A 115343-nucleotide genomic window follows, 5' to 3' on the forward strand; every position below is an offset into this window, starting at 1 on the left:
CGTGAGCCCAACGCCGTAACGAACCCCACCTTGTCTTATTTATACAAATTTGCGAGATTTTAAAAATTCGCCCCTTAAATGCCTATGTGATAGGCATTTCAATCTTATTAAGTTTCACTTAAGAAAACCCCATTTTTTACCCATTTTTTAAGTTAGTTTTGAGAAGAATTATTAAAATATAAAGTAAAATCCTAAAAACAAAAAAATTATAACATTAAGTTTATTTTAAGTATTAAAAAGATACTATTCGGAAATTTAACTCATAGAGAGTAAGAAACATTTAAGATACTATGAAAAGAATTGAAAATTGGTTGCGAAAGAGGGATTTGAACCCCCGTCCTTCGGGTTATGAGTTCTTTGTTCTAAATTAATAATATTAAAATCTAATATTCTATATTTTAACTTTTATGCTATAATTTTCTAAAAATAATAATAACAAAAAGGATTTTTATGGATAAAGCTTTATTTAGTGATGAGTTTTTAATGTCTTTAACTCCACAAAAAAAGAAAATTTTAGATAAAGCATATGAGATATATATTGATTATCTTGATTATATTGAAGCTAAAAAAGTTTTAGATAGAGTTGACAATAATGATGAAAAAATATACTCTTTAGAAGAAGTAAAGAAAAGATATAATATAAAATGATTATAGACTTTTCTGAAAGTGCTTTAAATGATTTGGATAAATTCAATAAAAAAGATATTGAATTTATAATTAAAAAGCTTGAATATTTTGCTAATAATTATGATATTCTTAAAAATTCAAAAAATGTAACAGCTATTGTCAACCATAGTGGATTTTATAGATATGTAATTAAAAAAGATTTGAGAGCTATTTATACAATAAAAAATAATAAAATTGAAATACTTATTCTTCGTATATCTTTTAGAAAAAATGCTTATGATGATTTAGATATTTTATGATTATTCAATTATTAAATAATCAATTATATTTTTATTTTCTTCTAAGAATTTTATAACTCCATAATCTTTATCCTTGCAACTTGTTATAAAATCTTTATATATAGTTTTATTATTTAATTTGTTTTGATTATTTTTTATGTATATTTCGCAATCTCCTATAAACTTTCTTATTAATTCTTGCTTTGGTGGATTTTTATAACACTTGCATTGTATTAAATGCACTTCGTTATTTTTATAAGCTATTAAATCAATTCCTTTATCGTTCTTACCCTTAATATATCCATTAGGATATACGCTATATCCTAAGTTTTCAAAATAGCATTTTATTTTATACTCGTATTCTTGTCCTTTTTTGATATTTATTTCTTTATTTCTAAGGTAATTTTTATAATTTTCTTTTTGTTTATTTAATTTTTCATTTAATGATTGTATTTCATACTTTAAATATTGTATTGCTTCTGATTTCTTTTTTAATTCTTTTTCATATTTACTGCTTATTCTTCTTATTTCTTCTTCATCATTTTCTTTTGTTATTATTGTTTTGGTTTTTTGATTTTTTAGATTTTCTATTATAAATTCTAATTTTTTTATTTTATTTTCATAATATTCCTTATGCTCTTTTAATATTTCTTGTTTTAATTCTTCTTCTATGCTGCTTTTTAATTCTTGTCTTATTTTCTTTCTTAATTTTTGTCTAAAGCTCTTTTTTATTAGGATTTCTCCATTTTTAGGCTTTAGTTTTAATATACTATGCTCTTCTATTCCATACTTAGTCATAGCAATATAAAAAATTCCTATTGTGCAAATTAATATAAAAGCTGTCATTCACCTAATTCTTTATTAATTATTTTTAATTTTATTTCAAGTAATATTTTTTCTTGCTCTTTTTCACTTAGTTTTTTTAAATTTTCTATTAATTCATTTATTAAATTGCTTTCAATGCTGTTTTTATTATTTTTATATGCCATTACTATTTTATATAAATTAGGTTTTGTTTTTTCCCAATTATATAGGGTTGGATAAGTTATATTTAAAAAATTTGCCAGCTCCCTATTTGTCATATTTATTCCTTTAATTCATTTATTTTACTTTATCTATAAAAAGTTTTTAAAATCTTATTAAATTTATACACATAAAAATATATTTTTTATACTTAATATTAAATAATTTCATATAAATATAAAAAATATTAAGAAAAAATATAAAATTTTATTGACATAATATAAAAATTAATGTATTATGTATTAAATAATTTTATATAACTATAAAATTATTTAGTGCAAGTTGAATTCCTTTCTTTCTTGCACTTAAAAATAATTAAAAAGAAAGGGATTAAAAAAAAAGAAAGGAAATTTTTATGGAAATTATAAAAGAAGAATTTAAAGTAAATTATGAGATTTTTAACTCTTGCCTAGTTCGTTCTAGCGGGTCTGGTGTAATTCAGCAAACCGGCTTAAAATACAATGCAAGTGTGCGTTTATCTTGCAGAAATGTATTTGAAACATTTAATGAAAAAACTAATTTTAATGATACTAAAGAAACAAGCTTAACTTTTAAAATCCCTTGCGGTTCTGATGTCGATGCAGGTATGTTAGCTATGTCTTTTAAGAATTATTTTAAAACAAATAAATCTTTAATTCTTAATGGCTCTTTACCTGTTTTTCAAAATAATGAATATTCAGTAAATATTGATATGTCTTATGATGAATTGATGAAAATTTTAAGTATTAAAAATAAAGCTGTGTAGTCTTTTTGACTACACAAGCTAAATTAAGCACTTTTTTTAAGAGTGTTTAATTTAGTTTGCAAACTAAAAAAAAGATTTAATTTTATTTAATTTTATGGAGAATTTATTATGAAAAAAGTTAAGAATTTTTTAAGTAAAAACAAAATTTTAGGTGCTATTGGTTTATCAACTTTACTTGCTAGTTCAGCTCAAGCTGCTGTTACTTTTGATGCTACTAAAGGTTTTTCAGGTTCAGTTGATTTATTATTTTTCTATACTTGCGTAAGTATTGCTATTGGTGCTATGGTTTCTATATGGGCTGTGAAAAAAGGTGTTGCATTTTTTAAATAATACTTCTTTTTCTATTTTCTGAAGCACGAAACGCCCCGTTTTTTCGTGTCTTTTTTTTATTCATAAAAAAAACACGAAAAAACAATTGATAGGGCGTTTCGTTGTGGGTGTGGGTGACAACCCACCAAATTTGGTTTAATAGCTATTACTTAAATCTTAGAGCTAAATAACTCTAAAAACAATCTAAAGCTTTAAGTAATAGTTATTTCAAATAACTTTAAAAACCAAAAAAAACTAAAAAAAATAAAGGGTAAGAAATAAAATGATTTATAATTTTGATTTAAGCTTTTTAATAATTTGCTTTAATTCAATTCTTGCACTTTGCATAGTTGCTAAATTTTCTATTTTTATTTTTTCTCACATAAAAGGATTATTCAAATGATAGAAATAGATATACAAACTCTTAATTTATCATTAGAACAATTTAATTTTTTAATGTCGCTTACTGCAATTCTGTTGGGTTTTTGCTTATTTCAAATAATCATATTTTTATTTACAAGGAGCTAATATGAATATTTATAATATTACTAATATTCCAAGCTTTGATTTATTTTTCAGTATTTTTATAAATGTGATTATTTATGCTTTGCCTATTTTAGTTTGTTTTTCACTTTTTAATTCTAAAGGCTGAAATTGTGAAAGCTAAAATTATATTTGTATTTGTAGTTTTCTTTAACTTATCTTTATATGCAAAAAATACTGAAATTCGCAAGTGTGGTGATTACAATGTAACTACTCCATTAATTAATGATAATAATTTTACTTGTAATACTAGTAATGGTAGTGTTACAAGTTGCACGCATAAAACAAAAAATATTACTTATGAATTTTATAATCAAGTAAAAACAAGCTCTTATAATGAAGCTTCAGAATGCTTACAAAATCCCAGCCTTTGGGATTATTGTTCTTATGTTGATTATAATTTATTAAATGTATCTAGCATAATTAATCACGAAAACTTAAAAGATAGCGTTCAATATTATTCAAATACAGAAGATTTATGCAATGTGTATTATAAAGATTTTAAAATATTTGAATGCGATATTTACTATAGGGGTGGTTATGCTTGTTTTTCAAGTTCTCGTTACTGCAATGGGACTGCTCGTATTGTTTATACTAAGGTTACTGATTGCTATACTCCGAATTATTCTTTAAATCTAGATAAATCAAACGAAGAATTAGATATTATAAGCAATGATTTAGACCTTTTTAATGAGATGGATTTTGACTCTCGTATGGATATGGTTTGCAAAAAGAACAAAAAAGGTAGCTTTCTTAGTGGCTCTTCAAATGTTAAGAATTATAACGCTTTAAAAACTATAAAAAATCAAAACAAATTTTCAAAAAAAGGATTTTTTGATTTACTTGCGTATGGCTCTAGTTCTATATTAAGTATTTTTAAACCATCAAATATTGGAAATGCAATTAATGTGGCTTGTGAAGTTTCTTGTAGTAGGGGTAATGTTAAGCTTTATGATAATAAATTAGGCGTTAGTTCTTTTTGTTCTATTAAAGACTTAAAAAGTGTTAATCAAAAATTAGTTAATTCAAATTCTTTAAAAAAAGCTAGTGATTTGAAAAATAGTGATTTTTTAGAGCTTGAAAGAAATATTAAAGACTTAGAAAAATTAAGTAAAGAAGAAGTAAAAAATTATGAAAAATTAGAAAGAGCTGCATATTATGAAAATAAAGAAGAGCAAATCAATGAATTATTTAATTTATCTAAATATGATAAAGATTATAAAGAATTAAAAACAAGACTTCAAGACGAGATAAATTATAATCCTATTGAAAACCTATTTAGAAATAAAGAAGAAAACGCACTTATTCAAGTTCCTAAGAAAGACAATAATCCTAATTTTAATAATGAATATTCAAAATTTTTAGAAGATAATAAACTTATGGATACTAATTTAGAATACGATATTATAAGTGCTTTAAATAATGCTAAAAGTAAAGATGATTTTTATGAAAATCTAAATCTAGTTTTTAATGCTGAAAGAAGATATACAACACCAAAAGAGTTACCTATCAACAAAGTTCATTATGGTTCAAATAGTGCTACAAATTCAAATACTTCAGTTGATACTAATACTAATACTAGCACTTCAACAAATACTAATACTAATACTTCAACCAATACTAATACTAATACTAATACTAATACTTCAACTAATACTAATACTAGCACTTCAACAAATACCAATACAAGCACAAATATAGATATTAAAACAGAAACAAGCACTTCAACAAATACTAATACTAGCACTTCAACTAATACAAGCGTAAGCAATAAAACAGAAACTACTACAACAACTACAACTACTCCTAATACTTCAACAAATATTACAAATAATAATGGCGTTTTAGATGTAAATGTAAATGTTAAAGTTGATGATATAAAAATTAAGCTTGATGATAGTATAGATTTTCAAAATAGTGAAAAATTTGAAACTGATATTTCTGATAAGTTAGATTTTTTAAACTCTGTTGGCGTTCCACTTAGTGATGTTGAAAATGTTTATTCTTCTTTTGCTGATTCAATTAGTTTAATTAAAAAAACAGCAGAAGAAATAAAAACTCTGGATTTTAAATTTGATAATATTAAACGTGTTAATTCTTGTCCTTATTCTAAAGAGCTTTATATTGGTAATTCTTATTCTTCTCATATTGATTTTGACCTTTGTAAAACAATAAGTTCAGGTTCTAGTGTTACATATCCTATTTTTAAAATTCTTTTTATGATTAGTTTTTCTATTATTTGTATAAAGATAATTGGTAGTTTGATAAGGAGTTATTAATGTCTGCTTTTTTTAATTTTGTATCTTCTTTTTTTTCTGCAATTTTTGATTTAATTAAAAAATATTTAAATTTAGAAATGATTGAAATTGGTAGAAGTAGAATTCGTGGTGCTTTAAATGCTCTTTTAGTTATTTCTTTAATTCCTATTACTTTTACTTTTGTTTTAGGACTATTTAAAAGTATTTCATTTGTTAAAAACACTATTGTTGATATATTTGTTTTTTTTAATAATATAGATACTATTACTTCTGTTGATGGTTTTCCTGCTGGCCAAGTTTTTTTATCTACTATGATTTTACAATCATTTGAAGAAGTTTTTAATATGTTTTTTCCTATTTTAATTACTTTATCTTATATCCATATAATACTTTTTTTAATTAAAAAATATAAAGAATTTATTAATTATTGTTCTTCACTTTTATTTGTAAATCCCGAAAAAAATCTGAAAAATTTTCTTAAATTTATTTTTAAAAATAGGATTTAATGATGTCTATCTCATTTGTTACTGGAATTCCTGGTTCGGGTAAAACATACTACGCAGTTCATCATTTATATAAATCTTTCATTGAACCTATGAAAAGTGAAAGCAAAAAAGAAGATAAAAAAAGCTTATTTTCTTTTTTGTTTGGAGCTAAAGAAGAAGTAAAAACATATGATTATTGCTATACAAATATAAATGAGTTTAATTTCTCAATATGCGATAAAATAAAACAATACGAACACGATATAATCTATGAAAAATTAAAAATCTTATATTCTCTATATTTAAATAAAGCAGATGATAAAACTTTAATTGAAAAAGCCAAAGAACTTAAAATATTTAATTCTTTATTTATTATAGATGAATGCCATAATTTCTACGATAAAGAAGATGAAATTCTTGTTTGGTTTTTTACATATCATAGACATTTATATATTGATATTTATATGATTACTCAAGATTTAGCATTAGTTGAAACTAAATATAAAACTATTGCTGAATTCTTTTTCCAAGCTTTACCAAATTCAAAAAAAATTAACACAAGAAAATTCAAGTATAGACAATTTTTATCTTATAGAATGTATCAGAAAGATATTGTGGGTAATTTCACATTACCTGCAATTAATGAAGTTTTTGCATTATATACAAGTGGAGCGAAAAATAATTCAAAAAGCATTGTAAATAAATTTATTGCTATTTTTATTTTTATTGCTTTAATTACTTTTATTATTTTTAAAATATTTATGTTTTTATTGAGTGATAAAGAAAAACCAAAAGAAACTCCTAATTTACAAACTACTAAAAATATAAATACTCAAACTTCAAAAAATGTTAATATTCAAAATAATAAAAATGAATTTCAAAATGATTTTAATATTAATGAAAATATTCAAATTAATAAAACTAATTATTCTAATTTATATTTTTATGAAGTTATATGCATTTATGAAAAAACTTGCATTATAAACGATGAATATTATATCCCTTATTTAACATTTAAATATATTACTGAAAGTTCTCAATATCTTTATTTTAATATTGAAAATCCTAATCAAAACACACTTAAATTCAATTTGGTTTATGACTATGAAATTTTTAAAAACTTAAAAAAGAGAGGAAACTTAAAAAATGAAAAAACTAATTCTAGTTTTGGTTTTACTAATTAGTTTAAATGCTGAAAACATTAAACTTAATTTAGTTGATTTTGTTGATTTATTTCGTATAAAATCTAATGCTACATTTATTTTAAATGATAAATTAAAAGATGAGAATATTTATATAATTTATCAAAATACCCTAGATAAATTAAGTTTAGATGATTTTGAAAAAATCTTAAAATCTAAATCATTAAAACTTTTAAAATTCAAAAATTATTATTATATTGATTATATAAATGAAAAATACGACAACTTTATAAAGCTACGCTCAATTAAACTTAAAAATAATTCTTTTAAGTATGTAAAAAAAATAATAGATTTATATAATTCTAATCAACCAAGTTCAAACAAAGATAATATAAAAAATGAAGTAAAAATCGTTGATTATATAGAAACCACAAACACTATTATATTTTTATGTAAAGATGAAGATTATTTTTTCCTAAAAAACGAGATTTTAAAAAATGATGAAGTTTTAAAAACTGCTACTTTAAAAATTACTATTAGTGAAACTAATCTTTCTGATTTAATTTCAAAAGGAGTTAAATATAAATCTTTAACTAAAATAATTGATAGCGTAAATCTAAAAACTTATTTAAACTTATTTAGTGCTAGTAATGAAAGCTCATTAATAAATTCAAATAAAAGCTTTTATTCTTTTATTGATTTTCTTAGCGAAAAGAATATAACAAAAATTAAAGCAAGTCCATTTTTAACTATAAAAAATAATGTAAATACTACTTTTTCAATCGTTGAAAACATTCCATATTTAACAAAATCCGAAACGATAGAAAGCTCAAATAAAACTGAAAGTAATACATATACATATAAAGATGTCGGTTTAAAAATAGATATAAAGCCATTAATTTTAAATAATAAAATTGATTTTGATTTAAACATAAGTATTGAAGATATTATCGACAACAATAGCCTAACACCAAAAACTACTAAAAAAACTTTAAATGGCTCTTATACTTTATATAAAAATCAGATTTTAGTTTTAAGTGGTATTAATAAAAACACTGAATACGATACTCGTGTAGGTATTCCTTTATTAAAAGAAATACCTGTTTTGAAATATCTGTTCTCTGCTAAATCAAAAACTAATTTAAAAACTACTCTTTTAATAACAGTTGAGTATTTAAACGATGAAGAAAATGCCGAAAAAATAGAATAAAAGACAGAAGAGAGTGGGCGGGGCGTTAGCCACGCACACGCTCTTCCTTGTCTAATTAATAAATAATTTCATCATTAAGCTTTGTTTAAGCTTAAAGCACAAAAAAAGAAAGGATAAAAAATGATTTTAATTAGAGATGAGTTAGATTTTTTGAATGAGTATGGCATAAGTTTTAATGACTTGTATAAATGCCAAGATAGTTTTAACAGAACTTTGCAATATTTAAAGTTTCATAGGATTAAAAATGGCTTAAATAAATCTAAATCTTTACTTGATATTACTTTTGCTAGTAATTTTTGTAAAAATTATCATAATGAATTATTAAACAGAATTGAAGTTTTAAACGCTTTTAATATTGAAAAACACTATACTCCTATTTTTATTACAGCCACGCTTGATAGTCAGTATAGAGATTTTTTATTTGCTGATTATTCAAATCTTAAAACAAGTGATTTAATCAGCATACCAAAACATATTAAAGAAAAAATAAATCAAAAATTAGCTTTAACTATCGTTGATTTAAAAGATATTTTAAATCAAAAGCTTAAGATATTTAATAATTTTTATAATCGCAAATATAAATCATATAAAATCAAATATTGTAAAGTTTTTGAGCCACATAAAAAATTAGGCGTTCCCCATTTACATATGGTTTTATTTATACCAAACAATGCCGAAATCATAGAAGATTTTAAAAATGCTTATATGAGATTATTTCCCGCTCCACAAAACTTAAAAACCGATAAATTAACACTAGAGCAAAAGCAGAATGGCGAGCTGAACGGCTTTCAAACTAGCATAAATAACTCAATAGCTTACATTATGAAATATTTGCAAAAAACTTTTTTAAATCTAAAGCATAATGATATAAACAATATTAAAATAGATAGACTTACTGCTTGGTATATTAAGCATAGGATTAGAAGATTTACAATGAGTAGATTTTTGGTTCCGTTATGGCTATATAGAAAACTTAACTTTATACCTAGCTTGAGAGATTATTTTCATTTAAATAATGAATTAGAAAAGCATAATAATATACTTGAAAAAGATTATAAAAATAATAAATTCTTTATACATATTGAAAGCACAAATCAGACAGTAATTTATGAAAACAAACACTTAATTTATGAAAGTAATAACAGAATAATTAACGAATATAAATCTGAATTTAAATTTTTTAGGGCTGCGTAATGAATTTGAATGATTTATTCTTATTTTATTTTGATACTTATAAAAATACACTAAGCGAAAGCACTTATAAAAAAGACTTAAGTTTATTTAATAAGCATATTAAAAATAGTTTTTTAGGTAAAATCAATGTAAAAAATCTAACTTTTATTGATTTACAAAACTATATTAATTTTATGCTTGATAATGATTATAAAGTGAAGACTTGCAAGAATGTATCTTTAAAAATAAAGCGTGTTTTAGATTTTGCTTTGGATTTAGAAATAATAAATAAAAATGTAGCAATAAAAGTAAAATTGCCTAAGTTTGACAATAAAGTTATTTTTAATAAAGATTATGAAACTATGATAAAAATTATTAATGCTTTTATGAACTCTAATAATACTCATTCTTTATTTTTCTTTTTTTTATTGCACGGCAGAAGATATAGCGAAGTTATAAAAATTAAGTGGCGTGATATAGATTTTAAAAATAAAACATATACTATAAGAGCTTGTAATAATAAGATTAAAAAGAATATGAGCTATTGTTTAAGTGATGATTTATATTCAAGATTAAAAGAGCATTTATTATATACTGATTTTTATAGATTAGATGATTATGTTTTCACAAATCCACACACAAAAACTCATTATAAAGATTTAAAAAAAGCGTTTTTAAAAATCCTAAAAAATAATAATTTAGAGCATATAAGAATTCACGACTTAAGACATTTAATAGCTAGTTTTTCAATAAATTATTTAAACGCAGATATAAATTTAGTCTCAAACCTATTAGGACATACAAATATAACAACAACTACAAGATATATAACTATAAATCAAAAACTTACTAAAAACATTTTAGAAAATATTTTCAAAAGGGTTAAAGATGAAAAACAATATTAAATTAATTTTTGAGAATAAAACTTATTATTTAAATTCTTATGTAAAAGTTTTGCATTATTTATTTAAGCTTGAATATACTTTTAAAATATATAAAGTGAAAGAAAATTCAATATATCGTTACTTTTTTGATGTTTATAAAAATAATAAAATTATTTATTCTTTTTCTATTAAAAAGCTTGATAATTATAATGCTTTTGATTATTTAATAAGTTCATTTATTTCAGAGCATTCAAAAAATATATATATGTTTAATGATTTTTTGCTAACTGATTTTTTTACGGGTGAAATTATAGAAAATAATGAAAATGAAAAAGAATATAATATTCAATTAAACATACTAAAAAACAACTATTATTTTATATTTAAAGATGATATTATTTTTCTAAATATGTATGATAATTTGAGATTTTATACTAAAAAACAAAATTTATTTGAAGCCGAATTTTTTAAATATGTTTGTAAGGATAATGATAAGTATTTTTATTTCCGTTTTAAAGGCATTAGGGATAAAATGCGTTTTATAGTTCTTAGTGAAAAAGATATTAATAATTTATATCATTCTGTTTATAATCTTGACACTAATTATCAAGTAGATTATTCTACATATTTAATTTATAAGTTTAATTTAAGTTATAATTTAATGAAAAATCCAAGAAGAATTTTAAGTTTAAATGATATAGTTAATTTTGGTTGCGAAAGAGGGATTTGAACCCCCGACCTTCGGGTTATGAGCCCGACGAGCTAACCACTGCTCTATTTCGCGATAAATAAAAGTGGATGGGGTAAAGGGATTCGAACCCCTGAATGACAGGACCAAAACCTGTTGCCTTACCGCTTGGCGATACCCCAATGCAAATTAAAAGCGTGATTATATATCAAAAAAATATATTTGTCAAGTAAAATTTTTAAAAAAATAATTTTTACTTATTTTTTTTGTATTTCTAAACATTTATATATTATTTTTACATACACTTAATTAAAATAATTATTAAAAGGAAAAATATGTCTTTTGTTAGTATAGAAGAAGGTATAAAAGAATTAAAAAAAGGAAATATGTTGATAATGCTAGATGCTGAAGATAGGGAGAATGAAGGTGATTTGATTTTTCCAGCAGAATTTAGCACACCAGAAAAGGTGAATTTCACATTAACACATGCTAGGGGCGTTGTTTGTGTAGCACTAGATAAAAAAATTGCAGAGCATTTTGAATTACCGCTAATGGTTCCTAAAAATACTTCTAATCATGAAACGGCATTTACTATTACGGTGGATATTAAAACGGCAAGTACAGGTGTTAGTTCTAGCGAAAGAGATGCTACTATAAAATTATTTGCAAATAAAAATGCAGTTGCAAGTGATTTTGTAAGACCTGGTCATATTAATCCGTTAATAGCAAAAGATGGCGGTGTATTAGTTAGAACAGGGCATACGGAAGGTACGGTTGATATGTGTAAATTAGCTGGACTTACTCCTGCTTGTGTAATTTGTGAAATTATGAATCCTGATGGAACAATGGCTAGGCGTGATGATTTAATAGAATTTGGCAAAAAGCACAATATAAAATTAGTAACTATTGAAGACTTAATCAAATATAGATTACAAAATGAAAGCTTAGTATCAAAAATTAGTGAAGAAAAAACTAAATTACTATGTAAAGATGTTAAAAAGATTGTATATAAAGATTTTTTAGGAGATATTCACACTATTTTTGCTTTTGCAGGTAAAAATGAAAAAAGTCTGATTAAGTTTTATAAGAGCTCTAAAGATATTAATATTTTAAATGCTACTAAATTAGAAGAAACTTTAAAATCAATAGATGATTTAAGTAAAGAAGGTGGTATGTTAGTATTTATGGAAGGCTTAAAAAGTGATGATAAAAATTATGGCATAGGAGCACAGATTTTAAAAGATTTAGGCATTAATAAGTTTAAATTTTTAGGCAATCAAGAACAATTTGCAGCTTTAAGTGGCTTTGGCTTAATTATTGAATAATTAAAATATTTAGAATTTGAAATTAAATAATTGATTTCAAATTCTATTTTAAAACTTATTTATTTAAACCCAAAACCTTGCAGTATTCACAATACACACAACTAACAGAACGCTTAGCACATACTAAAGGTATATTTCTTTTTTTAGCTTGACTTTTTATTTTTTTCATAGTGTTATGATTTAAAAAACTTGTAAGCATAACAACACAGCCAGTATCTTGTGGAATGCTTTGACGATTTACTCTATTTTCATTTCTAGCATCCCAATGAGTGATTGTTTTTGCACCTAAGTCATGTAAAACTGCTTTAATAGGGGTAATCTCATCTGCACCAATAACCAAAACTGACATAAAACTCTCCTTAAAAATAATTTTGAGTATGATACTCAATTAACCTTTAAAGAAACTGATAATTATTATAAATTTCTAATAATTATATTAACTTACATTTTTATACAATGGTTTTAGGCTTTCATATGCGATATTTATTTCTTCAAATTTTTCTTTTAAAACTCTTTTTACTTCTTCACTTTTTTCCGAGTGAAAATCAGGATGATAAACTTTACTTAACTTAAGATATTTATTCCTTACAACATCAAAACTAGCTCCTACTTCCACTCCTAATGTTTTAAAATGTTCTTCTAAAAGCATACAAACATTTAAAAACCTATTGTCTTTTTTCAGCTCATTTTTAATTTCTTTTTTAAATTGCAAATAAGCCAATTCGCTTAGACTAAAGCTTACGCAGTAATTTAAATGCTCGTTGCAAGCACATAGTTTATCTAATAAACTTAAGGTATTTTCATCTTTATAAGTGATGATAAATTTAGTTTTTAATATTTTTATATCGTGCTCTTTAAAATAATTAGAAAGATAAATTATTAAATTTTTTTCAAGATTTGAGAAATTTAAAATTATATCTTTTCTCATAAAATCAAGCTTACAATTTATCATTGCTTTTAGGCTATTTACACTTACTAGATTTAGTTTAAATTTTTTATAATATGCGGTATTTATATTTTGAAGTTGTTCGTTATTGTATTTTTTATTCAATATTGATAGTAATTTTAAAAAATATCTTCTTTGTGGAATTTCATTTTCAACATAAAATGATATTAATTTGCTTTTCTTTCCGATATTTTGTGAAAAATTTTTATTAATTATTTCTTTCATTTCTTTAAAAAATGAAAAATCTTGAGTATTTATACTAATTGATTCTAAATTCTGTACAACTTGCATTTATAACCTTTATAAAGTTTTTTATAAATAAGCAATTTGTATTCCAAATATAATTGTAGTAATTTTTAAAAGAACTTTTGCAAAAGGAAATAATATTAATTTTCCTTTTACAATGTAGAATTTAAATAGCGATTAATACATATACTATTGCTGCAATAATTGTTGGTATTGCATTTCTTTTAGCTAGTTCAATTGGATTAACCTTCGCATAAGTAGCACATATAATAGCAGCTCCTGCAATAGGGCTCATACTTCTTCCAAGTCCAGCTACAGCAGTTACAACAGAGCCAAGGTGCATAGGGTCTAGTCCGATATCTGCTGCTTTTATTGTTACAGCTTGATTAAATGCTATTCCGGCAGCATCTCCGCTACCTGTTATTAAGGCTAGGGCAAAAGTTCCAACGGAACCTATGAAAGTTGCAATATTTGGGTTTGATTTCATAAAATCAATTAATTGTTGAACAAATCCCATAGCTTCAAGCCCTGCAACGAATATCCCCGCACAAATAATGATTCCATATACATGTGAAAATCCTTCACCCATACCAGCACAAAATTTCTTCATAACTTCACCAGCTTTTATATCTTTAAAGCAAGTAATAAATGCTAATAATGAGCCAATAATCATTGCATGACCAATGCCAACTTTTGGAACTTTAAGTGCAAAAGTAGCTTCATACCATTCTTTAAAATGCGAATTGCTAAGAACTAAAAGTATAGCAACAGGAACAATTGGAACTATAGCTTTTATAGGATTGATTTTGAAATCTTTATCATCATTGCTTTCATCTTCAAGAACATAACCTTTATATTCTTTTAAAAGTAAGCCAACAATCATCAATCCAAAAGCACAAATTACAGCACTTACTCCAAAATAAAACGCTTCATAATGAATTACTTCCATTACATTTACTTTACTAACTTCAGCGACTATATTTGTCTGATGATAGCCAGGGTTTAAGTTTGCGCTTCCATAAGTTCCTAATAAAACGGTTGAAGCAGCAAGTGCAGGATGAACTCCCATTCTCATAAGTAGCGGGATAATAACCGCACCAACAGCAGCAGAGCAACCAGCAGCAGAAGTTACTGAAATATTAATAAATGCAGTGATTAATACAGCTCCAGGAACTAGAAAAATACCTGCATATTTCAATACTTTAGATAATGCATGAACTAAATGCTTATCGCAAGTTGTAAGCTTTAAAACATAAGCAAAACCCATAGCAGCAACTATTGGTTCAATAATGTTTGCCTTTTTTATCGCTTTAGTAAAAGCTTCTAGTGCGTCCATTGGAGCACCTGCAATAATACATAAAACAACACCACTTGTAAAAAGAACCATTCTTGATTCGTGGCGTTTAATTAAAAGTGTAATAGTAACAATTACTACTATTAACGCTAGTGCAATTTTAAGAATTGCAAAACTTTCCATATTTTCTCCTTAGATTAAGTAATAAAAATTAAAATTAATTTTCATTTATTCTAACTGAAAGTTGTTAATTTGATATAAATTATAAAAATGATAAAGCAATAATTAAAATATATTTAATATGAATATTAAATACTATTAAAATAATTATTGCAATTGCTCTTCTATAATTTTTTTATATTTTAATAATTCTGTTGTTATTAAATCCTTTTTTTCATCATTTATATGAAATTTCAAGATAGTAACACTAATTGCGGCAAATATTTGTTGGTTTTTATAAATAGGCACAGCAAAACAAGAAAAATCATCATCATATTCCCCGTATTCATAAGAATAACCTAGATTTTTACAATACTGAATATTGTCGTATAAATCATTTATATTATTGATTGTTCTTGCAGTATTTTGCTCTAGAATTTGTTTTTTGAAAATACTTTTTAATTCATTTAAATTCTTATCAAATAACAATGCTTTACCAAGAGCAGTTGCGTTAGCATTGGCTACATCTCCAGCTTTTGTCTTTAGAATAATTTTTTCATTACCTTCACTTTTATGTAAATAAATTACTTTTTTACCATTTAAAATCCCTAATTGCACGGCTAATCTTATTTTTTTAGCTAGCTCATCCATATAATAAATTATAATTTTTGTAGATTTCCTTTGTTCTAGCTCTGGATTTAGACAAAAAGATAATTTGTAATTTTTATTATCAAAACTTAAATAATCTAATTCACAAAGTGTTTTTAAAATAGGATGAAGAGTTCCCACACTGATTTTACATTCTTTTGAAATTTGTGTTATGTTAAGACCTTCATCACAATTTTTTAAAGTCTCTAAAATTTTAATAACCCTTAAAGTTGGTTGATGTAAAGTATCCAAGATTTTTCCTATTTATGTAAGATATTTTAATATATTAGATATTTCTTAATTATCTCTTAAAATTACAAGTTTTTTAGCTTAGTATTATTATTTAGTTTTTAAAAGAATTTAAACTGATAATATATATTATTGTTTAAATAGGAATATGTTGTATTCCTATTTAAAATGGTCTTATAATCATTGCAGTAATTATACCTATCATTATTATAGTAGGCACTTCGTTATAAGCTCTAAAAAATTTACCACTTTTTTTACAGGTATCATTTTTTAGTTGTTTAAGGTATTTTAAGCAATCAAAATGATAAATCAGTAGTAGAACAACACACAATAATTTAAGATGAAAATAACCAAGTTTCATCAAGGTTGAATTAGCACTAATCATTAAAATTCCAGTAAGTAGTGTAATTATCATAGAAGGTTGTCCTATGAAATAAAACAATTTATCTTCTTGAATTTTTACAACTTCAACAAATTCTTTTTTATGTGAATGTTCTTGATGATATACATAAAGGCGTGGCAAATAAAACAAAGTCGCCATCCAAGAAATAAACGCTAAGTAATGAAGCCATTTTATCCAATCATAATTGTTAGCTAGAAATTCCATTTTTCTTCCTTTTCTTAAAAATTTCTTTTAAAATTATTATAATAACGCCAAGGTTAATACACACATCAGCAATATTAAAAACAGCGAAGTTAAACCAATAATGCCAAGCTATAAAATCAATAACTCCAGGATATAAAAACCTATCATAAATATTGCTTATGCCCCCGGCTAATATGAATGATAGGGCATAATAATTATCGTTTAGGAATTTTTTTTCTTTAACTAAAAGTATTCCAGCAATTATAAGCAACATTATTTGAATATATTTTAGATATTCTTGTAAAAAACTTAGCATTGAAAAAGCAACCCCATCATTAAAAACTAAATAAAAACTAATAGGGGTAAAATGCCATTCATAACCTGCTAAAAATATATTTTTACTAAGTCTATCTAAGATTATTACAATGGCTATTATAAGACTTGAGATGATAATTTTTTTTCTCATACTAGCACACTTTGAAAGTATTTTATACATTCATTTTCCATATTTTTTAAGGTTTTTTCATTTTCACATTCAAGTAATATTCTCATTAAATTTTCAGTTCCTGAATATCTAAATAAATAATTCACATTATTTTTATTTAATTTTTCATATAAGTTATCTATGCCTTCTAATTTATCTAAAGGTTTTTTTTCTGTGATTTTTAGGTTTGTTAAGCTTTGTGGAAATAATTTAATTTCGCTAAAAATCTCGCTAGCTTTTTTATTTAATAATAATTTTGCTACTTGAAGTGCTGCTACTACACCATCGCCAGTTTTTGCGTAATCGCTAAAAATTATATGTCCGCTTTGCTCTCCACCAAAATTATAATTTTTATCTTGCATTGCATGTAGAATATATTTATCTCCAACATCGGTTGTAACATAAGAAATATCATGTTTTTTAAGATAATTTAAAAATCCCATATTGCTCATTTTACTAATTGCAACACCGCTTAAATTATTATTGTCTTTTAAAGCTTTTGCTAAAACCCCTAATAAAATATCTCCATTAATGATTTCTCCGTTTTCATCAACCACAACCAATCTATCAGCATCTCCATCAAAAGCAAACCCAACATCAGCTCTTAATCTTTTTACTTCTTTAGCTAACATATTTGGATGAAGTGCTCCACAATTATCATTAATATTTATTCCATTTGGCTCACAAGCTAATGTTATAACATCAGCTCCTAATTCAGAAAAGACAGCAGGTGCAACCTTGTAAGCCGCTCCATTTGCACAATCTAACACAATTCTAAGGTTTTTTAAGGTTGTATCTTTTGGAAAAGAATTTTTAATATGAACTATATATCTACCTATTACATCATCAATTCTTTTTGCAGAGCCGATTTTATCCTTTATTACAAGATGCGAATTAATTAAATTATCATCATTAAATATTCTATCTATTTCAAATTCTTCGCTTTCGCTTAATTTAAATCCATTAGCATCAAATACTTTAATACCATTATCATAATAAGGATTATGAGAGGCACTTATCATAATAGCAAAATCACATCTTAAATCTTGACTTAAAAAAGCAACAGCAGGTGTAGGCATAGGGCCAATTTGCAATACATTAAAACCTACTGCATTAAGACCACTAACGATTGCATTTTCTATCATATAACCACTTCTTCTAGTATCTTTTCCAACTATTACTTTTTTTGTTAATGCTTTATTTTTAAAAAAAATTCCAATAGCCATAGCAGCTTTAAGAGCTTTAAAAGCACTTAAATCATTACCTGCAAAACCTCTAATTCCATCTGTTCCAAATATCATTTTTTTGCCTTTCAGTATGATTTTAATTTTGAATTAAGATTATTTTAACAAAACTTTACTAAAATCAGTCTTTTAAAAATTTTTACGAAGGAATTTTTTATGGCAAATCATAAATCATCAGAAAAAAGAGCTAGACAAACAATTAAAAAAACTATTAGAAACAGATTCTATAGAACAAGACTTAAAAACATTACTCGTGCAGTTCGTGAAGCAGCAGCAGCTAATGATAATGAAGCGGCAGCAGCAGCTTTAAAAGTAGCTAATAAAAAAATTCACGAAATGGTAAGCCGTGGTTTTATTAAAAAACAAACAGCTTCAAGAAAAGTAAGTCGTTTAGCACTTTTAGTAAATAAAATTGGTGCATAATTTTTAATGCTAGCAAGCAAACTTGAACCTTTCTTAAAACGCTATGAAGAAATTCAAGCGTTTTTAAGTAATATTGAAAATACTACAGATTTAGCAAAAGTTACAGCCTTATCAAAAGAACAAAAAAGTTTAGAAGATATAGTTGAGGTTGCTAAAAAATATTTAAATACGCTAGATTCAATTGAAGAAAATAAAACTTTATTGCAAGACCCTGATTTAGGTGATTTAGCTAAAGAAGAATTAAAAGAATTAGAAGAATTAAAACCTAAATTAGAAGAAGAAATAAAAATACTTTTATTACCAAAAGACCCAAATGATGATAAGAATATTTTCTTAGAAATTAGAGCTGGAACTGGTGGAGATGAAGCTGCTTTATTTGTCGGAGATTTATTTAAAGCTTATGCAAGATATGCTGAAGATAAAAATTATAAAATAGAAGTAGTTAGTCAAAGTGAAGGCAGTGCAGGTGGATTTAAGGAGATTATTTTATTAATTAAAGGTGATAAAGCTTATTCAAGATTAAAATACGAAGGTGGCACACACAGAGTTCAAAGAGTTCCTGCTACAGAATCTCAAGGCAGAGTTCATACAAGTGCTATAACCGTTGCAGTTATGCCTGAAGTAGAAGATAGTGATATTGAAATAAATCCAAATGATTTAAAAATTGATGTAATGAGAAGTAGTGGTCATGGTGGTCAGAGTGTAAATACTACTGATTCTGCAGTTAGAATTACGCATATTCCAACAGGTTTAGTTGTTGTTAATCAAGATGGAAAAAGTCAGCATAAAAATAAAGAAAGTGCTTTAAAAGTTTTAAAAGCAAGGCTTTATGAAATGCAAGAGCAAGAAAGATTAGCAAAAGAGCGAGAGAGTAGAAAATCTCAAGTTGGAAGTGGAGATAGAAGTGAAAGAATTAGAACTTATAATTATCCACAAAATAGAATAAGTGATCACAGAATAAATCTTACTTTACACAGATTAGACATAATTATGCAAGATGGTTTGTTAGATGAAATCATTGAACCACTAATAGCTCACTATCAATCAGAGGCTTTAAACGAAGCTAATTTATGAAAAAAATAATTTTAAGCATACTTGTTGTTGTATTAACAACTAGTGTGTTTTTGTATGATAATTATCAACAAGAACAAAGAAACATAATCAAGCAAAAACAAGAAATAGATTATCTAGTAAAATTACTTGAAAAATTATATATAGCAGCTAAGGTGGAATGTTCAAGTTATACTGAATGTTTTATAGAAAATGGAGTTTTTAAATATTTTAAATTCTCTAATATTTATATTAAAAACAGAGTTGCATTTTATAATTTTTTACAATTACTTGAAAAGGATTTTAAAGATTTAAAATACTCTTTTATAGAAAAGAATAATTTAGAATATTATTTTGATAAAAATAAATATTATTTTGATGATACTAGCTTGTTTAATATGAGTTCAGAATTTGAATTTAATGTTGATAATCTGAAGTTTAATGACAATGTAAAAGATGATTTAGCGTTTTTATCTTGGTATTTAAATAAAACTGCTTATAAATCTGTTCTTGATATGTTAAATGATATTAGTATAGATTTTAGAGTAAAATATAGCGTTGTAAATAACGCAATTGATTATTCTAAAATAGCGACTAATTTACAAATCAATCTTTCAAATACAAGTAAAATTAGTTTTAAAATAAGAAATAAAAAAATTGAGTTTAAGATTGAAAATTTTGATTTAATTAAAATTATTTTTATAGAATTTAAAGAAATCATAAAACCATTTTTAAAAAATAATGAAAATATTATATTTTTTGAAAGTTTATTTACTCATTATGATGAAATAATTAACCCTAAAATTAAATCAGTAACTTTTTTGATTGATAATATTTACAATACTAAAAATGTCCTATTTTCTAGCACTTACAAACTTGAATCAAATTAACATTTATTTATAAGCTTTGAGTAAAATTGAAACACAAATTCTATAAAAAAGGAAAAAATTATGGCAAAAGTTATGAAAACAATGGATGGTAACGAAGCCGCTGCATATGCTGCCTATGCATTCACAGAAGTCGCAGGAATTTATCCTATTACTCCAAGTTCACCTATGGCTGATTATACAGATATTTGGGCTTCTCAAGGAAAGAAAAATATTTTTGGAATGCCTGTAAAAATTGTTGAAATGCAAAGTGAAGCAGGTGCTGCTGGTAGCGTTCATGGTTCGTTACAAGCTGGTGCATTAACTACAACTTATACAGCTTCTCAAGGTTTATTACTTAAGATCCCAAATATGTATAAAATCGCAGGTCAAATGCTTCCTGGTGTTATACATGTTGCTGCTCGTGCAATTGCTGCTCAAGCTTTATCAATTTTTGGTGATCATCAAGATATTTACGCAGCTCGTCAAACAGGTTTTGCAATGCTATGTTCAAATAGCGTTCAACAAGCTATGGATTTAGCTGGTGTTGCTCATCTTAGTGCTATTAAAGGAAGAGTTCCATTTATGCATTTCTTTGATGGATTTAGAACATCTCATGAAATTCAAAAAATTGAAGTAATGGACTATGAAGTATTTAAAAGATTAATTGATATGGATGCAGTTCAAGCATTCCGTGATACCTGTTTAAATCCTGAACATCCAAAAACTCGTGGAACTGCACAAAACGATGATATATATTTTCAAACTCGTGAGTTAGCTAATAAATTTTATGATGCTTTACCTGATGTAGTAGCTGATTATATGAAAGAGATTTCAAAAGTTACAGGTAGAACTTATAAACCATTTGTATATTATGGTGCTGCTGATGCTACTCGTGTAATTGTTGCTATGGGTAGTGTAAATGAAGCTTTAACTGAAGTGGTTGATTATCTAAACAAAAAAGGCGAAAAAGTTGGTGTTATGATGGTTCATTTATATAGACCATTTAGCTTAAAATATTTCTTTGAAGAAATGCCAAAATCAGTTAAAAAGATTGCAGTTTTAGACAGAACAAAAGAACCAGGTAGTATAGGCGAGCCTTTATATCTTGATATAAAAGCTGCATATTATGATAAAGAAAATGCACCTTTAATTGTAGGTGGTAGATATGGTCTTAGTTCAAAAGATGTTGACCCTGCACAATTACTTGCAGTATATGAGAATTTAAATCAAGAAAAACCAAAAAATAATTTTACAATTGGAATTAATGATGATGTAACTCATCTTTCATTACCACTAGGCAAAAAGATTTCATTAGGAGATGAAAGCACAACTGAATGTTTATTCTACGGACTTGGTGCTGATGGAACAGTAGGTGCAAATAAAAACTCAATTAAAATTATTGGAGATAAAACTGATTTATATGCACAAGCATATTTTGCTTATGATAGTAAAAAATCAGGTGGATATACAAGAAGTCATTTAAGGTTTTCTAAAAAGCCAATAACTTCAACTTATTTAGTAAGCACCCCACATTTTATTGCTTGTAGTGTTGCTGCATATTTAGATATTTATGATGTTTTAGCAGGTATTAGAGAAAACGGAACTTTCTTACTAAACTCAATTTGGGACGAACAAACTACAATTGAAAAAATTCCTAATAAAGTTAAAAAAGTTCTAGCTGAAAAAAATGTGAATTTTTATATCATAAATGCTACAAAACTTGCTCGTGATATAGGACTAGGTAATAGAACAAATACAATTATGCAAAGTGCATTCTTTAAATTAGCAAAAATTATTGATTATGAAGATGCTCAAAAATATATGAAAGAATTTGCATATAAAAGCTATGTTAAAAAGGGCGAAGCAGTAGTTGAGATGAACTATAAAGCTATTGATATTGGAGCACAAGGTTTAGTAAAAGTTACTGTTGATCCAGCTTGGGCTAATTTAGTAATAGATGAGAAAAAAGCTGATGATAAATACACAGGAACTGCTTTTGTTGAAAATATAGTTAAACCTATGAACGCTGCAAAAGGTGATGATTTACCAGTGTCAGCATTTATCGGATATGAAGATGGTAGTTTTGAGCATGGAACTACACAATATGAAAAGCGTGGTGTTGGTGTTATGGTTCCTAAATGGATTGAAGCAAATTGTATTCAATGTAACCAATGTGCATCAGTTTGCCCACATGCAGTAATACGCCCATTCTTAATTAATGATGAAGAAATGGCAAATGCTCCAGCAGGCGTGAAAGAGCATTCAATCGATGCTAAAGGTGTAAAAGGCGAAAGTCTTAAATTTAAAATTCAAGTTTCAACATTAGATTGTACAGGTTGCGAGTTATGTGTAACTGAATGTCCAAGTAAAGAAAAATCACTTGTTATGGTTCCACTTGAAGAAGAGCTAGAAAAAGGCGAACAAGATAATGCTGATTACTTATTCCATAAAGTTACTTATAAAGATAATTTTATAGCAAAAGATACTACAAAAGGTGCTCAATTTGCACAACCATTATTTGAATTCCACGGAGCATGTCCAGGTTGTGGTGAAACTCCATATATTACATTAGTTACTAGAATGTTTGGTGAGAGAATGATGATTGCTAACGCAACAGGTTGTAGCTCAATTTATGGTGGTTCAGCACCTTCTACTCCATATCGCAAAAATGATAAAGGTTTTGGACCTGCTTGGGGTAACTCATTATTTGAAGACAATGCTGAGTTTGGTATGGGTATGAGAGTTGCTACCGAGACAATTCGCCATAGAATTGAAGATATTATGATTAATACAAAAGATAAAGCTCCAAATGCAATTGCAGCTCTTTATGGCGAATGGTTGGCTAATAAGAAAAATGCTGATATAACAGCAGATGTTAGAGATAGACTAATTCCATTATTAGAACAACACGCAGAGCTTGAAGGTGCTAAAGAAATTTTAGGTCTAAAAAGCTATGTAGCTAAAAAATCTCAATGGATTTTTGGTGGTGATGGCTGGGCTTATGATATTGGTTATGGTGGGCTTGACCATGTTTTAGCTAGTGGAGAAGATGTGAATGTATTAGTAATGGATACTGAGGTTTATTCAAATACAGGCGGACAAGCTTCAAAATCAACTAGAACAGGTGCAGTAGCACAATTTGCTGCAAGTGGTAAGCCAAGTCAGAAAAAAGACTTAGGACAAATTGCTATGACTTATGGAAATATTTTCGTAGCTCAAGTAAATTCAAATGCAAATTATGCTCATTTTATTAAAGCACTAATCGCAGCAGAAGCTTACGATGGACCAAGCTTAATCATTTGCTATAGCCCTTGTATAGCTCACGGAATTAAAGGTGGAATGGGTGCTAGTGGTGATCATGCAGAAATCGCAACTAAGTGTGGTTATTGGCCAATTTACACATTTGATCCAAGATTAGAAGCAGAGGGTAAAAATCCATTAAAAATTGCTTCAAAAGAACCTGATTGGAATTTATATGAAGAGTTCTTAATGGCAGAAGTTCGTTATAACTCACTAAAAAAAGGAAATCCAAAAGAAGCAGCAGAACTATATGCTCGCAACAAAGCAGATGCACAAAGACGCTATAGACAATTAAAGCGTTTAGCAGCAGCTGATTATAGCATTTCTGAATAATTTCAAGCCCTTTTTAGGGCTTGATTATTTTATTACTCAAATAGAATTTAAAACATTAATATAATTTTTTAATAACTAGTGAATTATTAATCATATTAATCTTTTTATGAAGAAATAAGAAACATTATTGACGCTTATAAAAGCATTAAAACACTTTCATAGTTTTATACTCAAAAATTAAAATTATTTTTTAAGAATATATAAAAATATCATCTAATTATTATAAATTAAAGTAATTACTTAAATGGTGTTAATTTGCCTATTTAAAGCTTAATAGTATATATTCAAAATTAGCGTAAATAAAGGCAAATTAAATATTTAAAATATTAGTAAATTTATACTATAGATTTATAAGCAATGTGAAAAATTATTAATTATTAAAATACTAAAAAAGAAACTTTTTATAAGTTTATTACTAATAAATATTGATGATATTTTATTTTTTATATTAATTTTATTATAAATTCTCTAATTCAAAATACCATAAAATCGTGATTTTTTATATATTATAATTTTTATCTTATGAGATTATAAAAAAAATAATATTTGACTTATAATGTAATTTAGAATAATATTTTGCTATTAATTTTTTATTTTAAGAAAAAAATAAAGATTAATACCAAAATTCTTATTTAAAGGAGTTTTATATGAATGAAGAAAAATTCAATAGGCGAGATTTCATAAAATCAGCTACTATTGGTGTTGGTGCAGTAGCAGCTAGCACAAGCCCTGTATCAATTATGGCAAGTGAGCTTAAAAAAAGTGGTAAAAATACCTCACTACCAAGCGTAGATGTTTTAGTTATCGGCTCTGGTGGTGCTGGTCTTAGAGCTGCTGTTGCGGTTAGAAAAAATCATCCAAATTTAAATGTTGTAGTAGTTAATAAAGGTATGCCATCACGAAATGCAACCTGTATGGCTGAAGGTGGGATTAATGGTGTGATTGATTTTGAAAATGGTGATTCAAACAAATTACACGCGTATGATACTGTTAAAGGTAGTGATTTTTTAGGCGATCAAGATGTAATTATTAAATTTGCTGAAAAAGCAACTGAAGCAATTCACGAACTTGATTATGCAGGAATGCCTTTTAATAGACAAAAAGATAAAACGGTTGCAAGGCGTTTTGCTGGTGGTGCAAAATATGAACGTTGTAATTATGCAGCCGATAAAACAGGCTCTATTATGATGCACACCTGTCTTGATGAAGCCATTACAAATGGTGTTAATTTCTTGCTTGACCATTACTTACTTGATATTGCGATTGATAATAATGAGTGCGAAGGTGTAGTTCTTTTAAATATGCAAACAGGAGATGTAGTGCCTGTATTAGCAAAATCAGTGGTTCTAGCAACAGGTGGTTATACTCGTGTGTTCTATAACCGCACTTCAACCCCATTTAATGCTAGTGGAGATGGAATTGCTGCAGCACTTAGAGCTGGACTTGCGTTTAAAGACCCTGAAATGCTTCAATTTCACCCAACAGGAGTTAGAAATGGTGGTGCATTAATTACTGAAGCGGCAAGAGGTCTTGGTGGAAAATTAATTAATAATAAAGGCGAACGCTTTATGAGTAAATACTCAAATCGTCTTGAGCTTGCTCCAAGAGATATTGTTTCTCGTTCAATTGAAAGTGAAATTCGTTTAGGCAATGGATTTGGAGAGGGAATGGGCTCTTATGTTCTTTTAGATGTTACGCATTTAGGTGAAGAACAAATTATGAATGAATTACCACAAATTCGTCATATTGGACTTTTATTTGAAGGTATAGATTTAGTAAAAGAACCAATTAAAATTCGTCCAACAGCACACTATTCAATGGGTGGTATAGAAATTGCAAAATTTGATGATATGAGTACTCATTTAGCAGGACTTTTTGCTGCAGGTGAGACAAGTTGTGCTTCAATTCACGGAGCAAATCGTCTAGGTGGAAATAGCTTAGCTGATGCGGCAGTTACAGGCAAACTTGCAGGTGAGGGTGCAGGTGAGTATGCAAATAAAAGACAAAATTATGGCTCTGGCAAACACGCTGAAGAATTAGCTCAAAAATGGAGAATTAAGCTAAAAGATATAACAAGTGGCAATTCAAAACCTAACGAGCTTTATGATTTAAGAGAAGAATTTGGACAATACAACTGGGATAATATGGGAATTTATAGAACAGGAGAAAAGCTTGAAAAACATATAAAAATCCTAGATGAGATTTGGGCTAAATATAATAATCTTAAAATTTCAAATCCAAATATGTTCTATAACACTGCTTTAATTGAGTATTTAGAATTTGGAAATCTCATTCTTTTAGCAAGATGTGCTTGTCTTGGTGCATTAAACAGAAAAGAAAGCCGTGGGGCTCATACTAGAGAAGATTATCCAACAAGAGATGATGAGAATTTCTTAAAACATAGCCTTGTTACTTTAAAAGATGACAAATTAAGCCTTAGTTATAAAGATGTAGTTATTACAGAATTTAAACCTGAAGAAAGGAAATACTAATGAAAATTTTAATTGACCGCTTTAATGGAGTTGATAAATTTGTTCAAGCATATGATTTAAGTATAGATGAAGTAAAGGGAAAAACGCTTTTAGCCTTATTACAACATATAAAACGCACTCAAGATATTTCACTAAATTTTACTTCGGCTTGTCGTATGGCAATTTGTGGTGCTTGTGGTGTGCGTGTGAATGGGCATTCATACCTTGCTTGTGATACTAAAATGGATGATTTATTAAAAGAATATGATAATCCTGAAAGCTTAAAAATCTCTCCTTTGGCAAATTTTAAAGTTCTTTCGGATTTAGTTGTAGATTGGGAGCCAAGTATTGAGAATTTAAGAAAAATAAAACCAACTATAACACCAAAAGAAGCCTTTTCTGATAAAAAAGGTTGCGTGCAAACTCAAGCTGAAGTTGATGCTATTAAAAAACAATGGGATTGTATTTTATGTGGTTGTTGTGCTAGTGAATGTAATAAACTTGAAGCTGATTCAAGTGATTATATGGAACCATTTGTATTTACTCACGCATTTCGTGCTGCTTATGATTCACGCTCAAAAGATGCTTTAAAACACTTAAAACCATCTATTGCAAATGGTCTTTGGATGTGCGTTCATTGTCAAGAGTGTGCCGACCGCTGTCCTAAAGGAATTAGTGCTGCTGATGATATAGCAATGCTAAGAGTAATGGCTATGAAAAAAGGTTTAAAAGATGGCACAGGACCAGCTCACGCAGAAGCATTCTTAAAAGACTTAGAAGATACAGGTAGATTAAATGAGATTTATTTAGCACTTCGCTCTGAAGGTGTTTTAGCAAATACTACAAAAATAGATATTGCATACAATCTAATGAAAGCAGGTAAGATGAATCCATTACATATTTTTGGTGATGAAGAAATTGAAGGTCATGAAGATTTAGTAAAAATGATTGAAGCAGCTAGAGCTGCTAATAAGGAGTAAGTTATGCAACAAAAAGATTTCGCTTTTTTCCCTGGCTGTGTTTTAAGTCAAGCAGCTAAAGAATCAAAAATGTCATTAGAAGCAATAGCTCCAATACTAGGTATAACTTTACACGAGATTAAGGGTTGGAGTTGCTGTGGTGCATCTCAAGCACAAGATGTAGACCCAATAGCAGCACTTGTAGCAAATGCTAGAAATATAGCATTAGCTGAGAATATGAATATGCCAATGCTAACAACCTGTAGCACTTGTATGTTAACTTTAACTCGTGCAAAAACTGCTTTAGATAAAGGTGCAAAAGACCGCATAAATGAATATTTAGCAAAAGGTAATATGAAATATCAAGGAAATAATGAAATAACAAGCCTTTTATGGATTTTGTATGAGAATTTAGATACCTTAAAATCAAAAGTTGTTAAGCCACTTTCTAATCTAAAAGTAGCTTTATTTTATGGTTGTCATAGTATTCGCCCTGAAAAATCATATAACGCAAAAGAAAGTTCAACTAATCCAAAAAGCTTTGAAGCTGTAGTTAGTGCGCTTGGTGCGACAATAGTTCCATTTGAAAAACGCTTAGATTGCTGTGGTTTTCACGCTAGTTATCCAGCAGTAAAATCGGTGCAAAAAATGTCATCTCAAATTGTTGGTAGTGCTGATAAAAATGGTGCTGATTGCGTTGTTACACCTTGTCCGCTTTGCCAAATGCAGCTTGATATTTACCAAGAACGCTATCAAGATGCAATGGGTTCTGAAATTAGAAAGCCAATAATTCATCTTTCTCAATTAGTAGGATTAGCACTTGGTCTTAGCAACGAACAATTAGGACTTGATTTAAATATAATTGATGCTACAAAATTAGCATAATTTTAGGGGCTAAGCCCCTAATTCTTTTGCCATTTTTATAAACTCAAGCTCTAAATGTGAGAGTTTTTTATCTTTTTTATAAGCTATAACTAATGTTTTAATTAAATTATTATCTTTTATATTAAATAATTTTATTTTATCTTTTTTATCATCTTTTATTAATTCTCTAATAGTAAAAGTAGCACCAACACCGCTTGCTACTATTGAATTTGCAATATCAAAAGTCTCAGTTTCGCATAAAATTTTAGGAATAAATTCATTGTTTTTAAACATTAAATCAATATCTAATCTACTTCTTTGAGAAGATTTTGGCAGAATAAATTTCTCATTTTTTAGTTCTTTGATTGATATTTCTGGCAATTCTTTATTTTTATATTTTAAAGATAATTCGTGTAAAGATGGTAGTGCTAGAAAAACATTGCTGCTTTTTATTATTTCATATTTTAAATATTTTATATCAAGTGGTAAAACTAGCATTCCAAGGTCAATTTCATCATCATAAATCATTTGTTTGATTTTAAGCGTTGAAAAGATTTGAGAAATTTTAATACTAGCGTCGCTAAAACGCTTGCAAAATTGTGGCAAGAGATTTGGAATCATATTATAGCCATTTTGTAAGAATGCTATACGAATTTTGCCAGTTTTGGCATTGTTTAGTGCTGAAATTTCAGTATCAAGCTCTGCTATCATATCTTTTATTAGATTTGCTTTTTTTAAATATATTTCTCCTGCTTCGGTTAAAGATATTGGATTTGTGCTTCTATTAAAAAGCGTGGTTTTTAGCTCATTTTCTAATGCAAAAATACTTTGAGATAATGATGGTTGCGGTATTTTAAGCTCATTTGCAGCCTTTGTAAAGCTTTGCAATTTTGCTACTTTTAAAAATAGTTGCATATGTCTAAAATTCATCTTTTATCCTAATTTAAATTCTTTATTTTTCATATAAATATTTTATATGTTATTTGGTAATAAAATAAAAAATAGCTTTATAAAATTTTTTACTTTTAAAATTTAAATAGATAATATTTATTATAAGATTTTAAAACAAGGTAAAAATGATTATTCTAGCGTGGGTAATACCTGAATATAAGTAAAATAGCAAAAATAATATGTTAAATAATATTGACATTACAACAAATTCTGCTTTAGATTAATATATCTTGTAAGAATATTTTAAAGCAAATTGAAGCTGTATTTTATGGTTTTCATATTATACAAATTTATATAATTTTTAAAGATGAATTATTTAGTAAAGCAATTATTTTAAATTCTTATTTTGTAAAAATCAAAATAAGAATTTAAATAAGCATTATAAACCTAATTGAATTTCTTTAGAATATAAATACCCTAAATGATTGGTGTTATTTAAGGTTATTATTTTTGCTAAATCATTAGATATTTCAAGGACATTAATGCAGGTATTATCTTGAGTAATATTCCAAAATGAGCTAAGTGGTGCATTTAATAAATGAGAAATGATTACCTTATTTACTGCATCGTGAGCGAAAACTGCAATTGTTTTTCCATCATATTTTGTAATATAATCGTTTATTGCAAGTTTTACTCTATTTAAAATATCTTCTAAGCTTTCTCCATTAGGCATTTTTACTAAATGTGGGGTTTGCTTCCATTTTTTTAATAAATCTTGTTCTATTTCACTTGATAATCTACCTTCCCAAGTTCCGTGATTTATCTCTAATAATCTTTCATCTTTTAAAACTTCTTTATTGTGAAATTTAGCACTTTCACAAGCTGTTTCATAAGCTCTTTTTAAAGGACTTGCTATAAAAAAATCAATTTGTATATTTTTTAAAGCAAGGGCTAATTTCTTAGCTTGTTCCTTGCCTAAATCACTTAAATCAGTATCAATTTGACCTTGATATCTACCTTCTTTATTCCAATTAGTTTGCCCGTGTCTAAGTAATATTAGATTAATCATCGCAAATCTCACTGCAATCAATTATCTTAACTCCATGAACTCCAGCTAATTCACAAAGTTTTTTATAATCTGTTTTTAATGGTTTTTTATTAATACTAATTGCCATTATGTTTTCACCACTTGTATTTGTTTTGCTAACTTGCATACTTAAAATATTTATTCCTGCTTCGCCTAAAATAGTTCCAATTTGTCCTATCATACCAGGCACATTATCGTGTGGCACTAACAATAATACTCCACTTGGTTCAAATTTAATATCATATTCATCAATACCACTAACATAAGCACTCTTATCGCTCATTAAAGCTCCTCTTATTTCGTGCTCACCTAATTCGCTTACTATTTTTACTTTTATTTGATTATTTACTTCATCACTTTTTTGCTCAATTAAGCTTATTCCTCTATTTTGAGCTAGAATTGGTGCATTAACCATATTTACTTTTTCTTGCAATATAGAATTTAATAATCCACATAACATTACTTGGCTTAAAGCTCTAGTATCAAGTTCTTTAAAGGCATTTGAATATTCAATGAAAACTTGTTTAATTGCTGAATTACTAACTTCACATGCAATAAATCCTAATGCTTTTACTAGATTAAAATAAGGCTTAATTTTATTTAGCATTTCAGGGCTAACTGGCACAGCATTTAAAGCACTAGCAACCATTTGACCATTTAACGCTTCTTTAATAGCAATTGCTACATCAACTGCAACTCCTTCTTGAGCTTCTATTGTAGACGCACCTAAATGCGGTGTTAAAACCACATTTTTTAAAGTTGTAATCTCGTGGTTTCCCAATGGCTCGTTAGCAAAAACATCAAGAGCAGCTCCTGCAATATCTTTATTTTTTAAAGCATTTGTTAAATCATCAAGATTAATACATTCACCCCTTGCTGCATTTATAATTCTTACACCTTTTTTCATTTTAGCTATGCTATTTTTATTTATCATTTCTTTTGTTTCATCTGTTAATGGAAGGTGTAATGTAATAAAATCAGCTTCAGCATAAACTTCATCTAATTCACATTTTTTAACTTGTAAATGAATAGCTCTTTCGTTGCTAAGATATGGATCATACGCAATTACTTTCATACCAAATGCTTGTGCTCTACTAGCAACACCAGCACCAATTCTACCTAAACCTAAAACCCCTAAAGTTTTATCTTTTAATTCAAGTCCTAAAAAGCTTTTTCTATCCCAAATACCATTTACAACACTAGCATGTGCGTTAGGTATCATTCTAGCAAGGCTTAACATTAGTGCAAAAGTATGTTCTGTAGCTGCGTTTGTATTACCATTTGGTGCATTTACTACTATTATTCCTTTTTTTGTAGCTGCTTTTATATCTATATTATCTACACCAACTCCAGCTCTACCGATTACTTTTAATCTATGAGCGTGTTCTAATACTTTTTCTGTAATTTTTGTAGCACTTCTTAAAATAACTGCATCATAATCACCAATTATTTTTAGCAATTCTTCTTCGCTAATTTTAGGATATTCACTTACTTTGCAATCTTTTTCTAAAATTTTAGTAGCTAAATCGCTAACTCCATCTAAAACTAAAATCTTGTTCATCTACTCTCCTTTAAATAAAAGCTTTATTCTAGCAATTATTTTAAAGGATTGATTAATTAATTTGTTTTAAGTCGGTATTTTTAATATCTTAATTCAAATTCTTTAGAATTTCTTGAGTATAAATAGCATCATCAACACTTGCTAAAAGCCCTAAATCATTTGTCTTGATATAATTAATAAACTCATCTTGCTCTTTTGCTAGGCTTGAATGAGCTTGAAGTGTTATTGTAGTTTCATCTTTAATTAATTTTGAGTTTAAAAAGTCTAATTCATAGCTTGATACATTTGTATTTATAAAGGCTTTTCTAATCCTACTATTAAATTCCCAAGAAGCTAAAATATCAAGATTATTAGAATTTAGCTTAATTTGCGTGCAAGGATTATTTGTGCGATTTATTTTAAAACTAGCCTTTATCCCAAAGAAATTTGCTAAATCCAAATCATGCACACAAAGGTCTAAATCAACCCCAACATCACTAATTCTAGCTGGTTTTTTAGATGCTCTTATAAAACTTGCATATTTTATTTCTTCGTTTTTGATATGTTTTAAAAACTCAAGACTTACAGGGTTAAATCTCTCGCAAAAGCCAACTGCTACATTTACTCCGCTATTTTTAATAGCTAAAGCTTCATCAAGGCTAAATGATAATGGTTTTTCTATTAGAATAAAATTGATTTTATCTTTAATCTTAGAAAATACTTCATAATGATATTTAGTCGGAACAACTATTATCGCTCCATCAATATCATTTTTTAACAATTCATCTAAATTAGAAAAATACTTATCATCATCAATCCAATCAGGCTTAATTAAATCAAAGCAATATAAATTTATATCCTTTTTACAAAGTTCGGTGTAGTGGTTTTTACCCATTACACCAAGACCTATTAATGCTATATTCATTAAAAGCCTTCTTTATCTAAAGTATTATTTAATTCATTTAAAAGTGCGATTTTTTCCCACTGAGTATTCATATCAATTTCATTGCCTTCTTCTGTAGAGCTAAAACCACATTGGGTGCTAAACTCAATTTGTTTTGTATCTAAGAAATTAGCTGCTTCTTTTGCTCTTTTAATTAGAGTTTGAATACTTGGATTTTCCTTAGTTTTAGTAGTCAAAAGCCCAATTACTACTATTTGATTTTTAATATATTTTAATGGTTCAAAATCTCCTGACCTATCATCATCAAATTCTAAAAAGAATTTATTTATATTAAGATTTGCAAATAATTCGCTAGCAACCTTGCTATATCCACCACTAGCACTAAAATGGCTTCTATAATTACCCCTACATATATGTATTGCACTTGTGATTGTTTTTGGCATAGTTGCTAGGCTTTTGTTTAAATACTCTACATATTCTTTAGTGCAATCATCGGCGTTATAGTTATTTTTGATTAGATTTGCTCTAAAATCTTCATCACAAAACGAGCCAAAGCTAACATCATCAAGTTGTAAATAAACTCCGCCTAATTTTTCAAATTCTAAATAAAAATCAGCATAGGCTTTTAAAATATCTTCTTTTAATTTTGCATAATCTTTTTCGTAGTATTCAAATTCTACATTAAATCCACCACGGATAAATAACATATATAAAAGCATTGATGGGCTAGGAATTGTTAATTTTAAGCGATTTGTATCAATGCCTAATTCTTTTGCAATTTTTACTAAACTTGCAAAATCTTTTAAGAAAGGATGGTCTTTACACTCTATTTTATTAGTTATTTTAATACCTTCAGCTCTTGTTTCTATGCCTTTAAAAACATAGCCTTTTTCTTTAATAATTTTGCTAATTCCACTAAATCCCCAATAAAAATCTAAATGCCACCAAGAGCGTCTAAATTCTCCATCACTTAGATAATAAACATTGTTTTTATCACACTCAATTAGTAATTCTTTTATGCACTCATCTTCAATAGCTCTTAATTCGTCTTTACTGATTTTTGCGTTTGCATAATCACTTCTTGCAGCTTTTAATTTGGCTGGTCTTAAGAACGAACCTACTTGGTCTAATCTTCTCATTTATTCTCCTTTATTAAAAATTTCAATGATTTTTTCTTGGTCTAGTGTATCTAAAAATGCAGAAAATGGCAAAGATAAAATCTCATTCGTTACATTTTCGCATACTTTAAAATCACTTGCTTTATAATCTAAATATTTAAAGCAAGGTTGCGAATATAGTGCTATTGGATAATGAATTGCGGTTGGGATATTGTTTTCACTTAGTTTTTTTACTACTAAATCTCTATTTTTAACCCTTACGCTATATTGAGCCCAAACACTCTTATATCCTGATTTTACCTTAGGTGTAATGCAGTTTTTAAGGTTTTTTGTATAAATGTTAGCAATTTCGTTTCTTTTAGCAATTTCTTCATCAAAATATTTTAATTTTACATTTAAAATTGCAGCTTGTATGCTATCAAGTCTTGCATTTAAGCCTATTATTTCGTGTTTATATCTCATTTCGCTTCCGTGATTTATAAGTAATTTTACTTTTTTTGCTAATTCATCGCTATTTGTAAAGATAGCTCCACCATCTCCATAACATCCAAGTGGTTTTGAAGGGAAAAAACTTGTCGTGCTAATATCGGCAATATTACAAGAGATATTGCCTAAATCATCTTTTGCACCAAAGCTTTGAGCTGCATCTTCAATCAAGTATAAATTATGTTTTTTACATATATTTTTTATGGAATTTAAATCAGGCATTTGACCAAAAATTGAAACTGCCAAAATAGCCTTAGTCTTAGGTGTAATTAGGCTTTCAATTTTGCTTATATCAAGGTTATAATCTACTTCGCTTATATCAACAAAAACAGGTTTAGCTTTAATTAAAGCTATCATTTCAGAACTTGCAATGAAAGTAAAAGGAGTTGTAATTATCTCATCACCTTCTTTAATCCCTAAAGCTTTTAATGCTACATATAAAGCCGTAGTTCCGTTTGAGCAAGAATATGCGTATTTTGCTTTTGTATAATTTGCTAGATTGCTTTCAAGCAAAGCAACTTCATTACCACCTATAAAACTTGTATTATTTAATATATTTTGAATTCTTTCATCTATTTCGTTTTTATATTTTAAATATTGAGATTTTAAATCACAGAATGCTAACATTGATTATCCTTAAAAAATAAAAGGCTAATTGTATTTGCTTTCATTTAATACATAATTATTTAAGGCTTTATTGTAATCTTTATAATAAGCTTTTTTAAAATATAAATTTATAAAAATTATTTAAAATGATATTGAATGTGATAAAATAGGATATTTAAAAGCTTTTATTTATAAACAAGTAGCAAATACTCAAAAACTATAGCTAGTAATAAATCTATTTATTAATAAAATATTTGAATTATTAAATAATCTTATTTTATAGTATTTTATTATTATTGGAATTTAGGTGCTAGAGTTTTAAAAGTTAGTCTATATAAAAGGATAAAAATGAATGAATTAGAAAAGGTGCAAATTAGTTTGCCAATAATTTTAGATTTTGTATTCTATAGCGTATTAATGCTAGGAATTGGGTTTTATTTTTGGAAGAAAAATAAAACTTCAGAAGATTATTTTATAGGCGATAAAGGTATGGGTCCTATAGTATCAGCACTTAGTGCTGGAGCGTCTGATATGAGTGGTTGGCTTCTTATGGGATTACCAGGGGCTGTTTTATTATATGGCTTAGGTAAAACTTATATAGCAATAGGGCTTAGTGTTGGTGCTTTAATTAATTGGATGTTTGTTGCTAAAAGGCTTAGAATTTATACTGATGTTAGAAAAGATTGTATAACTATTCCTGATTATTTTGAGACTAGATTTAGCGATGATAGTCATACCTTAAGAATAATTTGTGCTATTGTGATTTTAATATTTTTTACTATTTATATATCTAGTGGTTTAGTAGCTGGTGGAAAGCTTTTTGAAGAATTATTTTCAGTTAAATACGAACAAGCAGTAATAACAGGAACTATATTAATAGTTGTTTATACTTTCGTTGGCGGATATAAGGCAGTTTGTTGGACTGATTTGATACAAGGCTTATTGATGATGGGAGCTTTAATTATTGTTCCATTGGTTATGATTAATGAAATAGGCGGATTTAGCGAAGCTATTAATATAATAATTAAGCTTGGAGAAGAAAGTCAAAAAGATTATATTTCTATGAGTAAAAATCTAACTTTAGTAGGGATAATTAGTTCTTTAGCTTGGGGACTTGGGTATTTTGGTCAGCCACACATAATAGTAAGGTTTATATCTATAAAAAGCACAAAAGACATTCCAATTGCTACTTTTGTAGGTATTTCTTGGATGGTAATTAGCTTAATTGGAGCTATTTTAATAGGATTTATTGGTATAGCTTATTTATATAAGTTTAATATAGACTTATTAGATAAGGATAGAATTTTTATAGTAACTAGCCAATTATTATTTAATCCTTGGATTTCTGGAATTTTATTAAGTGCGATTTTAGCAGCGATTATGAGTACGGCAAGTTCGCAATTATTAGTATCTAGCTCAACTTTAGCAGAAGATTTTTATAGAAAAATTTTTAATAAAGGTGCTCCTGCTAAGATAGTAATGAGAGTTTCAAGACTTAGTGTTTTGGTTGTTGCTATTGTTGCTTTTATAATTTCTGCTGATAAAAATACCAGTATTATTGATATTGTTGGATATGCTTGGGCTGGTTTTGGTGCTTCTTTTGGTAGTGTGATAATTTTTTCTTTATTTTGGAAAAATATGAGTAGATTAGGTGCGATTTTAGGTATGAGTTTTGGTGCTTTAGGAGTGATTTTGTGGGAACATATTGATTATTTTAATATTGCAAAAGAAGGTATATTTGAACTTTATTCAATAATACCAGGATTTTTACTAGCTTCAGTATTTATAATAATAGGCTCAATAATACAGCCAGTAAGACAAGGAACAAAAAAAGCTTATGATGATATGCTAACTAAATTAAAGCTCTAAAAATTAGAGCTTTATTATCTTTAGTTTAAAACCTTTTTGATATGATTTAAAAAATTTTCAAGGATATAAAAATGGATATAAGAAAAGAATTTTTAGAGTTTTTTGCTAGTAAAGGTCATGAAATTACCCCATCAAGCCCACTTGTGCCTGATGATGCGACTTTGCTTTTTGCAAATGCAGGAATGGTTCCTTTTAAGAGTATTTTTACAGGTGAAGTGCCAAGCCCAAATCCACCTAGAAAAACAAGCTGTCAAACTTGTATTCGTGCAGGTGGAAAGCACAATGACTTAGATAATGTTGGTTATACTGCAAGACATCATACATTTTTTGAAATGTTAGGAAATTTCTCTTTTGGTGATTATTTTAAAGAACAAGCTATTGCATATGCTTGGGAATTTGTAACTGAGGTTATAAAATTACCTAAAGATAGGCTCTATGTAACCGTTCATGAAAACGATGATGAAGCTTATAATATGTGGCAAAAACACATTGCAAAAGAACGCATTTATAAATTTGGAGATAAAGATAATTTCTGGCAAATGGGTGATACTGGCCCATGTGGTCCTTGTAGTGAGATTTTTTACGACCAAGGTGAAGAAAATTTTAAAAGCGATGAAGATTATATGGGTGGAGATGGAGATAGATTCCTTGAGATTTGGAATTTAGTTTTTATGCAGTTTGAAAAACACCCTGATGGAACTATGACAAAACTACCAAAACCTAGCATTGATACAGGTATGGGACTTGAGCGTGTAAGTGCTATTAAAGAAGGTAAATTTAGCAATTTTGATAGCTCATTATTTATGCCAATAATTGAAAAAATCGCAAGTTTAGCAAACCTAAAATATGAATATAAAAGTGGAGCAAGCTTTAGAGTAATTGCTGATCATATTCGTTCAGCTACATTTTTACTAGCTCAAGGCGTAACATTTGATAAAGAAGGTAGAGGATATGTCTTACGCCGTATTGTAAGAAGAGCTTTAAGACACGGATATTTACTAGGATTTAAAAGTGCATTTATGTATAAATTAGTAGATATTGTTTGTGAATTAATGGGAGAGCATTATACATATTTAAATGAGAAAAAATCTTTTGTAAAAGAGCAATTATTAAGCGAAGAAGAGAGATTTTTAAATACTATTGAAAATGGAATGAGTATTTTTAATGAAGAGCTTAAAAATACTAAAAATGTTTTTAGTGGAGAAGTTGCGTTTAAATTATATGATACTTATGGTTTTCCACTTGATTTAACTCTTGATATGTTAAGAGAAAAAAATCTTAAAATTGATGAAGACAAATTCAATGAACTAATGGCTAAGCAAAGAGAATTAGCTAAAGCAAATTGGAAAGGTAGTGGGGATAAAGCAACTCACGGAGATTTTAAAGAATTATTAGATAAATTTGGTGTAAATGAGTTCGTTGGATATGAAAATACTGAAATTAAAGCAAAATTATTAGCTGTTTTAGATGAAGAATTTAAAATTGGAATTAAAAGCAAAAAAGCTTGGCTAATGTTTGATAAAACTCCACTTTATGCAACAAGTGGTGGGCAAAATTACGATTTAGGTAGTATTTATAAAAATGATAAATTAGTTGCAAATGTGCTTGAAGTTGAGAAATTTTTTGATATTAATTTAGCTTTAGTTGAAATTGTAGGTGATTTTAATGTAAATGATGAATTATTAATCAAAATTGATACCGAAAGAAGAGCAGAAATCGCAAGACATCATAGTGCTACCCACTTGCTTCATTATGCATTAAGAAAGGTTTTAGGAGAAAATGCAACTCAAGCAGGTTCATTTGTAGATTTTAATAGAATTAGATTTGATTTTAATTTTACCCGTGCATTAAATGAAGATGAGCTAAAGCAAATTAGTGATATTGTAAATGATATGATTTATCAAGCTACAAATTCAAATATTCAAATAACTGATATTGAAAGTGCAAAAAAATGCGGTGCAATGGCGCTTTTTGATACAAAATATGGCGATAAAGTAAGGGTATTAACTTTAGGAGATAGCATTGAGCTTTGTGGCGGAACTCATGTTAGTAATACTTCAGTAATTGGCGATTTTATAATATTAAAAGAAAGTGGAGTAAGTGCTGGTGTTAGAAGAATTGAAGCAATAGCTAGTAAGGCTGCTAAAGAATACTCAAGGAATTTGATTGCGGAATTTGAAAATATCAAAAAAAGTCTAAAAACAAATGATATTTTAAAGAGTTTTGAGAATTTAAAAAATGAAATAAAAGAACTAAAAGAAGCTTTAAAAAATGGTGCTAATAATTTAAGTAGCGAGATTATTAACGGCGTTAATGTTTGCGTTAGTGAATATAACGGGCTTGATATTAAAGCTGGTATAGATGAGTTTAAAAATAAATTTGATAAAGCTGTTATTGTTTTAATTACTTGTAAAGACGATAAAGTAAGCATTGCGGTTGGCTCAAAAAATACTAGCGTTAAAGCAGGAAATTTAGCTAAGATTGTAGCTCAATTTTTAGGCGGAAATGGCGGCGGTAGAGATGATTTTGCTACTGCAGGTGCAAAAGATATTAGTAAAATCAACGAAGCTTTAGCTTTAGCAAAAGATGAAATCAAGAAGGTAATATGCTAGGGCTTGATAGCTTAGTTTTACCTTATATACATTTATTAGCCGGTATTTGCTTTATTGGTCTTCATTTAGGCATTAGAGCAAATGCTGGTTTTTATTTATGTGAAGATGAAGAGAATTTACAAAAAGCACTAAGGATATTAAAAAAGCAGCTTTATGCGTTTTTTGTTTTAATGGCTGTTATGGCTTTTAGTGCTATATATGTAATGATTAATAATAGTTCTGACCCATTGTTTAATACTTTAGCATCTACGCAATGGTCGCTTTATGCTTTTGCCACTTTAAATTTATTATATATTTATTATCAATTTATTTTATGTGAGAAAGAAAAAGAAAATAAATTATTAGTTTGTAATGAAAAAATAGCTTTAATTGTTTATTATTTTATCCCGTTAAATATTTTGATTTCTTGTATTGGTGTGCTATTTGCTTTACTCATTAGCACTATGATTTAAGGAGATTTTTTGAAATACATTATTTATTTTATAGCTGTTTGTGGAATTTTAGGCTGTGTTGTTTTAGGATATTTTTTAAATGTTGTTGAAAATAAAGATATTGATTATAAGGAATTTGATTTAGACCTTACAACTCAATTTTATGATAGAAATGGCACTTTACTTGCAAATGTTTTTAACGAAAATAGAGCTTATGCTAGATTTGAAGAAATTCCACCAAGACTAATTGAAGCATTAATTGCTATTGAAGATACGAGTTTTTTTGAACACGAAGGGATTAATATTGATGCTATTTTTAGAGCAATTATTAAAGATATTCAAAAAGGTCGCTTAGCAGAAGGTGCTTCAACTCTTACTCAACAACTTGTGAAAAATCATTATTTAACAAGTGAAAAAAGTATTAAAAGAAAAATAAATGAAGCAATAATTAGTTATGAAATTGAAAAAAATCTAACAAAAGAACAAATATTAGAAAGATATTTAAACTTTATATTTTTAGGGCATGGATATTATGGGATTAAAACAGCTGCTGCTGGGTATTTTCATAAGGAATTAAACGAACTTAGCCTTAAAGAAATGGCTATGCTAGTTGGCTTACCAAAAGCTCCTAGCACATATGATCCTACAAAAAGAATTGATTTATCGCTTTCAAGAGCTAATGCAGTTTTAAAAAGAATGTATGATTTAGGCTGGATTAGTGAAGCTGAATATAAACAAAATGTAGCTTTAAAACCAATTGTTTATGATGAGAGTTTAACTCAAAATAAAGCTCCTTATGTAATAGATGAAGCTATTAGACAATTACAAGCTATGGGAATTGAAGACATTAAAACAGGTGGTTATAGAGTTGAACTTAGTGTTGATTTGAATACTCAAAAAATAGCTGAAGAAGCTATTAAGTTTGGATATGATGAACTTATTAAAAGAGATAAAGATATAGATTTAAACCAAATCAATGGAGCTATGATAGTTACAGAGCCTAGTAGTGGGGATATTTTAGCTTTAGTTGGTGGGGTTGATTATTATAAAAGTAATTTTAATCGTGCTACTATGAGTAATCGTCAAGTGGGTTCAAGCTTTAAGCCATTTGTATATCTTACAGCTTTAAATCTTGGCTATTCACCTGCTAGCGAGATTGCTGATATTGCAAGAGTGTTTGAAACTCGTGATGCACAGGGTAAGAAAATGATTTGGAAGCCTAAAAACTATGGAAAAGATTTTAATGGTTTAATCACTCTTAAAGAAGCACTTACAAAAAGTAGAAACCTAGCTACAATTAACTTACTACTTGATACTAGCCTTAGTTTTGTTCATCAAACAATTACTAAATTTGGTTTTACAAATGTTCCACAAGATTTATCAATAGGATTAGGTTCTTTTGGGGTTAGTCCTTATAATTACGCTGAACTTTATAGCATTATTTCAAATTATGGAACAAAACAACCTATTAGATTGATTACAAAAGTTACTGATAAATTTGGTAATGAAATTGAGTTAAAAACCAAAGAAGCAGAAGAATTTGTAAAACCTGAACAAGCTTATTTAATGATTGATATGATGAAAAATGTTGTCGCAGCCGGAACTGGTGGTGCAGCAAGAATTGCAGGACTTGAAGTAGCTGGAAAAACAGGGACATCAAATAAAAGTATAGACGCTTGGTTTGTAGGTTTTACGCCTAGTATTCAAGTAATAACTTGGTATGGTAATGATAATAATAAGCCTATGAAATATTATGAAGGTGGTGCTAGAACGGCTGCTCCTGTATTTAGATATTTTATGCAAAAATATTTAGCAGAAAATCCAAATATTAAAAGAATTTTTGATATACCAAAAGGCGTTGAAAAAAGAGTAATTGATGGTAAAACTTGGTTTTATACAGATAAATCACCTTTACCAAAAGCAAGCAGAAATGATATATTAAAACAACAAGAAGAAGATGGATTAATGTTTTAATATTTAATTATTTTAGTTCCTATTTTAAATAATTTAAAATAGGAATTTAATTTTTAGACTTCAAATTATTAGCATATAACTTATAAAACATATCACTACATAACTAGAATAATTATTACTAATTTTAAATGTAATAATTTGCTTATAATATAAAAATCTTGAAATTAAAAGCTTTTAAATTTTAATTTTAAAATCTAAATTTCTAATTTAATTTCTATAATTTAGTGATTATAAATCTAGCAATTTTTGTATCATAAATTAGTAATATCTTTAATAATTGAGCTAATTTCTATAAAGCCATCAACTTCTCTTAAAAACAAATACTCATTTGAAGGTTGTTTTAGTGCTAAATAATTTTTACCTAAAATTTCATTGCAATATAAATAACTAGCAAAACTCCCACTCCCACAAGCGCTCTCATAAAATAAAGTCTTAATATCTCTTACCCAGACAATAGGCTCAAGGCAATCACCTTGTAAATACATAAAACCACTTGCTTTTTTGTCTAAAAAATCATTATCTTTTAAATATGAATATGCAAATTCTTTTAAATTAATTTTAGATAAATTTAATTTTTTCGTATAAATAATATGAAAAATATCTCCTAAATCTACATAATATATATCATCATCAAGCTTATTTAATTTATATTCATTTTTAAATCTTAAATAATAAAAATTATCATCTTTATATAGTTTTTTAATATTATTATCTTTTATAAAATCACTGCTACTAATACCGCATAAATAATCTTTATCATTTAGTTTAATTTTTGTAGTTTTTAAATTATTAGTATCTAAAAAATACTTTCCCGCACATCTTAAAGCATTAAAACAAATCTCTCCACCTGCCATTTTTAATTCATAATCTTGCACAAAGCCAACTTGTTCAACATCTTTATGCTTAGATAAAATCTCATTATTTATACTTTTAAAATCTAAGTTATTAATACCAATAACCAAAGCTGTAGTATTTCCCGCTGGATAATATAAATTATATTTATACATTTTTTACTCCTTTAATTTTCTTTATCTTAAACAAGCTTAGTTAAAATGGCGTAAGAGTATGGTGGATAATCGCTTTTAATTAAGAGGAAAGTCCGGGCTGCAATAAGATGAGGTTCCATCTAACAGATGGCTAGAGCAATCTAAGGGAAAGTGTAACAGAAAATAAACTTCCTAATTTTAGGTAAAGGTGAAACGGCGGGGTAAGAGCCCACCAGTGATTATGCGAGTAAAAGCAATTCAGCTTATAAACCCAACCTGCAGCAAGAAGGGGTGGTTTTTATCTTATATTTTAAACCCTTCGCTAGAGTGCTATTGTGAAATAGTAAGTAGATAAATGATTATCCAAGACAAAACCCGGCTTATAGCCATACTCTTTTAAGGATTAGGATGCAAATTAGAGTTTATTATGAAGATACTGATTGTATGGGGATTGTCTATCATACAAATTATTTAAAATATTGTGAAAGAGCTAGGAGCGAATGGTTTTTCGCTAATGAAGGAAAAGATTTATTAAAAGAAAATCCTTTTGCATTAAGAGAAATTAAGGCTATTTATAAAGCACCTGCTAAATTAGGAGATATTTTAGAAGTTAAAAATATTCTTGTAGGATTTGATAAATATTGTTTAGAATTAAAGCAAATAATTTATAAAGATGATAAAGCTATTTTTGAAGCTTTTATAAAATTAGTTCATATAAAAGATGGCAAACTATCTCCAATTAGTGAAGAAATAAAAAAATATTTGAGTAAATAATTTATATAAATTCTTTAAAATTTTCGTGATTAGCTAATATTAGTCTTTTATCATTTAAAGCTAGAAGTTTTTTACTAAAGCCGTTTTTACTAAAAAGTATAAAATAATCAGGCTCAAAACCCAAATATCTAGCCTTTTGAATGAGTTTTGAATACGAGCTAATACACATTTTTTTGCCATTAAATTTCACTTCGCCTAATAAAGATATTTCGTAATTATCATAAAAAATATCACATTCATAATCTTTGCCCCAAATACTCTTAATGCCTTTTATATTAAATTTCTTCTCGCACCACTCACAAGCGATTTGTTCGTAAATAAACGACTGATATTCATAAAATTTATCATTAATTAATCTTAAGGCTAGTTCTTTATCTTTTAAAATGATTTTTTCCATTGCCTTTAAAAAATAAAAATAAAATCTAGTGTAATTAGAATTAAAAATAACTTTATTTTGTGGATAAAATCTCTTAAAACTCAATAAATCATTATTTAATTCAAGTCTTAAAAAACCACGATTAATCAACGAGTGAAAGCTCTTTCTAGCTTTAAATCTCGAGCCGTATTTATTGATAGAAAACTCCAAGCGAGATTTTTTAGCGTAGTGAATTAGTGCCTTGCATTCACTTTCATTTATTTCAAATTCGTAAGGATTATATGTATTTACTAGCTCGTGTATATAATAATTAATATCATTTAAACTAGGTTTAAAACTCTTATCTCCAAACACAGAATAAAAGTCTAACGCTTCATCTAAATAAAAATGCGGATATCTTTTAATAAAGTCTAAAAATTCTATAACTACCCCTTAATTTTTTTGTGCTAATTTTACTTTAATTATTTTTACAAAGGGCAAAAATGCAAATTAGTGAGCTAAAAAGCGACATAATTTTAGATGAAAATACAAAATATTTTGATTACACAGCAAGTGCTTTAGCACTAAAATCAATTGAATTAAAAATGCAAAATATTTTAAAAACATACGCCAACACTCATTCAGATAGTGCAAAAAATTCAAAAATAACAAGTAAATACTATAAAGACGCAAAAAGCTATATCAAAAAAAGCTTAGGATTAAATTCTAATTATAGCTTGATTGCTTGTGGGAGTGGCTCAACTGCGGCTATTAAAAAATTTCAAGAATTATTAGGAATATATGTTCCACCGCTTATTAAACAGCGTTATTTTAATGATATTGCTAAAAATACTTTGCCTTTAGTAATTGTTAGTGCGATTGAACACCATTCAAATGAGCTTAGTTTTAAAGAAGGTTTATGCGAGTGCATTAGGCTAAATCATAGGGATTTTAATAGTGATTTATACGAGCTTGAAAGAATTTGCAAAAAGAACGCTAATAGAAAAATAATAATGAGTTTTAATGCCGTTAGCAATATCACAGGAGTTAGAGCAAACCTTACAAAAATCAGCGAAATTGCGAAAAAATATAAAGCGATTTTAGCAATTGATGCAAGTTCGGCTATACCTTATGAAAATATTGAAATTCCGTTTGATGCTTTGTTTTTTTCAGGACATAAAATGCTAGGTGGAGTTGGCACGAGTGGATTTTTAGCTATTAAAAATGAGCTTATTGGCAAAATTCCTACATTTGCAGCTGGTGGGACGGTTGGCTATGTTAGTAGGAGTAATTATGAGTTTTTAGACGATGCTGAAAGCCTTGAAGAGGGTGGAACCCCTGCGATTTTACAAGTTATTAAAAGTGAATTGGCTTTTAGACTTAGAGATGAAATAGGGCTTGGAGTGATTAAAGAAAAGGAAAATATCTTAAAAGAATATTTTTTAAACGCTATTAAAAAAGTGCAATTTAAATACAAAATCACACTATACGCTGCAAATATTAAGGATAGATTGCCTATATTTTCACTAAATTCTACAGGCGTTAGTCCTTATGATTTAGCTAGGGTTTTAAGTGATGATTATGGGATAGAAACTCGTGCTGGGTGTGCTTGTGCTGGTCCTTATGCACATGATTTATTAAATTATGTGGATAATCAAAATTTCAATGCTAAGCCTGGATTTTTAAGAATAAGTTTGCATTATACTCACGAATTAAGCGATATTGATTATTTGATTAACGCACTTTGCAAAAGCATAGAAAAGCTAAATAAGAATTTAAAATAAGGAAAATAATATGAGTAGAATGATTATGAATTTAAAAGGACTTGGTGCTTTAAGTATTCCAAGAGTGTTTTTTAATATGCAATTAATTTCAAAATTAAATGCTTTAAAAAAGCTAAAAAATTATGAGATTTTACATATAAAAAATAGATTGAATTATTACAATAAAATTAATGATTTTTTTGAGCTAAAAAAGATAGAAAATGTAGAGCATTCTAAATTAGGCGAAAATTTATTAAAAAATACTTCATATTCTTTTGATTTTTACAAGGTTAGCAAATATTTTCATAAAGATTTAAAGATAAATAAATTCTTTTATGATTGTTCTAGTGAGTTTTTAAATACCATAACAAAATCAAGACCAATTGATAGTAAAAATGTGATTTTAAAGCTTGATAGCAGAAGACATTTTTGTTTTTTAAATGATAAAAATGATTTTAAAGATAAAGTGGATTTGGCTGTTTTTAGGGGTGCTTGTGTTCAACAAAATAGAATAGATTTTATTAATAAATTTAAAGATTGTAAAAGATTAAATCTAGGTAATGTAAATAAGAAAAATGGGGGGGGGTATTTAAGCAAGGAAGAGCAGCTTAAATATAAATTTATAATCTCTCTTGAAGGCTGGGATGTTGCTACAAATCTTAAATGGATAATGAGTTCAAATTCTATCGCAATTACTCCAAGATTAAAATATGAAACTTGGTTTATGGAAGGAAAATTAATTCCTAACGAGCATTTTTTATTAATTCAAGATGATTTTAGCGATATTTTAGATGTAATGGATAATGCTTTAACTAATGATAAATTAGTAAAAAATATTATTAAAAATCAAAATGAATATATACAACAATTTTTAAATCCTAATATAGAAGAGTTGCTTGGTATTTTGGTTTTAGCGAAGTATTTTTATTATTCAAATCAAGTGAAATTAGATAATTTTGTAATTGAATTATTTGATTGAATTTAAAATATATAAATTTTATTTTAAACTTTATTAATATTTAATATGAATTAAAGTAAAAATATTTTAATATTTATTAAATATTTTTAAAGGAGAGTTTATGAAAAAAATTGTATTTTTAGGTGCTGGGTATGCAAATTTAAGTCTAATTAAAAAGATTAAAAAGAAAAATCTAAGAAAAGCAGAATTTATACTAATAAACAATAATTCTTATCATTATAAAACGACAGAATTACACAAAATAGCAGCAAGAGAAAGCGAAAAAGACATAGTAATAAATCTAAAAAGCATACTGCCTAAAGATATAACTTTAATTTGTGATAATGTAAAAAGTATTGAAAATGGCAAAGTTATTTGCGAGAATGCAAATTATGATTATGATGAGCTTTATGTTGGGCTTGGTGCGAGTGTAAATACCTTTGGCATTGATGGACTTGATGAATGCTTAAATATTATAAATTATAAAAACGCTTTAAAAACTGCTGAAACACTTTATAAAAATCTTGAGCTTTATGAGAATAAAAATGTAATTATTTGTGGTGCGGGGCTTAGCGGAGTAGAGCTTTGTGGCTCAATCGCTACAACTTGCAAAAATCTAGGAATTAGCATTAATTTATATTTGGTTGAAGCAATGGATGAGATTTTGCCTGTTTATACTAAAGATTTAGCTAAAAAAGCTAGAAATTATTTAGAAAATCTAGGCGTAAAAGTTCTAAGCTCTCATAAAATAATCAAAAAAGTTGATGATAAATTATTCTTAAACGATGAAAATAATTATATAAAAGCAAAAACTATAATTTTTACAGCTGGCATTAAGGGTAGTGAAGTAATTGCAAATAGTGGCTTTAATCACAAAAATAATAGAGTTTTAGTGAATGAGTATTTAATGGCACCTAATTTTGATAATTGCTATGTTTTAGGAGATTTAGCGATTGTTTCAAATTTCGCACCTACTGCACAAATTGCTTGTAAGCAAGGAAAATACCTAGCAAAAAGACTAAATGCAAGACTTGAAGGAATTGAGTTTAACGAACCTTTTAAATACAATGATAAAGGTAGCATTTGTTCGGTTGGAAAAGACTATGCAATAGGCGTTATTTTAGGTAAAACTTATAGTGGTTTTATGGCAAAAAGTCTTAAAAAATTAACCGAAATAGAATGGAGTGAAACTCTAAAGTAAAACATTAAAACAATTTTAAGAATTTGAAATTCTCATTTCAAATTCTTAAATCTCAAAATCTCTTTTATGCTATTTATTACATAATTTATCTCATCATTATTAATTACATAAGGTGGCATAAAATAAATCGTATTGCCAAGTGGTCTTAAAAGTAACCCATATTCAAGTGCTTTTAGATACACTTCAAGCCCAAATCTAGGATTAAAATGCTCTATATCAAATGCAAATACCATTCCTTGATGCCTAACATTTCGCACACTTTTAAATTCAGCAAATCCTTGCCAAAGTGAGTTTATATACTCGCTTTTAATTTTATTTTGATTTATAACATTATCTTTAGTAAATATATCTAAAGTTGCATTCGCAGCAGCACAAGCAAGTGCATTTCCTGTATAGCTATGTGAATGCAAAAATGCCTTGTATTCGTTATATGGAGCATAAAATTCATTATAAATTTCATCATTTGTAATTACTACACTAATTGGCAAATACCCACCGCTAAGCCCTTTGCTAAGGCATAAAAAATCAGGCACAATTTCACACTGCTCTAAAGCAAACATAGTCCCGCTTCTTCCAAATCCAACGGCAATTTCATCAAAAATTATATCAATATCATAAGATTTTGCTAACCAACAAGCCTTTTTAATAAACTTAGCTGAATACATATTCATTGAACCTGCACACTGAATTAAAGGCTCAAGTATAAAGGCATTTATGTTTTTATGCTCTTTTTCAAGTAATTTTTCAAGCTCTTTTAATTCATTTTCATAATCTAGCCCACTTGGTGCAGGAGTGTTTAAGCATTCAAGCAAAAGTGGTTTATAAGTCTTTTTATAAAGCTCAACATCGCTTACGCTTAGTGCAGCTATCGTTTCTCCGTGATATGAATTACTAAGTGATAAAAATTTGTTTTTTAATTTTCCTTGCAAAAGATTTTTATGAAAACTCATCTTAAGTGCTACTTCAACAGCACTTGAGCCATTATCAGCATAAAAGCATTTATTAAGCTTAGTTGGTAGTAAATCAGTAAGTCTTTTTGATAATCTTATAATGCTTTCGTGAGAAAATCCAGCCATTATGATATGCTCTAAAGTGTTTAATTGCTCGTAAATTTTACTATTTATATAATCATTGCTATGTCCGAAAAGATTTACCCACCAAGAGCTAACGCAATCAATATATGATTTATCATTAAAATCATATAAATACACACCTTTTGCCCTTTTTATAGGGATTAATGGCACAAATTCGTGCTCTTTCATTTGCGTGCAAGGGTGCCAAATATGTGCTAAATCAAGTTTTACTAATTCTTCTTGCATTTATAACTCCTTTATAAATTTTAATTAAAATTATTATAAAGGATAAAAATGCAAAACTTATTAAATGAATTAAAAAAAGAAAATAATTTTAGAGAACTAAAAAGATTTAAAAATGATGGTAAATTTGTGATTTTCAATGATAAAAGACTGCTTAATTTTGCTAGTAATGATTATTTAGGAATTGCAAGTAGCGGTGAACTTGAACGAGAGTTTTTAAAAAATCATTTTGCACTTAGCTCAAGCGCTAGTAGAAGTCTTGGTGGCGGTGGAGATGAATACTTTTTGTTTGAAGAATACTTATCGTCTTTATATAAAAATGAAGCGCTTTTATTTAGCAGTGGGTTTTTGCTAAATTATAGTTGTTTAAGTGCTTTAGCTACTTTAAAAAATACGCTTTTTTTAGCTGATAAAAAAGTTCATGCAAGTATCATTGATGGCATAAAGCATTCTAATTTTAAACGCTTTAAACACAATGATATAAATGATTTAGAAAAATTATTGCAAACGAATTTAAATTATGAAAAAATCATAATAATTTGCGAGAGTTTATATAGTATGGACGCAGATTTTGCACCACTTGATAAGCTTTTAGAACTTAAGAAAAAATATAAAAACATTATGCTTTATGTTGATGAAGCACATAGTGTTGGCTCACTCGGCATTAATGGGCTTGGACTTGGATACTTAAAAGACATTGATTTTTTAGTTCTTACATTTGGTAAAAGCATTGCTAGTATGGGTGCTGCGATGATTTGCTCAAAAGAAGCAAAAGATTTTTTTATAAACAAGGCTAGGGGGCTAATTTATTCAACCGCTTTACCGCCTATTAATGTAGCTTATTCGCATTTTGTGTTTTCAAAATTAGCTAATTTTGATAAATTAAGAGAGCATTTGCAAAATCTTAGCTCATATTTAAATGAATTGCTAAAAGATAAAATAAAGGGCGTTAGTTATATAAAAATGATAGTTTTAGGAGATAATGAAAAAGCTAATTTTTACTCGGCAAAACTTATGCAAAAAGGCTTTTTTGCTCCAAGTATAAAAACTCCAACCGTAGCTATTAAAGATACAGGAATAAGACTATCAATAAATGCTAGTATGGATTTTAGCGATTTAGATAATTTTGCTAAGGCTTTTTATGAAATTTGAGTTTTTACATAAAAATAATTCTAGTGATTTGGTGCTGTTTTTTGGTGGTTTTGGCTTTTTACCGAGTGCTTATAATTTAGCTTCTAAAAATGATGTTTTAATGGTTTATGATTATTTGGAATTTGATTTAGGATTTTTAGAGATTTGTAAAACTTATAAAAACATTAAACTAATCGCTTTTTCAATGGGTGTTATGGTATCTTGTAAGTGTGATTTAAGTTCGCTTAATATTGTGCAAAAAATAGCGATAAATGGCACTATAAAAGGTATTGATGATGAGTTTGGAATTAGCGAAAAGCTTTTTAAAATTACGGCTAAAAGATTTGATAAAGAAAGCTTTTTAAATAATTGTGGCGGGATAAATAAGGCATTTAATCAAAATCCTAAAGATGAGCTTTTAAGTATTATAGAAATTTCTAAAAAGCCTTGTATTTGGCAAGATTATGATTTGGCATACTCATCAAATGATGATAAAATTTTCCCACAAAATGCACTTTTAAAAAGCTTTAAAAATATTAATAAAATCAATGCTTCTCATTTTTGCTTTGATGAGTTTTTAAGTTGGGATGAAATATGAAAAGTTTTTTAAGAGCAAAAGATACTTATTTTAAAAATGCTATCGTGCAAAATGATATGAGAGAAGTTTTGCTTAGCGAAATAAATGGGCGTTTTGATAGGGTGCTTGAGCTTGGCTCAAATAGGGGTGAGTTTAGTAAAATGGTAGCTAAAAAGATAGAATTTAGTGAGTTTTATTGCGTGGATATTAATGATTTTAGCTGTGATTATGGCAAGGAATTTATTTTCGTAAAGCACGATTTAAGAGATTTTGAAAACTCATTTTTAGCTAAAATGGATTTTGATTTAGTCATTTCAAATGCGTGTTTTCAGTGGCTTGATTTAGCAAAATTAATAAATGAAATTTCTAAATCAAATTCTAAGCTAATTTTTAGCACTTTTGGAGTGAATAATCTTTGGCAAATTAAAGAACATTTTGGCGTAGGGCTTGAGTATTTAAATATTGATGAAATAGAGCGGATTTTAAAGCTGTATTATAAAAATATAAAGATTTTTGAGAAAGATTATGAGCTAAATTTTAGCTCAAGTATTGAGCTTTTTAGGCATTTAAAGCTTAGTGGGGTAAATGCCTTTAGCGGGGTATTTTTAGGTAAAAATGATTTAAAAATCTTTAATGATAAATATCACAATACCTTAAACTACCACGCCATTTTCGTTAGTGCTAGCAAATGATTTACTCAAGTTCTAAATTCATTTAGTTTTGAGTTTAATTTTTCTGTAATATTGCTAAGATGATTTGCTGCCCCTGCTATTTCTTCTACGCTTCTTGCGTTTTCGTGAGTTATTTTATTGATATTATTAACTCCTGATAATATATCATCCATAACCTTGCTAGTGATTATATAATCATCTACGGTTTGATTTGAAATTCCTATTACATTATTCATAGCTTCATTCATATCGTTCATAGTTTTTTGAGTATTATCAGCTAATTTTGTCAGTTCCCCAATGCTTTTTGCATTTAGGCTCATTTGACCACTTGCATCTTCTATACCTTGTGTTATAACACTTATTGTTGCGTTTATTTCTACTAATGAATGCTGGGTTCTTTCTGCTAATTTTCTTACTTCATCAGCTACTACGGCAAACCCACGCCCATGCTCTCCTGCTCTTGCTGCTTCAATTGCAGCATTTAATGCAAGTAGATTAGTCTGGTCTGCTACATCATTTATCATTTCTAAAATAGATTTAACATTATCAGCATCTTGACTAAGTCTTACTATCTTATCTGATACTTCAGCTTCTAAATTCGCACTTTGCATAATTTTTGTATTTAATTCTGAAATAGATTTATTTACATCATTTATATATTTTAGAGCATTTACTAATTGGTTTTTGCCATCTTCTGCAGCTTTAACTCCGATTGCTAGAGTAGAGTTTGCACTATCTCCTTTATTAGCTACATCTCTTACTATCACAGAGCTTTGCTCAACACTTTGACCTGTATTTAAAGAACTTTGAGAAAGCTCATTTGCCACACTAGCATTTTCGCTACTTATATTTTTAGCATCTACTATTAATAATCTAACTTTTTCTATAAAATCATTAATGGCTTTACTTGTTGCTGCTATTTCATCTTTACCATTTATAGGAAGTTTTTGAGTTAAATCTCCATCTCCACTACTTAATTCAGTAGCTCTACTTGTAAGATAATTAAGTGGTTTAGAGATTTGAAATAATACAAAAAATATCAATATCGCAAGTATTATTATCCCAATAATCACTGCGTATGTTATGAATTTAATTCCAAATTCATTTATGTGAGAGTTCATATCGTCGTTGATTTTTTGTATTTCTTTCATTCCTTCATCTAAATCCACGGTGCAAGCATAGATAATTCCCATACCTATATCTTTTTGAGCGTATATTAATACATTTCTTTCTTTGTTAATCATAGAATCAAAAAACTTAGTTTTAACATATCCACCATCTGGGTTTGCTGATGATTTGATTAAATCTTGAATAAAGTATTTTCCATAAATATCTTTGTCATTTATATGATTTTTACCAACTCTTGCTTGAACATAATGAACTAGGTAGGTTCCATCTTCATCCATTGCGAAAAAATTCACTAATTTATTATGTAAATCCATATTGCTTAAGTATTTTATGGTGTTATTGTATGATACTTCTTTACTAATGCCTTTACTTTTTAAATCTAAATATAACTGGTCTGTCATATGATTTACACTATATACAACGCTTTGAGCAGTTTTTAAAGCATCGTCTAAGACTAATTTTTCAATAGATACATCAGTATCATCACTAATTGATTTCATCGCACTATTTGATAAATAAATCATACTAGAGCATAAAATCACTAAAGACACAGCAATTATAATTGCTAATTTTTGAGATATTTTCATTCTCATTCTCCTATTGATAATAATTTCTAAATTAAGCTCCGTATATTAGCATAAAATTTACTTTTTATTCTTAAGCCTTTAAATATCTATCTAGCAATGCTTTAATATGTGTCAATGGGGGGGGGTATCTTAAGTTGTAACAAATAAAATAAATATTAATTTAATAGTATTTTGAATTTTTTAAAAAAAATATAAAAATTTTTATATAAATTATTTATGGAATTTGGATTTAAAATTCAAATTCCATAAAATTTTTAACAACTCTTAGCTACTTCATAGCCACTTTTTAAGATGAGTTCTACATCTTTATGTTTTTCTTCGCCTTTTGTAGTTAGATAATCTCCTAGCACGATAGCGTTTATCCCTGCTTCAAACATAGCTTTAAAATCATCTTTAAATGCAAATTCTCTACCACCTGCAGCCATTAGTCTTGTATTTGGTAGTTTTTCTTTTGCAAGTTTTATTATATTAATAGCTTCTTCTTTGGTGATTTCTTTAGCCTTGATTTTTAAAGCTTCATTTTTTATATAAAAATTAATTGGACTTGTGTGCGGCTTTAAAGTCGCAAGAGCATCAAGTAATTCAGCTCTTTGCTCATCGCTTTCGCCTAAGCCAAAAATCCCACCACAACAAATGCCAAGTCCAGCATTTATAGCGTTTTGATTAGTTTCATATCTTTCTTCATAAGTATGAGTAGTACAGATATTTTTAAAATTGCTTTTGGCAGTTTCTAGGTTGTGATTATAACTATCTATTCCATGCTCTTTTAAAAATACCAAATCCTTATAACTAGCTCTTCCATTGCAGCCAATTAGGTGTAAATGTAAGCTGCTTTCTTTAATAGCACTTGCTGCTCTTGCAATAAAATCTAGCTTTTTACTATCAATTCCACGACCAGAAGTAACAAGGCAAAATCCTAAAGCACCAGCTTCACTAGCTATTTTTGCTTCGTTTAAAATAGTATTAATATCCTTATAATCATATACATTAATATTTGTATTATAATGCTTACTTTGGGTGCAATATGCACAATCTTCGCTACAATTTCCACTTTTTACATTGCAAATTGAACATAAAAATATTTCTTTCATTTTATATCCTTTACTTGTTAAAATACAATTTATTCTAACTAAAAAGGATAAAAATGTATATATGTGGCATTCATACTGACGCTGGTAAAACTCATTTATGTGTTGCTTTGTGTAAAGCTTTTAATTATTCTTATTTTAAAATAGTTCAAGCAGGTTGTAATAAAGATAGCGATATTTTAAAGCGTTTTGTAAAGAATGTAAAAGTTCATAAAGAAGGGATATTTTTAAATACTCCTGCATCACCACACATAGCAAAAAAGCTTGATAATATTGAATATTCTATAAATGATTTAATCTTGCCTATTGATGATAAAATGATTATTGAATTAGCTGGGGGTCTTTTTTGTCCTATTGATGATAATTTAACTATGATTGATTTTATGAAAAAACATAAGCGTAAAGTGATTTTAGCTGCTAGGAATTATTTGGGTATGATAAATCATACGATTTTAAGCATAAAAGCATTGCAAGATAATGGTTTTGATATTGTTTGTGTTGTGATGATTGGCGAGATTGATACTAGACTTGATGAGTTTATTTATAATTATACGGGCGTAAATATAGCTCATTTAGAGTATTTTGATGAGTTTAACATAGATGAAAAGATACAAGAATTTAAAAATGAAATTGAAAAATATTTAAGGAGTTAGTTTTGGAAATAATTTATGTGATTTTGGCTATTTTGTTTTTAGTAATTATTATGGTTATTTTTACTTATAATTCTTTAATAGCAAGAAGAAATGATGTAAAAAATACTTATTCAAGTATTGATGTTGAACTTCAACAAAGATATGATTTAATACCTAATTTAATAGCTTCTATAAAAGCTTATTTTGAATACGAAAAAGATACTTTAGAAAATATTGTAAAACTTAGAGAAAATGCTATGTATTCAAATAATACTAAAGAAAAATTTGCTTTAAATAACGAACTAAGTAAAGCTTTAGGGAATTTAAATATCAAACTTGAAAATTACCCTGATTTAAAGGCAAACTCAAGTGTTAATAATCTTTTAAGTGCTTTAAAAGATTGTGAAGAGCAAATTAGTGCTGCTAGAAGAGCTTATAATTCAGCAGTTACAAGTTATAACAATTATTGCGAGAGTTTTCCAAATAATTTAATAGCTAATGCTTTTAATTTTATAAAAGCTGATTTTTATGAAGTAAAAGATGAAATTAAAAGCAATCCTAATGTAAAAGATTTATTTAAATGATTAAAACATTAAAACTTATTTTTATAGTTTTAGTTGTTTTTGCATTTTATAAATTATGTTTAGCAATAGATGATTATTATATTAGTAAGGATATGAATTTAATTCATTTTAGTCATTTTTTATATTTAATGGTATCTTTAATATTACTTGCTTTATTAATTTATACTCTTAATCTTTTTTTATATGTATTGCCGTTTTTTTATAAACATAATTTCGTTTTGATTGAAGATAAGGAAAAATATAAAGATACATTAATAGCTTCTGATAGGGCTTATATTTTTAATGCTTATAGAAAAAATGGTTTAGATATTTTGTTTTGTTCTTTTTTAAAAGTTGATAGTATAGGTATGTTTGATGTTAAGATTAAGTATTTAAGCATTGATTTTTTTGGAACTTATATAAGGGTTAAGAAGAAAATTCATAATAATTTTGGTATTTTTGCTAATAGGAGATTGCTATTTTTATATTTTAATAATGGAATTTTATTTAATCAAAAGATTAGTTATTTGAGTGATAATGTAGAATTTAATAAAAAATTTATTTTATATCCTAGCGATATGGTTAAGGATTTTAAATTTTTAAATCCTAAAAAATTAAGAAATATCGTAACAGCTGCAAAATATATAAATCATAGATTTAGTGTGATTTATGGCGATGAATATTTAGAAATTTATATTCATAATTTTTTATTTTCTTCTAATATTGAGAATGAATTTAAAAGTGTTTTAAGAATTATAAAAGAATTTAATGAGGCAAAATGATAGAGTTTTTAAAAGTTTTTAGAATAATTTGTATTGTGTGTTTGGCAATATATTTAATTTGGGGTATTGCTAGGCAATTTCAAAATATTTATATAATGTTTATTTTGATAGTATTTATTATAATTTCATCATTTTTTATTAGCTATATTCAGTATAAAAATATAATCAAACCATTTTTTATTAGCAATAATTTTAATGAAATATCAAATATAAGCGATATTAAAAAAGGCATAATAAATAGTGAAAGTTTAAATATAGAATTTGCTTATAATAAAGATGATTTAGATATTTTAAAGGTTAATATTAAAAACACTTACTACACACAAAAAGATAAAAAAAGAGAAAAAGATATTTTTAAAGGAATTTATATTCGTAAAAAAAATATAAAAATGAAAGATTTTATAATAGCTAGTAATAGCGATATTAAGGATATTTTAGGAGTTAAAGAGCCTTTAATTTTACTTGATAATGTAGATTTTAATAAATATTTTAAATTGTATTCTAATAATAATTTAGAAGTTTTTAAATTCTTAAATCCTAAGAAATTAGATATTATTAGTAATAATGCAAAACTTATTAATCACAAAATAAGTCTTTTTTATAAAGATAATTATTTGCATATTTATATTCATAATTTTTCTTTTAGTGAAAATATTGAAAAAGAATTTAAAAGCATAATAAATATTGTTAATGAGTTTTAAAAAATGTGAGAATTTGAAACACGAAATTAAAAGTATATGCTATTATAAGTTATAATTTTATTTTTGTTATATTTATAACATTAAAATTGTCAGAATTTTATATCAGGAGAGAAAATGAAAAGAGAAGAAATAAAAGAATTAATAGATATGTTTGCTCAAGCAAATATAGGCAAAATCAAAATCAAAGAAGGCGATTTTGAAATTAGCTTAGAAAAGCAAGGGACGGTTGTTGAATGCGCACCAATTCCTGCAGTAATGCCACAAAGTGCTCCAGCACCAATCAATGTAAATGTAGTAAATGAAGCACAACCTGCTAAAAACACTCATCCAGCAATTACAAGCCCAATGGTAGGAACATTTTATCAAGCACCAAGTCCAGGGGCAGCTAGTTTCGTAAAAGTTGGTCAAACAGTGAGAAAAGGCGATACAATTTGCATTATTGAAGCTATGAAAATTATGAATGAAATTGAAGCTGAATTTGATTGCAAAATCGTAAGCGCTTTAGTAGAAGATGGACAACCTGTGGAGTATGGAACAGAATTATTTGCAGTTGAAAAACTATAAGTAGGTTGCAATGAGAGAGATTAAAAAGATTTTAATTGCTAATCGTGGAGAAATAGCTCTAAGAGCTATTAGAACGATTAAAGAAATGGGTAAAGAAGCTATTTGTATATATTCTAGTGCTGATAAAGACGCTTTATATTTAAAATATTGTGATGCTAGTATTTGCGTTGGTGGTCCAAAATCAAGCGAGAGTTATTTAAATATCCCATCAATTATTAGTGCTGCTGAATTATGTGGTGCTGATGCGATTTTTCCTGGATATGGCTTTTTGAGTGAAAATCAAAATTTCGTAGAAATTTGTGAGCGTCATAATATTAAATTCATAGGTCCTAGTGTAGAAGCTATGAATACTATGAGTGATAAAAGTAAAGCTAAACAAGTTATGAAAAGAGCAGGTGTTCCAGTAATCCCAGGTAGTGATGGGGCTATTAGTGGAGTAGAAGTTGCAAAAGAATTAGCTGAAGAAATGGGCTATCCTGTTATTTTAAAAGCTGCTGCAGGTGGTGGTGGTCGTGGTATGCGTGTAGTTGAAAAGGCTGCTGATTTAGAAAAAGCATATTGGTCTGCTGAAAGCGAAGCTACAAGCGCATTTGGTGATGGTAGAATGTATATTGAAAAATACATTAAAAATCCACGCCATATTGAAGTGCAAATCATAGGAGATAGCTTTGGAAATGTTATTCATATAGGTGAGCGTGATTGTTCTATGCAAAGAAGACATCAAAAGCTAATAGAAGAAAGTCCAGCTAGAATTTTAGAGCCAGCTACTAGAGAAAAATTATTAGAAACTGCTATAAGAGCAGCTAAAGCTATCGGATACGAAGGTGCAGGGACATTTGAGTTTTTATTAGATGATTATCAAAATTTTTATTTTATTGAAATGAATACAAGATTACAGGTTGAGCATTGCGTAAGTGAAATGTGTAGTGGAGAAGACATTATTCGTCATATGATAAATGTAGCTGAAGGAAAAGCTCTACCTAAACAAGAAGAGATAAATTTTAAAGGTCATTCAATTGAGTGCAGAATTACTGCAGAAGACCCTAAAACATTTACACCTTGTCCTGGGACAATTAGTAGATATACAGCTCCTGCAGGTGCAAATGTGAGAATGGAAAGCCACGTTTATCAAGGATACAGCGTTCCTCCGTTTTATGATAGTATGATAGGTAAGCTTGTTGTTTGGGCTCCTACAAGAGAGATGGCAATTCATAAGATGAAATGTGCTTTACAAGAATTAATAGTAAGTGGTATTAAAACTACAAAAGATTTTCATATTTCTATGATGGAAAATCCTGATTTTATAAACAATAAATTTGATACAAACTATTTATCAAGAAAATAATTCCTAAATGAAATTCTTTAAGAATTTCATTTAGTCCTAAGTAATGCTATGAAAGAAATTAATTTTTATAAATTATCTTTAAATATTTATTTAGAAATGCTACTTCGTTTTAGTTCTATTGTCATAAATACTATTATGATTAGTAGATACAATGTGTTTTTAATAGGAGCTATGAGTAGTGCAAATCAGATTTTTATAATAGCTACAACTATATTTTCATTCCTTTCAATTGGCTCAAGTGTATTAATATCTCAAGCTTTAGGCGCTAACAACAAAAACTTAGCAATAAGGTCAGCTCATATTAGTATATCTTTTAATATGATTTTAGGTATTTTGATATTTTTTATAATTAATTTTTTTGATGGCAATATGCTTAGGTTGTTAAATGTTCCTAATGATATATTTGATTATTCATTAATATATTTACAAACTATAGCTTATGTAATATTGTTAGATTGCTTAAATATAGCTTTATCATCTGTAATTAGAACTTATGCTAAGGCTAAGGAATTAATGATTGTATCTCTTATTATGAATGCAGTTAATATTGTTTTTAATGCTATATTTTTATATAAATATGATTTAGGCTTATTTGGAGTGGGAATTTCAAGTGTAATTTCTAGGATAGTAAGCCTTGCAATGCTAATTTATATATATTTTAAGATTGCAAAACTTAAGATTTATTTTGAGCTATTTTTTAAAATTAATAAAAAAATATTAAAAAATATTTTGACAATAGGTGGCTTTAGTGCAGGAGAAAATCTACTATGGTCAGCACAATATATGGTTATTTTTGCTTTTGTTGGATTATTAGGAAAAGATGCTTTAAGTATTCAAAGTATATTTTTTCAAATTTCAATGTTTATATTTACTACTAGCTCTGCATTAAGTGTGGCTAATGAGATAATCATCGGTAGGCTAGTTGGTGCAAAAGAATTTGAAAAAGCGTATAAACAAAGTTTTAAAGTATTAAAAATTGCAATAATTTGTAGTTTAGCATATGCTAGTTTTGTTTTTTTAATTCAAGATTATATATTTCAAGCACTTAGTTTAAGCAATGAATTAATAAATATTATAAAACCGCTTTTTATAATAAGTTTTTTCTTAGAAAGTTCAAGAGCTTTAAATATAGTAATGGTTAATTCTTTAAGGGCTAGTGGGGATGCTGCTTTTCCTTTTTATGCTGGAATTGTTTTTATGTGGGGAGTTAGCGTTCCTTTAGCTTATATTTTAGGGATACATTTACATTTTGCTATGGTTGGAATATGGAGTGCTTTTGTAGTTGATGAACTTTTAAGAGGACTTGCTAATACATATCGTTGGAAAAGTAAAAAATGGCAAAGCAAATCAGCTGTATAAATATCTTTTAAAAGATATTTATATTTTATGATTTAGTGTTGTTGTGCTTTTAAATTCTTGTTTGTATCCGTTAGTTTCTATGCTATCTTTTAACATTTCTTCAAGTAAAGAATCATAAAATTCTTTAACACTTAGCACATATTTTGCATATTCTTTGTTTTTTGCTAATAAGTAATTTAAATTAAATTTTAATTGTTGTAATAAATCGCTTGATTTTTCACTTAATAAATCTGATAAATTACCATTATTTTTAGTAGCTAATTCAAGTAAGGCATTATCTAAAGCTTGTTTTTCTTTTAAAAAAGCATTAAGCGCTTCTACTTTTTCCTTATTTTGAGTATCAAGTCTATCTTTTCTAGCTTCTTTAATATCACTTATTCCTTGTTCTGTTATGCTAATAATTTTTAATAAAAGATTATTAGCAGTAGCTAGTCTTTTTTCTATCATTAGCATAACTCATTTGCAATTGCATTTGCGGTAGATTTTAAATCAATTTTATAAGTTCCATTTGCAATTTGCTCAGCTATAGCAGCTGCTTTTGGGCTCAAAGAACTTTTGGTTTCTTTAACTTCAGTTTTATCAACATTTTCACTTTTTGTAGCTTTTGGCTTCATAATATCTTGGCTTGAATATACCATAGATGAACTAAGTGAGTTTAACATTTTTCAACCTTTTTATAATATTTGCATACTATATCGGAATTAGTTTAAAAAACTTTATAGCCTTTCTTTTAAAAAATTAAATAGCATTTCAGAAAATCCAAGCCCACCACTTAAAGCCTTACTCATAGCATCATTATACATTGAGCCATAAATATCATCTCCAGCGTCTTTTCCAAATAGTGGATTTTCTAATTTAAGACTAATATCAAGGACACTTTTTATCATAAATGCTTCAAAAGCATCTGTTTGTTCTTTTAACAATTTTTCATCTACTTTTGCAGTATTTGGCTGGTTTATTAAATTAGAATTTAAAATTTCATGAGATTTTTTATTTTCTATTTTATTAATTTCTTTTTCTAATAAATTAGAAAAATTATTTTTACTATCTTCGCTTAATTTTATTAAGGTATTTGTATTTGGTAGAGTATTTTTATATGTATTTTCATAAATTTTTGATATATCCATTATAAAATCTCCAATTCAGCATTAATTGCCCCAGCTTGTTTTAAATTTTTAATAATCGTTATTACATCAGCAGGGCTTGCACCTAGTTTATTTAAGGCTCTAGTGATATTTGCTAAAGTTATTTTATCGTTAGTAATTCTTAAAATATTTGAGCTAGTATCAATTACACTACCATCTTTTAAATCAACTTCATTGTCTTTTAGTTCATAAGGTCTTTTAGGTTCAATTTTAATTGTTATATTTCCATGAGATATTAAAACAGGACTAACTTCTACATCAATTCCACTTATTATCGTTCCTGTTTTTTCATTTATTATGATTTTACTATTTGCGTTTATTTCTCCAGCATCTAGCGATAATACTTTTGCTATAAAATCAACTGCACTTTCTTCTTCTGGTCTTTCTATTATTATTGTTTTACCATCTGTAGCTTTTGCTATATCTAAATCATAAGCTTTATTTATTGCGTTTTTTATTTTACTCGCTAGTGCAAAATCATTTTGCTTTAGACTTAGAGTAATTCTTTCTTGATTGTTAAAATCAAAATTAACTTCTCTTTCTATACTAGCCCCATTTGTTATTTTTGCATTTGTCATACTAGCACCTTTGCCGCTACTATCTATACTAAGCGCTCCTTGAGCTAATGCGTAAATATTCCCATCAACACCTTTTAAAGCACTTAATAAAAGTGTTCCACCTTTTAAACTTTTAGCATCACCTAATGAAGCTACATTTACATCAATTTTATCCCCACTTTTTGCAAAGGCAGGTAATTTTGCACTAATCATAACTGCTGCGGTATTTTTACTTTTAATATCATCAGGGCTTATTTTGATATTCATAGAGCCTAGCATATTTGCAATTGATTGAATAGTAAATTCGCTACTAGAACCATCTCCACTACCATTTAGACCAACAACCAAACCATATCCTATTAATTCATTATCCCTAACTCCAACAATATTTGCAATATCTTTTATTTGTGAAGCCATTAAGGAATTTAATATAAATATCAAAAATATCATAAATCTCATTATTTTTCCTTATTTTAAATATGTTTAAATTAAGCAAATCATATTCCATATTTTTTACAAAAACATTAACCAAATACTAAATTAGCTTTTGTAAAATCAGCAGATTACTTTCAAATTTTAAGGATAATAAATGCACAATTTATTTTTATTTAGTGATTTTATAGCTGATGACAATAAAGCGATTACTTATTTAATTCATTTCGTTTTAGTTATTGCAATTATTTTGGTTTTAGCAAAATTAGCAACTTCTAAAATGCAATTAGTTCCAAAAGGTATTCAAAATATTATGGAAATGTTTTTAGATGGTGTTTTATCTATGGGTAAAGATACTTTAGGCTCAAAGGAAGCAGCTTTAAAATATGTTCCTTTAATCGCTACTCTTGGATTAGTTGTTTTTGTAAGCAATATAATAGGTATAATTCCTGGATTTGAAGCTCCTAGTGCTAGTTTAAATTTAACACTTCCTTTAGCAATAATTGTTTTTATATACTATCATTACGAAGGCATAAAAACTCAAGGATTTTTTAAGTATTTCAAGCATTTTTTTGGTCCTGTTAAAGTGATTGCTCCACTTATGTTTGTTGTTGAAGTGATATCACATTTTTCTCGTATAGTTTCTTTATCTTTCCGTCTTTTTGGAAATATTAAAGGAGATGATTTATTTTTAGGTGTTATTTTGGCTTTAGTTCCAATCGTAGCTCCGCTTCCACCATATTTTCTTTTAACATTTATGGCATTTTTACAATCGTTTGTATTTATGATTTTAACTTATGTATATATAGCTAGTGCTATTGCAATTGATGAGGAGCATTAATGGAATTTGAAGTAGTTATTGGTTTAGAAGTTCATACTCAGCTTAATACAAAAACTAAGATTTTTTGTTCTTGTGCGACAAGTTTTGGTGAAGTTGCTAATACTAATGTTTGCCCTGTGTGTTTGGCATTGCCTGGAGCTTTACCTGTATTAAATAAAGAAGCTTTACAAAAGGCTATATATTTTGGTAAAGCAATTAACGCAAAAATTAATGAAGTAAGTATTTTTAATAGAAAAAACTATTTTTATCCTGATTTACCTAAAGCTTATCAAATATCACAATTTGATGTGGCAATAGTTGAAGGTGGAAAATTAGAAATTGAAGGTGATTTTGGTAAAAAAACAGTAGGAATTACTAGAGCTCACCTTGAAGAAGATGCAGGTAAAAATATTCACGAAAACGATAATTCTTTAGTAGATTTAAATCGTGCGGGAACTCCACTACTTGAGATTGTAAGTGAGCCAGATATTAGAAGCGCTGATGAAGCTGTAGCTTATCTTAAAAAACTTCATTCTATTATAAGATTTTTAGATATTAGTGATGCTAATATGCAAGAAGGCTCTTTTAGATGTGATGTTAATATATCTATCAGACCTAAAGGCGATAATAAATTTTATACAAGAGTAGAAATTAAGAATTTAAATAGTTTTAAATTTATTCAAAAAGCAATAGAGTATGAGAAAGAACGCCAAATAGCTGCTTGGATGGATGGTAAGTATGATAGTGAAGTAGTTCAAGAAACAAGATTATTTGATACTACAAGACTTGTTACAAAACCTATGAGAAGCAAAGAAGAAGCTGCTGAATATAGATATTTTGCAGACCCTGATTTATTACCTGTATTTGCTAGTGCTGATATGATTAATGTTGCAATTCCTGAACTTGCAGATGAGAAAATATCTCGTTATGTTAGCGAGTATGGGCTAAAAGAAGATGATGCTAAGGTTTTAGTAAGCTCACTAGAAATGGCTATGTTTTTTGAATATTTAATAAAATCAGGTTGTTCTCCAAAACTTAGTACAACTTGGTTAAGTGTAGAATTAATGGGTTTATTAAAAGGTGAATTAAATATAACAAATTCTCCTGTAGGAAAAGAAAAATTAGCAGATTTGATAAAAGCTATTGAAAATAGTGAAATATCAAATAAAGCAGGCAAAGATGTTTTAGCTTATTTGTTTGAAAACGATATAAGTGTAAGCGATGCTATTGATAAACTAGGATTAAAACAAGTTAGTGATGATGGTGCTATTAATGCAATAATAGATGAAATATTATCTAAGAATGCAGATAAGGTAGCTGAATATAAGTCAGGTAAAGATAAGTTGTTTGGATTTTTTGTAGGACAGACTATGAAAGAAGGCAAAGGAGCTTTTAATCCAAATAAAGTAAATGAGCTTTTAAAGGCTAAGCTTGGATGATTAGCGTAATTGGTTCTGGTAAGTGGGGTAGTGCAATAGCTCATGCTATCTCACTTAATAACAAAGTAAATATTTGTTCTTTTAGTAAAAAATCAGGTGAATATATTGATATAAACGAAGCTAAAAAAAGTAAATATTTAATATTTGCATTAAGTGCTCAAGGAACCTATGATTATCTTAGAGCTAACTTTAGTAATTTAAATGATAATTATGTATTAATCGCTTCAAAAGGTATTTATCAAGACTTGTTTTTACACGATGTATTTTCTAAGTTTTTTCCAATAGAAAATATTAGTGTTTTAACTGGCCCATCTTTTGCAGCAGAAGTTAGTAAAAATTTACCAACAGCACTTGTAATTAGTGGTGTTAATGATAAGTTAAATCAAGAATTTGCTAATTTTTTTCCTAGTTTTATAAAGACATACACCGATAATGATGTCGTTGGTGCTGAGATTTGTGGTGCATATAAAAATATTATTGCTATTGCTAGTGGAATTTGTGATGGATTAGAATTAGGTAATAATGCAAGAGCTGCTCTTATTTCTCGTGGTCTTATAGAAATTACTAGATTTGGTAAGTTTTTTGGTGCTAAAGATAATACTTTTCTAGGTTTAAGTGGGGCAGGTGATTTATTTTTAACTGCTAGCTCAACATTATCAAGAAATTACAGAGTGGGATTAATGCTTGCAAAGGGCTATAATCAAGATGAAATTAAGCAAGAATTAAATGAAGTTGCTGAAGGAATTGATACTACTAAATCAGTTTGTAAAATTGCAAAAACACATAATATATATTGTCCTATTGCTAATGAAATTTTATTAATTTTAAATGGCAAGAATGTAAAAACTAGCTTACAAGATTTATTAAAAAAATGAAAAAATTTTTAATTATATTGTTTATAAATATTGTATTGTATTCTCAAAATTTATCAAATATAAGCACCCAAAGACTAGCTGGTCAGATGATTATGATAGGTTTTAATGGAAAAGATATTAAAGAATACAATATAAGAAAATTAGGTCAAGAAGCTAGTCTTGGAAAAGTTGGTGGTATAGTTTTTAGGGCAAATAATTTCACAGATATTGAACAGGCAAAAAAATTAGTAAGTAGATTTAAAAATATAGCAATTGTAAATCCATTATTTTTAGGTATTGATTATAAAGATTTAGATAAAAATTATGATTTTTTATATTGTAAAGAACCTGATTTTATTAATCAGAATTTAAATATTAATGATGCTAGATTGAATTATCTAAAATCAGCTTTAAATTTAAAAGAATTAGGACTTAATTTAAATTTAACATTAGGGGTAAATACTAGTATAACTAATGATTTATTAGATAAACTTAGTATCTATGCTAGAGAATACTCTGATGCTTTTAGGCAAAGTAATATTTTAATAGCAGCTAAAACTTTTCCTGGAGATATGAATAATTCTTCAAGTTTTGTTAAAGATTATAGATTAAGTTTTTTAAAGCCATTTTATGATTTTACACAAACTAATAAAGTTGATATGATAATGGTTTCAAATAAAATTTATCCTATATTAGATAAAAAACCAGCAAATATGTCTAAGAAAATCATTAATATATTAAAAAATGATTTATCATTTAATGGGGTAATAGTAAGTGATGATATCTTAGGTGGTGATTTAGATGGCATAGATTTTAAAGATAGGATAATTGATAGTATAAATGCTGGAGTTGATATATTATATTTTGGATTATCTAGGATAAAGTATGGAGACACAGCAAGTTATGTTGTTGATATTATAAGTCAAGCAGTAGATGATGGCAAAATAAGTAGAAGTAGATTAGAAGAATCTTATATAAAAATTACTTCTTTAAAAGAGAGAATATGATAAAAAAATTATTAGATGAACAAAGTGGTATTAAAAATACAATTGATAATTTATATTCACACCCTGACCCATTGCAAGTAGTATATGATAATATTAATAGCAAAGATATAGAATTTATTGCTTTAATATGCGCTTTATTTGCGTATGGAAATGCTGGTGCTATAGTAAAATTTTTAAAAAAACTTGATTTTACTTTACTTAATAAAAGCGATGAAGAAATAAGGCAAATAAATCACAAATATAGATTTCAAAACGAAAGAGATGTAGCAGAAATTTTTATTAGTCTAAAAAGATTTAAAGAAAAATCAAGTATAAAAGATTTTAGTCATAAAATTTATAAAACAAGCAAAAATAATAAAATATTAGAAGTTATTCAAGCTTTAATTACTGAAATTTATTCATTGAATGATTATAGAAGTGATGGGTATGAATTCTTTTTTAGTAAAGTTAATAATACAAGTGCGTATAAAAGATATTGTATGTATTATCGCTGGATGGTAAGAAATGATAATTTAGATTTAGGTTTGTTTAGTGAAATTAGCCCTGCTGATTTATTAATGCCACTTGATACGCATACACATAAAATGGGGCTTATGTTAGGACTTATTAAAAGAAAACAAGCCGATCAAAAATGTATGCTAGAGCTTAGTAAGGCTTTAAAAAATTTTTGTAATGAAGACCCTTTAAAATACGATTTTGCTTTATATAGAATATCTCAGACTAATGATGAAAATTCTTTACAAGAATTAATTAAAAATGCCAGAAATTAGTATTATCCAAGAAATTGTAGTTTTAATATCGGCACTATTTGCTGGCTTTATTGATGCAATTTGCGGTGGTGGAGGGCTTATTATAATACCTATGCTAATTGCTTTTAATTTAGGAGAACAATTAGCCATTAGCACTCACAAATTTCAAGCAATGTTTGCGATGTGTTGTTCGTTTTCAACCCTTTTTAAATATATAGAATTTAAAAAAGTATTTATAGGAATGATTTTTAGCATAATAGGTGGTATTTTAGGTGCTAGGGTTCTTTTAATAATTAATCCTGAACCATTAAAACCCATTATATTATTTACTCTTTTATTGATTTTTATATATTCTATTTTCAATTCAAAACTAGGTAGTATTAAAGCTAAGCAAATAATGAGTGAAAAATTATTCTATCCGTTTTTTGGCTTATTGATAGGATTTTATGATGGATTTTTAGGGCCTGCTACAGGTTCATTTTGGATATTTGCTAGCATTAGTTTAATAGGTCAAGATATTAAACAAGCAAGTATTAATGCTAAAGCTTTATGTATGGCAAGTGGTATGATTTCTCTTATAATATTTATGATAGATTTTAAGATTTATTATTCACTTGGTCTAAAAATGGCTATGTGTGGTATATTTGGAGCATTTTTAGGTGCTAAATTTGTTTTAAAATACAAAAGTGATTCTATCAAAAAAATATTTTTAGTTATTGTTTTTATAACTTTACTTAAACTAACTTATGAATATTATTTAAAATAATTTTTATTACAAATTATAAAATTTATTTATATAAAAGACTTTTTATAAACTTATTTAGTCTTGTATAATTTAACTAAAATTATTATATAATTTCTTTATGGAATTTAGTTTATTAGAATATTTTATAGGCTTTTTAGCTTCATTTATTGGTGGTTTTATTGATGCTGTTGTTGGTGGTGGCGGACTTGTTACATTGCCTGTGATTTTAGGACTTGGAGTGCCACCATCTTTAGCTATTGCAACGGGTAAATTGCAGGCTAGTATGGCTGCAGTTTCTGCTGTATTTAGTTTAAGAAAAGAAATAAAATTTAAAGAATTAAGACTTGGAATTTTAATAACAGCAATTTTTTCAATTCTTGGAAGTTATGTTTTGCTTTTAATATCTAATGAAGCTATTATGCCACTTATTTTAGTTATTTTAATATTAGTATTTATTTATACTATTTTTAAGCCAAATTTAGGGAATATAAACAAAAAAGCTATTTTAAGCACTACTTTATTTTTAATAATTTTTGGTGTTATTTTGGGATTTTATGATGGTTTTATAGGACCAGGAACTGGCTCATTTTGGATATTAGCATTTACTTCTTTATTAGGATTTAATCTAAAGCAAGCGTCAATAAATACTAAATTATTAAACACTACAAGTAATGTTTGTTCTTTATGTTTCTTTTTGTGCTTTTATGATGTTTTAATTAAACTTGGTCTTATTATGGGAATAGGTGGGATAATAGGCGCTTATTTAGGTGGTAAATGCCTTCTAAAAATTAATATAAATATAATTAGATGGGTTTTTATAATTATTGTTTTTTGCACTATTTGTAAATTAATATATTCAAATTTCTTTTAGCATTTTAAAATAGTTTTCAAATTCTTTACACTCATTTATTACTTTAAAACCATATCTTTCGTATATTTGTGAAGATTTGGTTATTAGTGTAATTTTTTTATAACCTTTATTTTTTGCTATATTAATTGCATATTCAAGCATTTCTTTTAATATTCCCATTTTTCTATAGCTAGGAATTATCGCTACACTATCTATATAAAATTCGTCTTTATCGCATTCTTTTATAATCTCATAATTTGAGTTTATATTTTTTAAATATTGCTTTAAAGCGTCATCATTATATTCTCTATCGCCATAAGCACAACAAATTGAAATAATTTGATTGTCTTTTTCATATACAAATAAATTATCAAGACAAAATCTAGTTTTTTCCTTGCCAAAAAATTCATAAAATTTTTCTATTTTTTTATGATAGTCTTTCTCGTTAAAAAAGTTTTCACTAAACTCAGCCATAGCTAAGTCTAAAATCTCGCAAGCCTTATAATCACTCATTCTAGCAGGTCTAATCATTAGTTATCCTTGTTTTTGTAAAATCTTAACCAAATTTTAATTATAAGAGGTGAATATGGGAAGAGCGTTTGAATACAGACGTGCAGCAAAAGAAGCTCGTTGGGATAAGATGAGTAAGATATTTCCAAAGTTAGCAAAAGCTATTGAAGTTGCAGCAAAAGAAGGTGGAATTGACCCTGAAATGAACGCAAAACTTCGTTCAGCAATAGCAACAGCAAAAGCTCAAAATATGCCAAAAGATAATATTGACGCGGCATTAAAAAGAGCAGCAGGTAAAGATGGAAACGATATTAAAAGCCTTCATTATGAAGCTAAAGCTAATTACGGAGTGCAAATTATAGTTGAAGTTGCTACTGATAATACCAATAGAACCGCAGCTAATATAAAAGCTATTTTTAACAAAAACGGAGCTACTCCACTTGTAAATGGTAGTTTAGAATTTTTATTTTCAAGAAAAAGTGTTTTTGTATGTAAAAAGCCTAATATGGATTTAGAAGAATTAGAATTAAGCCTAATTGATTTTGGTTTAGAAGAATTAGAAGATGAAGAAGAAAATGTAAGAATTATTGGAGCTTATGATAGCTTTAAAGAGCTTAGTACAGGAATTGATGAGCTTAAATTAGAGCTTGTTAGTGGAAGACTTGAATATGTCCCAAACAATCCAATAAGTCTTAGTGAAGAGCAAATCACTGAACTTGAAAAATTATTAGATAAGCTTGAAGAAGATGATGATGTTCAAGCAGTTTATACAAATATAGAATAAGGAAAAATTATGTTAAAGGTATATGACAATTTTGCAGATTTAGAAAATATTAATGAAGCTATTATTAAGACAAATAAAGGTGATATGAAATTAACTTTATTTAAAGATAGCCCGCAAGCTACTTTAAATTTCGTTCATTTAGCAAAAAATGGATTTTATAATGGTCTAAAATTTCATAGAGTAATTCCTAATTTCGTTATTCAAGGTGGTTGTCCTTTAGGCACAGGCACAGGTGGTCCTGGTTGGAATATTAAATGTGAATGCAAAAATCAAGAACATAAGCATTTAAGAGGGACTTTATCTATGGCTCACGCTGGTCGTGATACTGGTGGCTCTCAATTTTTTGTTTGTCATTCAGCACAACCACACTTAGATGGAGTTCATACGATTTTTGGTCAAGTTAATAATGAAGATGGCTTAAAGGTTCTTGATAGTATCCGCCAAGGCGATATTATTGAAAGTATTGAAATAAAATAATTTAAAATATCTAAGATATGATTCAAATTCTTTAATTTAGGTTAAAGAATTTGAAAATTAATTAAATTGATGATTATATTGCTTTTTACGAGGATATAAAAGTTTTTTGCAGATATTTTTTAAATATCTTTTTATTATATTTTTTTTACTTGTTCTAATACTATTAAATATCATATCAAGTTCTATTCTTTCCTTTTCGGTAATCACTTTTAATCCTTTAATTGTTTTCTTATACGAGACATTAAAAATAATAACTCATCATCATCTAATTCACAAAGCATTGTAAATACAGCTTTTACTGCTTGTGGTTTAGAATTACCTAAACGCCAGTCTTGATAAGTTCGCATAGGTAATCCTAAACGCTGCGACATTGCTTGCAAAGAAATTTTCTTACCATTTTCTTTACTTTCTATCGCATTATGTAATAAATTAAATATATCGTTCGTCTCAATCATTTTTAAATTATACGATTTTAAAAATTAAACTTCGCTAAAACGGAGTTTATATTTGTAAAAAAATATAAAAAATACAAAATATCCTTAAATTAATACATTAAAAAATAAAATATATACGAAATAATGTATAAAATATATGGTTAAATAATTTTACTAAATTAAGTTGAGTGTATTAGACTAAATAGTTACTTGATAGTTAACAACTCAAGTGATATAATTTGCTTATCAATTTTAAGGTATGAGTGATAATGAGTAAAAAAACTGATTTTATACTAGAGCAAATGATTAAAGCTTATTTAAGCGAGCAAAATCCAATTGGCTCTATGTTATTGCAAGATAGTTTGAATGTTCCTGCAAGCACTATAAGAGTTTATTTTAAACAACTTGATAGTGATGGTTATATTTCAAAACTTCACGCAAGCGGTGGAAGAATTCCTACTCAAAAAGCTATGAAATATTATTGGAAGCAATTTTTTAATTATGAATTAAATTCTAAATTAGAATTAAACTCAACTTTAAATTTATTAAGAGTTGCTAACGAGAATGATTTGTTTTTCCTTATTGTTGATAACAAAAAAATATTTTTAAATGATATTTTAAACATTGAAAATAGATTTATTATTTTAGATTTTATAGAAAATAGGGTTTTGATTGATTTTAATGATGAATTAAATATACTTTTTAATCAGTTAAAAGGATACGAGATAAATGATATTAAGACTATTTTATATAGATTAAATTTAATAAATACTTTAAGTGATATTGAAAATTCTTTTAAAAATAAAATTAAATTTATATGTGGAGAAAAAATTTTTGCAAATATTGTAAAACTTTCTTCATTTAGTTCTATTATGAATTTAAAGTTACTTGATTATTTTACTAATAACTTGATTTATGATGAGCTATTTTTACCTGATTTTATGGGAGTTAAATTAGATTGTAATTATATGCAAAATAAAAGCTCTTTAATAATTGCAGGTAGTATTTTTACAGACTATGAAAATGTTTTAAATCAATTAAGGGAGGCGATATGAGCGAAAAAGCCACGCAAGAAGAAAATGTAGTAAATAACGAAGAAGTTTGCGAATGCAATGAAAATTGTGAATGCGAACAAAATGAGTTAAGTAATGAAGAAATTGCTTTAAGAGCAGAGCTTGATAAGGCAAATGAAGAATTTGCAAAATTAAAAGACGCTTATCTTAGAGCTAATGCAGATTTTGAAAATTATAAAAAACGCTTAGAAAAAGATAAGCAAAGTGCTGTTTTATATGCACAAGAAGGATTGCTTAAGGATTTAATACCTGTTTTAGACGCATTAGAAAATGCTAGTAATTTTGAAGCAGATGATGAGTTTTCAAAACAACTTAAACAAGGTATTGATAATACTTTAAGTTTATTTAAAAATATCCTAGCAAAACACGGAATTAAAGAAATCGTAGCTAATGAAGGTGATGAATTTGACCCTAGTTATCACGAAGCTATGATGCATGTTGAAGCAGAGCTTGAGCCAAATTGTGTTGCAGCTATGTTTCAAAAGGGTTATATGATAAATGACAGAATAATTAGAGCTTGTAAAGTAAGCGTATCAAAATAAAAGGAGAAAAATATGGGAAAAGCAATAGGTATAGATTTAGGAACAACAAATTCATGTGTAGCAATTTATGAGCGTGGAGAAAAAAAAGTAATTCCAAATAAAGAAGGAAAAAACACAACCCCTTCAATTGTAGCATTTACAGATAAAGGCGAAGTTTTAGTAGGTGATAGTGCAAAACGCCAAGCAGTAGCAAACCCAGAAAAAACAATTTATTCAATTAAAAGAATTATGGGTCTTATGATGAATGAAGACAATGCTAAAGAAGCGGCAAAACATTTACCTTATAAAATAGTAGATAGAAATGGTGCTTGTGCGATAGAAATTGCAGGTAAAACTTACACTCCACAAGAAATTTCTTCAAAAGTTTTAATGAAACTTAAAGAAGATGCTGAAAGCTATTTAGGAACATCTGTAACTGATACAGTAATTACCGTTCCAGCATACTTTAACGATGCACAAAGAAAAGCTACTAAAGAAGCAGGTCAAATCGCAGGATTAAATGTATTAAGAATTATAAACGAACCAACTGCAGCAGCTCTAGCTTATGGTCTTGATAAAGTAAGTGCTGAAAAAATTGCAGTATATGACCTAGGTGGTGGGACATTTGACGTTACAATCTTAGAAACTGGTGATGGTGTTGTAGAAGTTTTAGCAACTGGTGGTAATGCGTTTTTAGGTGGAGATGATTTTGATAATAAATTAATTGATTTCTTAGCAACTGAGTTTAAAAATGAGCAAGGAATTGATTTAAGAAATGACAAAATGGCGTTACAAAGATTAAAAGAAGCAGCAGAAAACGCTAAAAAAGAGCTTTCAAGCACAAATCAAACTGAAGTGAATTTACCATTCATTACAGCTGATGCAACAGGTCCAAAACACCTTGTAAAAACAATCACAAAAGCTCAATTTGAAGGAATGATTGACTCACTTGTGGCTGAAACTATCACAAAAATCAATGAAGTTATAAGTGAAGCAGGAATTAGCAAAAACGAGATTAAGGAAGTAGTAATGGTTGGAGGTTCAACTCGTGTGCCTTTAGTTCAAGAAGAAGTTAAAAAAGTATTTGGAAAAGAACTAAATAAAAGCGTAAATCCTGATGAAGTTGTTGCAATGGGTGCTGCTACTCAAGCAGGAATTATTCAAGGTGATGTAAAAGATGTGCTTTTACTTGATGTTACTCCACTTAGTCTTGGAATTGAAACTTTAGGCGGAGTTATGAGTAAAATCATAGAAAAAGGTGCAACAATTCCTACTAAAAAAAGCCAAACATTCTCAACTGCAGAAGATAATCAAAGTGCAGTTACTATTAATGTTTTACAAGGTGAGCGTGAGTTTAGCCGTGATAATAAATCTCTTGGTAATTTTAATCTTGAAGGTATCCCAGCAGCTCCAAGAGGTGTGCCGCAAATTGAAGTTACATTTGATATTGACGCAAATGGTATTTTAACGGTAAGTGCATTAGATAAAGCAAGTGGTAAAGCTCAAAATATCACAATCACAGGTTCAAGCGGATTAAGTGATGAAGAGATTAAAAATATGATAAACGAAGCTGAGAAAAACAAAGAAGCTGATAAATTAAGAAGAGAAGTAGTAGATGCGAAAAATCAAGCTCAAAGCCTAGTTCATCAAGTTCAAAAAAGTCTAAATGATTTAGGAGATAAAGTAGAACCTGCAATTAAACAAGAGATTGAAGGTGCAATAAATGAGCTAAATGATGTAGTAAATAATGAAAACGCAACAAAAGCTCAAATAGATGAGAAAATGAAAAAACTAAGCGACGCAAGTCATAAATTAGCTGAAAATCTTTACAAAAAAGATGATAGCAAAGACGCTAAAAAAAGCGAAAAAGATGATGCAGTAGATGCAGAAGTAGAATAATAATTTATTAAAAAACTAGTCTTACAAGGATTTATCCTTAATTTTAGGAATTTCAATTTGAAATTCCTAATTTATCTTAATTTAAAATATCTTTTAATGTTTATTTTTATTGATGGTAAAATTTAGTAAATATTATATTTTTACACAAAAATAGATTGCAAGCTCTGAATTAATTTTGTAAATTACAATTAAGTATGAAAAGTATATAAAATAAGAGTTCTTATATTTTATAAAATAATTTTTAAGAATTTAAATAAGTCATATAGTTTTTAAATAAGCATATATAAAAATTAAGTATTTTTAAAAACATTTGATAGCAATTTTAAACCCAAAATATAATTTATTTTTTATTACTGCAATATTCAAAGCATATATCAATTATTATAAAGTAAGTTATTAAAATCATTTGAATTGTTTTTTTATACTAGTATTTAAGCTTTAAATGGTTTTTAGCTCTTATAATTTAGTGCAAAAGCTAAGGATAATATAGGTAAAAATACCTATATTATTGATTTTTATCTATTTGTTTTATTAAATCACTCATTTTTACATTTTGACCTAATATTTTTAGGTAGATATAATAGTTTGCTAAAACTTTTTTACCATACAATCTACTTTCTAAATAAGGCACAAGCTCCATTGATAAGAATGGTTCATATGATTTTAGTTTAGAATTTGGATTAAACATATAATCTTTTTTTAGCATTCTTTGAGTAAATCCTAAGCCCCCGTTATAAGCATAAGCTATAAATATAGGATGCTTAACTCCTTTTTTAAGCGTATTTATATGAGCGTTTGCGAATTTATAAGCTATTTTTGGGTCAAACATTTGAGTAACATCAAAATCATTATCATTAAAATCAACTTTAGCAGTATGTCTTGCTACAAAAGGCATAAATTGCATCATACCTAAAGCATAAGAAGTGCTTACAGAAGCTGGTAAAAATCTGCTTTCTTGTTTAGCAATAGCTAAAATTAGTGCTTTTTGCTCTACGCTATAACTGGCTAATTCTTCAGGAAATGGTATTGGATAAATATTATCTTTAAAATTACTTAATTTATCGCTAATTACTAGATATTGTCCTTGAGTATTTTTGGTATTAAAATATTCTTGCATTTCACTAAGCTTTTGAGTATCAGCGTTTTTAATGTCATTCATAAATCTAGCTTGAACTAAAGCATTATTTATAGGATAATCTATGCTTTTTGTAGGATTTGGTGTGATGATGGTCGGTAATGGTGTGTTTGTTAGCTCTTTTGCTAAAATACTATAAATATTTAAATCATCACTATTTGCTAAAGTATCTAAATGCCTAGTTTTATTACTAGCTAAATAAGCAAAAAATAAAGCATTATCCTTTGGTCTTTTATATTTATAAGTTTTATTAGCTCTTAAAAAGTATTTTTCTGCTAAGGCATTTTTATTAAACATAAGTGCATTTAAACCTAATACAAATGCTAAATCTTCTTTAGCGTCTTCTTTATCAAGACTTGCTAATTTTTCTTTTATTTTTGGATATTTATCATCTACTATAGCTGAGTTTAAAAATTTATAAGCATTAGGGTGTTCCATCATACTAGCACGAGTAAGTGGCCCTGGAGAAAAATCATCTAGCTTATATCCATCATAATAAAGCTTCATTAAGGTTTTTCCATCACCTTTTTTAATGCTTTCTGCCACAGGGTTTTTGTTAGCTAATATGCTTAATTGCGAGCTTAGATTTTTATCTTTTTGTTTATAAATATTTGCTAGTTTTATTAGGTTTTCTTTGCTTAACTTTTTTGCAAAATTTATTTCTTTTAGTCTAAATATCTGACATTTTTCATCTGCGTTCATTATAGAATTGATTGAATAATTATAGCAAGAATCAGCAGGTAATGTTTTTGGCTCTTCTTTAATATCTTTGCTTAGTTTTTCATATTCTTTTTTCATAACTCCAGCAAAACGGAAAATATGTGTTTTAAATTCTTTTAAATCTTCTTTTTTTATCTCATTATTTTTTAATAAATTATATAAAAAAAAGTCCTTAGCAAGTGAGTTTGGCTCATTTTTTAATTCTTCATAAGTATATGAAAATAAAGCTTGAGCAATTAATAATATACTAATTAATTTTTTCATAATAATCCTTTTACGATTTTTACTAATTCAAATAATCCGATTTGTAATAAATGTATTCCTACGAAAACAGCAATAGGAGCAAGACTTACCATACCTATATTTAAAAATCTAGGCGGTATTATCATATATACTAAATCAAAGGCAGGTCTTACTAATTTATATACAATATTGTATATTTTATATCCGATAGGGCTTGTAAAAGCTTGTGGAAAAAACGAAAATAAACAATAGGCAATAACTAAATAAGAATAAATATTTAGTCCTCTTATTATCAATACAAGTAGTAAAACTACAATATCAGCAAAGCTCATCTTTTACCTTTAAGAACTCGCTCATACAAGGTTGCATAATCTCATAAATTTGTGCTAATTCAGGGCCGTGAGCTGAACCACTAAGCAATAATCTTAAGCTCATAAATAATTGTTTGCCTTTTAAATTAGCGTTGTGATTTAGTTTAAATTCTTCGTATTTGCTAGGTAGGTTTGATTTTTCTAATTCAGCTTTTAATATTTTCGCACTCTCACTAAAGTCTAAATTGTTAGCAAAAACTACATTAAATGGTAGAAAATATCCACTAAGTTTAGCTCTAATTTCATTTAAAGTGCTTGCTTCTTCTAAGTGAAGTTTTGCTAATTTTGCTAATACTTTTACATTGCTAAACTTAGCTAAAAACTCATCTTTAAACAATAATCTAGCTAGAATTTCATCATCTAAAATCTTAATATGTTCTCTATTTATAAATCTTAATTTTGCCATACTAAATCTAGCCGGAGATTTAGAAATATTGCTTATTTCAAACCAAGAAATTGCATTATCCATCGTAAAAATTTCATCAGGGGTTTTATTTCCTAAAGCTAGTAAATAATTAGCTATCGCATCAGGCAAAAAGCCTTCATTTAAAAGCCATTTTACGCTTGAATGCTCTTGTCTTTTACTCATTTTTTGACCGCTTTCTTCGTCTAAAATGATAGGTAAATGTGCATATTGCATACTTTCATTAAAGCCTAAAGACGCCTTTATATGTTCTTGTTTTGGAGTATTGCTTACATGGTCTTCTCCACGGATAATAAAGCTAACTCCTTCGCACATATCATCCATAGAACATGCAAAATTATATGTAGGTGTCCCATCAGCTCTTAAAATTACAAAACTATCAACATCATTTGGCTCAAATGATAAAACGCCTTTTATTTCATCTTTGAAAGTGATTGTGTTTTTAGGTTTTTTAAGTCTTATTACGAATGGTTTATTTAAATCTTGTTTTAAATTCTCGCAAGTTCCATCGTATCTATAAGCTCTTTTTTCGTTTTTTGCTAATTCTTTTTTCTCTTCTAATTCAGCTTCGGTGCAATAGCATTTAAAAGCAGAACCATTTTCTAATAATTTTGCTGCTAATTTTTGATGAGTTGCTAGATGAGTGCTTTGCACATAGTATTCGTCCCAATTAATCCCAAATAAATTTAAAATACTCTTAATCTCTTCTTCTTTGCCTTGAATATTTCTAGCAGTATCTGTGTCTTCTATCCTTAAAATAAACTTTTTATTATATTTTTTCGCACATACATAATTAATAACGGCAGTCCTTAAATTCCCTATATGCATATCGCCTGTAGGTGATGGGGCAAATCTAAACATTTGTAATTCCTTGATATGATTTTTCATAATTCTATTTTAAGAAAGTAAAAAGAGTGCCAATGAAAGAAGTATTAAAAAAAATTTCTTTTTTTAAAGATTTTAGCGAAAATGAGCTTGAAGAATTAGCAAAAATTTGTATTCTTAAAAGCTACGAAAAAGGCGAAATGCTATTTATGGAAGGTGAAAGTAGTAAGTATTTGCACTTATTAATTAAAGGAAATATTAAGGTTTATAAAACCAACCAAAAAGGAGCTGAAATTTTTATGCATAAATTAACTCCGATTTCTTTTGTAGCCGAATTAGCTAATTTTGAAAATATCCCTTTTCCTGCGAGTGCTAGTTTTTTAAATAGTGGGGAAGTGATTAAGATTGATTTTGAAGAGCTTAAAAATAAGTTTTTAACTAAGGTTGATTTTGTTCTAGCTTTATTAAGTGGAATTTCAAAAAAGTTAATTTATTTATCAGAATTCGTTCATAATGAAATGATTTTAAGTGCTGAAGCAAAGCTAGCTAAATTAGTTTGCGAGCAAAGCGAAGTATTTAAGAGCATAAAGCATATCCAATTAGCTTCATTTATAAATCTAGCTCCAGAGACTTTTTCTAGAATTTTAGCTAAGTTTAAAAATGATGGAATTATTAGTTTTGATGATGATAAAAACTTAATAATTCATGATGAAAAATATTTAAAATCACTTTACGAGAATTAATTATGAGCTTACACCATTTATTATTTGCTATTGCATTTTGCGTTGCTGTTTTTATTGCAAATGCTTATATTTATAGACAATTATTTAGAGTAATTTTCCCTAGATTTAAAGGCTTTTTTTTAGTAGTTTGCATAGTTTTGTTTATATCTAATGTTGTGTTTTTGTTCTCTATGAGAGCTAATTTTTTGCCTGATTTTCTTTATACTACTTTATCAATTCTTTTGGGTTTTTCTTTCTTCTTCTTTTTAATCGCTTTAATTTATGATATTGTTAAATTTATAGCCTTTAAAAGCGTAAAAAATATAGACACAAATAGAAGAAAAACTTTAAAATTAATTTGTGATTTAGGTGTTTTATTTGTTGCATTTGGGTGTTTTTTACAAGGTATATTTAAGGCAATTAAAATTCCACCTATTAAATATGTAGATTTAAATGCTAATTTAGGAATAAAAATCGCAATGATAAGTGATGTGCATTTAGGCAAGAATTTGCATAAAGATTTTTTAGAAAAATTAATCGCAAAAATCAACGAACAAGAAGTTGATTATGTAGTAATTGTTGGGGATTTAATAGATACTAACATAGATGATATTGATTATTTGGATTTATTAAATACCTTTAATAAGCCTTGTTTTTATGTAACGGGCAATCACGAATACTACCACGACGCTACAAAAATCATAGCAAAATTAAAGCAAACTAATATAAAAGTATTAGAAAATGAAAGCATAGATTTAGGCAAAATAGTGCTTAGTGGTATAAATGATTTAAAGGGTGCAAAATATGGAATGCCAATGGATTTAGCCCCAATTTATAAAAATTTTAATGATACTAAATACAATATTTTATTAGCTCATCAACCTGTTGTAGCTAAGGAATTTGATTTGAGTAGATTTGATTTAGTTTTATCAGGGCATACTCACGCAGGGCAGATTTTCCCATTTAGTATTTTTGTTTTAATGCAGCAAGGATTTTTGCACGGACTTTATGAAATCGGTAAAAAAACTAAATTATATGTTAGTAGTGGTGCTGGATTTTGGGGTCCATCTATACGCTTTTTAGCACCTAGTGAAATAGTAATAATTAGACTTTAAGGAATATAATGAGAAAAACAATTTCAAGAATTTTTGGTAAATTAGTAAGCATAAAATATCCAAAAATTATGCAAAATTATATAAACAAAACTTATGTAAAGCATTTTAATATACCTTTAGATGAGTTTAAAGATTATAAAGAATACGATAGTTTATTAGCTCTTTTTACTAGAAGATTAATAAAGCCAAGAGAATTTGAAAGCGGCTTTATAAGTCCTTGTGATGGCACTATTTTAAGTTATGCAAAAAGCTCAAATTTAAAGGCATTTAGTATAAAAGGTAAAGATTATGATATTAAAGAGCTTTTAGGTTTTACTCCTAAAAATGAGCTTGATTTTTTAAATATTTATCTTAGTCCAAGGGATTATCACAATTATCATAGTCCTTGTAATATGCAGGTTTTAAATCTAAAATATTTTTGTGCGGAGCTTTTTAGCGTTAATTTAAAAGCACTTAGTAAGCATGATAATTTGTATTCAAGAAATGAGCGTGTGGTTTTAACTTGCAAAAAAGATAGTGGAGATATTTTTTATATGGTTTTTGTAGGAGCTGTAAATGTTGGCAAGATGGAATTTGATTTTGATACAAGCGTGCAAACTAATATGAAAAATGCAAGTGATTATGAGAAAAACTATGATAATGTAAGCTTAAAAAAAGGCGAAATGCTAGGAAGATTTTTGATGGGTTCTACTATTTTAATCTTAGGCGATGATTTAAAACTTGAATGCCAAGTTGGTGCGATTAAATTCGGACAGAGAATAGCAAATGATTAAAAAGACTAATGCAGCAAGGTTTTTAGATACTTTAAAAATAGATTATGAATTATTAAGCTATGAAGTAGATGATGATTTATCAGCAATTAGCGTAGCAAAAAAGACAGGAATTGATATTAAATATATTTACAAAACCATAGTTTGCGAGGGTAAAAATGCCTTGTATGTTGCTTGTATTCAAGGGGATTTAGAAATAGATTTAAAATCTTTTGCAAAGGCAGTAGGAGAAAAATCCTTAAGCCTTTTAAAACTTGATAAATTAAAGGATAAAACAGGATATATTAGGGGCGGTTGTTCGCCTTTTGGTATGAAAAAAGATTATGTTAGATTTATTGACGAAAGAGCTTTAGAGCTTGAGTATTTTGTGCTTAGTGCTGGGCTTCGTGGTCTTCAGCTAAAAATAAATGCAAAATATATTCAAAAGCTTTTTAATATTGCTAGTATAAGCAATTCATCTATCATTTAATTCTCCTTTTTTATACATTGGTTGAAATTTATTAACAATAACATTGAGCATTCTGTATCTTATTTCCTTATCTTCTGGGCAATATTTATGTAAAGCATATAAATAATTAACCGGACCATCATAGATATTTTTTATATATACATTACTTTTATCTGTAAATAAAATAGCTTTTTTAAAGTATTCATTAATTTTTATTGTGTCTGTAGCATTACAAATATAATCAGGTAAAGGTATATCAGTAACATCTATTTTTGAAGTTCCATCGTAGTAATTGTTTTCACTATAATATTTAAATGCTGAAGTTCTTAAGATATCTATGACTACTTCTAGGTATAGTGCGTAATTAAATTTTTTCTCTGCTTGATATGAATAGTATTTATTAAAAGCTATATTTAAAAGCTCATAAATTTCACTTGCTTTATCATAATCTTTTATATAATATTCATATGACCTTTTATGTGGAGAATGAGACATATATAGCATAACCAAACCAAGCATATTAGATAGTCTATATTCTGTCATAATATCCACATCATAATAAATATTGCCATAAGGCACTCTTTTTATCATTTCATAGATTTCTTGATAATCATCGTAGCTTAGCTTGTCTAACATACTATAATCTTGTGTTTTTTTAGTTAAACCATACATGCGTTTATAATACAAAACCCACCACATAATATCTTCAATACTATCATCTGGCAAGAGCTTTTTACCTTCATCATAATAATTTTTAGCTATATTTAAAAAAGGTCTTACAATAAAGCTATCATATTTAAAAAATATATTTAATGTATTTGCAATATCAATAAATAAATATCCGGTTAAAAATTTTTCACTTGCTTCTGGGTTTTTACTATATTTTTGTGGATTAAATTCTAATAAATATAAACTCATAATTAAAATATATAAAAGTGGAATTATTATAAAAACAATAAATAAAGCTTTGTATAAAATCTTTTTAAAATTAAATTTAAAATTAATTATTTGATTTATATTCATATTTAACCTTGTAAAAATAAGGTTTATTATAGCAAATATATATTTAGGAATTTGATTTAAAAATTTATTTAAGTATTTAATTTTTCTTTTTTTGAACTTCAAATTGACTTAAGTCAAAGTCAAAATTTTTAAACTTTTTTAGAATAGTGAGAAAAAAGGAGAAAAAATGTTTGATTTTAAATCTTGGAAAAAAGTTAGTTTAGCAAATGCTACGGTTGAATTTTATGAGAATGATGAATATTTAGCTTTTGATAGTAGTCAGTGTATGCCACCTGAACCTATGATAAATGCTAGAGTTGGCTTAAATAATTTAAAGCCTAATCAAAAATTAATTATGCTAAATCATAAAAATCCTTTAGGCTTACTTCCTAGCGTGAAGCCATATTATGATATTCAAACTACACAAAAAGATGGACTTTTTTGGCTAGTATTTACTAAAATTAAAGAGCATAGCAATTTTGATGAAGCTTGTAAAGACCATCCATAAGGGCTAAATTATGTTAAACGCATTCGCACCACCATTTAAAGTGGTGGCTATTTATTTTATATTTGCATTTTGCTATTTATTAGCTTTTATGTTTTTATTTTCTTATTCAAATTATGATTTTGAGAGTTATCAATTTAAAGCGTTTTTACATTGTTTTTTTGCTGGATTTGCTTTAAATATAATAATAGGTAGCCTTTATCAATTAAGCTCGGTAATTTATGAAAAAGCATTCTTTAGTATAAAAGGTGTATTTTTTGTGAGTTTTATTTGCAATATCTCTTTAGCCTTTATTATGTATTCGTTTTTAAATTATGATTTGGAATTACTAAAATATAGCGTATTTGCTATGATTTTAAGTGTTTTTTATTTTATTGTGCTGTTTTTAATATCATTTTTTGATTTTAATAATATTGCTAAAAGTGCTTTATTTTGTGGGGTTGTTTTTTTAGCATTAGGCTTAGTTTGTGCTGGTTTAATTGTGCTTATTTTAAACGGGCTTATATATTTAGACTATGAACTAATTCTTCATCTTCATATATATTTTATGTTAGGTTTTATTTTGTTTATTTGTATAGGTGCTGCTAGTGTATTATTGCCAATGTTTGCACTAACTCATAAGCATAAAAATTATTTATTATGGCTTAGTTTAGTGGCGTATTTTTTAGCATTTTTTCATAAAAGTATAGCGATTTTTTCCCTAGCTTGTTTTGTATTTTGGTGTTTATATATACTTAAAATACGAACAAGAAAGGCTAAAGATTATTGGAATTTAAATATTGTTTTTGCTTGTATTGGCTCGTTTTTAGCGATGAGAGAATTTTATGTTTTAGACTATGCTTTAGCTATTAAATTATTAATTTTTGCAACGATTTTACCTTTTATAATCGCACATATTTATAAGATTTTGCCATTTTTAATATGGTTTCATTTTATTTCAAAATTAATCGGAAAAATAAAAGTCCCTTTATTAGATGATATGGTGATTAAAAAAGCAGCTTTTTTTACTATGCTAATTAATATATGCTTAGTAATTTCTCTTTATTTTAGTTCATCAATTTATTTATATATAGCGTTAAATATAGGTCTTTTAATTAATGTAATCAATTTTTTTACTTATATAAATTACAAAGGAGCAAAGAATGAAAAAGCAAGTAATTAATGCAATTTCAAATGTAATTGACCCTGAAGTGGGTTTTGATATTTTAGCTTTAGGGCTTATTTATGATATACAAATTGATAATTCATATTGTAAAATCACTATGACCTTATCTACTAAGTCTTGTCCTATGCACGATTTACTGATAACTTGGGTAAAAGACTCTGTTTTAAGTGTAGATGGAATAGATAGTGTTGATATTGATTTAGTGTTTGAACCTGCTTGGAGTATAGAAATGGCTAGCGATGAGGTCAAAAATGCTTTAAGTTTTTGATTTACTATGAGAGATTTTCTCATAGTAAATTCTAATTATAGTTTGATTTTTAATAAAGAATTATTAGCCATTTCAGGCACTAAAAGTGTGTTTGTAGAGTTATCATAAAACATATCAGCAGGTCCTTTAAGTGCTTTTAAATCTAGTTTTTCTAATTTATTTTGATTAAGTTTATAAATATAACCATTTAGCTCTTTACCCCAGCTAGATACTAAAATATCATCATTAATTTTAACAATTCCATCAAATTGCTCTAAATTATCACTTAGTTTTTCTATATTTTTACTAGCTAAATCAATTTTTAAAATAGCTCCGCCATCTTTTTCACTAGGATCATACCCTACAACATATAAAGAATTTTTATCAATCAATAAGCCATTAGGACCACCATAATTTTTGTCAATATTCATAAAAGTTTTATAGTTTTTATCTTTTAAATTGATTTCAAAAATCGTATAAGTGCCAGTATCACTTACTAAAAGAGTATTATTATCTAAGCTCTCAATTGCATTTAAAAATACCGAGCCTTTAATTTCTAGCTTAAATACTTCTTTTTTGCTTGTTATATCAAAGCCGTATAAAGTATCAATATCTACAACATAAAGTGTATTGTTAATAATCTTCATACCTTTTGGAGCATTTAAATTCTTTACAAATACATTGATTTTATCATCAGCTTTTGAGATTATATTTATATAACCATCTAAATCCTTGTTTAAAGGCTCAATTTTTTGACCTACATTTGAGACAAATACATAATCTTTATTTGCCACAACACTCTCAGGCGAAGCAAAAGCATTGATTTCTTTAACTTCCATTGCATTCATACTAGCAAGTAATGCTATACTTAAAATATATTTTTTCATCTTTTCTCCTTAAATAATTTTTGAAAAATTATAAGGAAAAAAGAATTTTATTTCTAATAGTTTTAATGTAAAAAATATAAGTTTTTTGATTTTTGAAATTGTTTTGGGGTTTTATTATATCTTTTTTTATAGCGTGAAATAAACCAAGCAGGGGAGTTAAATCCTACTTCTAAACATATTTCTGTAATGTTTTTATTTGAAAATTCTAATAAGAATTTTGCCTTTTCAAATTTTTTATTATCAAGCCATTCTTTAGGGCTAATTCCAAAACTTTGTTTGAAGTTTTTGCTAAAAGTAGTTAAGGACATATTAGATATTTTTGCCATATCATTTACGCTTTGAAAATCTTGCTCACAATATGAAAATATCTGATATAAAGATAGTTTAAAATTAGTAATTATGGTCTTTAAAAATGATAAAAAACTTTGATTATTCTTACTATAAAGTAGGGCTAAAAATAATTCTTCAAATTTTAATTTTAAAATATCTTCATTGGTTTTATAACTAAAACAAGGTAAAAATGATGTAAAAATTGAGCTTAATAATTCATTAGAATTTAGCTTAAAAATATGCTCATTGGTTGTAAAATTGCTATTTAAAAGGGCTTTATATTTATAAATTAGCTCTATTAAAATACTTTCTTTAAAACAAATTATAATTGAATTATAATAGTTATTTTCTACGCAGTCTTTTATCAGATATGAGCCTTTTGTAAAAAACAAAATCTCGTTTTTATTAATTGTAAAATCTTGCTTTTTAGTATGTATCATTTTATATCCATCATTTATAAAAACAAGAGCATAATCATCAAATAATACTTCATAATAATCATCATTTTTTCTAGTTTCATATAAACATAAATTAAGATAGTTAGAACTTATAACATTTTTGCTGATTTTATTTAATTCATTAGGTAAATATATCATTTTTTGCCTTTAGTTTTAAAATTTATATATTTTACAAAAGAAAAATTTAATAAAAATTCTTTCGTATATACAAAATATAAATTTTAATTTACAAAAAGTAACACTTTTTCAAAAAAATTAATTTTATTTAATTTATTTTTCATAATTTTTATCATTTTTTGCATATTCTTTCTTAAATACAAAAAATAAAATTTAATTTTTTTGTATATACAAAATTAAGGAGAAATTATGGGAATTTTAAAAGGAACTTTACCAGCTTTATATACACCATATAAAGATGATGGAAGTATTAACGAAGTTGAGTTTTTAAAGATGTGCGAATGGGGCATTGAAAAAGGACTTAATGGTTTGTTTTGTAATGGTAGTGCGGGAGATTCTCAAGCAATGCCATATGAAATGAAAGTAAAAATGCTAGAGCTTTCAATTAAAGCTACAAATAATAAAGTGCCTGTTATTTGTGGGATAGGAAGTTGTATTTATAAAGAGAGCTTAGACCTTGCAAACGAAGCTTATATAAAAGGAGCTAATGCGCTTTTACTTATGATGCCATATTATTATAAGTTTAATGATGATACGCTTTATACTTATGTAAAAGACTTACAAGCAAAAGTAAAACTCCCACTTTATATTTACAATATTCCACTTTTTGCACCTGCAATGAGCTTAAATCTAATTGAAAAATTAAGCAAATTACCAAATATTGTAGGTATTAAAGATAGTAGCGGAGATGCTTTGTTGCTAAATCATATTTTAGATGTTGTGCCAAGTGATTTTGATGTATTTGTGGGTCGTGAAGAGCATTATTTTGGAGCTTTAATGATGGGTGCAAAAGGTTCAATGACAAGTGCAGGATGTGTTTTCCCTGACGTTATGAGTGCGATTTATAAAGCATATAATGAGAAAAATTATGAAAGAGCAATCAAGCTTCAAAAAGCCTTGCTACCAGCTATTAGATTTGGAATGAGCTTATCATTTCCTATGGGCTTTGCGCTTTTACTGAAAGCTCGTGGTTTTGCTTTTGCAAACAAAAGCATTCACCCACTAAGCGAAGAGACCTTAAAAGCACTTGATGAAAAATTCGAATATGCAAAAGAATTAGTTAAAAATATAGAAAGTGTGTTATGAAAAATAGATTTTTAAAAGTTAGTGAAATTGACAATGTTGCAACTGCAATAAGTGATTTAAATAAAGGCGAAGTTTTTAATGAAGTTACCTTATTAAATGATATTAAAAGCGGACATAAATTCGCTTTAACTGATATTAAAAAAGGTGATTTTATCATTAAATACGGCGAAGTAATAGGAGCAGCAAGTATTGATATAAAAAAAGGCGAGTGGGTTCATACAACCAACACCGAAGGCGTTCGTGGTAGGGGAGATAGCTGTGATAGTTCAAAATTAGAAAATGCTTTAAGATTAAGTCAAGAAAGTGCAAATAAGAAAAATCTAAATGCACAAGATTCAAAACACGAAAAAGTAATTTTGAAAGGCTATAGAAGAGAAGATGGCAAGTTTGGCTTAAGAAATAAGGTCTTAATAATTCCTAGCGTTGTATGTGCTAATAAGGTCGTAGAAAACATTGCTAAAGCGTGTCCTGAAGCTGTATATGTAACTCATCAGCACGGATGTAGTCAGCTTGATTTTGATGCAGAGCAAACAAGAATGCTAATGGCTGGAAATTGTGCAAATCCTAATGTATATGCAGCACTTGTAGTTGGGCTTGGTTGTGAGACTATTAGTTCAAATTCTGTTAAAGAATTAGCAAAAAGTTTAGCTCCTTATAAAGATATAAGAGCAATTAGTATTCAAGAGCTAGGTGGTATTACAAATACAACAAATGAAGGCATAAAAATAGTTAAAGATATGCTTGAAAATGCTAGTAAATGTGAATTAAGTGAAGGTGATTTTAGCGATATTATCTTAGGTACTGAATGCGGCGGAAGTGATGCTTATAGTGGGCTTAGTGCAAATCCATCTTTAGGAAGTTTAAGTGATTATGTAGTAGAGAATGGTGGAGCTGTAATTTTAGCTGAAACAACCGAGCTAATAGGAGCTGAAAATATCTTAGCAAGGCGTGCAATTAATGCTGAAGTTGAGAAAAAGATATATGAAAAAATCTATGGCTTTGAAGAAAATGTAAAAAATAGTGGCTCAGATATTCGTGGTGCAAATCCAAGTCCAGGAAATATAGCAGGTGGGCTAACTACTATTGAAGAAAAAAGCCTTGGTTGTGTTTATAAAGCAGGGACAAGCAAAGTTGTAGATGTGATTGATTATGCAATGCCAGTTACTAAAAAAGGTCTTACATTTATGGATACTCCAGGAAATGATATAGAGCAGCTTAGTGCTATGGTTGCGGGTGGAGCTAATTTAGTTGTATTTACTACAGGTCGTGGAACTCCAACAGGAAGCCCTGTAACTCCAACGATTAAGCTAAGCACAAATAATTTTTGTGCGAAAAATATGGCTGATGTGATTGATTTAAACGCAGGCGAAATCGTAGATGGCAATAAGAGTAAAGAAGATATTAGAGATGAATTAATAGAGCTAATTGTAAAAATTAGTGAAGGCAAATTAACAAAAGCAGAAATCAATAAACAAAATGATTTTAGCGTTTGGCGACTAGCAACAACTTGCTAAGTCTTAAATAAAGGGGGATTTATGGAAAAAATAGTTAATAAAATGTATTTAAAGATAATGCCTTTAATACTTTTAATGTTTTGTTTAGCAATGCTAGATAGATCAAACATTGCTTATGTAAAAGATTATATAGAAATAGACGCTGGTATTAGCAAGGCTGCATATGCTTTAGGTGCAGGGATATTTTTTATAGGCTATGCGATATTTGAAATTCCATCAAATTTATTATTGCATAAATTAGGGGCAAAAATTTGGCTAAGTAGAATTATGATAACTTGGGGACTTGTATGTATGGCTATGATTTACATAAAAGATGAAACAAGTTTTTATATTCTAAGATTTTTATTAGGGCTTAGCGAAGCAGGATTTAGCCCAGGGGTTATTTTATATCTTAGTTATTTTTTCCCTACTATTTATAGGTCAAAAGCTTATGGGTTTTATCAATTAGGAGCACCTCTTGCACTAATGCTTGGTGGCGTAATTACAGGGGCTATATTAGATTATGCACCTAGCGTTTGGTTTAAAAATTGGCAATGGATGTTTATTATCCAAGGTGCTATTACTGTTATAGTTGGTTTTTATGCTTATTTTAAACTTGCAAGTAAACCTGAAGATGCTAAATGGTTAAGCGAAGAAGAAAAAGCAATTTTAATTGCTGAACTTGAAAAAGAACAAAATAATAAAGAAGAATTAAATTCTAGCAAAGCTTTATCATCAATTATTGTATGGAAATTCGTTTTAGTTTATTTTGCAATTCAGCTTAGTGTTTATGGGGTTTTATTTTATTTACCTACTCAAGTTTCACATTTTTTAGGGACAAATGTTGGATTAAAGGTTGGAATTATTAGTGCAATTCCTTGGGCTGTTGTATTAATTGCTCTACCTATTATTACAAGTTATGCTGATAAATTAAGAGCTTGGAGTTCTTTTAGCATTGCATTATTATTGTTAGCTGTTGTTAGTATGTTTTTATCTGTATTTATAAATTCTTTAGCTTTATTTATTTTATTCATATCTTTAGCAGCTGTTGGTTTTATAGCGATTCAGCCTATTTTTTGGAATTTACCAACTCAAATCTTAAAAGGCACAGGAGCAGCAGCAGGAATAGCATTGATTGGGGCTTTAGGCAATCTTGGTGGTTTTGTAGCACCTAATTTAAAAAATTATGCCGAAAGTCAATTTAATAGCTCTTATGCAGGTTTAATTGCTTTATGTTTGGTCGCATTCTTAGGAGTGCTTATGTTAATACATTTAAAAAAATCTTACACAAATATTAAATAAGGAGAAATTATGGATTTAGGATTAAAAGGAAAAGTTGTAGTTGTTACAGGTGGTGGAAAAGGTATTGGTGGCGGCATTAGTATTTGCTTAGCTAATGAAGGTGCAATTCCTGTTATCGTATCTCGCTCTAAGCTTGATAGTGATTTTGAAAGCAAAATTAAAGCACTTTGCCCAAATTACGGCTTTTATCAATTAGACTTATCAAAATGGCAAGATATTAGTGCAGTTGTAGAGCAAATTGTGGCTAAATATGGCTCAATTTATGCACTTGTTAATAATGCAGGTATGAATGATAATCTTCATATTGAAAGTGCTACAACTGAAGAGCTTATTAAAAGTTATTATAGCAATTTATTTCATTATTATGAAATGACAAAGTGCTGCCTTCCATATATTAAAAAAGAGCAAGGAAGTATCTTAAATATCTCAAGTAAAACAGGTATCACAGGTCAAGGAAGAACCACAGCATACGCAAGCGCAAAAGGCGCTCAAATAGCTATGACAAGAGAGTGGGCTTGCGCTTTTGCACCTGATAATGTTAGAGTAAATTGTATTTGCCCTGCTGAAGTTTGGACTCCGCTTTATGAAAAATGGATTAAAAATTTCTCTGACCCTGAAAAACAATATCAAGAAATTGCAAAATTTATTCCACTAGGTCATCGCTTTACAACTTGCGAAGAGATAGCTGATACTGCGGTATTTACAATAAGCCCAAGAGCATCTCACACAACAGGGCAGATTTTAACTCCAGATGGTGGTTATATGCATCTTGATCGTGCATTAAACTGGGAAAATTAAGGAGAGAAAATGAATAAAAATGTAAAAATTGCAATTATTTTAGTAACTTCATTATTTTTCTTATGGGGTGTTAGCTATGGACTTGTTGATGTTATGAATAAAAACTTTCAAAATCATCTAGGCATTACTCAACAAAATAGTGGCTATTTGCAAATGGCTTATTTTGGGGCGTATTTTGTGATGGCACTACCTGCTGGCTGGATTGCTTCAAGATTTTCTTATAAGGTTGGGATTATTACAGGACTAGCACTTTATGCGATTGGTTGCTTACTAATAATTCCTGCAACTAATATGGCTAGTTTTTCTATGTTTTTATTTGCATTTTTCGTTCTTGCGTGCGGGCTTGGAGCACTTGAGACTAATGCAAATCCTTATATGACAAAGCTAGGAGATGAGAAAAACGCTTCATTTAGAATTAATGCAGCTCAAAGCTTTAATGGTTTTGGACAATTTGTTGGACCTATTATTGGTGGAAGTTTATTCTTATCAATCACTCATAGTGGCGAAAATGCAAGTGCTGCAGAAAAAGAACAAGCATTACTTGAAAATATGTTTAATGTGCAAATGGTTTATGTAGGAATTGCTTTAGTAGTGTTTTTAATCTTACTTGCATTTGTGTTTAATAAAATTCCAGAAGGTAGCGAAGTAAGTGAAGAAGTAGAGTATAAAGACAACTCAAAATCAATCGATGTATTTAAACATAGACATTTTAACTTAGGCGTATTAGCTCAATTTTTATATGTTGCAGCTCAAGTTGGAGCGGGGGCGTTTTTTATAAATTACGCAGTAGAACATACAGCAAGTTTAGGAGAAAAAGCTTTAAGCGATGAAAAATCAGCATATTTTTTCTCAGCTGCACTTGTTGCGTTTATGATAGGAAGAATTGTTACAACTCCACTTATGAAAAAATTTAAAGGCGAGAGTATTTTGGGGCTTTATTCATTAATAAATGTTGCATTGTGCTTTTATTTATATATTGCTGATGGAATGATTAGTGTTTATGCTTTAATTTTAGTATTTTTCTTTATGAGCATTAGTTTTCCTACTATTTTTGCCGTTGCTACAAAGGATTTGCCATTAAATCAAGTAAAACTTGGTGGCTCAATATTAGTAATGAGTATTTGCGGTGGTGCAATAATGCCTACAATTATGGGTTCAATAAATGATAGTTATGGCACAGGTGCGGGATTTTTAGCTTTAGCTCCTTGCTTTTTATATGTAGCATTATATAGCTTTTTATGGACTAAAAAGTCATGAAAATAATTGATACGCATTTTCATATATGGGATAAAAATGATATTAGTTGGGTGCAAAACGCCCCAACTAGATTGCAAAGAGATTTTTCTTTTGATGAATATTTAGGTGAGTTTAGCAAAAGTGATTTTTTAGGTGGGGTTTATGTAGAAATAAATGCTAATAATCCTAGCCAAGAGAGTGCAAAAATGCTTAGCTTTCAACATAAAAAATTACTTGCTTTATGCCTTGCTACGATAGGTGGTGCTAGTTTTAGAGAAGTTTTACATACAAAGCCAAGTGGATATTGCTTAGGCAGTGAGTTTAAAAAGACTATTAATCTAGTAAATGCAAATGATTTAATGTTTGAAGTTTGTATAAACGAAGATGAGCTAAGTAATTTTAGTAAAATTGCAAAGGAATTTAAATCAGGAATTATCTTTAATCATTTTGCAAATATTAAGGATTTTAGCGGCGAAGATAGTTTAAGGCAAATTGCTAAAAAAGAAAATATTTATATGAAATTATCTTGTCAAGATGATTTTATTTTAGGTAAGGATTATTCAAAATTACTTGATATGGCATTTAATATTTTTGGAGAAAGTAGAATTTGTTTTGGCTCAAACTATCCTGTAAGTGAGTTAAAACCAAATGAATGGATTAGAATAATTGAAAATCATTTTAAAAGTGATGATTTAAAAGAAAAGATTTTTTATTTAAACGCAAAAGAAATTTATAAAATAAAGGAGATTTAAAATGCAAAGATTTGGGCAAATTATAAAAGTTATTCCGGAAAAATTAGCTGAATACGAAAGACTTCACGCAAACCCTATGGAAGGTGTAAATGAGATGATAAAGGCTTGTAATATTCGTAATTATTCAATTTATAATTTTGGCGAGTATTTATTTGCTTATTTTGAGTATGTAGGGAGTGATTACGAAGCTGATATGGCAAAAATGGCAGCTGATGAGAATACTCGTAAGTGGTGGGCTTGCACAGACCCTTGCCAAATATCACTTGGCTATGCAGGTCAAAAATGGCTTAATATGAAAGAAGTTTATCATTTAGATTAGACTTTTCATATTAAGTTTAAAATAATTCTTATTTAACTAAATTAAATAAGAATTAAAAATATTTATATAAAGAAAAGTTCTTTAGCATTATCTTGTAATATAATTTTAGCTTTATCATTAGTAACTTTTAAAAAATCATCTAAAGCTTTTTGATAATTTATTTTGCTTTCGTAATTAGTATGCGGCCAATCACTTCCATAAACAAAGCGTTTTATATCAAAAATATCGCTTAATTTATCAAATACATCTTTACTAAACGCTAAATCTTCATCTAATCTATAAAAACCACTTACTTTAAAGTTAATATCTAAATTTTTATAATTATTAAACTCATCTAATAATTTAAAAGTATCTTTATTAGGTCTTGCAAGATGATCAATCATAATTTTTACATCATATTTAGCTAAATCATCAATGATAAATAATAATTTATCTAATTCTTTATGTAATTCTATGTGAAGATTAAATTCTTTAATATATTCTAAAGCTTCTTTATAATCATCAAAATTAGGCTTATCTTTTCCTATTAGATTAAGCCTTAATCCACAGACATTTTTTTCTTTTAAATCACTAATATTATTAGGGTCAATTACCACAATTCCCCTTAAATTAGAATGCTCTTTTAAAGCTTGTAATAAATATGAATTATTAAAACCTAAAAAACTAGGCTGAACTAAAACACCATAAGAAAAATTAAATTCCTTTAAATTAGCCAAATATTGTTCGCAACTTGCATCATAATTTGGCACATATCTAACTACATTAGCCGAACTTATATTTGCTCTAAAAATGTGAGCGTGAGTATCTATATACATAATTCTTCCTTAAAAAATATTCATAACAATAATCCCAGCAAGTAATGCTGCTATAAAACCTATAGGAATTGCTCTTACAAGTAAGCCTTTAAATAAACTATCCTTATGCTCGTTTGCAATCGCTCCTAAAACCAATGAACCTCCAGAGCTAAATGGAGAAATAGCACTAGCTTGTGCTCCAATTACTATGCAAGTAAATAGCACAACTTCACTAAACCCACTTGCATTGCTTAATGTAGGCACAAGTGGGAAAAGCGCAGGAGTAACCACTCCTAAAGTGCTAGAAAATAGCGACATAATAGCTGCAATTATCATCATCATAATAGGGACAATTATTTTTGGCACATTGCTTTCTACAAAGCCTGATAATTGATTAATCACACCTGCTTTAGTAGCAATGCTAACAAGTATCCCAACTCCGCAAATCATAATCAAAGTCCCCCAAGGAATAAGTGCTATAACTTGCTTTTCATCTCCTAATTTTAAAAGCAATGATATAGCTACAAAAACAATAGCTATTAATCCTATATCTATTTTAGAATTTATAAAAGTTATAGTTTTTTCATTGGGAAATGCTATGTGTAATAAAGGAAATGCTAATACAAAAACCATCATAAGTGCCATTAAAATTAGTGTGGTTTTTTGTTTATCATTAAAAGTAATTTTTTCGCTTAATAATTCTATTTTTATATTAGATTTTTTTGCTTTAAATACAAAAAGACTGATTACAAAAATAGGCAAAATAAAAGTAAATAAAAATATCACAAAAGCATTAGAAAATGCAATATCGGGATTTATACTTGATTTTTCCATAAGAGAGCGAAATATTATTCCACTTTGAGAAGTTGGGAAATTTGCCCCGCCTAAAGCACCATAATTAATAGCCATAGCTCCACCAACTCTATCAAGACCTGTTTTTTCGCAGAGTAAAAAAGTAATTGGAGCCATAAAAGCTAAAACACTATAAAATCCAGCACCCATTGCAGCAATTAAAGCCGATACTAAAAATATAGCATAAGGTAAAAAATACGGATAATTTTCAAATTTTTTAATCAAAAATGCAGCTAGTTTTTCTAATGTCCCATTAACACTTGCAAAATTATAAAATAACGAAACCGCAAAAATAACAAAAAATATAGAAACAGGCCAATAAGAAATAATTTCTTTAGGCTTTAAATCCATAAAAAACGCACCGATAATATAGGCAAATATAATTGCAAAAAATCCTATATTTAAACGAGTTTTATAGCCAATTAGAATTGATAAAACAATGGCTAAGATAATAAAACTTGTAAGCATATTAATCCTTTAATTAAAAATTTTTTTTTAAATTCTTTTTTAAATTCCAAATAATTTATGTAAAATAACATTAATTTGATTAACGAAGAAAAAAGGAGAAATAATATGAATAATTATGAATTATTTTATAATGAAGCTAAGAATATGTTTAAAGATAGGATATTTAATGACTATCTTAGATGTTTTGCTTACGGAATTGATGCGTCTTGTTATAAATATGTCCCTAAGATAGTAGTAATAGCAAGAAATGAGAGCGAAATACAAGAAATAATTAGACTAGCAAATAAATATAAAACTCCATTAAACTTTAGAGCAGCAGGAACTAGCTTAAGTGGTCAAAGCTCAACGGATAGTGTTTTAGTAGTAATTAAGTTTGCATTCAAAAAAATCGCTATAAATGATGATGCTAGCGAGATTAGTTTAGGTTGTGGTGTTGTTGGAGTTAATGCTAATTTATCATTAGCTAAATTAAGTAAAAAAATTGGCCCAGACCCTGCTACGATTAATTCAGCTTTAATTGGTGGTATTGTTGCTAACAACTCAAGTGGTATGTGCTGTGGAACTAAGGATAATTCTTATAAAACTTTAAATAGTATTAGAGTGATATTAAATGATGGAACTATCCTAGATACTAAAGATAAAGCAAATGTGGAAGAATTTAAAAGAACTCACGCTAATTTAATTAATGAAATTAGAGCTATTAAAGAAGAGATTAAAAATGATAGCGAATTATATGAATTAATTAAACGCAAATTTAAAATCAAAAACACAACAGGCTATGCTATAAATTCTTTCATTGATTATGATGATGAAATAGATATTTTAGCTCATTTATTTGTAGGTAGTGAAGGGACTTTAGGTTTTGTTAGTGAAGCAAGACTTAAAACTATTGATGATTTACCTTATAAAGCCTGTGCTTTATTGTTTTTTAATGATATTAGCGACGCTGCAAATACTATTAGTGAATTTGCAAAATATGATTTTATAAATTCAGCTGAAATTATGGATTATGCTAGTTTAAAAGCTGCTAGTAGTTATGATGAATTAAAAGATTTATTAAGTGATATAAAAGACAATAATACCTGTGTATTAATTCAAACTGAAAGCGATAATGAAGAAGTTTTAAATGCAAATATAGTTAAAATTAAAGAGCTTTCAAGTAAAACTTTTAAATCATATTATTCTAAAGAAAAAAGCGAATATGATTTATGGTGGAAGATTAGAAAAGCGCTTTTACCAATAGCAGCTAGTAAAAGACCTGTTGGAGCTACTGTTATTACTGAAGATGTGTGTTTTGAGATAAAAGATTTAGCAAATGGTATTAGTGCTATTCAAGATTTATTTAAAGAATTTAATTTTGAAGGTATTATTTTTGGTCACGCATTAGCTGGAAATATTCACTTTATCATCACTCCTAATTTAAATGACAAAACCGAATTTGAAAATTTTGCAAAATTAGTAGAAAAAATGTCAAGTGTAGTAGCTAGTTTTGGTGGAAGTATCAAAGCAGAGCATGGCACAGGAAGAATGGTTGCACCTTTTGTTGAGATTGAGTGGGGTAAAAAAGCTTATGCTATAAATTGCAAGATAAAAGATATTCTTGATAAAGATAATATATTTAATCCTGATGTAATTATTACAAAAGATAAAGATATTTATAAGAAAAATATCAAAAACCAAAGCCCTGTTGATGAAGCTTTAAATTTATGTATGGAATGTGGATTTTGTGAGAGATTTTGTCCATCAAATGAAATCAGCCTAAGCCCTAGACAAAGAATTGCAGTGCTTAAAGAGATGAAGAGTTTAGAAGAATTAAACGACGAAGATAGCAAGAAAAAATTAAAAGATATGAAAAAGCTTTATAATTTTTATGTAGATACTACCTGTGCTGCTTGTGGGGTTTGTTCTATGGTATGTCCTTTAGGTATTAATTTTGCTGATTTTAGCTTAAAATATAGAAAAGCAAATCAAGGAGCTATTTCAAGAATTATTGGTAATTTTGCTTATAATCACCACGAAACTACTTTAGCTCTAGCAAAAACTTCTTTAAAAATTGCTAATAAATTTGATAATTACAAATTAAATAATTTACTAGCTACATTTAATTTACCACAAAGTAGAAATTACTTGCCTAGAGCAAATGATTATAAGTATTCAACAAATACTCAAGAAGAAAATGTTATATATTTTACAAGTTGTTTAAATAAAGCATTTAAGCCTAATGCAAAAATGAGTGATAAAAGAAGCATTCAAGAAGTATTTGAAAGTCTATGTAAAAAGGCAGGAATTGGAATAATCTACGCTCCAAATGATTTATGCTGTGGAAAGGCTTATGAGAATTATGAAAATATTCAAATTGCTAATGAAGCAAAATTAAATGAGTATTTATCTAATCAAAATTGCAGCGTTGTGATTGATCATTCTGCCTGTTCGGCTAAGGTAGTTAAAAATCATAAAGGTAAAGTTTATGATTTGAGTGAATATTTATACAAAGTAATTGCTCCAAGATTAAAAATCACAAAAGTAAATGAGCCAATAGGCTTATATATTATGTGTGCTGCTAGAAAAATGCATATAGAAGATAGCATAATGAGTTTAGCTAAATTATGTGCTGATGAAATAGTAATTGATAATGATACATACTGCTGTGGATTTGCTGGATATAAAGGCTTTTTAACTCCTAAGCTAAATATAAGTGCTACAAATAATTTTAAGAAATTTTATTCAAGCACTAATGTTAAAAGAGGCTTTAGTTCATCTAGTACTTGCGAAGTAGGACTTAGCGATGCTACTAATATGTCTTGGCAACATATTGCTTATTTATTAGACGAATGCAGTAATTAATCATTGAAAGAATTTGAAAATTAATTTTCAAATTCTTTAATTGTTTTAGACTTGTCTTATTACATCAATTACACTGCCATCGCGATATTCAACGACGGCTACTATTCTTTTATTTGATTTTTCATATTTACAAACTCCGCAAATATCATTTGCAATACTAGCTAATTCTTTTATATCAAGTATTTTTAGCCTTGAGTTTTTTAAGGTTTTTGCTAAAGTTTTATCATTTAGTGCAATTCCGTATTCGCAAACAAGTGCATTAATGCTTTCTCCTGGAGTTGTAATTGAGTTTATTTTTTCTTTAACGATAGCTTTTCTAGTCCTAATTAAATTAGTAGTAATTATTGCTAGTTTTGCTCCTGCAGCAGCGTCGCTATGTCCACCACTTCCGCCCATAATATATCCATTTGAACTAGTCATTACATTGGTATTAAAATTAGTATCAACTTCAGTTGCTCCTAAAACAACGCAATCAAGTCTATTTACTATAGGAGAGCTTGTGTGAATGTTTGCATACAAACTTGAGCTAACTTCGTAATGATTAGGATTAGTTTGCAATGATTTTAAAGCTTCTAAATCAAAACCTTGAACATCAAAAATATTATTAAAATACCCTTCATTATATAAACTAACTAAATATGCAGTTATTCCGCCCATAATAAATGAGCCTTTGATATTTTTTTCTTTCATAATTTCTTTTACATAATGAGCACTTGCAAGGCTTATCCCACCAGCTCCTGTTTGAAATGAAAAACCATCTTTTAAAAGCCCGCTTTCATCTATTAAATTAGCTGTTGTTTTAGCAATTTTTAGCTGAATTGGGTCTTTTGTAATATCAGTTGTGCCTGATTTAATACCATTTGGATCACCTATCTCATCAACCATTAAAACATAATCAATCTTATCTTGAGTAATACTAGGATTACTTAATGGATAAGGATATATAGTATCACTTACTGCAACGCTAACTTTAGCAAAGTCTGCATCAGGCATAGCATAACCGATTGAGCCAAAGGCATTTTTACCCATAGTGCCGTTTATATTCCCTGCGTTATCAGTTGCACTTGCTGCAATAAATGCTACATCAATTTCTAAATCCCCCGCATAAATTGCTCTAGCACGACCGCCGTGGGTTCTAAAAATAGCTACTTTTTTAAATTCTCCACGAGAAATAGCATTTGCGACTTTTCCTGTGCAATAGTTTGTATCTATTTGAGTTATTATTCCTTTTTTTGCATATTCTACTAAAAAATCATGAGTTGGAAAAATTGCACTAATTGCTAGTTTTAAATCATTTATGCCTAGCTCTTCACAAGCTTGTAAGATAATTCCTACTACTTTATCCCCATTTCTTAGATGATGATGAAATGATATTGTATCCCCACTTTTTAAGCCTGTTTTTTTGATTAATTCTTTTACATTTGTATAGACTTTATTATCAGTTGGGTTTGATAATTTTATATGCTTTTTAAGTGATTTTTCTTTAGGTTTTAAGCTAAATGCTCCGTTAAAAGCAATTACTTCTCCATAATCTTTAATATAATCAATATTCATAGAATTTCCTTTAAAATCTTTTTAGCACGATTAACAATAGGTGCATCAATCATTTTGCCATTTAGTGAAATTACTCCACTTTTTTTAAGTTCGGCTTCTTTTATAGCGTTTAGGACTTGATTAGCCCAGATTATTTCTTTTTGGCTAGGTTTAAAGCAATTATGAATAGTATCAATATGTCTTGGGCTAATTACTAATTTGCCATCAAATCCTAGATTTTTAATATAAGTTGTATCGGCTATTAATCCATTTTCATCATTTATATTTGTATATGGAGTATCTATTGCATCTATTTTTGCAGCCTTACATACATTTAATAAATAATTTCTAGCAAAATCAATCTCAACTCCACTCTCGCTTCTTCTTGCACCAATTTCGCTCGTATAATCTTCTGCACCAAAGCAAATAGCACTAACGCCATTTAAAAATGCTAATTCTTTAGTATTCAATAAGCCAAGTGGAGTTTCTATTAAAAGTAAAATTTCAATTTTTGGATTTAAATTCTTAGTGTATTTGATAAGTTCTTTAATCTCTTCTACATTTTCAGCTTTTGGGATTAATATGCTATTAATTTTAGTTTTTGATAGTGCTAAAATATCGTTTTTTGCATTCTCTAAATTAATCCTAACTATTTTTTCACATTCATAATTTAGCATAGTTAAGGCATTGCAAACTAGATTTAAAGCACTATCTTTTTGCATAGGACTTACTGCATCTTCTAAGTCAAATATAATAGCATCAGCTCCAAATAATCCTGCGTTTTGAATATTTCCTGCATTATTTCCTGGTATAAATAGCAATGTTCTTCTCATTTTTCTAACCTTTCTAATGCTGTTTTTAGCCTTGCTAAGATACAAAAATCTAAAGCACCTTTATCATTTATCTCTATTAAAACATTTGTATTTTTGTGTTCTTTACAATAATTTTGAATTAAGTTCTTAATATGTTTTGCATAAGGATTTTCTTTTTCATTTATAAATACGATTTGAAATTCCTTATGTTTTTGAATATTAATTAAACAATCATTTGATTCAATAGTTCCAACGCTAATCATCTTAAACTCCAAATTGTGCAAATAAAAATGTAGCAGCTATAACCGTGCAAGCCCCGCCAATTCTAGTTGAAATCTGTGCAAATGGCATAAGCTCCATTCTATTACAAGAGCCTAGAATTGCAACATCTCCTGTGCCACCAAGTCCTGAATGACAAACCATAACGCAAGAGCATTCAATCTCAAACATATTTAAAAACTTTGCACAAAAATACCCAGTAAGTGCCATAGTAGTAACTACGCTAAAGCAAATTATTATAAAAGCAATATTAATTGCAGCAATTACATCTTTCCAAGGTGTCCAAATAACTCCAACACCTACTAAAAGAGCCCAAGTTAGGTTTTTGCTTACAAATTGATATATGAAATTAGCTCCGTATTCTAGGCTTTTTGGCATTATGTTTAAAACTTTTGTAATAGCAGCCATAATAATCATAATAATTGGAGCAGGAATTGAAATTATCATATTTAATAATTTTCCTATTAAAAAATAGCATACCGCAACGAGCAAACCAGCACCCATTAATTTAATATCAAAAGGCAAGGTATCGTTATTTAAAGAATTGATATTTTCTTCTTTAGTTTTTACTAAAAGCCCATTTCCACTTAAATGTGGCTTTTTTAGAGCTAGATTTTTTAAATATCCTGCATAAGCAATTGCAAATAAGTTTCCAAGCATTGCAGCAGGTGCTAGAAGTGCTATTATATTTGATGAATTGGCATTTCCTAAAATCTCTGAATAAGCAACACTTAGTGGGATAATTCCCTCTCCAACTCCGCCACTTAAAATAGGAATTGCTATATAAAATACAGCGTGAGCTCCGCCAATACTAGTAACTGAACCTATTAAATATGCTACTATAATAGCTAAAAAAGTTCCTATAAATAAAGGTATAAACATTTTTAAAAACCCTGCAATTAAAATTGCTCGTTTCATACTTAATATACTTCCAACTACTAAAACGCTTATATAAAGATATAAGAAATTAGATTGCTTAATGAAAAATGTTATAGCATCTATTGAGTTTTGATTTAATAAACCATAATAAACCATACAAGATGGAACAAAAATGCTTAATATAGCTGGTCCGCCAATATTTTTTAAAATAGGCACTTTCATACCAATTTCGCCAAGCAGTATTCCTAAAATCATAGTAATAGCAAGTCCGCCTACCATATCTTTAGGAAGTTTTCCAAAATAGCAAGTGAAAAATACAATAAGTGCAAATACACAAAATGCGTATAAATTTACACCACCTATTTGTCTTTCTTTCATAAAAACTCCTTTAAAAATAATTTGAGTTTTCATTTTAAGAAGAATTAAGATTTTGTAAATTTAAGTAATTTAAAAAAGCTTTTAAATAATTAAAATAAGTAAATTAGTTTAATTTATAATATATTTGTGGTCTTCCTTTGGCTTTATATTCTAGTTTTGAAGTAATGTAATTAATTTGTTCTAAATAAGTTAGATATTTTCTAAGAGATATTTTAGAAATATTTGTTAGTTTTTCTAATTCATTGACATTAAACCAAGTATTAAATTCTTTTATTTTATCTTTTATAAGAGCTAAAGAATTTTTATCAATTCCTTTTGGTAATTCATCAATTTGTTTATAAAGAGCTTTATCAATATTTTCTTGATTGATTTTGCTATTTAATAGATTTCTTCTTAACTTATATTGATTTAGTGAGCTTTCAAGCCTATTTTGTTTAAATGGTTTTAGAATATAATCAATTACTCCTAGATTTAAGCTTTTTTGTAAGCTTAAGCTATCATTTCTAGCAGAAATTACAATAATATCAATCTTACTAAACTCACTTTTAATTCTTCTAATAAGCTCAATTCCATCAGTATTTGGCAAGGTTAAATCAAGCAATATTAAATCTATTTCATTACTTAGCAAATAATTTATAGCATCATCTACTTTAGTAAAACAAGCTAGTAATTTAAACTCACTTACTGATAAAAGAATGTTTTTATTAATATCTTGCACCATCAAATCATCTTCAACTATTATTGTCTTAATCATTATTAATCCTTAAAATTACACTAAAAGAGCTTCCGTTTTTTAATTTACTAACACTTATTGTTCCATCATAATTAGCAACAATTTTAGCACATAAATAAAGTCCATATCCTCTAAATTCACCCTTAGTAGAATAGCCTTTAGTAAATAAGTTTTCTTTATTTTGAATGCCGCAGCCATTGTCTTTGCATTGAATTTTTAGGTAGTTTTTATTATTTTTTATAAATATTTCTATATTTTTATTTTCTGTATTGCTTAATGCGTCTATTGAATTATTTATTAAATTTGAAAGAATGCTAATAATATCATTTTGTAAATTACTATCATTTAAATTATCTAAAAATGATTTTTTATTAAGATTTATATTGATTTTTAATTCTTTTGCAAAGGCGAATTTGCTTTCGCAAAAAGCTAGGATTACTTTATCATTGATATTGCATAATAATTTATTTAAATTCTCTTTATTTTTTAAAATCAATTCATCACAATAATTTTTTGCTTCATTTATATTATTATTTTCTAATAAGGCATTTATTATGTGAAGTTTGTTTGAGAATTCGTGATGATTTGCTCTTAGGGCTTCGGCGTATTTTTTGACATCTATTAGCTCATTTGCTAATTTTTTAACTTCTTTTATATCTTTAAAAGATGCTACAACTCCTGCTATATTATTATCTATAAAGTATGGAATTCTATTTGTTAAAATTGTGATTTCGTTTAATATTTGCTCTTGATTTAATTCAGCTATTTTTGTATTTAATACTTTTTGCATATTTGAATGTGGGATAATATTGGCATTTTTTCCTATTAAATCATTATCTACTAAGGCTAGTTTAAAAATATCTTTAGCTTTATCATTTATTAAAGTAATGGTGTTTTTATCATCTACTGCAATTATCCCATCATTTAAAGATTGCAAGATAGCGTTTTGTCTTGCAACTAAACTAGCTATTTGTTTTGGTTCATAACCTAATAATATGTTTTTTATATTTTTATTTAGTATTTTTGCTAGTATTAAAATGATTATTATAAAAATAATTATCAAAACAAAATTATATTTATTTTCTTCTAAAATTATTTGATTTAGATAATCTACGAATACTCCAACTATTACAGCACCTATAATTTGATTATCTTTATAAATTGGGCTAAAGCTTCTAATTGAGCGTTTTAAAGAACCTTTTGCTATTGAGATATAATGTCCTTGTCCGTTTAAAACTTGTTTAGCGTCCCCACCTTCTACTAAAGTGCCTATTAAATCTTTATTAGGGTGGGTTAGTCGCTTTTGGTTTTTATCTATTATTACTATGAAATCAAGATTTAATTCTTTACTTAATTTGTTTATATCTTCATTTAAATTAGGATTATTTATATCAATATTTTTTGCTAGAGTTTTTGATATTGCTTCTATTTTATGAGTAATTTCGTTTTCAATTAATTTTTTGCTTTGTATAAAAATAAAAACAGATGTAATGCTTAAAACTATAAAAGAAATTAAAAAAAATGTTAAAGTAATTTTTGTAAATAATCTCATTTAAAATTCCTAATAGTTTTTTGGATACATTATATTAAAATCATTTAAGGAATTTGAAATTATGCAAAAAGATTTGCTTCAGCTAGTTTTAGAACAAAAAGAAAAGAGATTTAATGCAAGACTTGAATACGAAAATATTTATAAAACTCCTGTAATTTGCTTTAGCCTAAATCTTCCTTATATGTATAAAATAGCTAATATTAGTGAAGTTAAAGAGTTGTTTTTATTCGGAATTAACGAAGTGCTTAGTTTAGAAAATATCATAAATTATAGTGTTAATTTAGATGAATTATTTTGCTTATTTGCGATTGATGATGAAGCTTTAAATATAAAAAAACTTACTATATCTTTAGAAAATAAATATAATTTTTCAAGATTATTTGATTTTGATGTATATTTTAATAACGAGACAATTAAGCTAAGAAATGCAGGTAGGAAGTGCTTTTTATGTGATGAATTAGCCATAGTTTGTCAAAGAAATAACACTCATACAAAATCTAGCATATATAAAAAACTTGATGAATTATTTGATGATTTTTATGTGCATATTTGCATAAATAAAAGTATTAAAAATAATTTTAGCAAAGCTGCTTTAAAGGCATTATTGTATGAAGTTAGCTTATCTCCTAAAATCGGCTTGGTTGATAGATTTAGTTCAAATTCTCATAATGATATGAACTTTTATACTTTTTTAGATAGCGTAAGTGAATTAAGAGAATATTTTGATAGCTTTTATACCTTAGCAAAATTATCAAAAAGAAATGATTTTATTAGGCTTAAAAAAATAGGTCAAATAGCAGAAAAATCTATGTTTAATGCCACAAATAATATAAATACTCATAAAGGTGCTTTATTTTTGTTTGCGATTATGATTTTTGCTTGTAGCAAAAGTGAAGATGAATTATCGCTTGAAAATATCTCAAAAATTACAAAAGATTTATGTGTAAATCTATGTCAAAATGAGTTAAATAATAATCTTAATTCAATCGGTGGGATTTGCTTTCAAAGATTTGGGATTAAGGGGATAAGAGATGAGGTTGAGAAAGGATTTATAAATACTTTTAAGGCTTTTAAATTCTATCAAACTTTTGAGATTAAAAATGATATAAGTTTGTTAAAGACTTTATTTTATATCGTATATTTAATAGATGATACGAGTTTAATAAAAAGATTAAATTATAATTATGATAATTATTTACAAGTAAAAAATACTTGCTTAAAACTTAGTAAATATGATGATAGTAAAATAATAAAAATTATTAATAAATTAAACAATTTATACTCAAGTAAAAACATTAGTTTTGGTGGAAGTGCTGATGTTTTATCATTAATAATATTTTTAAATTTTATAAAAATAAAATAATTTTTTAATAATTACTTAAAAATTATATAAGATTAAAATTTTTTATAAAAAAAAGTAAAAAATCTATGGAAATATTAAGTTTAATTAATTAAAGTAATACCTTTAATTTATTTTTAAACTTAAGGAACAATGATGAAAAAAACATTAATCACATCTATTATTGCGGCTAGTTGCTTGCACGCAGCTGAATATAATATATTCATAGCCAGCTTTAAAAAAGACGATTATGCTACATTAAACAAAATAAAATCAAATATTGAAAAAGTTGTTAATAGTAGCAAATACGCTAATGAATTGGTGGTAAAAGCAAGAGCTAGTGACCCACAAAGTGCAAATAATAGCACATATCACACCGTAGTTGTTGAAACTGCTGATATGTCTAAATCAAAAGTAACAGAGATTAGAAACTATCTTCGCTCAAATTCTATCTATAAAGACGCTTATTTTACGACTAGAAAACCAAATGAACCTAAATTTGCTAAGGTTGATAGCGAAGTAGATACTAATTTAAACAATGACGAATTAACTAGCGAACCAGCTGTTGTAGATAATAATTCATCTGTTTCAAGTATGTTAGATAGTTTAGATGAAAAAAATGATAATGGTTTAAATATTCCTGCATTTAACAATGTTGAAGACGCTAATTCAATTACTTTAAATAAAATGATTGCTAGTGTTCTTGATACAAACCCAAGTGTAAATACTTATAAACAAGAATATTTAAAATCTTTAAAAGACTTAGATATAGCAAGTGCTGAATATTATCCAATGTTAAATGTATATGCAAATGGTGGATATGTTAATAAAAAGAAAAAAGTTAATGTACAACCTGAACAAAAAGGAACAGGCACAACTCACGATGCTTCAATAGTTTTAACAGAAAACTTATTTAATGGTGGAAAAGATATGAATGGCAAGGCTCAACAAAGCCACATTACAAATTCTACAGCTTATAAAGTAATTCAAAATTCAAATGAAATTGTATATGATAGCACTAAAGCATATTTAGATATGATAAAAACTAAACTATTACTTGAAATAGCACAAAAAAATGTAAAAGCTCACGAAGATATTTATGCTCTAATCAAAGATAGAACAAGTTCAGGTTTTGCAAGAGCTAGTGAAGAAAGACAAGCAGGAAGCCGTTTAGCACTTGCTAAAAATAACTTATTATCAGCAGAAAACGATTTTAAAGATGCTGAATCAAGATTTACAAGATTATTTGGTAAAAATGTAGATATTAATTCTCTTGTAATGCCAGAATTTACTTATGCAATTCCTAGTTCAGTTGAAGGCTTAAATGAAATTAGTAAAAAATGTAATCCAAGTGTGAGAATTCAAGCTGAAAATATCAATGTGCTTGAATATGAAACAAAGGTTAAAAAAGGAAATTATTTACCTAAATTAGACTTAGAATTAAGTGCAAACTATGCAAAAGATAAAATCTTTAGAGATTTACAAGCAGATACTAAAGATACTTCAGCAGGTGCTTATTTAAGATTTTCATACAACCTATTTAATAAAGGTCAAGATAAGCTAAATGTTGAAAAAAGTAAAATCGGAGCATTAGCAAGTCAAATGGATTATAATGCTACTTTAAGAGAATTAGAAGAAAGCAATTCATACGCATTTAATTCATATAAAATTAGTAATGATAAATTAAATTATTTAAATGATTATGTTGAATATGCTAAATCTACACTTTTAACTTATGAAGATGAATTTAAAATTGGTAAAAGAGATTTAATCAATGTATTAGATGCTCAAAGCGAATATTTTTCAGCTGCTAAAGAATTAATTAATACAAAGAGCAATATTTTATTAACCCAATACAAAATGCTTGATAATATGGGTGTAATTTCTGAAGGTTTTGTTAATGGTTATGCAAAACAATACATTAATAAAGCTTGCTCAATCTCTGATATTAAGTAATTGATGTATAGTAGAATTTTTAAAAGAGTGATTTTATTCACTCTTTTTATCGGTATTAGTTTATCTAGTTCTTCATTCATTAAACCACAAACTTATGTTAGAATGGAGAAGACTTACGGACAAGTTAGTGTTAAAAGACTTGAAAAACTAGATAAGTTAATGCAAGATATACAAAATACAAATGATGCAAATAAATTAGTAAAAGTTAATGAATTTTTTAATGACCCAAGTATTATAAAATGGCAAGATGATATGATAACTTGGGGTAAGACTGATTATTGGGCTAATAGATTTGAATCACTTGGAAAGGGTTTTGGAGATTGCGAAGATTTCGTAATCGCAAAATATCTTACTTTACTTGATTTAGGAGTTAGTGAAGAAAAATTATTTTTTACATACGTATATGCTAATTTAAATGGCAAATGGATTTCTCATATGGTTTTAGCATATTATGAAAAACCTAACGATATTCCTTTTATTTTAGATAGTAATACAAATTCAATTAAAAGAGCAAATAAAAGAGTTGATTTAAAGCCTGTGTTATCGTTTAATGCTAAAGACTTATTTTTAGCACAACAAGCATCAAGCGGTAAATTATCGGCAAAATCTTCAAAATATACAAAAGATTGGTCTAGTTATTTAGAGAATTTAAAAAAGGGTGATTTATGACTTTATTTAAGCAAATTTTATTAGGTGCTATAGTTTTTATATTAATTATAATAGCTATTGTTGGTGTTAAAAATTATCAAACTACAAATGATTTTATAAACGAGCAATTAAGTGCAAATGCAAAGCATACAGCAACTTCACTAGGATTATCAATTGCTACTTTAGATAATGTTGATAAAGATAGCGTTGAGCTTATGATTAATGCTATTTTTGATAGTGGATATTATCAAGAAATTAAATTCACTGACGCAAATGATGAGATAGTTTATGATAAAAGTAAAGAAAAAGTATTTTATGGAGTTAGTGATTTATTTGTAAAACTTGTAAATATTAGCACTCCTGTTGAGAGTTTTGAGATTAGACAATGGAATAAAATAGGCACTATTTATGTGCAAATTAGCCCTGCATTTGCTTACGAGCAACTTTATACAACCCTTAAAGAATTGTTTATTAATTTAGTGATTATTTTTATAGTTTCAATGATTTTAATTTATTTTTCACTAAAAGCGATTTTAGCACCACTAAATAAGGTTAGAAAACAAGCAGAAGCTATACTTGAACACGAGTTTATAATACAAAATAAACTACCATTTACCCAAGAAGTTAGAAAAATGGTAATGGCAATGAACTCAATGGTAGGTAAGGTTAAAGATATATTTGATAAAGAGAGTGAAACACTAGATAAATACAATGATTTGCTTTATAAAGATGAAAGAACTAAGCTATTTAATAGAAGATATTTTATAAATAAATTTGAATCAATTAAAAGTAGGGAAGAATATTCAAATGGATATTGCTTTTTATTAAGCATTAAAGAAACTTATAATCTAAAAAAGATTTTAGGTTTTAATAAATCTATGGAATTTTTAGGAAGATTATCAGATATTTTAAGAGATAATGATAAGGTTTTTGATAGTGAATGTGTGTTTTCAATTAATGAAAATGATTTCGCTGTTTTAGGTGAGAATTCTTTAGGTTTTGAAGAAAACTGCGTAAATTATCTAAATAAAATAAAAGATTTATTTAAAGAATTTGGACTTGATGATAGTGAGTTTTTAATAAGCAGTTCTTTAAGTTCTTATGAAGGAAAAAAGCTAAATGAAATTCTTGCTGAACTAGACTTATTGTTAATTAAAAATAAGACTAATTATTCTTTAAACAAATCAAATAATTCTGATAATATTATCTTAGGTAAAGAGCAATTTAGAACATTTATTTATAACGCTATGAATAATAATGATTTTTGTTTTGCTAGCCAAGAAGTTTTAGATACTGATAATAATGTATATCATAAAGAATTATATTTGAGATTAAAATATAAAAATGAATTAAAAAATGCTTCTTATTTTATGCCTATTGTAAATGAGCTTAATTTATCAAAAGAATTAGATATTTATGTATTAAGCAAGGCTTTAAGTGAAGAATTTAAATCAGGAATTTCTGTAAATATTTCAAATGATTTAATAAAAGCAGAAAATTATCAAAAATTAGAAAAAATATTCAAAACTAGAAAAAATGAAAAAGTTTATTTAGAACTTGCTATGAGTAAGGAATTAAATATTAGAAATCTTATTGAGTTTTCAAGATTTGCTAAGACTTATGATATAGCTTTAGGGCTTGACCATTTTACTTTAAACAAAGAAAACTTAAGTATTTTAAATGAATTAAATATTTCTTATATTAAAGTTCAGGCAAGAACATTGCTTGATTTATTAGAAGATGTTAATGCTAGTGGGGCTAAAAATGCTTTAGAAATTATCTTAAATTCAAAAGGAATAAAAATAATTGCAATAGGTATAGAAGATGAAGAAACTTATAACAAAATAAAAGAATTAAATATTAATTTAGTTCAAGGAAATTACACAAGTAAAGTTAAGGAAGAAATATGATAAATACAAAAACAGATGAATTGCTAGATTGTCTAGTTATTCTTACTAAGCTTTATAACAATCCTTATAGTGCCGAAGCACTTACAGCTGGGTTGCCTTATGATAAAAATTTAGGCGGTATAGAGCTATTTTCAAAAAATAATAAAAAATCTCTTTTTAGTAGAGCTGCAAAAAGAGCTGGTTTTGCTAGCACATTAGTAAAAAAAGATTTAAAAGATATTCCTAATTTAGTATTGCCTTGTATTTTAATGCTAAAAGACCAAAAAGCATGTATTTTACAAAGTTTTCAAGATAATGATAAATTAAGTATTATTTTTCCAGGATTTGATGGTGCAGCTACATTGGTTAGTAAAGCAGAAATTGAAGAAGAATATTTAGGTTATGCTTTTTATTTAAAAAGAGAATTTGTTATTAAAAATGAAATAAATAATCTTAAAAATAACCCTAATGAGCATTGGTTTTGGGATACGCTTAAAAAATCAAAATCAATTTATGTAGATGTTTTACTAGCTTCATTTATTATAAACTTATTTGTTTTAGCAGGTCCGCTTTTTACAATGAATGTTTATGATAGGGTTGTGCCTAATAATGCAATTGAGACTTTATGGGTTTTAGCTTTAGGAGTATTTGTTGTTTATACAATTGATATGATTATTAAATTAGTTAGAGCTTATTTTTTAGAAACAGCTTCAAAAAAGAGCGATATTATTATGAGCTCATTAATTTATGAAAGAGTGTTGGATATTAAATTGAGTTCTAGACCTGCTAGTGTTGGTTCTTTTGCACAAAATCTAAAAGAATTTGATACGCTTAAAAGTTTTTTTGCAAATGCTAGTATTGCTGCTATTGTGGATTTGCCATTTTGTATAATATTTTTAGCAACAATTTATTTTCTAGCAGGGCATTTAGTAGTAGTTCCTGTTGTTGTTATGATACTTATTTTAATTTATACATTTAGTATTAGAAAACCTTTACAGACTTCAATAGAAAGCACATATCAAGCAAGTGCATTTAAAAATGGTGTTTTAATTGAGAGTTTAAATACACTTGAGACAATTAAGACTTTAGGTGCAGCATCTTCTTCTCAATGGATATACGAAGAAGCAACAGGAGAAATTGCTAATAAAAGTATAAAAAATAAATTATTATCTAGTTCTATTCCTATGGTTACAGGGTTTTTAGTTCAATTTAACACTATTGCTATTGTTGTATTGGGTGTTTATATGATTAAGGATATGGAGCTTAGTATGGGTGGTCTTGTTGCTAGTGTGATTTTAAGTTCTCGTGCAATATCTCCTATGGGTCAGGTAGCTTCTCTTATATCAAATTACGAGCAGACTAAAACAGCTTATAAGAGCCTTAATGATATTATGAATATGCCAGTAGAGCGTGAAAATGGCAAAAAATTCGTAAGAAGAAATAATTTCTTAGGTGGTATTGAGTTTAAAAATGTTTCATTTGCTTATCCAGAAGCTAAAAAAGAATCTTTAAGTGATGTTAGCTTTAAAATTAATGCTGGAGAAAAAGTTGCAATTATTGGTAAAAATGGTAGTGGAAAAACAACTATAGAAAAATTAATTATGGGACTTTATGAGCCAAGTAAAGGCAGTATTCATGTAGATGGTATTGATATTGAGCAAATTGACCCAGTGGATTTAAGAGAGCATATTGGCTATGTTTCTCAAGATATTATGCTATTTAAAGGCACTTTAAGAGAAAATATAGTTTATAAAGCACCTTATGCAAGTGATGAAGAAATTATAAAAGCTGCAAATATTTCTTGTGTTAGTGAATTTGTAAATTCTCACCCACTTGGATTTGATATGCCTGTTTATGAGCGTGGAGAAGGTATAAGTGGGGGTCAAAGACAAGCTATTGCAATATCAAGAGCGTTTATAACAAATACACCTATTATGCTATTAGATGAGCCAACAAATCAAATAGATACTCAAACAGAAGCAAAAGTTATAAATAATTTAAAAGAAGCTTGCAAAGATAAAACATTAATAGTAATTACTCATAAACAATCACTTCTTAATCTAGTTGATAGAATAATTGTAATTGATAATGCTAAGGTAGTTTTAGATGGAAGTAAAGAAGAAGTTTTAGCAAAGTTAGGAGCTAGTAAATGAAAAACTATACAAAAGATGATTTAGATTTTATGAATAGCTTATCACAAGCTGTATTATCAAAAAGCTCTCAAAAAACAAAAACTATGCTTTATATAATTATTACTTGTGTAATTGGTTTGATTGCTTGGATGAGTGTAGCAGAGATTGATGAGATTACAAGGGGGCAGGGCAAGGTAGTGCCTAGTGGTCAAAATCAAGTAGTTCAAAACCTAGAAGGTGGTATAGTTCAAGAATTATTAGTAAGAGAAGGCGATGTTGTAAAAAAAGGTCAAGTATTGCTTAAGATTGATAATAAAAGTTTTGAGAGTTCTTTAGGCGAGAGTGAAGTAAAAATTAGTGAGCTTTTGGCTAAAAAAATTAGGCTTTTTGCTCAAGCAAATAGTAAAGAATTTGATATTAGTATTTTAAGCGAAGATGAAGTAAATAAAATTTTCCCACAGACTTTAAAAAACGAACAAAGTTTATATGAGAGTAATATAGAGCAATTAAAAGAAAAAATTTCTCAAAAAGAAAGCGAAATAAAGGAACTAAAATCAAAAATCAACCATCTAAGCACGAGTTATAATTTAGTATCTAAACAAAATGATTTGACTTATAGTCTTTATAAAAAAGGTAGTGTAAGTGAAGTTGAATATTTACAAATTAGCAGACAATTAAATGATATTAGGGGAGAATTATCTCAAGCAAGATTATCACTGCCTAAATTAGAAGCTACATTAAATGAAATAAGATTAGGTTTTATTAATGATTCTAAAAAAGAACTAAATGAAACAAATGCTGAAATCGCTAGAATTAATAAAAGTCAAATAGGTCTTGATGATAGGGTTGATAGAACCTTAGTAAAAAGCCCTGTAAATGGTATAGTTTCAAAGCTTAATGTTCATACGGTTTCAGGAGTAATCAAGCCAGGTGAAAATATAGCTGAAATAGTTCCACTTGATGATAGATTGATTGCTGAAGTTAAGGTTAAACCTGCTGATGTGGCATTTTTAAGAGAAGGTTTGAGAGCTATTATTAAGGTAAGTGCTTATGATTTTAGTATTTATGGTGGACTTGAAGGACAAGTTATGCAAATTAGTGCCGATACAGAAACCAATGATAAAGGAGAGAGTTTTTATTTAGTAAAAATCGTAACAGAAAAAAATCATCTAGGAACAGATGAACACCCACTAAATATTAAGGTGGGTATGATAGTAAATGCTGATATTGTTACTGGTAAAAAGACTATATTAGATTATTTATTAAAACCAATATTTAAAACCAAACAAAATGCTTTAAGGGAAAGATAATGCAAATAATTATAAATGTAGAAGATAAAGAGCTAAGAACTTATTTAGAAGAAATATTGAATGATTTTAATGTATATTCAACAAATTATTTAGATGTAATAATAGCTAAATACAAAGATGCTAATGTTATAATTTGCGATAATATTGATAATATAAAAGAATTATCAAAATATAATTTTAAATGCCTAGCTATATCAAAAAATCCAAATTTTATAGAATCTCAAGCGTTTTTAAATGGCAATGCTAAAGGTTATGCAAATGCAAGAATGCAAAAAATTCACTTTATAGATGCAATTAATTGTATTAGTAATGGTGGTATATGGTTATTACCTGATATTATTAGTAATATGATAAGTCTTATTAATCAAAGCTATAAACAAGATAATAATGATTTATATGAATTATTAACTGATAGAGAAAAAGTAGTTGCAAATTATATAAAAGATGGATTAAACAACGCACAAATTGCTAATATTTTGCAGCTTAGTGAAAGAACTATAAAGGCTATAACTTCAACTATTTATCAAAAAGTAGGGGTTAAAAATAGAATTCAATTCGTAATGGCTTTAAAAAATATTGATAAATAAATATAAAGTCCTATTTTAAATTCTTGTTTAAAATAGGATTAAAATTGTATTCTTTTAGTTAATATTTTTAATTAATAATTATTATTACTTAAGTTTTATTTAACTTTGTTTATTTATACTACGCCTTTTTAAATTATTACAAAAAAGGATTTAAATGAAACTATCACAAAAAATTTCCATATATCTTACCGCAGTTTTAATAATTGCATCAGTAATTTTAACTTCATACGAATTAAATAGAGTTAAAACTATTATTAATTCAAATTACAATGAATTAAATAGAAATGATATAACTTTAAAGAATTTGTATATAAATTCTTATATAGATGTAAAATTAAATAATATTAAAAAAATTGCTAAAAAATTTGAAGAAGCAAAAGATGTAAGCCCAAATTTTATTAAGCAAATAATAGAAGATGATAATAAGATTTTAGATTTTAAAGGTTTATTTGTAGGTTTAACAAATGGCGATGTTTATAAGGCTGAATCTGATTTAACTTTTAGATTAATTCCTAATTTTGATGGTAGAACTAGAGCTTGGTATAAAGAAGCTTTAGAATTAAAGCAAGCAAATTTATCTTCAGTATATCAAGATGTTTCAAGTAAAAAATCAGCCACAACTATTTTTGCACCTGTAGTAATTGATAATAAAATAGTAGCTGTTGTTGGTGGTAATATTTTAATTGATGATTTTAGCGATGAGATTACTAGAGCAAAT

115 protein-coding genes, 2 tRNA genes, 1 other RNA gene and 2 pseudogenes (1 of these 120 running past the window's edge) are annotated in these 115343 nt (G+C 27.5%); 76 read left to right on the forward strand and 44 right to left on the reverse strand.

Annotated elements, in window-relative coordinates:
• Window positions 1-450 precede the first annotated feature (450 nt).
• Entirely contained in the window at window positions 451-648 is a 198-nt protein-coding gene (locus tag AVBRAN12637_RS04345) for a hypothetical protein (RefSeq protein WP_336615390.1), read from the forward strand.
• Window positions 645-926: a type II toxin-antitoxin system RelE family toxin gene (locus AVBRAN12637_RS04350; RefSeq protein ID WP_336615391.1), complete on the forward strand. Its 282-nt coding sequence runs from the start codon at window positions 645-647 to the stop codon at window positions 924-926. Before AVBRAN12637_RS04345 ends, AVBRAN12637_RS04350 begins: the two co-directional genes overlap by 4 nt.
• On the opposite strand, the gene AVBRAN12637_RS04355 is transcribed toward AVBRAN12637_RS04350, so the two are convergent.
• On the reverse strand, window positions 927-1751 hold the full coding sequence (locus AVBRAN12637_RS04355; protein WP_336615392.1) for a restriction endonuclease: 825 nt from the start codon (window positions 1749-1751) through the stop codon (window positions 927-929).
• Complete coding sequence (locus AVBRAN12637_RS04360) at window positions 1748-1987, reverse strand: hypothetical protein (RefSeq protein ID WP_336611539.1); 240 nt, start codon at window positions 1985-1987, stop codon at window positions 1748-1750. Before AVBRAN12637_RS04360 ends, AVBRAN12637_RS04355 begins: the two co-directional genes overlap by 4 nt.
• A 296-nt stretch (window positions 1988-2283) precedes the next feature.
• On the opposite strand from AVBRAN12637_RS04360, the gene AVBRAN12637_RS04365 reads away from it, so the two are divergent.
• The 11 genes from AVBRAN12637_RS04365 to AVBRAN12637_RS04415 all read left to right on the forward strand — a co-directional run bounded on the left by AVBRAN12637_RS04365 (window position 2284) and on the right by AVBRAN12637_RS04415 (window position 11407).
• On the forward strand, window positions 2284-2673 hold the full coding sequence (locus tag AVBRAN12637_RS04365) for a hypothetical protein (protein WP_336615393.1): 390 nt from the start codon (window positions 2284-2286) through the stop codon (window positions 2671-2673).
• A gap of 108 nt (window positions 2674-2781) precedes the next feature.
• Complete coding sequence (locus tag AVBRAN12637_RS04370) at window positions 2782-3003, forward strand: hypothetical protein (protein WP_336615394.1); 222 nt, start codon at window positions 2782-2784, stop codon at window positions 3001-3003.
• A gap of 378 nt (window positions 3004-3381) precedes the next feature.
• Window positions 3382-3510 (forward strand): hypothetical protein, encoded by a 129-nt coding sequence (locus AVBRAN12637_RS04375; protein ID WP_336615395.1) that lies wholly within the window; start codon window positions 3382-3384, stop codon window positions 3508-3510.
• A gap of 1 nt (window position 3511) precedes the next feature.
• The gene (locus tag AVBRAN12637_RS04380) at window positions 3512-3634 is read left to right on the forward strand and encodes a hypothetical protein (RefSeq protein ID WP_336615396.1); all 123 of its coding nucleotides are present in this window, start codon (window positions 3512-3514) and stop codon (window positions 3632-3634) included.
• Window positions 3635-3638: 4 nt separating this feature from the next.
• The gene (locus tag AVBRAN12637_RS04385; RefSeq protein WP_336615397.1) at window positions 3639-5804 is read left to right on the forward strand and encodes a hypothetical protein; all 2166 of its coding nucleotides are present in this window, start codon (window positions 3639-3641) and stop codon (window positions 5802-5804) included.
• Window positions 5804-6289, forward strand: coding sequence for a hypothetical protein (locus tag AVBRAN12637_RS04390; RefSeq protein WP_336615398.1), 486 nt, complete (start codon window positions 5804-5806; stop codon window positions 6287-6289). Before AVBRAN12637_RS04385 ends, AVBRAN12637_RS04390 begins: the two co-directional genes overlap by 1 nt.
• Window positions 6290-6291: 2 nt before the next feature.
• Window positions 6292-7452: a zonular occludens toxin domain-containing protein gene (locus AVBRAN12637_RS04395; protein WP_336615399.1), complete on the forward strand. Its 1161-nt coding sequence runs from the start codon at window positions 6292-6294 to the stop codon at window positions 7450-7452.
• Window positions 7415-8620 carry a type II secretion system protein GspD gene (locus AVBRAN12637_RS04400; RefSeq protein WP_336615400.1) on the forward strand — a complete coding sequence of 402 codons (1206 nt, stop codon included), beginning with the start codon at window positions 7415-7417 and terminating at the stop codon, window positions 8618-8620. Before AVBRAN12637_RS04395 ends, AVBRAN12637_RS04400 begins: the two co-directional genes overlap by 38 nt.
• A gap of 120 nt (window positions 8621-8740) precedes the next feature.
• Complete coding sequence (locus tag AVBRAN12637_RS04405; protein WP_336615401.1) at window positions 8741-9814, forward strand: rolling circle replication-associated protein; 1074 nt, start codon at window positions 8741-8743, stop codon at window positions 9812-9814.
• A complete protein-coding gene (locus AVBRAN12637_RS04410; RefSeq protein ID WP_336615402.1) occupies window positions 9814-10698 on the forward strand; it encodes a tyrosine-type recombinase/integrase in 885 nt (294 codons plus the stop codon). The genes AVBRAN12637_RS04405 and AVBRAN12637_RS04410 overlap by 1 nt, the downstream gene beginning before the upstream one ends.
• Complete coding sequence (locus AVBRAN12637_RS04415) at window positions 10682-11407, forward strand: hypothetical protein (RefSeq protein WP_336615403.1); 726 nt, start codon at window positions 10682-10684, stop codon at window positions 11405-11407. Before AVBRAN12637_RS04410 ends, AVBRAN12637_RS04415 begins: the two co-directional genes overlap by 17 nt.
• Here AVBRAN12637_RS04415 and AVBRAN12637_RS04420 read toward each other — a convergent pair.
• Together AVBRAN12637_RS04420 and AVBRAN12637_RS04425 are read right to left on the reverse strand one after the other, a co-directional pair.
• A tRNA-Met gene (locus tag AVBRAN12637_RS04420) sits at window positions 11386-11461 on the reverse strand. The genes AVBRAN12637_RS04415 and AVBRAN12637_RS04420 overlap by 22 nt on opposite strands.
• A gap of 11 nt (window positions 11462-11472) precedes the next feature.
• Window positions 11473-11547 (reverse strand) — tRNA-Gln (locus AVBRAN12637_RS04425).
• A 153-nt stretch (window positions 11548-11700) separates the two neighbouring features.
• On the opposite strand from AVBRAN12637_RS04425, the gene AVBRAN12637_RS04430 reads away from it, so the two are divergent.
• Window positions 11701-12690, forward strand: coding sequence for a bifunctional 3,4-dihydroxy-2-butanone 4-phosphate synthase/GTP cyclohydrolase II (locus AVBRAN12637_RS04430; RefSeq protein WP_214117180.1), 990 nt, complete (start codon window positions 11701-11703; stop codon window positions 12688-12690).
• A 55-nt stretch (window positions 12691-12745) separates the two neighbouring features.
• Here the strand turns inward: AVBRAN12637_RS04430 and AVBRAN12637_RS04435 are convergent, their stop codons facing one another.
• The 7 genes from AVBRAN12637_RS04435 to glmM form a co-directional block, all read right to left on the reverse strand.
• Window positions 12746-13039, reverse strand: coding sequence for a DUF2325 domain-containing protein (locus AVBRAN12637_RS04435; RefSeq protein WP_214117178.1), 294 nt, complete (start codon window positions 13037-13039; stop codon window positions 12746-12748).
• 87 nt (window positions 13040-13126) lie between these two features.
• Window positions 13127-13927 carry an adenylosuccinate lyase gene (locus AVBRAN12637_RS04440; RefSeq protein WP_214117176.1) on the reverse strand — a complete coding sequence of 267 codons (801 nt, stop codon included), beginning with the start codon at window positions 13925-13927 and terminating at the stop codon, window positions 13127-13129.
• Between the two features lie 121 nt (window positions 13928-14048).
• Window positions 14049-15359, reverse strand: a complete 1311-nt coding sequence (gene dcuC / locus AVBRAN12637_RS04445) for a C4-dicarboxylate transporter DcuC (RefSeq protein WP_336615404.1) — start codon at window positions 15357-15359, stop codon at window positions 14049-14051.
• A 144-nt stretch (window positions 15360-15503) separates the two neighbouring features.
• Complete coding sequence (locus AVBRAN12637_RS04450; protein WP_214117161.1) at window positions 15504-16235, reverse strand: IclR family transcriptional regulator; 732 nt, start codon at window positions 16233-16235, stop codon at window positions 15504-15506.
• Window positions 16236-16395: 160 nt separating this feature from the next.
• Window positions 16396-16839 (reverse strand): protoporphyrinogen oxidase HemJ, encoded by a 444-nt coding sequence (gene hemJ / locus AVBRAN12637_RS04455; RefSeq protein ID WP_336615405.1) that lies wholly within the window; start codon window positions 16837-16839, stop codon window positions 16396-16398.
• Window positions 16823-17314 (reverse strand): signal peptidase II, encoded by a 492-nt coding sequence (gene lspA, locus AVBRAN12637_RS04460; RefSeq protein ID WP_214117157.1) that lies wholly within the window; start codon window positions 17312-17314, stop codon window positions 16823-16825. Before lspA ends, hemJ begins: the two co-directional genes overlap by 17 nt.
• Complete coding sequence (gene glmM, locus AVBRAN12637_RS04465; RefSeq protein WP_336615406.1) at window positions 17281-18603, reverse strand: phosphoglucosamine mutase; 1323 nt, start codon at window positions 18601-18603, stop codon at window positions 17281-17283. Before glmM ends, lspA begins: the two co-directional genes overlap by 34 nt.
• 99 nt (window positions 18604-18702) lie before the next feature.
• On the opposite strand from glmM, the gene rpsT reads away from it, so the two are divergent.
• From rpsT to sdhE, 7 genes are all read left to right on the forward strand, one after another.
• Entirely contained in the window at window positions 18703-18969 is a 267-nt protein-coding gene (gene rpsT / locus AVBRAN12637_RS04470) for a 30S ribosomal protein S20 (protein ID WP_214117154.1), read from the forward strand.
• 6 nt (window positions 18970-18975) lie between these two features.
• Window positions 18976-20043 (forward strand): peptide chain release factor 1, encoded by a 1068-nt coding sequence (prfA, locus tag AVBRAN12637_RS04475; protein ID WP_214117152.1) that lies wholly within the window; start codon window positions 18976-18978, stop codon window positions 20041-20043.
• Entirely contained in the window at window positions 20040-20909 is an 870-nt protein-coding gene (locus AVBRAN12637_RS04480; RefSeq protein ID WP_239803558.1) for a hypothetical protein, read from the forward strand. The genes prfA and AVBRAN12637_RS04480 overlap by 4 nt, the downstream gene beginning before the upstream one ends.
• A 60-nt stretch (window positions 20910-20969) precedes the next feature.
• Window positions 20970-24521: a pyruvate:ferredoxin (flavodoxin) oxidoreductase gene (nifJ, locus tag AVBRAN12637_RS04485; protein WP_336615407.1), complete on the forward strand. Its 3552-nt coding sequence runs from the start codon at window positions 20970-20972 to the stop codon at window positions 24519-24521.
• Between the two features lie 647 nt (window positions 24522-25168).
• Window positions 25169-27013, forward strand: a complete 1845-nt coding sequence (gene sdhA, locus AVBRAN12637_RS04490; protein WP_336615408.1) for an 8-methylmenaquinol:fumarate reductase flavoprotein subunit — start codon at window positions 25169-25171, stop codon at window positions 27011-27013.
• The gene (gene sdhB, locus AVBRAN12637_RS04495; protein WP_214117140.1) at window positions 27013-27972 is read left to right on the forward strand and encodes an 8-methylmenaquinol:fumarate reductase iron-sulfur subunit; all 960 of its coding nucleotides are present in this window, start codon (window positions 27013-27015) and stop codon (window positions 27970-27972) included. Before sdhA ends, sdhB begins: the two co-directional genes overlap by 1 nt.
• A 3-nt stretch (window positions 27973-27975) precedes the next feature.
• Window positions 27976-28836: an 8-methylmenaquinol:fumarate reductase membrane anchor subunit gene (sdhE, locus tag AVBRAN12637_RS04500; protein WP_214142701.1), complete on the forward strand. Its 861-nt coding sequence runs from the start codon at window positions 27976-27978 to the stop codon at window positions 28834-28836.
• Window positions 28837-28845: 9 nt separating this feature from the next.
• Here sdhE and AVBRAN12637_RS04505 read toward each other — a convergent pair whose 3' ends face one another.
• The 6 genes from AVBRAN12637_RS04505 to AVBRAN12637_RS04530 all read right to left on the reverse strand — a co-directional run bounded on the left by AVBRAN12637_RS04505 (window position 28846) and on the right by AVBRAN12637_RS04530 (window position 35468).
• Complete coding sequence (locus AVBRAN12637_RS04505; protein WP_336612385.1) at window positions 28846-29745, reverse strand: LysR family transcriptional regulator; 900 nt, start codon at window positions 29743-29745, stop codon at window positions 28846-28848.
• Window positions 29746-30145: 400 nt separating this feature from the next.
• Complete coding sequence (locus AVBRAN12637_RS04510; protein WP_214142703.1) at window positions 30146-30787, reverse strand: histidine phosphatase family protein; 642 nt, start codon at window positions 30785-30787, stop codon at window positions 30146-30148.
• Complete coding sequence (gene serA, locus AVBRAN12637_RS04515) at window positions 30768-32354, reverse strand: phosphoglycerate dehydrogenase (protein ID WP_214117130.1); 1587 nt, start codon at window positions 32352-32354, stop codon at window positions 30768-30770. Before serA ends, AVBRAN12637_RS04510 begins: the two co-directional genes overlap by 20 nt.
• Before the next feature lie 88 nt (window positions 32355-32442).
• Entirely contained in the window at window positions 32443-33258 is an 816-nt protein-coding gene (locus AVBRAN12637_RS04520) for a Gfo/Idh/MocA family protein (protein ID WP_336612387.1), read from the reverse strand.
• Window positions 33258-34376: a 5-methyltetrahydropteroyltriglutamate--homocysteine S-methyltransferase gene (locus AVBRAN12637_RS04525; protein WP_336615409.1), complete on the reverse strand. Its 1119-nt coding sequence runs from the start codon at window positions 34374-34376 to the stop codon at window positions 33258-33260. The genes AVBRAN12637_RS04520 and AVBRAN12637_RS04525 overlap by 1 nt, the downstream gene beginning before the upstream one ends.
• Entirely contained in the window at window positions 34377-35468 is a 1092-nt protein-coding gene (locus AVBRAN12637_RS04530) for a DegT/DnrJ/EryC1/StrS family aminotransferase (RefSeq protein ID WP_336615410.1), read from the reverse strand.
• A 327-nt stretch (window positions 35469-35795) separates the two neighbouring features.
• On the opposite strand from AVBRAN12637_RS04530, the gene putP reads away from it, so the two are divergent.
• The 4 genes from putP (at window position 35796) to AVBRAN12637_RS04550 (ending at window position 42333) form a co-directional block, all read left to right on the forward strand.
• Window positions 35796-37316: a sodium/proline symporter PutP gene (putP, locus tag AVBRAN12637_RS04535; protein ID WP_214117121.1), complete on the forward strand. Its 1521-nt coding sequence runs from the start codon at window positions 35796-35798 to the stop codon at window positions 37314-37316.
• Window positions 37317-37387: 71 nt separating this feature from the next.
• Window positions 37388-39928: an alanine--tRNA ligase gene (gene alaS, locus AVBRAN12637_RS04540; RefSeq protein ID WP_336615411.1), complete on the forward strand. Its 2541-nt coding sequence runs from the start codon at window positions 37388-37390 to the stop codon at window positions 39926-39928.
• Window positions 39922-40380, forward strand: a complete 459-nt coding sequence (locus AVBRAN12637_RS04545) for a hypothetical protein (RefSeq protein WP_214117112.1) — start codon at window positions 39922-39924, stop codon at window positions 40378-40380. Before alaS ends, AVBRAN12637_RS04545 begins: the two co-directional genes overlap by 7 nt.
• A gap of 9 nt (window positions 40381-40389) precedes the next feature.
• The gene (locus AVBRAN12637_RS04550) at window positions 40390-42333 is read left to right on the forward strand and encodes a transglycosylase domain-containing protein (protein ID WP_442862430.1); all 1944 of its coding nucleotides are present in this window, start codon (window positions 40390-40392) and stop codon (window positions 42331-42333) included.
• Between the two features lie 251 nt (window positions 42334-42584).
• Here AVBRAN12637_RS04550 and AVBRAN12637_RS04555 read toward each other — a convergent pair whose 3' ends face one another.
• Entirely contained in the window at window positions 42585-43340 is a 756-nt protein-coding gene (locus AVBRAN12637_RS04555) for a hypothetical protein (RefSeq protein WP_336615412.1), read from the reverse strand.
• A 53-nt stretch (window positions 43341-43393) separates the two neighbouring features.
• Between AVBRAN12637_RS04555 and rnpB the strand changes: the two genes are divergently transcribed.
• Both rnpB and AVBRAN12637_RS04565 read left to right on the forward strand, forming a co-directional pair.
• Window positions 43394-43718: RNase P RNA component class A (rnpB, locus tag AVBRAN12637_RS04560), an RNA gene on the forward strand.
• Between the two features lie 9 nt (window positions 43719-43727).
• Window positions 43728-44093, forward strand: a complete 366-nt coding sequence (locus tag AVBRAN12637_RS04565; protein WP_336613846.1) for a YbgC/FadM family acyl-CoA thioesterase — start codon at window positions 43728-43730, stop codon at window positions 44091-44093.
• A gap of 1 nt (window position 44094) precedes the next feature.
• Here the strand turns inward: AVBRAN12637_RS04565 and AVBRAN12637_RS04570 are convergent, their stop codons facing one another.
• Window positions 44095-44823 (reverse strand): ATP-binding protein, encoded by a 729-nt coding sequence (locus AVBRAN12637_RS04570; protein ID WP_336615413.1) that lies wholly within the window; start codon window positions 44821-44823, stop codon window positions 44095-44097.
• Between the two features lie 128 nt (window positions 44824-44951).
• Here AVBRAN12637_RS04570 and AVBRAN12637_RS04575 point away from each other — a divergent pair, with 128 nt between their 5' ends.
• The 3 genes from AVBRAN12637_RS04575 (at window position 44952) to AVBRAN12637_RS04585 (ending at window position 48370) form a co-directional block, all read left to right on the forward strand.
• Window positions 44952-46232: an aminotransferase class V-fold PLP-dependent enzyme gene (locus AVBRAN12637_RS04575; protein WP_214117095.1), complete on the forward strand. Its 1281-nt coding sequence runs from the start codon at window positions 44952-44954 to the stop codon at window positions 46230-46232.
• A 10-nt stretch (window positions 46233-46242) separates the two neighbouring features.
• On the forward strand, window positions 46243-47190 hold the full coding sequence (locus AVBRAN12637_RS04580) for a glycosyl transferase family 90 (protein ID WP_336615414.1): 948 nt from the start codon (window positions 46243-46245) through the stop codon (window positions 47188-47190).
• A 100-nt stretch (window positions 47191-47290) separates the two neighbouring features.
• Window positions 47291-48370 carry an NAD(P)/FAD-dependent oxidoreductase gene (locus AVBRAN12637_RS04585; RefSeq protein ID WP_336615415.1) on the forward strand — a complete coding sequence of 360 codons (1080 nt, stop codon included), beginning with the start codon at window positions 47291-47293 and terminating at the stop codon, window positions 48368-48370.
• A gap of 32 nt (window positions 48371-48402) precedes the next feature.
• On the opposite strand, the gene AVBRAN12637_RS04590 is transcribed toward AVBRAN12637_RS04585, so the two are convergent.
• Window positions 48403-49689 (reverse strand): adenosylmethionine--8-amino-7-oxononanoate transaminase, encoded by a 1287-nt coding sequence (locus tag AVBRAN12637_RS04590; protein ID WP_336615416.1) that lies wholly within the window; start codon window positions 49687-49689, stop codon window positions 48403-48405.
• Between the two features lie 48 nt (window positions 49690-49737).
• Between AVBRAN12637_RS04590 and AVBRAN12637_RS04595 the strand changes: the two genes are divergently transcribed.
• The 3 genes from AVBRAN12637_RS04595 to AVBRAN12637_RS04605 are packed head-to-tail and all read left to right on the forward strand — an operon-like array spanning window position 49738 to window position 52086.
• The gene (locus tag AVBRAN12637_RS04595; protein WP_336614661.1) at window positions 49738-50838 is read left to right on the forward strand and encodes an aminotransferase class I/II-fold pyridoxal phosphate-dependent enzyme; all 1101 of its coding nucleotides are present in this window, start codon (window positions 49738-49740) and stop codon (window positions 50836-50838) included.
• Window positions 50828-51415, forward strand: a complete 588-nt coding sequence (locus AVBRAN12637_RS04600) for a pimeloyl-ACP methyl esterase BioG family protein (RefSeq protein WP_336608807.1) — start codon at window positions 50828-50830, stop codon at window positions 51413-51415. Before AVBRAN12637_RS04595 ends, AVBRAN12637_RS04600 begins: the two co-directional genes overlap by 11 nt.
• Window positions 51412-52086 carry an SAM-dependent methyltransferase gene (locus AVBRAN12637_RS04605; RefSeq protein ID WP_336615417.1) on the forward strand — a complete coding sequence of 225 codons (675 nt, stop codon included), beginning with the start codon at window positions 51412-51414 and terminating at the stop codon, window positions 52084-52086. The genes AVBRAN12637_RS04600 and AVBRAN12637_RS04605 overlap by 4 nt, the downstream gene beginning before the upstream one ends.
• 5 nt (window positions 52087-52091) lie before the next feature.
• Here AVBRAN12637_RS04605 and AVBRAN12637_RS09805 read toward each other — a convergent pair whose 3' ends face one another.
• The 3 genes and pseudogenes from AVBRAN12637_RS09805 to AVBRAN12637_RS04615 form a co-directional block, all read right to left on the reverse strand.
• Window positions 52092-52892, reverse strand: a complete 801-nt coding sequence (locus tag AVBRAN12637_RS09805; protein ID WP_442862431.1) for a methyl-accepting chemotaxis protein — start codon at window positions 52890-52892, stop codon at window positions 52092-52094.
• A 57-nt stretch (window positions 52893-52949) separates the two neighbouring features.
• Window positions 52950-53786 (reverse strand): annotated as a pseudogene (locus AVBRAN12637_RS09810) (cache domain-containing protein); the annotation flags it as partial.
• A 248-nt stretch (window positions 53787-54034) separates the two neighbouring features.
• Window positions 54035-54871 (reverse strand): biotin synthase, encoded by an 837-nt coding sequence (locus AVBRAN12637_RS04615; RefSeq protein ID WP_336615418.1) that lies wholly within the window; start codon window positions 54869-54871, stop codon window positions 54035-54037.
• Window positions 54872-54924: 53 nt separating this feature from the next.
• On the opposite strand from AVBRAN12637_RS04615, the gene bioD reads away from it, so the two are divergent.
• The 7 genes from bioD (at window position 54925) to AVBRAN12637_RS04650 (ending at window position 60814) form a co-directional block, all read left to right on the forward strand.
• Window positions 54925-55521, forward strand: a complete 597-nt coding sequence (gene bioD, locus AVBRAN12637_RS04620; protein WP_250325688.1) for an ATP-dependent dethiobiotin synthetase BioD — start codon at window positions 54925-54927, stop codon at window positions 55519-55521.
• 2 nt (window positions 55522-55523) lie between these two features.
• Window positions 55524-56084, forward strand: coding sequence for a LemA family protein (locus tag AVBRAN12637_RS04625; protein WP_250325842.1), 561 nt, complete (start codon window positions 55524-55526; stop codon window positions 56082-56084).
• Window positions 56081-56845, forward strand: a complete 765-nt coding sequence (locus AVBRAN12637_RS04630) for a DUF3137 domain-containing protein (RefSeq protein ID WP_336607842.1) — start codon at window positions 56081-56083, stop codon at window positions 56843-56845. Before AVBRAN12637_RS04625 ends, AVBRAN12637_RS04630 begins: the two co-directional genes overlap by 4 nt.
• The gene (locus AVBRAN12637_RS04635; RefSeq protein ID WP_336615419.1) at window positions 56842-57546 is read left to right on the forward strand and encodes a DUF3137 domain-containing protein; all 705 of its coding nucleotides are present in this window, start codon (window positions 56842-56844) and stop codon (window positions 57544-57546) included. Before AVBRAN12637_RS04630 ends, AVBRAN12637_RS04635 begins: the two co-directional genes overlap by 4 nt.
• Window positions 57547-57660: 114 nt before the next feature.
• Window positions 57661-58110: an acetyl-CoA carboxylase biotin carboxyl carrier protein gene (accB, locus tag AVBRAN12637_RS04640; RefSeq protein WP_214118793.1), complete on the forward strand. Its 450-nt coding sequence runs from the start codon at window positions 57661-57663 to the stop codon at window positions 58108-58110.
• A gap of 10 nt (window positions 58111-58120) precedes the next feature.
• The gene (locus AVBRAN12637_RS04645; protein ID WP_336615420.1) at window positions 58121-59455 is read left to right on the forward strand and encodes an acetyl-CoA carboxylase biotin carboxylase subunit; all 1335 of its coding nucleotides are present in this window, start codon (window positions 58121-58123) and stop codon (window positions 59453-59455) included.
• A gap of 48 nt (window positions 59456-59503) precedes the next feature.
• Window positions 59504-60814, forward strand: a complete 1311-nt coding sequence (locus AVBRAN12637_RS04650; RefSeq protein WP_336615421.1) for an MATE family efflux transporter — start codon at window positions 59504-59506, stop codon at window positions 60812-60814.
• Window positions 60815-60832: 18 nt separating this feature from the next.
• On the opposite strand, the gene AVBRAN12637_RS04655 is transcribed toward AVBRAN12637_RS04650, so the two are convergent.
• The 4 genes from AVBRAN12637_RS04655 to AVBRAN12637_RS04670 all read right to left on the reverse strand — a co-directional run bounded on the left by AVBRAN12637_RS04655 (window position 60833) and on the right by AVBRAN12637_RS04670 (window position 62975).
• Window positions 60833-61261, reverse strand: a complete 429-nt coding sequence (locus AVBRAN12637_RS04655; protein ID WP_214118799.1) for a hypothetical protein — start codon at window positions 61259-61261, stop codon at window positions 60833-60835.
• Window positions 61261-61476, reverse strand: coding sequence for a flagellar biosynthesis anti-sigma factor FlgM (locus AVBRAN12637_RS04660; RefSeq protein WP_214118801.1), 216 nt, complete (start codon window positions 61474-61476; stop codon window positions 61261-61263). Before AVBRAN12637_RS04660 ends, AVBRAN12637_RS04655 begins: the two co-directional genes overlap by 1 nt.
• Window positions 61477-61530: 54 nt before the next feature.
• Window positions 61531-61791: a rod-binding protein gene (locus AVBRAN12637_RS04665; protein ID WP_239803721.1), complete on the reverse strand. Its 261-nt coding sequence runs from the start codon at window positions 61789-61791 to the stop codon at window positions 61531-61533.
• Window positions 61792-61940: 149 nt separating this feature from the next.
• The gene (locus tag AVBRAN12637_RS04670; protein ID WP_214118805.1) at window positions 61941-62975 is read right to left on the reverse strand and encodes a flagellar basal body P-ring protein FlgI; all 1035 of its coding nucleotides are present in this window, start codon (window positions 62973-62975) and stop codon (window positions 61941-61943) included.
• Between the two features lie 130 nt (window positions 62976-63105).
• On the opposite strand from AVBRAN12637_RS04670, the gene AVBRAN12637_RS04675 reads away from it, so the two are divergent.
• From AVBRAN12637_RS04675 to AVBRAN12637_RS04705, 7 genes are all read left to right on the forward strand, one after another.
• Window positions 63106-63789, forward strand: coding sequence for a F0F1 ATP synthase subunit A (locus tag AVBRAN12637_RS04675; protein ID WP_214118807.1), 684 nt, complete (start codon window positions 63106-63108; stop codon window positions 63787-63789).
• Window positions 63789-65207, forward strand: coding sequence for an Asp-tRNA(Asn)/Glu-tRNA(Gln) amidotransferase subunit GatB (gene gatB, locus AVBRAN12637_RS04680; protein ID WP_336614653.1), 1419 nt, complete (start codon window positions 63789-63791; stop codon window positions 65205-65207). The genes AVBRAN12637_RS04675 and gatB overlap by 1 nt, the downstream gene beginning before the upstream one ends.
• Window positions 65204-66082, forward strand: a complete 879-nt coding sequence (locus AVBRAN12637_RS04685; RefSeq protein WP_214150452.1) for an NAD(P)H-dependent glycerol-3-phosphate dehydrogenase — start codon at window positions 65204-65206, stop codon at window positions 66080-66082. The genes gatB and AVBRAN12637_RS04685 overlap by 4 nt, the downstream gene beginning before the upstream one ends.
• Window positions 66079-67068, forward strand: coding sequence for a glycoside hydrolase family 3 N-terminal domain-containing protein (locus AVBRAN12637_RS04690; protein WP_214118812.1), 990 nt, complete (start codon window positions 66079-66081; stop codon window positions 67066-67068). The genes AVBRAN12637_RS04685 and AVBRAN12637_RS04690 overlap by 4 nt, the downstream gene beginning before the upstream one ends.
• Window positions 67065-67838, forward strand: coding sequence for a TIGR02757 family protein (locus tag AVBRAN12637_RS04695; RefSeq protein ID WP_214118814.1), 774 nt, complete (start codon window positions 67065-67067; stop codon window positions 67836-67838). The genes AVBRAN12637_RS04690 and AVBRAN12637_RS04695 overlap by 4 nt, the downstream gene beginning before the upstream one ends.
• Window positions 67825-68583 carry a sulfite exporter TauE/SafE family protein gene (locus AVBRAN12637_RS04700; RefSeq protein ID WP_336615422.1) on the forward strand — a complete coding sequence of 253 codons (759 nt, stop codon included), beginning with the start codon at window positions 67825-67827 and terminating at the stop codon, window positions 68581-68583. The genes AVBRAN12637_RS04695 and AVBRAN12637_RS04700 overlap by 14 nt, the downstream gene beginning before the upstream one ends.
• Before the next feature lie 97 nt (window positions 68584-68680).
• A complete protein-coding gene (locus AVBRAN12637_RS04705) occupies window positions 68681-69433 on the forward strand; it encodes a TSUP family transporter (RefSeq protein WP_336614651.1) in 753 nt (250 codons plus the stop codon).
• Here the strand turns inward: AVBRAN12637_RS04705 and AVBRAN12637_RS04710 are convergent.
• Complete coding sequence (locus AVBRAN12637_RS04710; protein WP_336607048.1) at window positions 69419-69943, reverse strand: GNAT family N-acetyltransferase; 525 nt, start codon at window positions 69941-69943, stop codon at window positions 69419-69421. The genes AVBRAN12637_RS04705 and AVBRAN12637_RS04710 overlap by 15 nt on opposite strands.
• A 55-nt stretch (window positions 69944-69998) precedes the next feature.
• Between AVBRAN12637_RS04710 and AVBRAN12637_RS04715 the strand changes: the two genes are divergently transcribed.
• Window positions 69999-70706 carry a YebC/PmpR family DNA-binding transcriptional regulator gene (locus AVBRAN12637_RS04715; RefSeq protein ID WP_214118822.1) on the forward strand — a complete coding sequence of 236 codons (708 nt, stop codon included), beginning with the start codon at window positions 69999-70001 and terminating at the stop codon, window positions 70704-70706.
• A gap of 9 nt (window positions 70707-70715) precedes the next feature.
• Window positions 70716-71183: a peptidylprolyl isomerase gene (locus AVBRAN12637_RS04720; RefSeq protein ID WP_214118824.1), complete on the forward strand. Its 468-nt coding sequence runs from the start codon at window positions 70716-70718 to the stop codon at window positions 71181-71183.
• A gap of 57 nt (window positions 71184-71240) precedes the next feature.
• Here the strand turns inward: AVBRAN12637_RS04720 and AVBRAN12637_RS04725 are convergent, their stop codons facing one another.
• Together AVBRAN12637_RS04725 and AVBRAN12637_RS04730 are read right to left on the reverse strand one after the other, a co-directional pair.
• Window positions 71241-71390 carry a hypothetical protein gene (locus AVBRAN12637_RS04725; RefSeq protein WP_214118826.1) on the reverse strand — a complete coding sequence of 50 codons (150 nt, stop codon included), beginning with the start codon at window positions 71388-71390 and terminating at the stop codon, window positions 71241-71243.
• 2 nt (window positions 71391-71392) lie between these two features.
• Entirely contained in the window at window positions 71393-71638 is a 246-nt protein-coding gene (locus AVBRAN12637_RS04730) for an XRE family transcriptional regulator (protein ID WP_214118828.1), read from the reverse strand.
• Between the two features lie 248 nt (window positions 71639-71886).
• Between AVBRAN12637_RS04730 and AVBRAN12637_RS04735 the strand changes: the two genes are divergently transcribed.
• From AVBRAN12637_RS04735 to dnaK, 3 genes are read left to right on the forward strand one after another with little or no spacing between them, the layout of a single operon-like run.
• The gene (locus AVBRAN12637_RS04735) at window positions 71887-72672 is read left to right on the forward strand and encodes a hypothetical protein (protein WP_214120281.1); all 786 of its coding nucleotides are present in this window, start codon (window positions 71887-71889) and stop codon (window positions 72670-72672) included.
• Window positions 72669-73232: a nucleotide exchange factor GrpE gene (locus tag AVBRAN12637_RS04740; RefSeq protein ID WP_214118832.1), complete on the forward strand. Its 564-nt coding sequence runs from the start codon at window positions 72669-72671 to the stop codon at window positions 73230-73232. Before AVBRAN12637_RS04735 ends, AVBRAN12637_RS04740 begins: the two co-directional genes overlap by 4 nt.
• Window positions 73233-73244: 12 nt before the next feature.
• Entirely contained in the window at window positions 73245-75110 is a 1866-nt protein-coding gene (gene dnaK / locus AVBRAN12637_RS04745; RefSeq protein WP_336615423.1) for a molecular chaperone DnaK, read from the forward strand.
• Between the two features lie 505 nt (window positions 75111-75615).
• Here the strand turns inward: dnaK and AVBRAN12637_RS04750 are convergent.
• Genes AVBRAN12637_RS04750 through gltX form a run of 3 tightly spaced genes read right to left on the reverse strand, consistent with a single transcriptional unit; the run spans window position 75616 to window position 78864 of the window.
• Window positions 75616-77229: a lytic transglycosylase domain-containing protein gene (locus AVBRAN12637_RS04750; protein ID WP_336615424.1), complete on the reverse strand. Its 1614-nt coding sequence runs from the start codon at window positions 77227-77229 to the stop codon at window positions 75616-75618.
• The gene (locus AVBRAN12637_RS04755; protein WP_214118983.1) at window positions 77226-77540 is read right to left on the reverse strand and encodes a YggT family protein; all 315 of its coding nucleotides are present in this window, start codon (window positions 77538-77540) and stop codon (window positions 77226-77228) included. Before AVBRAN12637_RS04755 ends, AVBRAN12637_RS04750 begins: the two co-directional genes overlap by 4 nt.
• On the reverse strand, window positions 77527-78864 hold the full coding sequence (gene gltX / locus AVBRAN12637_RS04760) for a glutamate--tRNA ligase (RefSeq protein ID WP_336609414.1): 1338 nt from the start codon (window positions 78862-78864) through the stop codon (window positions 77527-77529). The genes AVBRAN12637_RS04755 and gltX overlap by 14 nt, the downstream gene beginning before the upstream one ends.
• A 59-nt stretch (window positions 78865-78923) precedes the next feature.
• Between gltX and AVBRAN12637_RS04765 the strand changes: the two genes are divergently transcribed.
• The 4 genes from AVBRAN12637_RS04765 to AVBRAN12637_RS04780 are packed head-to-tail and all read left to right on the forward strand — an operon-like array spanning window position 78924 to window position 81904.
• On the forward strand, window positions 78924-79571 hold the full coding sequence (locus tag AVBRAN12637_RS04765; RefSeq protein ID WP_214118979.1) for a Crp/Fnr family transcriptional regulator: 648 nt from the start codon (window positions 78924-78926) through the stop codon (window positions 79569-79571).
• 2 nt (window positions 79572-79573) lie between these two features.
• Window positions 79574-80665: a metallophosphoesterase gene (locus AVBRAN12637_RS04770; protein ID WP_336613858.1), complete on the forward strand. Its 1092-nt coding sequence runs from the start codon at window positions 79574-79576 to the stop codon at window positions 80663-80665.
• A gap of 8 nt (window positions 80666-80673) precedes the next feature.
• A complete protein-coding gene (locus AVBRAN12637_RS04775; protein ID WP_214150281.1) occupies window positions 80674-81438 on the forward strand; it encodes a phosphatidylserine decarboxylase in 765 nt (254 codons plus the stop codon).
• Window positions 81431-81904 carry a YbaK/EbsC family protein gene (locus AVBRAN12637_RS04780; protein WP_214118975.1) on the forward strand — a complete coding sequence of 158 codons (474 nt, stop codon included), beginning with the start codon at window positions 81431-81433 and terminating at the stop codon, window positions 81902-81904. The genes AVBRAN12637_RS04775 and AVBRAN12637_RS04780 overlap by 8 nt, the downstream gene beginning before the upstream one ends.
• Here AVBRAN12637_RS04780 and AVBRAN12637_RS04785 read toward each other — a convergent pair.
• A complete protein-coding gene (locus AVBRAN12637_RS04785; RefSeq protein WP_239803590.1) occupies window positions 81890-82906 on the reverse strand; it encodes a hypothetical protein in 1017 nt (338 codons plus the stop codon). The two genes, AVBRAN12637_RS04780 and AVBRAN12637_RS04785, sit on opposite strands and share 15 nt — an antisense overlap.
• Before the next feature lie 166 nt (window positions 82907-83072).
• On the opposite strand from AVBRAN12637_RS04785, the gene AVBRAN12637_RS04790 reads away from it, so the two are divergent.
• From AVBRAN12637_RS04790 to AVBRAN12637_RS04800, 3 genes are read left to right on the forward strand one after another with little or no spacing between them, the layout of a single operon-like run.
• Window positions 83073-83393: a hypothetical protein gene (locus tag AVBRAN12637_RS04790; RefSeq protein ID WP_214118493.1), complete on the forward strand. Its 321-nt coding sequence runs from the start codon at window positions 83073-83075 to the stop codon at window positions 83391-83393.
• A 10-nt stretch (window positions 83394-83403) separates the two neighbouring features.
• Window positions 83404-84552 (forward strand): hypothetical protein, encoded by a 1149-nt coding sequence (locus AVBRAN12637_RS04795; protein ID WP_336607040.1) that lies wholly within the window; start codon window positions 83404-83406, stop codon window positions 84550-84552.
• Window positions 84533-84823, forward strand: coding sequence for a metal-sulfur cluster assembly factor (locus AVBRAN12637_RS04800; RefSeq protein WP_336608580.1), 291 nt, complete (start codon window positions 84533-84535; stop codon window positions 84821-84823). The genes AVBRAN12637_RS04795 and AVBRAN12637_RS04800 overlap by 20 nt, the downstream gene beginning before the upstream one ends.
• A gap of 35 nt (window positions 84824-84858) precedes the next feature.
• On the opposite strand, the gene AVBRAN12637_RS04805 is transcribed toward AVBRAN12637_RS04800, so the two are convergent.
• Window positions 84859-85689 (reverse strand): ATP-binding protein, encoded by an 831-nt coding sequence (locus tag AVBRAN12637_RS04805; protein ID WP_336608579.1) that lies wholly within the window; start codon window positions 85687-85689, stop codon window positions 84859-84861.
• 62 nt (window positions 85690-85751) lie between these two features.
• Entirely contained in the window at window positions 85752-86615 is an 864-nt protein-coding gene (locus tag AVBRAN12637_RS04810; RefSeq protein WP_336608578.1) for a helix-turn-helix domain-containing protein, read from the reverse strand.
• 228 nt (window positions 86616-86843) lie between these two features.
• On the opposite strand from AVBRAN12637_RS04810, the gene AVBRAN12637_RS04815 reads away from it, so the two are divergent.
• From AVBRAN12637_RS04815 to AVBRAN12637_RS04850, 8 genes and pseudogenes are all read left to right on the forward strand, one after another.
• A complete protein-coding gene (locus AVBRAN12637_RS04815; protein WP_336608577.1) occupies window positions 86844-87740 on the forward strand; it encodes a dihydrodipicolinate synthase family protein in 897 nt (298 codons plus the stop codon).
• Window positions 87737-87994 (forward strand): annotated as a pseudogene (locus AVBRAN12637_RS04820) (UxaA family hydrolase); the annotation flags it as partial. The gene AVBRAN12637_RS04815 and the pseudogene AVBRAN12637_RS04820, both read left to right, overlap by 4 nt.
• Window positions 87995-88093: 99 nt before the next feature.
• Window positions 88094-89254 (forward strand): UxaA family hydrolase, encoded by a 1161-nt coding sequence (locus tag AVBRAN12637_RS04825; RefSeq protein ID WP_336607079.1) that lies wholly within the window; start codon window positions 88094-88096, stop codon window positions 89252-89254.
• Window positions 89255-89275: 21 nt separating this feature from the next.
• The gene (locus AVBRAN12637_RS04830) at window positions 89276-90535 is read left to right on the forward strand and encodes an MFS transporter (RefSeq protein ID WP_336615425.1); all 1260 of its coding nucleotides are present in this window, start codon (window positions 89276-89278) and stop codon (window positions 90533-90535) included.
• Between the two features lie 9 nt (window positions 90536-90544).
• On the forward strand, window positions 90545-91333 hold the full coding sequence (locus tag AVBRAN12637_RS04835; RefSeq protein WP_336615426.1) for an SDR family oxidoreductase: 789 nt from the start codon (window positions 90545-90547) through the stop codon (window positions 91331-91333).
• Window positions 91334-91342: 9 nt separating this feature from the next.
• A complete protein-coding gene (gene fucP / locus AVBRAN12637_RS04840; protein ID WP_336615427.1) occupies window positions 91343-92590 on the forward strand; it encodes an L-fucose:H+ symporter permease in 1248 nt (415 codons plus the stop codon).
• Window positions 92587-93321 (forward strand): amidohydrolase family protein, encoded by a 735-nt coding sequence (locus AVBRAN12637_RS04845; RefSeq protein ID WP_336615428.1) that lies wholly within the window; start codon window positions 92587-92589, stop codon window positions 93319-93321. Before fucP ends, AVBRAN12637_RS04845 begins: the two co-directional genes overlap by 4 nt.
• A gap of 1 nt (window position 93322) precedes the next feature.
• Entirely contained in the window at window positions 93323-93640 is a 318-nt protein-coding gene (locus tag AVBRAN12637_RS04850; RefSeq protein ID WP_214118470.1) for an L-rhamnose mutarotase, read from the forward strand.
• A gap of 62 nt (window positions 93641-93702) precedes the next feature.
• Here AVBRAN12637_RS04850 and AVBRAN12637_RS04855 read toward each other — a convergent pair whose 3' ends face one another.
• Both AVBRAN12637_RS04855 and AVBRAN12637_RS04860 read right to left on the reverse strand, forming a co-directional pair.
• Entirely contained in the window at window positions 93703-94455 is a 753-nt protein-coding gene (locus AVBRAN12637_RS04855) for an amidohydrolase family protein (RefSeq protein ID WP_336615429.1), read from the reverse strand.
• Between the two features lie 9 nt (window positions 94456-94464).
• On the reverse strand, window positions 94465-95754 hold the full coding sequence (locus AVBRAN12637_RS04860; protein ID WP_336615430.1) for an SLC13 family permease: 1290 nt from the start codon (window positions 95752-95754) through the stop codon (window positions 94465-94467).
• A gap of 105 nt (window positions 95755-95859) precedes the next feature.
• Here AVBRAN12637_RS04860 and AVBRAN12637_RS04865 point away from each other — a divergent pair, with 105 nt between their 5' ends.
• On the forward strand, window positions 95860-98598 hold the full coding sequence (locus AVBRAN12637_RS04865) for an FAD-binding and (Fe-S)-binding domain-containing protein (RefSeq protein ID WP_214120166.1): 2739 nt from the start codon (window positions 95860-95862) through the stop codon (window positions 98596-98598).
• A 45-nt stretch (window positions 98599-98643) separates the two neighbouring features.
• Here the strand turns inward: AVBRAN12637_RS04865 and citF are convergent, their stop codons facing one another.
• The 6 genes from citF to AVBRAN12637_RS04895 all read right to left on the reverse strand — a co-directional run bounded on the left by citF (window position 98644) and on the right by AVBRAN12637_RS04895 (window position 104764).
• A complete protein-coding gene (gene citF, locus AVBRAN12637_RS04870; protein ID WP_336615431.1) occupies window positions 98644-100152 on the reverse strand; it encodes a citrate lyase subunit alpha in 1509 nt (502 codons plus the stop codon).
• On the reverse strand, window positions 100149-100964 hold the full coding sequence (locus AVBRAN12637_RS04875) for an HpcH/HpaI aldolase/citrate lyase family protein (protein ID WP_336615432.1): 816 nt from the start codon (window positions 100962-100964) through the stop codon (window positions 100149-100151). Before AVBRAN12637_RS04875 ends, citF begins: the two co-directional genes overlap by 4 nt.
• Complete coding sequence (locus AVBRAN12637_RS04880) at window positions 100961-101206, reverse strand: hypothetical protein (protein WP_336615433.1); 246 nt, start codon at window positions 101204-101206, stop codon at window positions 100961-100963. The genes AVBRAN12637_RS04875 and AVBRAN12637_RS04880 overlap by 4 nt, the downstream gene beginning before the upstream one ends.
• A 1-nt stretch (window position 101207) precedes the next feature.
• Window positions 101208-102479: a 2-hydroxycarboxylate transporter family protein gene (locus AVBRAN12637_RS04885; protein WP_214120172.1), complete on the reverse strand. Its 1272-nt coding sequence runs from the start codon at window positions 102477-102479 to the stop codon at window positions 101208-101210.
• Between the two features lie 103 nt (window positions 102480-102582).
• Window positions 102583-103233 carry a response regulator gene (locus AVBRAN12637_RS04890; protein ID WP_214118448.1) on the reverse strand — a complete coding sequence of 217 codons (651 nt, stop codon included), beginning with the start codon at window positions 103231-103233 and terminating at the stop codon, window positions 102583-102585.
• Window positions 103226-104764, reverse strand: coding sequence for a sensor histidine kinase (locus AVBRAN12637_RS04895; protein ID WP_336607027.1), 1539 nt, complete (start codon window positions 104762-104764; stop codon window positions 103226-103228). The genes AVBRAN12637_RS04890 and AVBRAN12637_RS04895 overlap by 8 nt, the downstream gene beginning before the upstream one ends.
• A gap of 61 nt (window positions 104765-104825) precedes the next feature.
• On the opposite strand from AVBRAN12637_RS04895, the gene AVBRAN12637_RS04900 reads away from it, so the two are divergent.
• The 8 genes from AVBRAN12637_RS04900 to AVBRAN12637_RS04935 all read left to right on the forward strand — a co-directional run.
• Entirely contained in the window at window positions 104826-106127 is a 1302-nt protein-coding gene (locus AVBRAN12637_RS04900; protein ID WP_336615434.1) for a triphosphoribosyl-dephospho-CoA synthase, read from the forward strand.
• A gap of 132 nt (window positions 106128-106259) precedes the next feature.
• On the forward strand, window positions 106260-108059 hold the full coding sequence (locus AVBRAN12637_RS04905; RefSeq protein ID WP_336615435.1) for a TolC family protein: 1800 nt from the start codon (window positions 106260-106262) through the stop codon (window positions 108057-108059).
• Between the two features lie 3 nt (window positions 108060-108062).
• Window positions 108063-108728, forward strand: a complete 666-nt coding sequence (locus AVBRAN12637_RS04910) for a transglutaminase-like cysteine peptidase (protein ID WP_214120625.1) — start codon at window positions 108063-108065, stop codon at window positions 108726-108728.
• Entirely contained in the window at window positions 108725-110617 is a 1893-nt protein-coding gene (locus AVBRAN12637_RS04915; RefSeq protein ID WP_214118432.1) for a bifunctional diguanylate cyclase/phosphodiesterase, read from the forward strand. The genes AVBRAN12637_RS04910 and AVBRAN12637_RS04915 overlap by 4 nt, the downstream gene beginning before the upstream one ends.
• Complete coding sequence (locus tag AVBRAN12637_RS04920; RefSeq protein WP_239803607.1) at window positions 110614-112749, forward strand: type I secretion system permease/ATPase; 2136 nt, start codon at window positions 110614-110616, stop codon at window positions 112747-112749. The genes AVBRAN12637_RS04915 and AVBRAN12637_RS04920 overlap by 4 nt, the downstream gene beginning before the upstream one ends.
• Window positions 112746-114038, forward strand: coding sequence for an HlyD family type I secretion periplasmic adaptor subunit (locus tag AVBRAN12637_RS04925; RefSeq protein WP_214118428.1), 1293 nt, complete (start codon window positions 112746-112748; stop codon window positions 114036-114038). Before AVBRAN12637_RS04920 ends, AVBRAN12637_RS04925 begins: the two co-directional genes overlap by 4 nt.
• Complete coding sequence (locus tag AVBRAN12637_RS04930) at window positions 114038-114625, forward strand: response regulator transcription factor (protein ID WP_336615436.1); 588 nt, start codon at window positions 114038-114040, stop codon at window positions 114623-114625. The genes AVBRAN12637_RS04925 and AVBRAN12637_RS04930 overlap by 1 nt, the downstream gene beginning before the upstream one ends.
• 154 nt (window positions 114626-114779) lie before the next feature.
• Window positions 114780-115343: part of a cache domain-containing protein coding region (locus AVBRAN12637_RS04935; RefSeq protein ID WP_336607021.1), annotated on the forward strand (this coding region is incomplete at its 3' end). Its footprint extends 437 nt past the window's final position; the window shows 564 of its 1001 annotated nt.

The organism is Campylobacter sp. RM12637, assembly GCF_020137645.1.
Classification (GTDB): domain Bacteria; phylum Campylobacterota; class Campylobacteria; order Campylobacterales; family Campylobacteraceae; genus Campylobacter_E.

What these genes read in the sequence shown, in the direction of transcription:
- AVBRAN12637_RS04345 (WP_336615390.1), top strand. Translation starts at nt 451, where the DNA reads ATGGATAAAGCTTTATTTAGTGATGAGTTTTTAATGTCTTTAACTCCA.
- AVBRAN12637_RS04350 (WP_336615391.1), top strand. Translation starts at nt 645, where the DNA reads ATGATTATAGACTTTTCTGAAAGTGCTTTAAATGATTTGGATAAATTC.
- AVBRAN12637_RS04355 (WP_336615392.1), bottom strand. Translation starts at nt 1,751, where the DNA reads ATGACAGCTTTTATATTAATTTGCACAATAGGAATTTTTTATATTGCT.
- AVBRAN12637_RS04360 (WP_336611539.1), bottom strand. Translation starts at nt 1,987, where the DNA reads ATGACAAATAGGGAGCTGGCAAATTTTTTAAATATAACTTATCCAACC.
- AVBRAN12637_RS04365 (WP_336615393.1), top strand. Translation starts at nt 2,284, where the DNA reads ATGGAAATTATAAAAGAAGAATTTAAAGTAAATTATGAGATTTTTAAC.
- AVBRAN12637_RS04370 (WP_336615394.1), top strand. Translation starts at nt 2,782, where the DNA reads ATGAAAAAAGTTAAGAATTTTTTAAGTAAAAACAAAATTTTAGGTGCT.
- AVBRAN12637_RS04375 (WP_336615395.1), top strand. Translation starts at nt 3,382, where the DNA reads ATGATAGAAATAGATATACAAACTCTTAATTTATCATTAGAACAATTT.
- AVBRAN12637_RS04380 (WP_336615396.1), top strand. Translation starts at nt 3,512, where the DNA reads ATGAATATTTATAATATTACTAATATTCCAAGCTTTGATTTATTTTTC.
- AVBRAN12637_RS04390 (WP_336615398.1), top strand. Translation starts at nt 5,804, where the DNA reads ATGTCTGCTTTTTTTAATTTTGTATCTTCTTTTTTTTCTGCAATTTTT.
- AVBRAN12637_RS04395 (WP_336615399.1), top strand. Translation starts at nt 6,292, where the DNA reads ATGTCTATCTCATTTGTTACTGGAATTCCTGGTTCGGGTAAAACATAC.
- AVBRAN12637_RS04400 (WP_336615400.1), top strand. Translation starts at nt 7,415, where the DNA reads ATGAAAAAACTAATTCTAGTTTTGGTTTTACTAATTAGTTTAAATGCT.
- AVBRAN12637_RS04405 (WP_336615401.1), top strand. Translation starts at nt 8,741, where the DNA reads ATGATTTTAATTAGAGATGAGTTAGATTTTTTGAATGAGTATGGCATA.
- AVBRAN12637_RS04410 (WP_336615402.1), top strand. Translation starts at nt 9,814, where the DNA reads ATGAATTTGAATGATTTATTCTTATTTTATTTTGATACTTATAAAAAT.
- AVBRAN12637_RS04415 (WP_336615403.1), top strand. Translation starts at nt 10,682, where the DNA reads ATGAAAAACAATATTAAATTAATTTTTGAGAATAAAACTTATTATTTA.
- AVBRAN12637_RS04430 (WP_214117180.1), top strand. Translation starts at nt 11,701, where the DNA reads ATGTCTTTTGTTAGTATAGAAGAAGGTATAAAAGAATTAAAAAAAGGA.
- AVBRAN12637_RS04435 (WP_214117178.1), bottom strand. Translation starts at nt 13,039, where the DNA reads ATGTCAGTTTTGGTTATTGGTGCAGATGAGATTACCCCTATTAAAGCA.
- AVBRAN12637_RS04440 (WP_214117176.1), bottom strand. Translation starts at nt 13,927, where the DNA reads ATGCAAGTTGTACAGAATTTAGAATCAATTAGTATAAATACTCAAGAT.
- dcuC (WP_336615404.1), bottom strand. Translation starts at nt 15,359, where the DNA reads ATGGAAAGTTTTGCAATTCTTAAAATTGCACTAGCGTTAATAGTAGTA.
- hemJ (WP_336615405.1), bottom strand. Translation starts at nt 16,839, where the DNA reads ATGGAATTTCTAGCTAACAATTATGATTGGATAAAATGGCTTCATTAC.
- lspA (WP_214117157.1), bottom strand. Translation starts at nt 17,314, where the DNA reads ATGTATAAAATACTTTCAAAGTGTGCTAGTATGAGAAAAAAAATTATC.
- glmM (WP_336615406.1), bottom strand. Translation starts at nt 18,603, where the DNA reads ATGATATTTGGAACAGATGGAATTAGAGGTTTTGCAGGTAATGATTTA.
- rpsT (WP_214117154.1), top strand. Translation starts at nt 18,703, where the DNA reads ATGGCAAATCATAAATCATCAGAAAAAAGAGCTAGACAAACAATTAAA.
- prfA (WP_214117152.1), top strand. Translation starts at nt 18,976, where the DNA reads ATGCTAGCAAGCAAACTTGAACCTTTCTTAAAACGCTATGAAGAAATT.
- AVBRAN12637_RS04480 (WP_239803558.1), top strand. Translation starts at nt 20,040, where the DNA reads ATGAAAAAAATAATTTTAAGCATACTTGTTGTTGTATTAACAACTAGT.
- nifJ (WP_336615407.1), top strand. Translation starts at nt 20,970, where the DNA reads ATGGCAAAAGTTATGAAAACAATGGATGGTAACGAAGCCGCTGCATAT.
- sdhA (WP_336615408.1), top strand. Translation starts at nt 25,169, where the DNA reads ATGAATGAAGAAAAATTCAATAGGCGAGATTTCATAAAATCAGCTACT.
- sdhB (WP_214117140.1), top strand. Translation starts at nt 27,013, where the DNA reads ATGAAAATTTTAATTGACCGCTTTAATGGAGTTGATAAATTTGTTCAA.
- sdhE (WP_214142701.1), top strand. Translation starts at nt 27,976, where the DNA reads ATGCAACAAAAAGATTTCGCTTTTTTCCCTGGCTGTGTTTTAAGTCAA.
- AVBRAN12637_RS04505 (WP_336612385.1), bottom strand. Translation starts at nt 29,745, where the DNA reads ATGAATTTTAGACATATGCAACTATTTTTAAAAGTAGCAAAATTGCAA.
- serA (WP_214117130.1), bottom strand. Translation starts at nt 32,354, where the DNA reads ATGAACAAGATTTTAGTTTTAGATGGAGTTAGCGATTTAGCTACTAAA.
- AVBRAN12637_RS04520 (WP_336612387.1), bottom strand. Translation starts at nt 33,258, where the DNA reads ATGAATATAGCATTAATAGGTCTTGGTGTAATGGGTAAAAACCACTAC.
- AVBRAN12637_RS04525 (WP_336615409.1), bottom strand. Translation starts at nt 34,376, where the DNA reads ATGAGAAGATTAGACCAAGTAGGTTCGTTCTTAAGACCAGCCAAATTA.
- AVBRAN12637_RS04530 (WP_336615410.1), bottom strand. Translation starts at nt 35,468, where the DNA reads ATGTTAGCATTCTGTGATTTAAAATCTCAATATTTAAAATATAAAAAC.
- putP (WP_214117121.1), top strand. Translation starts at nt 35,796, where the DNA reads ATGAATGAATTAGAAAAGGTGCAAATTAGTTTGCCAATAATTTTAGAT.
- alaS (WP_336615411.1), top strand. Translation starts at nt 37,388, where the DNA reads ATGGATATAAGAAAAGAATTTTTAGAGTTTTTTGCTAGTAAAGGTCAT.
- AVBRAN12637_RS04545 (WP_214117112.1), top strand. Translation starts at nt 39,922, where the DNA reads ATGCTAGGGCTTGATAGCTTAGTTTTACCTTATATACATTTATTAGCC.
- AVBRAN12637_RS04555 (WP_336615412.1), bottom strand. Translation starts at nt 43,340, where the DNA reads ATGTATAAATATAATTTATATTATCCAGCGGGAAATACTACAGCTTTG.
- AVBRAN12637_RS04565 (WP_336613846.1), top strand. Translation starts at nt 43,728, where the DNA reads ATGCAAATTAGAGTTTATTATGAAGATACTGATTGTATGGGGATTGTC.
- AVBRAN12637_RS04575 (WP_214117095.1), top strand. Translation starts at nt 44,952, where the DNA reads ATGCAAATTAGTGAGCTAAAAAGCGACATAATTTTAGATGAAAATACA.
- AVBRAN12637_RS04580 (WP_336615414.1), top strand. Translation starts at nt 46,243, where the DNA reads ATGAGTAGAATGATTATGAATTTAAAAGGACTTGGTGCTTTAAGTATT.
- AVBRAN12637_RS04585 (WP_336615415.1), top strand. Translation starts at nt 47,291, where the DNA reads ATGAAAAAAATTGTATTTTTAGGTGCTGGGTATGCAAATTTAAGTCTA.
- AVBRAN12637_RS04590 (WP_336615416.1), bottom strand. Translation starts at nt 49,689, where the DNA reads ATGCAAGAAGAATTAGTAAAACTTGATTTAGCACATATTTGGCACCCT.
- AVBRAN12637_RS04595 (WP_336614661.1), top strand. Translation starts at nt 49,738, where the DNA reads ATGCAAAACTTATTAAATGAATTAAAAAAAGAAAATAATTTTAGAGAA.
- AVBRAN12637_RS04600 (WP_336608807.1), top strand. Translation starts at nt 50,828, where the DNA reads ATGAAATTTGAGTTTTTACATAAAAATAATTCTAGTGATTTGGTGCTG.
- AVBRAN12637_RS04605 (WP_336615417.1), top strand. Translation starts at nt 51,412, where the DNA reads ATGAAAAGTTTTTTAAGAGCAAAAGATACTTATTTTAAAAATGCTATC.
- AVBRAN12637_RS04615 (WP_336615418.1), bottom strand. Translation starts at nt 54,871, where the DNA reads ATGAAAGAAATATTTTTATGTTCAATTTGCAATGTAAAAAGTGGAAAT.
- bioD (WP_250325688.1), top strand. Translation starts at nt 54,925, where the DNA reads ATGTATATATGTGGCATTCATACTGACGCTGGTAAAACTCATTTATGT.
- AVBRAN12637_RS04630 (WP_336607842.1), top strand. Translation starts at nt 56,081, where the DNA reads ATGATTAAAACATTAAAACTTATTTTTATAGTTTTAGTTGTTTTTGCA.
- AVBRAN12637_RS04635 (WP_336615419.1), top strand. Translation starts at nt 56,842, where the DNA reads ATGATAGAGTTTTTAAAAGTTTTTAGAATAATTTGTATTGTGTGTTTG.
- accB (WP_214118793.1), top strand. Translation starts at nt 57,661, where the DNA reads ATGAAAAGAGAAGAAATAAAAGAATTAATAGATATGTTTGCTCAAGCA.
- AVBRAN12637_RS04645 (WP_336615420.1), top strand. Translation starts at nt 58,121, where the DNA reads ATGAGAGAGATTAAAAAGATTTTAATTGCTAATCGTGGAGAAATAGCT.
- AVBRAN12637_RS04650 (WP_336615421.1), top strand. Translation starts at nt 59,504, where the DNA reads ATGAAAGAAATTAATTTTTATAAATTATCTTTAAATATTTATTTAGAA.
- AVBRAN12637_RS04655 (WP_214118799.1), bottom strand. Translation starts at nt 61,261, where the DNA reads ATGATAGAAAAAAGACTAGCTACTGCTAATAATCTTTTATTAAAAATT.
- AVBRAN12637_RS04660 (WP_214118801.1), bottom strand. Translation starts at nt 61,476, where the DNA reads ATGTTAAACTCACTTAGTTCATCTATGGTATATTCAAGCCAAGATATT.
- AVBRAN12637_RS04670 (WP_214118805.1), bottom strand. Translation starts at nt 62,975, where the DNA reads ATGAGATTTATGATATTTTTGATATTTATATTAAATTCCTTAATGGCT.
- AVBRAN12637_RS04675 (WP_214118807.1), top strand. Translation starts at nt 63,106, where the DNA reads ATGCACAATTTATTTTTATTTAGTGATTTTATAGCTGATGACAATAAA.
- gatB (WP_336614653.1), top strand. Translation starts at nt 63,789, where the DNA reads ATGGAATTTGAAGTAGTTATTGGTTTAGAAGTTCATACTCAGCTTAAT.
- AVBRAN12637_RS04685 (WP_214150452.1), top strand. Translation starts at nt 65,204, where the DNA reads ATGATTAGCGTAATTGGTTCTGGTAAGTGGGGTAGTGCAATAGCTCAT.
- AVBRAN12637_RS04690 (WP_214118812.1), top strand. Translation starts at nt 66,079, where the DNA reads ATGAAAAAATTTTTAATTATATTGTTTATAAATATTGTATTGTATTCT.
- AVBRAN12637_RS04695 (WP_214118814.1), top strand. Translation starts at nt 67,065, where the DNA reads ATGATAAAAAAATTATTAGATGAACAAAGTGGTATTAAAAATACAATT.
- AVBRAN12637_RS04700 (WP_336615422.1), top strand. Translation starts at nt 67,825, where the DNA reads ATGCCAGAAATTAGTATTATCCAAGAAATTGTAGTTTTAATATCGGCA.
- AVBRAN12637_RS04705 (WP_336614651.1), top strand. Translation starts at nt 68,681, where the DNA reads ATGGAATTTAGTTTATTAGAATATTTTATAGGCTTTTTAGCTTCATTT.
- AVBRAN12637_RS04710 (WP_336607048.1), bottom strand. Translation starts at nt 69,943, where the DNA reads ATGATTAGACCTGCTAGAATGAGTGATTATAAGGCTTGCGAGATTTTA.
- AVBRAN12637_RS04715 (WP_214118822.1), top strand. Translation starts at nt 69,999, where the DNA reads ATGGGAAGAGCGTTTGAATACAGACGTGCAGCAAAAGAAGCTCGTTGG.
- AVBRAN12637_RS04720 (WP_214118824.1), top strand. Translation starts at nt 70,716, where the DNA reads ATGTTAAAGGTATATGACAATTTTGCAGATTTAGAAAATATTAATGAA.
- AVBRAN12637_RS04730 (WP_214118828.1), bottom strand. Translation starts at nt 71,638, where the DNA reads ATGATTGAGACGAACGATATATTTAATTTATTACATAATGCGATAGAA.
- AVBRAN12637_RS04735 (WP_214120281.1), top strand. Translation starts at nt 71,887, where the DNA reads ATGAGTAAAAAAACTGATTTTATACTAGAGCAAATGATTAAAGCTTAT.
- AVBRAN12637_RS04740 (WP_214118832.1), top strand. Translation starts at nt 72,669, where the DNA reads ATGAGCGAAAAAGCCACGCAAGAAGAAAATGTAGTAAATAACGAAGAA.
- dnaK (WP_336615423.1), top strand. Translation starts at nt 73,245, where the DNA reads ATGGGAAAAGCAATAGGTATAGATTTAGGAACAACAAATTCATGTGTA.
- AVBRAN12637_RS04750 (WP_336615424.1), bottom strand. Translation starts at nt 77,229, where the DNA reads ATGAAAAAATTAATTAGTATATTATTAATTGCTCAAGCTTTATTTTCA.
- AVBRAN12637_RS04755 (WP_214118983.1), bottom strand. Translation starts at nt 77,540, where the DNA reads ATGAGCTTTGCTGATATTGTAGTTTTACTACTTGTATTGATAATAAGA.
- gltX (WP_336609414.1), bottom strand. Translation starts at nt 78,864, where the DNA reads ATGTTTAGATTTGCCCCATCACCTACAGGCGATATGCATATAGGGAAT.
- AVBRAN12637_RS04765 (WP_214118979.1), top strand. Translation starts at nt 78,924, where the DNA reads ATGAAAGAAGTATTAAAAAAAATTTCTTTTTTTAAAGATTTTAGCGAA.
- AVBRAN12637_RS04770 (WP_336613858.1), top strand. Translation starts at nt 79,574, where the DNA reads ATGAGCTTACACCATTTATTATTTGCTATTGCATTTTGCGTTGCTGTT.
- AVBRAN12637_RS04775 (WP_214150281.1), top strand. Translation starts at nt 80,674, where the DNA reads ATGAGAAAAACAATTTCAAGAATTTTTGGTAAATTAGTAAGCATAAAA.
- AVBRAN12637_RS04780 (WP_214118975.1), top strand. Translation starts at nt 81,431, where the DNA reads ATGATTAAAAAGACTAATGCAGCAAGGTTTTTAGATACTTTAAAAATA.
- AVBRAN12637_RS04785 (WP_239803590.1), bottom strand. Translation starts at nt 82,906, where the DNA reads ATGAATATAAATCAAATAATTAATTTTAAATTTAATTTTAAAAAGATT.
- AVBRAN12637_RS04790 (WP_214118493.1), top strand. Translation starts at nt 83,073, where the DNA reads ATGTTTGATTTTAAATCTTGGAAAAAAGTTAGTTTAGCAAATGCTACG.
- AVBRAN12637_RS04795 (WP_336607040.1), top strand. Translation starts at nt 83,404, where the DNA reads ATGTTAAACGCATTCGCACCACCATTTAAAGTGGTGGCTATTTATTTT.
- AVBRAN12637_RS04800 (WP_336608580.1), top strand. Translation starts at nt 84,533, where the DNA reads ATGAAAAAGCAAGTAATTAATGCAATTTCAAATGTAATTGACCCTGAA.
- AVBRAN12637_RS04805 (WP_336608579.1), bottom strand. Translation starts at nt 85,689, where the DNA reads ATGAAAAAATATATTTTAAGTATAGCATTACTTGCTAGTATGAATGCA.
- AVBRAN12637_RS04810 (WP_336608578.1), bottom strand. Translation starts at nt 86,615, where the DNA reads ATGATATATTTACCTAATGAATTAAATAAAATCAGCAAAAATGTTATA.
- AVBRAN12637_RS04815 (WP_336608577.1), top strand. Translation starts at nt 86,844, where the DNA reads ATGGGAATTTTAAAAGGAACTTTACCAGCTTTATATACACCATATAAA.
- AVBRAN12637_RS04830 (WP_336615425.1), top strand. Translation starts at nt 89,276, where the DNA reads ATGGAAAAAATAGTTAATAAAATGTATTTAAAGATAATGCCTTTAATA.
- AVBRAN12637_RS04835 (WP_336615426.1), top strand. Translation starts at nt 90,545, where the DNA reads ATGGATTTAGGATTAAAAGGAAAAGTTGTAGTTGTTACAGGTGGTGGA.
- fucP (WP_336615427.1), top strand. Translation starts at nt 91,343, where the DNA reads ATGAATAAAAATGTAAAAATTGCAATTATTTTAGTAACTTCATTATTT.
- AVBRAN12637_RS04845 (WP_336615428.1), top strand. Translation starts at nt 92,587, where the DNA reads ATGAAAATAATTGATACGCATTTTCATATATGGGATAAAAATGATATT.
- AVBRAN12637_RS04850 (WP_214118470.1), top strand. Translation starts at nt 93,323, where the DNA reads ATGCAAAGATTTGGGCAAATTATAAAAGTTATTCCGGAAAAATTAGCT.
- AVBRAN12637_RS04855 (WP_336615429.1), bottom strand. Translation starts at nt 94,455, where the DNA reads ATGTATATAGATACTCACGCTCACATTTTTAGAGCAAATATAAGTTCG.
- AVBRAN12637_RS04860 (WP_336615430.1), bottom strand. Translation starts at nt 95,754, where the DNA reads ATGCTTACAAGTTTTATTATCTTAGCCATTGTTTTATCAATTCTAATT.
- AVBRAN12637_RS04865 (WP_214120166.1), top strand. Translation starts at nt 95,860, where the DNA reads ATGAATAATTATGAATTATTTTATAATGAAGCTAAGAATATGTTTAAA.
- citF (WP_336615431.1), bottom strand. Translation starts at nt 100,152, where the DNA reads ATGAATATTGATTATATTAAAGATTATGGAGAAGTAATTGCTTTTAAC.
- AVBRAN12637_RS04875 (WP_336615432.1), bottom strand. Translation starts at nt 100,964, where the DNA reads ATGAGAAGAACATTGCTATTTATACCAGGAAATAATGCAGGAAATATT.
- AVBRAN12637_RS04880 (WP_336615433.1), bottom strand. Translation starts at nt 101,206, where the DNA reads ATGATTAGCGTTGGAACTATTGAATCAAATGATTGTTTAATTAATATT.
- AVBRAN12637_RS04885 (WP_214120172.1), bottom strand. Translation starts at nt 102,479, where the DNA reads ATGAAAGAAAGACAAATAGGTGGTGTAAATTTATACGCATTTTGTGTA.
- AVBRAN12637_RS04890 (WP_214118448.1), bottom strand. Translation starts at nt 103,233, where the DNA reads ATGATTAAGACAATAATAGTTGAAGATGATTTGATGGTGCAAGATATT.
- AVBRAN12637_RS04895 (WP_336607027.1), bottom strand. Translation starts at nt 104,764, where the DNA reads ATGAGATTATTTACAAAAATTACTTTAACATTTTTTTTAATTTCTTTT.
- AVBRAN12637_RS04900 (WP_336615434.1), top strand. Translation starts at nt 104,826, where the DNA reads ATGCAAAAAGATTTGCTTCAGCTAGTTTTAGAACAAAAAGAAAAGAGA.
- AVBRAN12637_RS04905 (WP_336615435.1), top strand. Translation starts at nt 106,260, where the DNA reads ATGAAAAAAACATTAATCACATCTATTATTGCGGCTAGTTGCTTGCAC.
- AVBRAN12637_RS04910 (WP_214120625.1), top strand. Translation starts at nt 108,063, where the DNA reads ATGTATAGTAGAATTTTTAAAAGAGTGATTTTATTCACTCTTTTTATC.
- AVBRAN12637_RS04915 (WP_214118432.1), top strand. Translation starts at nt 108,725, where the DNA reads ATGACTTTATTTAAGCAAATTTTATTAGGTGCTATAGTTTTTATATTA.
- AVBRAN12637_RS04920 (WP_239803607.1), top strand. Translation starts at nt 110,614, where the DNA reads ATGATAAATACAAAAACAGATGAATTGCTAGATTGTCTAGTTATTCTT.
- AVBRAN12637_RS04925 (WP_214118428.1), top strand. Translation starts at nt 112,746, where the DNA reads ATGAAAAACTATACAAAAGATGATTTAGATTTTATGAATAGCTTATCA.
- AVBRAN12637_RS04930 (WP_336615436.1), top strand. Translation starts at nt 114,038, where the DNA reads ATGCAAATAATTATAAATGTAGAAGATAAAGAGCTAAGAACTTATTTA.